The following is a 115,343-nucleotide window of genomic DNA, read 5'->3' as shown; positions in this document are numbered from 1 at the left end:
CCTCCAATTATGAGTTATAATTTATAATGGATGTGGCTCAAAACAATGAACCCACCCCTAACCCCTCTAAGGAGGGGAATATGACTACTTTATGCTAACAGATATCTTAGTCCCCATGCCCTCTATCAGGCATTCCCTAGAGAGCGTTTCTTCTGAATCTAAGACTGGCGATCTTTTGATTTCTGTACAATCTGCCGGACCTTTGCACTTACACAGGTCTCCTCTACCATAAAGTCTTTTGTCCTGTGTCTTTTATCACAAAAATAATGCGTAAACTTTCCATGGACGAACTCAACCGGGACTCGGTTGAAGCCTTCAAAAATAAGAAAAAAATACCGTTAGTCTTGGTACTGGACAATGTGCGCAGCCTGAATAACGTGGGCTCTGTTTTCCGTACTGCCGATGCCTTTATGGCGGAAAAAGTGTACCTGTGCGGCATCACCGGCAAGCCCCCGCACCGTGACATAGAGAAAACAGCGCTGGGTGCGACAGAGTCTGTGGACTGGGAGCACGTGCCTGATACCCTTGAACTGGTAAAGCGCCTGCAGGTAGATGGTTTTAAGGTATGCGCTGTGGAACAGGCAGAGCGCAGCACCATGCTCCATGACTTTCAGCCAGAGCCGGGGCAGCATTATGCCTTTGTGCTGGGCAACGAGGTGTTTGGGGTGGAGCAGGACGTGGTAAGCACCTCTGATATGGTACTCGAAATCCCACAGTTCGGCACCAAGCACTCGCTAAATATCTCTGTGGCTACCGGTGTGGTCGTGTGGGATTTTTTGAGCAAAACACTGGCTCAGGAAGCCTAAGCTCACGCGCAGCAGGTAAACCTCTCAGCGGGGCAGTAAACGCCTTACTGAGAGGTTTTTCTTTGGCCAGTTCTGAACAAGGGGAACGGCAGGCTGTTCCTCCTATAGCCTTTAAATATGGTAAAAATTTGACCTGGGACTAAACCTCAGCCTGTTTCAACAGTCGCACTAGTGTGCCTTCCTGTTAAAAACACCAGCGGTAACTATACGAGAAGGCAACGTATTACTAGCAGGGTCCTGTGGCCCTACACTCCGAGCACAAACACCATATAACTATGAAAATTAAGCAGTACCAACGCATACTCTTACTTCTTCTCCTCTCCCTACCGCTACACCTGTGGGCACAGGAGACGCCTGTCGGAGGCAATGTAACCGGCATTGTGGTAGAAGGACCTCAGAAAACGCCCCTGGGCTTTGCCAACGTCGTACTCCTCACCCCCCGCGACTCTAGCGTTGTCGCCGGAGCTACCACCGACATCAGCGGTAAGTTTTTGCTGCAGCCCGTGCCTTTCGGCAAGTATATCCTACGGGCCTCTTTGGTGGGCTACCCTACCAAGTATGTCACGAACATTACCGTTTCGGCTGATTATCCTTCGGTAGCACTGGGTACCATTACCATGGAGACCAGCAATACCCGCCTGGACGAGGTAGAGATTGTGGCGCAACGCGATTTGGTAGAGTATGACCTGGACAAGCGGGTCGTAAACGTGAGCCAGGACATCGCCTCCAAAACCGGAACGGTGGCCGATGTGCTGCAAAACGTGCCCTCTGTTACCGTGGATATTGACGGCAACGTGAGCCTGCGCGGTAGCTCTAACGTTACCATCCTGGTAGATGGCAAACGTACCTCCTTGGCAAACCTGAGCCTGGACCAGATTCCGGCGAACCTGATCGAAAGCATAGAGCTCGTGACCAACCCCTCTTCCAAGTATGACCCGGAGGGAACATCAGGCATCATCAACCTGATCCTGAAAGAGGAAAGAGAACCAGGGCTGAATGGCTCTGCCTCCGTAAACGTGGGCACTTACGAGAACTACAGCACCTCTCTGAACCTTAACTATCAGGTGGATAAGTGGTCTATTAGCGGTGGCTACGATTTCAGGCACAGAACACGCCCCGGCGTCAGCTCCAACTTCACGACCTACTATACCGATGACCTCCCCTATACTTTCCTGGATCAGGTGCGGGAACGGGACAACCTGGACCTTTCCCATAATTTCCGGCTAGGCGCTGATTACCAGCTGACGCCTAAAAAGGCCCTGTCAGCCTCTGTCTTCTACCGCACAGAAGATGAGGAAGGCTCCGGTGACCTGCTGTATCGCTTTCTAGACGAAAACCGCGAGTTGGTTGACACCCGCACCCGTGTTTCAAAAGACAGCGAGGAGGGCTATAACATGGACCTTAACCTGGGTTATCGCCAGACCTTTGAGCGAAAAGGGCAGGAATTAACAGCAGACTTAGTGTACGCCACCAACGCAGATGATGAAATAAGCGAATGGGAAGACGACGACCTGGGCGTGCTGATCAGGCAAAACACATTGACGGACGATGAGAACACCCGCTTTACGGCACAAGCCGATTACATCCACCCCATCTCGGAGAACAGTAACCTGGAAGCCGGCTTCCGCAGTTCCTTTCAGCGGCTGGATGAGGACACACGTTTTTTCGACTACAACTATGAAATAAATGACTTTGTGTTTAACGACACGATCAGCAATCACTTTGTGTACGACGAGCAGGTGCATGCGGCCTATGCCAACTACAGCAACAAGTACAAAAGCTTCAGCTATCAGGTGGGCTTACGGGCCGAGCAAACCTTCACCACATCAGACCAGCGCACGCAGGACATGGTGTACGAGAACAACTACTTCAGCCTGTTCCCAAGCTTGTTCATTACCCACGACATCAACGAAGACAATAAAGTACAGTTCAGCTACAGCCGGCGTATTAACAGACCCAGAAGCCGCTACCTAAACCCTTTCGTGGATAGGACCGATAAGTTTGATGTGGATTTTGGTAACCCCCGCCTGAACCCCGAGTTCATCAACTCGCTGGAATTGGGCTACCTGCGCTACTGGGATAACTCCTCCCTCAACTTCAGCACCTTTTACCGTCACACCACCGACCAGATACAGCGACTCCGAAGACCGGCAGTTGTCACAGAAAACGGTGAAACCTATACCCGCCTGGAAACAACCTTTCTGAACCTGTCCAGCGGCTCGTCTTATGGCGTGGAGATAGGCGCGACGCACTCGGTAGGCAAATGGTGGCGCTTAAACGGAAGCGTGTCCGGTTACAGAACAGAGCTGAATGACTCGCAGGGCGACACAGAGCTGAGCAACAGCCAGCTTACCTGGAGCTCGCGGCTAAACTCTACCATGACCCTGTGGGACGACTGGCAAATACAGGTCAATGCTTTTTACCGGGCACCCCAGGCGACCATACAAGGCCGTATGGAACAACTGTTCAGCACTGACCTGGGCATCAACAAAGACGTACTGGATAAAAGGGGAACCATTAGCCTGCGTGTCTCAGACATCTTTAACACCCGTGAGTGGAACTTTGTAAGCTACGAGGAGGGGGTCTTCCGGTCTGTGAGTAATAACAAACGCCAAAGCCGGATCATCTACTTGGGCTTTACTTACCGCCTCAATAATGAGGATAACAGAGAGCGCAACCGTCGGAATGATGATGACCAGGGCGGCGGGGAGGACTTTGATTTTTAAGGACTATATAAATCGAGGCAATGTCTTAACTGATCCTGAGGCGGAAAAAAGGGAGAAGACAAGGGCAAGAGCACCTTCCTGTTTCCTTTCACCGTACCTCTAACAGTCCAAACAACAGAACTCATGAATCATGAATGACGCCCAACTGCCTCTATTCCCGGTTGTGGACCTGCACTGCGATTTGCTCGTGTACCTGACCGACGTACCCGGTGCCTCCCCGGAGAAAGTGGAGGAGATTGGCTGTGCCTTGCCTGCGCTTACCGAGGGGAATGTAAAGCTGCAGGTCATGGCCATTTATTCTGCGGCGGCGCCTGGCAGTACAAACTTCGCCGCCCTGCAGCGCGACATGTACAAGCAGTTAGCCACAGACGACAACAACCTGCTTCCGGTGACAGACGTGGAGAGCCTGCACCAGGCGATGAGCTCCAAAGAAAGGATCGGCATGGTGGCGGCGATCGAAAACGCTGCCGGCTTTTGTGAGGAGGACGAGCCACTGGAGGAAGGCTTCAAGAAGTTGGAGCGAATCATTGCAGACTGCGAACGGATACTGTACATCAGCCTTACCCACCACACCGCTAACCGCTTTGGTGGCGGCAACATGGCTTCCCACGGTATCACCCGCGACGGCAAAATGCTGCTCGATTACCTGCATGGCCGTCGCATTGCGGTAGATCTGTCGCACACCAGCGATGCCCTGGCGCAGGACATCCTTACCCACATCGACCAGGAGCGTTTAGATATTCCTGTTATCGCCAGCCATTCTAACTTCAGAACCATCTGGTCCCATAACCGTAATCTGCCCGATGAGCTGGTGCAGGAGATCGTTCACCGGAAAGGCCTGATTGGCATGAACTTTCTGCGTGCATTCCTGCATACAGATGACCCCGACGCCCTGCTGCACCACATCCTGCATGGTATTGGCAAAGGCGCAGCAGATGCCCTCTGTTTTGGGGCCGACTACTTCTATACGGCCGATCATCCCGACCCGAGCCGCTTTCCTTTCTATCACAAAGAGCATGAGCAGGCAGGCACCAGCTACAATTACCTGCTTAGTCGGTTAAGACCTTTACTCTCAGTACAACAGTTAGAGAAGCTGGCCTATCAGAACGCTGCTAATTTTATCCAACGCATCTGGTCTTAACCAAGTCTCTGCCTGCCATAAGTACTGTTGGGAACAGCCACCATCCCTGGTTCACCACTTGTTAGGCGATTTTATCCTGTTTCAAAGGCAAGATGAAAGGCCTTCTGCACGTTTACAGGAAAAAGCCAAACTTTTTTCAATTTTAGTGAAGATTTTATAACAGAAGATACAGCAACAACAACAGCACGCCCCTCTCTGCATAAACAACTGTAAAACAATTATTTAAAACGCACGTAAGCATCCATTACTTCCCCCTCTGGTGGCGAATGCGGGCCAGGCTGAAAGGCCTGTGGCTTAAAATTATATATAGATTGTTTGCCATACGTAACCAAACCCCGTATACGCTTGAATAGTATCTGATATTGCGCCGCACAGGCCATCACGTAAACCATAAGCCGTAAGCCCATGGATGCTCAGGAATACTCGCCACACTACGTACAGATCAATGAACTCTACATTGACACGGTAGTGATAGATGATACCGAGTTTATCACACTCTGGTGCTTTACCGTGCTGGATGACGAGTACAAGTTTGTGTACCTGGGTTGCGATTTCAGCCAGCTGAACCAGATCCTGATTGCTGCCGGCGAAAAAGGCAAGGAGATCGCGCTGCACATGGCTAACATCCTGAACGAGCCTTATGACACCCCTACCCTGATCCCTATCAAAGAGCAGTTCGGGGAATACCTGGAGCTAACAGGGCATGACATTATTGTGTATGAGCCTTTGGCGGTGGAGGACGACCTGGAGGCCTATGACGATGAGGACGAAGATTTGCCCATCGAGCAGCTTTTTGGGGGCAAACCGAACAAAACACGGCAGAAGTACATCATTTACCAGCTCGACAAGTTGTACCCCTCCAAGATCTTTGAACCCGAAAAGATCGTGCGGGAAGAGCTGGCCGAGTGTTTTGAGGATGACTCCCTGGAGCTGGCGCAGCTCTACTACGACTACCTGAATGCAATGGAGAATGGCTACTCTGAGTGCGAGGCCAGACAGGTTGCCGGGCTGGAGCGCGATGTCTTTTTCCGGATGGCCCGCAAAGCGTCTGACCTCTGGAAGTAGCCGGTACTTTAACCAAGGAAACGCCCTCCAAAAGTTGTACCCCATTTATGCTAGGCAATCTGCCTGCTTCAAGTATCCAACTCACTTCAGGGCTTAACGTCACTTACCGCCACAGCTAACCGCTTCGAGCATTCCTAAACTCAAGAAATTAGCGGCTCCGGGAGCCCCTTACCGCTCTCTGCTCCATTCCAGGTGAATGAATCGAATGTTGCTGCCTCTCCTCCTATCATTCTCTGCACATCCACCTCTCCTCCTTTTTCTCTTGTAAAAAGTAGGCAAGCGTCCATATTACTGGTTCAGGATAACAGAGCAGGTAAATTAATAATCCTTTTAAGGGGCGGAGTAACACAAGCTACAGGCCCTATGCTTTGCTAGCAGCAGCTAAACTGCTCAGACTGAACATAAGCAAACTGAATGGAAGCGCTAAAAGCAATTGAACTTTACCATTCTTTCTTATCTTTAGCCTTTCAGCATAACCACAACCACCCTTTATGAATAAACGATTGCTTTTCGTGTTGTCGGCTGCCCTGCTGGGCGGTACAACGATGGCGCAAAAACAACCCATGACCACCGATGATGGCCTGAACATGACCTCTTTAGGCAATGCCATCATCTCCCCAGACGGCAAATCTGTTATTTACGGAAAGTCGGAATTGAACTGGGAGAAGAACAAGCGGGAAACCACCTATCACTATGTTTCCTCCATTGGAGGGGAGAGCTACCAATACCTCGGAGAGGACGGCGGCTCTGACCTTAGCTACTCCCCGGACGGTAAGTACATTGCCCTAAAGCGGAAGGCAGACGACCACCAGCAATTGTTCCTGTTACCCACTGCTGGCGGTGAGGCCATACAGCTGACAAAGCATGAGAACAGCGTTGGCAAGTATGTTTGGAGCAAAGACAGCAAGAAGCTTTACTTCGTGTCCTCGGTACCACGCAACAAAGAAGCGCAAAAGCTTTACAAAGCTGGTAACGATGCCTTGTTCGTAGACGAAGGGCCGAACGGACAGACAGAGGGCGCCTGGGAACACCTGTGGGTATTTGACCTAAACAGCAAAAAGGCGAAGAAGCTAACCAAGAACGAACAGCTGATCGGCGACTTTGACGTAGCACCAGACGGCAAGCGCATTGTGTATACCGGCCGCCAGGAAAACCGCCGTAACCAGCGCAACCTCTCTGAGATTTACCTGTTGCAGCTTTCCGGCGACACGGCTACGGTACAGCTCACCAACAACAAAGCCCCGGAAGGCGACCTGAGCTGGGCCCCGGACGGCAAAAGCTTTGCCTACACCGCTGCCGACGACAAGGAGTGGGAGCTGCGCAACGACAAGATCTGGGTGATGGACCCGAACACGAAACAGAGCCGCATGGTGTCTGGTAAGTTCGAAGGCAACATCAGCAATTACTACTGGGCACCCGATGCCAGATCTATTCTTTTCACCGGCTTACAGCGCACCAACACCAACCTCTATCGCCTCCACGTTGCCAAAGGCGACGTGAAGAACCTGAGCAACCGCACCGGTACCTGGCGCATCTTAGGCATTACACCAGACCGCAATAAAGCCGTACTTAGCTTTAGCGACTATAAAACACCAACAGATCTCTATGTATCAGGCTTAGACAAGTTTAACCCGACAAAGCTCACGAACCTGAACCCACGCATTAGCGATTCGCTGCAATTGGCTACTGCCGAAGTAGTACAATGGAAGAGCAAGGATGGCCTGGAGGTAGAGGGTTTACTGTACTTGCCAACTGATTACCAGAAGGGCAAGCAACACCCTTTCCTGCTGCACATACACGGTGGTCCGGCGGGCGTGTTTACGAACTCCTTTAACCCCGCTTACCATGTTTGGGCAAACTTAGGCTATGTGCAATTGGCACCAAACGTGCGTGGCAGCAGTGGTTATACCGATGCCTTACTGCGTGGCAACATGGGAGACATTGGCGGTGGCGATTATGAGGACCTGATGAGCGGCGTTGATAAGCTGGTAGCCGAAGGCATGGTAGACAAAGAGAAGATGGCCGTGCGCGGCTGGAGCTACGGCGGCATTTTGGGAGGCACCACCATTACCAAGACCACCCGTTTCAAAGCAGCGTCCCTGGGAGCTATGGTTTCTGACTGGGCCTCTGAGTACGGCATCGGCTTTAACCACGATGTGCGCCTGTGGTACATACAAGGCACCCCTTGGGAGAACCCGGAAGGTTACCGCCAGAAATCCGTGCTGACACACGCCAAGAACATCCAGACGCCAACGCTTATCTTACACGGCTTAAGTGACGTGACAGACACCGAAGCGCAAAGCATGATGCTGTTCACAGCATTGAAGGACATGGGCAAGACAGTACGTTACATCCAGTTCCCACGTGAGCCACACGGCTTCCGGGAGCCACGCCACCAGCGCATCCGTGACATCGAAGAGATCAAATGGATACAGAAACACACCCTGGGCATAGACTGGCAGGCACCGGAGCGTAAAGAAGACGCCAAGAAGAAACCGGAAGAGAAAGCACAGGCCTCTGCAAAGTAGGCCACGGTTTTTATAACAGGCACTTTGTACAGGTGCAAATGTACAGCTAATACCAGCGGAATAAGTCCCTAAAAACAAAGCGAGGAAGCCACATGGCTTCCTCGCTTTGTTTTATAATAATTACTCTTAAAGTTGCTCTTCTGCTGTTACGGCTGTGGTATCGAGCCGTGCCAGTTCATTTATTTCCTCCCGCAGGTGGCTTCTCATCTGCATCAGCCAACCGCGTATGTGCTGGTCATCGGCTTTCAGGATCGCTTCCTTGTACCGGCTTAGCTGCGCCTTATGTGTGCTGATAACGAAATCACGGTAGCGGGCATCAAACTCCTCTCCTTCCAATAGTTTCAGGTCCTGCACCAAACCCCAGTCAGCACCGCCTAAGGTATCGGGCAACTGTATGTTCTTCTGCTTCGCCGTCAGGCGTTGCAATTCTTTTAGCGCGTCGCCATGGTACTGTATGGCTTTCTGTGCCATGGCCCGGATTTGCTCTGTTTGCGCCTGCTCCATGGCGACTTTGCCAGCCTCTACCTGCAATAGGTTACTGCTGGCAGCATAATCCCAAAAAGCGGGGTCTTCCTCTAAAGTACGGGTTTCAGTGATGGATATCATCTCTGTTGGCTCACTGTCAGTGGCAGTGCCATCGCATCCCAACATGAGTAAAAACAAGAGGCCAAATAGGGTGGCTAAAACTTTGTCGAAGAACATATATTCCGGTGCTCGCATCAATTAGGTGTGTTACCTATACTACGAAGCCCGCCTGAATAGTTCAGGGCATTTTCAGTTTCTGCAAAAAGTACAGCACAAGCTTATTCGGCTGCTATTCCTCCTACTATGTCCATTTAGAAAGTGTAGCTCTTGCGCACCACCGTCAGGTTGCTCGTGTTACCCTGTTCGGCTATCACGTGGGCAGGCTTTGGCTCTTTTACAAGCTGCTGGGGTAACCCGACGCTCTGATCGTACAGGTAGAGCGTGAGCGGCATTTCTGGTTTAAGACGTAATGCCAACTCCACTTGCTTGCTTAAGGGCAGGCCATGCAGACGCATAGTATATACCGGCCCCTGCTCTGTCTCCGTTGGCTTCAGCTGTAACTCCTCTCCCCCTACGCTGGCACCTAAAAGGGCCTCCGCTGTTTCTGGCTGTAACACCACTTCGAAATGGGCTGCCTCGCGTGGCGAGTGAAGGCGTAGACGCAGCAAACGCTCACCTCGCACCACCGTGTCTTGCAGCACCTGTGCTGTGGGAGCAGGCACGTCTACTGTACTTGCTTCATTTTTCAGGTAAGGATATCCTGCATGCGGGTATAACTCTTTCAGAGGACCGGTTGTTGCATTCGGGAAAAACTGCTGGTTCCATTCATCGGTAGAGGTGAAGGAAGAAGCCCAGTAAGCCTTATCCGTGTCCTTGTTGAGGTAATAACTTACATGGCTGTGCAGCGGGCGCTCAGAGGTAGGCTGCTCCTGGTTTAGGGCAAGTACCACTGTACCCACGCCCAGTACCAGCAGTACCAGCGGAAAGAAAGGTACACCGCGCCAGCTAAAGCCCTGATGAATCAGGACAAACAAGGGTAACAGCAGGCCCAGCAACAGTACAAACAAGGCCACCGAAGCCACAGGCAGCTGCAAGGCAAAAGCCACGAACACAAACTGCAGGATCGGAAAGACCAGGAAGATGGCAGGCACGACAGACAAGAGCAGGACAAGACTAAACAGCCAGCCTTGTTTCTCCTTTTGATGCAGGCCTAGCAAGAGTACCACCAGAGCACCTGCTAGCGCAAACAAAAGCGGGAACACCAACAGGTAAGTGGCAGCGGGCACTGTAAGGTACAAGGCCAGCATCAGCACAAACCAGCAGGTAAAGGTGCCCGTCAGCAGCGAGAACAGGCGTAGCCAGCGCAGCACCAGCCAGCTGAACAGCACAAACAGGCCCAAAGCCAGTAGCAGGTAGGCTATAAAGAAGATACCGGAACTGTATACCCCGTTAAAAGGATGCGTGTAAGGCAGCTGCTCCAGCACCAGGCTATTGATAGGCAGAAACAGGCCGGCTACAAGGGCCAGCAGTACCAGGTAGGCGAAGAAGCCCAGGATACACTGCCCTACTGTCAGGGCGCCTCGTTTCAGCCCCACAACGTAAACTGCCCCTAACAACAGCGCCGTTATTCCTACCCACAGCAGGTTCAGCCCCAAGGGGTAACGCACCACGCGGCCATCCAGCACACTAAAAAAGACAACATCGGGAGCTTTGGTATGGGCCAGCGAGACATTGCCGAAGTGCCGGGTCAGGGCCAGCATGTTACTGCCATGTTGCTGCAGGCTGCCCTGGTCCAGGTTTTCAGGTGAGTCAGTGCCTTTGTGGTAATGTACAAAGCCATCGATAAAAGCGGCGTTAAGACCTGGGTAACCGGCATTTTTAAATACGGTGAAATCCGTGTTGTTCGGCATGCGGCGGTACACCTCGTACATTAAGGAATGGATAAAAGGATAAGGAGCGACCTGGGCGTACTGCTCTGCCAGCCAGCCATTCTCCGGGCTCATCTCAAAGGTCATGCTCGGGCCGGCGTTACCGCGGGCCTCCAGGTTCAGCACCAGTGCCACGTCTTCCAGCCAGGGGTGTTTCATAAAAGCAGCAGCGCCGTACAAGCCGTACTCCTCGCCATCCGTCAGCAGTACAATCACGTCGTGCTCCAGCGGCTCTCCCTGCTTCAGGGCACGCACTGTTTCAAGTATCGCGGCTACCCCGGCACCATCATCCCCGGCTCCAAGCGTGTTGGGCTGCGAATCGTAATGGGCCATTAACAGGATCGCTTCCTCCCCGTCACCAGTGCCTTTTAGCCTACCCACCAGGTTGTACACATGCCCTACCAAAGAAGCTCCCTCGATAGGGTTCAGGGCAAAGGTATCCTGCACCTGCGGGTTCAGGCCCAGTTCCTCCATTTGCTCCAATAGGTAAGCCCTGACTTCAGCATGGGCAGCGGTCCCCATGGCGCGCGGCTCCTGCGCAATCTGCCGTACATGCTGCATGGCGCGCTCTGCAGAGAACGCAGTAAGTGGCGCTGTGGCTGGCGCAGGCGCAGGAGCTTGTAACAGATAAGAGCTTAGCCAGGCAAGGCCTGTCAGCATGAGCAGTAAAAAGAGGGCAAGTATCGGGTGGTGTCGGCGCATACGAATTTCATCCTCATATTCAGGAGGCTAACCCAATATATAAAGAAGTTCTTATACGCTGCTCTTAGAGCAAGCTGTTTCTAAGGTCGACAAAAGCAAAGCGGCACCCCCTGCTAGAGAGAGTGCCGCTTTCCGGAGCTTTACTGGTCCTCCTGCTTTACTCGTCATTCATCGGCTCCTTTATCTGGTCCTCACGCAGGCGCACTGGCTCTGTCTTTTTACGCAACTGCATGTTGAGCACCTCCACCATCAGCGAGAAGAACATGGCAAAGTAGATGTAACCTTTCGGGATATGCTGGTGCAGGGCCTCCACGATCAGCATCACACCAATCAGGATCAGGAACGACAGGGCCAGCATTTTTACCGTTGGGTGCTTGTTCACAAAGTCACTCACAGCCTTAGCAAAGATCAGCATGATGATCATCGCGAAAACTACGGCAATAATCATAATGATCACCTCCTCTGCCAGCCCCACGGCTGTGAGGATGGAATCGAAGGAAAACACGATGTCGATCAGCACGATCTGAACGAGGACTTTACTGAGGGTCACCTGCGCTTTCGCATTACCATGGCCTTCTTCCTCCCCTTCCAGCTTGCCATGTATCTCAGTCGTACTCTTAGCAAGCAGGAACAGGCCACCACCGAAGAGAATGATATCGCGCCACGACACAGGGAACTCCTCCTCCGTAAACGGCAGGTTAACATTAAACAGCGGGGCACTGGCTCCTACTATCCAGGAGATGAACAGCAACAGGATGACACGGAAAACCAACGCCAGCCCCAGACCGATCACACGGCCCTTTCCCTGTTCTTCCTGTGGCAGTCTGCCCACCACAATCGAGATAAACACGATGTTATCAATGCCGAGCACCACCTCCATAAAGGTTAGCGTCAGCAGACTTATCCAGGTGTCTGGATTAGCAAATATTTCCATAGTTAGGTTTAGTATTAGTGAACAGCCACTTGTAGGCTGGGGTTGGCTTAATGGCTAAGAGTTGTACAGTTATCTGAAAAGCTACAATAAAGCGCAGGCCAAGGCCTTTCCAGCATTAAAGGATGTTTAACAAGTAATAAATAAAATTAAGACTTCATGTTTACGTACTGCAGCGGCATTCCGATCTCTTCTGCGTTGCCCCGCAGCAGTGCAATCACCTCCTGCAGGTCATCAATCTTCTTTCCTGTTACCCGGATGGTCTCATCCATCATGGCCGCCGAAACCTTTAGCTTGCTGTCTTTGATCAGCTTCATGATCTTTTTAGAGGTTTCCTTGTCGATACCCGCCTTCACCTTGATGTCTTTCTTCACCATGGCACCGGACTGATAGGCGTCCTTCGAGAAATCGAGGGCCGTGGCATCCAGGCCCTGCTTCACCATCTTGCCAATCAGGACGTCCTCTGTGTGCTGCAGGCGCATGTCGTTCTCCATGCTGATGTGCACTTCACTGGCCTTTTTATCATACTCCAGGCTGCCCTTGGTATCGCGGAAGTCGTAACGGTTCATGATCTCTTTACGGGCTGTATTCACGGCATTGTCCATAACCTGTGGATCTACCTTGCTCACGATGTCGAAAGATGCCATAGTTTTGTTCTTTGTTTTTTATCTTTAAAATTGTTTTAGACGCTTTAGCGCAAACAAAGTTATTTTATTTTAACCACTAGTCAGCAGGTACTATATAGAAGAACTTTAATTTTTACCCTTGCCCCTGCCAGGGTAGCAAAGCCGCTTTTAAGTGCCTGCAAGAGAAGTCGACTAGCCGCTTCTAAAAAGAAAGGTCCGACCATGAAGATTATTACCCCTGCCACTGCCGAAGATTTTAACAAGTATTACCGTCTGCGCTACGAGACCCTGCGCCAGCCCTGGGGCCAACCGGAGGGCAGCGAAAAGGTGGAAGACGACGAGACAGCCGTTCACGCCATGTTGGTGAATGATGCAGGCGAGGCCATCGGTATCTGCCGCCTGCACCTGAACACACCTGAGGAAGGACAGCTCCGCTTTATGGGTATCCGGCAAGACCAGCAGGGCAAGGCCCTCGGCAATTTACTGATGGAGCACCTGGAGGCAAAAGCCCGGGAGATGGGCGCCAACCGGATGATGCTGCACGCCCGTGAGTACGCTGTAAACTTTTATCGCCGCAACGGGTATGAAGTGGAAGAGGAATCATACCTGCTGTTTGGCACCATACAACACTACAAAATGGCCAAGCAGCTGTGATGTATATCTACAGCTATGAAAAAACAAACCAAACTATTGCTGGGAACAACGGCACTAGTAGCAAGTGCTGTCGCCTTAAACATCCGGAACCGCAAACAAGCGCCCCTTGATACAGTACCCAACGTAGACCTGAAACGCTATGCCGGGCGGTGGTACGAAATTTCAAAAATACCCCAATACTTTGAGAAAGGCTGCCACTGCGTATATGCAGAGTATACCCTAAATCCGGAAGGGTATGTGGAAGTAAATAACGCCTGCCACAAAGGAAGCCCCTCCGGCAAGCTGGACGTGGCAAAGGGCAAGGCCTTCCCGATAGAGGGAAGCCATAACAGCAAGCTCAAAGTACAGTTTTTCTGGCCCTTTAAAGGCGACTACTGGATTCTGGAACTGGACCCGGACTACCGGTATGCCCTGGTGGGCTCCCCCGACCGCAAGAGCCTCTGGATCTTATCCCGCACGCCTACCCTTGACAGCGCTGTGTATGACCTGATGGTACAACAGGCAAAAAGCAAGGGCTTCCCTGTAGAGCGCCTGTGCCTGACAGACCAGAGTTGTTACACTTAGCTTAGTGACGGAATGAGTACAGGCCTAAGAGAAATTTATAACCTGATAGATAGCAGCCGTATGTACTGTAACAGCAACTTAACGGAAAATCATGAGCAGTTATCAGTATAAAATTTACTACCCGGCCCAGTACCAGGAACAGCCAGACAAAAAGTGGCCCCTGATCCTGTTCCTGCACGGGGCCGGCGAGCGCGGCAATAACCTGGAACTCCTGAAGCGGCAGGGCCTGCCGGCTTACCTGGAGGGCAAGGAAGACTTTCCCTTTGTTGTGGCTTACCCACAGTGTCCGGCACGCGCTTACTGGCAGGTACCGCTTCTGAACGAGTGGCTGGAGGAAGTGCTAACTAAAGTACGGGCCGATGAATCGCGTATTTACCTGACAGGCATTAGCATGGGCGGCTACGGCACCTGGCACTGGGCAGCAGCTAACCCTGATAAGTTTGCCGCTGCCTTACCCATTTGTGGGGGAGGTGATCCGAAGCAGGCTGATAAGCTCACCCATTTGCCTATTTGGGCTTTCCATGGCGTAAAAGATGACATCGTGCCGGTAGAAGAGACGCTGGATATGGTAGAGGCTGTGCGGGCATTAGGGGGAAACGTGAAACAAACGATTTATCCGAACCTCTACCACGACTCCTGGACAGCCACTTACAACGACCCCGAAGTATACGATTGGCTGTTACAGCATCAGAAAAAGGAGCAGTAAGAAGCTTTTCAGTTTTCTGGCTGATAATCCAGGGGCAGCATGTCGCCCAGTTTCTCCCAGCCCCAGTAACCTTCAAAGAGCAGGCCCAGCGGCTCATAAAAGCTCCCGTTCTCATCCAGAACTACCTGGTTGGTGGTAAGGGAAACAACCGAGGTCTGGTAGCCAGGTTCTCGGGTCCGAAACATGTTCTCCTGCCGGACATAAGCTTCTTCCTCCATTTCGCCGGTGTACACCACCTGGAAAAAGTCATCGAACTTCAGGATGAGCTGCCCCTCCTTCTCTTGCAGGTAGGCAGGGTAAGGCACCCGGTTTGTATCCAGTCGGGCAATAAGCTTGGGCAGGCTCGCCCGGGAGAGAACACTGGAAGTTGTATCGTCCAGCTTTAAAACGGCACCGCTTACAGCGCTGGCCTTCGCTTTGGCCCTGGCTGCAGCAATTTCCTCGTCACTTGGTCGGCTCGGGTTGGGCACCCGATACAGCCTGCGCAGGTTAAAGCCCTGCTCTTCCAGTTGCCGTTGCCGAAGTGCACGCACAAAGTGCATCACAGAACCCCTGTAGGCCTGCCGCCGCTGCTTGTTCCACCTGCGCTGCTTTCCCTTGCCTCCCGCCATCGGCTTAAAGCTCGGATATCCCAGGTAGGCGGTATAGCCATCATGGGTGTACAGCTTAAACTCCTGCAGCAGGTAACTAATGGTATAGCCAAGAGCCGGGTTCTCTATCTTCAGCACGTCTTTTGCCTTCACCTCCAGTAAGCCGGCCTGCGGGTCGAACATAATGGTGAGCACCTCAGGGTTCAGCAATTTGCACTGCCGGGCGACAGCACTCATACCAATAAAGTTCTCTTTAAACACTTCTAGGTTCACGTACCACTGCTCGTCGCGCGCGGCCTCCACCTGCACCTCCTTTAAGGCAAAGGCTTTTTTGGTGAGCTTAAACAGAAAGGACGGGGGCAGCTGCTCTGTGTTCACCTGGTAAACAATAGGCTCATAGCCCAGGTACGACACCACCACGTCATACCTACCTGCCGGCAGGTTAAGCGAGAACTCGCCTTTCTTGTTAGTAAGCGTTCCTTTAGTTGTGGTGTTGATAAAAACTGAAACTGCCTCGAGGGGTTCGTTTGTCTTGTCTTCCACTACGCGCCCCTTCAGCTTGTACTGGGCAAGCACCGGAAGGCTAAGCAGCAGCCATGTTAGCAGAAGTAAGGCTTTCTTCATAGGCAGTGTAGTTGCTCGCACGGCAGAAGTTAGCCAGACTCGACCTGCTTTCAAAAACTTTAACCTTTCTTTAACCCTTGGCGCTACCCCGCCTGCCGCTTTTCCTGTATTCTTTTTACCATCTTGCGCATCAGGCTTCGGGGGGCAAGCCTTGCGGAGAAAGCTGTAAACTTGTTCTGGATACCCGGTATCACCACCACTTCCCCGTTCAGCACGCCCTCGTAACCTGCTTTGGCCACACTGCGGGCACTGGCCACCAACTGGCTCGAAAAAAGCCCCGAGCCTTCCAGGTTAGCACTCGCCTTAAAGTCTGTTTCGGTAGGGCCGGGGGAGAGCGTGGTCACTGTCACCTTACTGTCCTCCAGCTCTGTTGCCAGGGCCTCTGAGAAGGACTGCACGTAAGCCTTGCTGGCGTAGTAAACGGCCATAAACGGACCAGCAGGAGGGAAAGCTGCTGTAGAGGAAACATTCAGGATCTTGCCCGTTGCCTCCTCCGGTAGTTGATTCAGAAACAGCTTGCACAGCGCGGTAAGCGATGTGATGTTCAGTTGGATCATGTCCAGCTCTTTCTGTAAGTCAGAATCCTTAAAAGCCCCGTAGTACCCAAAGCCGGCGTTGTTAACTAACACATCTACCTGCCTGCCCTCCTGCTTCAGCGCCTGAAACACCTTCTCCGGCCCGTCCGGCTTGCTCAGGTCCTGTGCAATAACCCTGGTATATACTTTATACTGGATAGCAAAGCGCAAAGCCAGGCTGTTCAGCTTCTCCTCTGACCGGGCCACCAGCACCAGGTCGTGCCCATCCTGCGCAAATAGTTCAGCCAGTTCCAGGCCTATTCCGCCGGAGGCTCCTGTAATTAAAGCAGTGTATTTCTGCTGTTTTTGGTCTGCCATAACGTCTCTTTTTAATTTACCTTGCATACGTGCCAAGAGCAGACAGGGTGCGTAGACCTTTTCCCTCTACGGCTCATCGCTATTTAGAAAGTGCCACAAAGCAAGAATGCCCCCGCACTGGCATAAAGCCGTACGGGGGCATTGCAAACAAACTATGTAAGGCCTTTCTTACTGCGCAGGCTTAATGGAAACCGGCAGCATCAGATTTTCCCAAAGCAACACAATGCCGTCATTCGTCACATCGTATTTCAGGCGCTCGTTCATGGCAGTTGACTTTTGTGGCTTCGCAGTTACGCGCAGCGCATCCTGCTGCTGATCGTACTGCGTGCCCCACTGGTCTGCTACTTTGTTAAAGATAACCGTCCACTCGTCTTCGCCAGGTATAGTATAGAAGCTGTAGCGTCCGGCTGGCAGGCGTTGGCCCTCTACCAACACATCCTGATCCACTTCCACGGTAGTGGCCTCGTTGGCTCCAGAGCGCCACACTTCTCCGTAGCGCACTAAGTCGCCCCATATCTCGCGGCCGTTTACAGCCGGGCTGCTATAGTTTACCACCACTGTTGCCGGGCCTACCTTACCCGTGGCCGTAGCAGGCGGGCTAGCCCGGTTGGCCTTTGAATCCTGGGCCCAGGCGCTTGCCGAGATCAGCACGCCTAGCAGTAAAAGAGTCAGTAAACGTAATCCCTTTGTGTTTTTCATAGTTAGCTTATTTTGTTTTAGCAGAAAGATAGAGAAAAGGAAGGAATCTTAAAACAAGATTATCAAGTAATTAGCCAACGGATGCAGGATCCTGTAGTAGCGACCACCCGGTAAATACCGTATAGGAAGAGCGATTGCCTCTGGAGCCTGAATGGGCCGCAAGGCGAAAACCTATTTGTGAAGAAAGCATGCCATCCTATAACAGCAGAAACTTTAAAAGGAATTATAACAGACCAGGCCGAAGCCGCACAGTCAGAAGCAGCCGGAGCGGGTACTCGGGGAACGGGTATCCTGGTCGGGCACAGGAACGGATACCAGGCCGAAGCGGTCGAACCAACAGGGCCAGGCGAGGGGCACAAGCCCGCAACCGGAGAAGAGAGTCGGCCACGGGCGCAGCCGTAAAGGGAGCCGAAAACAGGCTCAAGAACTTCCGGCAGGCTTCTATCCTGGCGGTGGCCATCACTGGCTTTATCATGCTGATGTTTGCCCCCGACGAGGCGGGGCTAGCCGCACAAGATACAGCACCACAGGAAGAGGCTGTGATGGCAGATGCTATCGAAGCAAATGATGAAATGGCCGTAGATGACCCGGTAGCAGAAGAGATAGCGGAAGGGGACAGTACCGTTGCCCTGTCCAGCAAAGAGTCTGCGGACGAGGCCATTGGGGCATTGCACAACCTCTGGGAGGGCTTCCTCTACAACCTCCCCAAGATCCTGATCGCACTCGGCACCCTGGTCTTTGCCTGGATCATCGCGCGCCTGCTAAAGCTTATGCTACAGCGGGCCCTTGGCCGTTGGGGTAGCTCCAACGCCATCATCTCCATTGTATCTATCTGTGTCTGGCTGCTGGCCGTTGGAGTGGCTTTAAGTGTAGTCGTAGGCGACATTCGGGCACTGGTCGGCTCGCTGGGCCTTGTTGGCCTGGCCCTCTCCTGGTCGCTGCAAACCCCCATTGAGAGCTTTACCGGCTGGCTCCTCAACTCCTTCCAAGGGTATTACCGCGTAGGTGACCGCGTGCGAGTGGGCGATGTTTTTGGGGACGTTTACCGGATCGATTTTCTTACGACGACTGTCTGGGAGATCGGAGACCCCTACGAACCGGGCTTTGTGCAGGCCGAACAACCCACAGGCAGGATGGTTACCTTCCCGAACAACGAGATACTGACAGGCACTGTAACCAATTTAACCGGGGACTTCCCCTACGTTTGGGACGAGCTGGCAGTGGCGGTCGCAAACGAGTCGGACATGCCCCTGTCTCTGGAGGTGCTGGAGAAAGTGGCCCTTAACCTCCTTGGCGGGTACATGGTAGAGCCCGCGCGGAAGTACGGCCAGCTGCTAAAGCGGGCAGGCCTGGGGGACAATGTGTCTGAAAAGCCTCAGGTTTTCATGTCGCTGCAAGACTCCTGGACCAACATCATTATCCGGTACCTGGTAGGGGCACGGGAGCGCAGAAAGTGGAAAAGCGAACTGACACTGCGTGTAACGCAGGAATTGAGTAAGCCCGAGTACACCAACAAAATTATCCCTGTTTACCCTCGACAACAAGTGCAGTTTATTAACCCGGAAGGGGTGCCCGTAGAAGTAAAGAGTTTTCGAAATGATGGGGAAGCATAAGCCGCTATGGCATCAGTTGTGATAGCTGACAAATGTCTTGATTGGCAAGTTATGGCTGAAAGCTGTAATTTAGGTTGCCTGAAGCCTACCCTAACCGGCTCCGAGGCTCTAGCAAAAGGAATTGGAACAACACAAGCAGCCCATAGCACCCGCTCCGCTTAAAACACGGCTGGCCCCTACTCCGAGTGGCTACCTGCACCTGGGCAATGCCCTCTCGTTTGCCCTGACATGGGCCTTGGCCCGCAAGAGCCATGGCACCCTTGCCCTGCGCATTGATGACCTGGACAATACCCGTTTCCGGGAAGAGTACCTGCAGGATATTTTTGACACAATCCGCTTCCTGGGCATCGACTACGACGAGGGGCCTCAGGATGCCAGAGACTTTCTCGAGCACTACTCCCAGCACCGCCGGCTGTCGCAGTACCAGGAGATGCTGGAGCAGTTATCCGCCCAGGGCCTGCTGTACGCCTGCCCCTGCTCCCGTAGCCAGATCACGGCTGTCTCACCACAAGGCCTCTACCCCCTCACTTGCCGCGCCAAGGGCTTGCCACTAAGCCAGCCTGGCACTGCCTGGCGCATTCGTGTTCCAGAAGACACCGTTATCTCTTTTCAGGACCTGTTGCTTGGCCGCTGCCACATCCCCCTGGGTCAGGAAATGCCTGACTTCGTGGTGCGCCGCAAGGACGGCGTTCCTGCTTACCAGGTTGCCTCGGTGTGCGATGACCTGCTCATGGGTATTACTCATTTAGTGCGGGGCCAGGACTTATTAGCCTCCACTGCCGCCCAGCTGTTCTTAGCGCAATGTGCCGGAGAAAGCTCCTTCGCCACGATGCAGTTTCTGCATCACCCGATCCTCCTCGAACCGGATGGAAACAAGTTGTCGAAGTCTCACGATTCTCTCTCCATTAATCAAATGCGAAAGCAGGGCTTGGCGTCACAGGGTCTGTGGCAAAAGATTGCGCAGGTGCTGGGCTGGCAGGACGCAGAGATCGGGGATGCCCAGTCCTTTCTGGAAAGATTCCGCCTGGCAGACGTCCCGTCCCAGCCGCGTAAAATATCTTCCTCCGACTGTTAAGTTCAGCTGCTTTCAAGGACACATGCAAGTTAAGGTGTTAAGGCTATCTCAGGAGACAAGCCCGTGTCCTTAGTTGGAATGGTCATGCAGGATTTTCCACCCGGACTTAGTATTGGCAAAAACCAGGGAGTAGCGCCCGCTCTGCTTGGTTGAGTCCGTAGCGGTAAGGGTATAACGGCCTGTTACCAGTGCATGGCTTTCTCCTAGCGGGCGCACTTCCAGACTGTCAAAGCTTAAAGCCGAGGCCGGTTTGCCATCAATAAACACTTCCTGGTAATATGCTTTCATCTCCTGTACGCCTATAGGCCCTTTAGGCGTCATAAACGTGCCGGCGCTATCGTACATGGTGATAAATTTATCCAGGTCACCCTTGTTCCAGTCTGCCGTGGTCGCTTCCAACGTAGGGATGATAGTAGTAAAATCTGCAGCTGCTACCTCAGCAGGGTGGTCTTTTGGTGCGCTACAGGCTACAGTCAGAGCAGCGGCAGCTAGTAAAGCAAAGTGGTTGGTGCGATGGAAGAACTTCATACGATAGCGATAAGATTTAGAGTTCAGGATGAAAGAAGAATAAATATATGCAAAACTTAATATTTTTCCTATCCGCCCCTGCTACTCACCACCTGCTTCAAGCCCTGCTCATCTAGTAGTGTTGCAGCGCTACCACCTTTGCACGCTTATCACCTCACCCCTACTTTTATTACCTAATAAACAAATTTTAATTATTTTTTATGTAAAATTTGCAAACATAAAAGCCATTACTTACGTTTGTCATACTACAACACAGCAACACACTGTAGGGTGTTGAAACTGGCAGACAAGCCCTCCTATCTCGGGGGTGAAGGTTATGGGACAAAGCACTTTTAAAACCTATATAGAAGATATTTGCCTAACCACTTCGTGAAGGTTCGAATCCTTCCCCTACAGCACAAAAGCCGCTCCGGTGACACCGGGCGGCTTCTTTCATTTTATGGCAGGCAAGGCTGGCAAGGTCTTTCTCATTCCTCAGCTTTTGACCAATTGTGGGCCTTTAGCTATACCTCAGATAAAGCCGGGGCCTTCTCTTGCCCCGGCTGCGGCTTTAACGATACAGGCGAGGCAGGTGTCTGTTGCTTTACCCATTCTTCCTGTAGTTGCCTGGATGTTTTCGTACTGCCATCCGGACTCCACCCCGGCGGGTAAAACACATACTTGAACTTGTCCTTCCAGGACTTTGCGCGCTTCACGTCGTGCCAGATATCCGCGAACTCATGGAAGTTTAGTTTGATAGGGTTGTGAGAGTCTGGTCCATGCAACACTCCGAACTTAGGAGCGATACGTTCCTCCCGGCTCTGAAAGGTCCCGAACAGTTTGTCCCAGATAATAAGTATCCCCCCGTGGTTTCGGTCTAAGTACTCTACGTTGCAGGCATGGTGCACCTGGTGCACACGCGGTGTGTTAAAAATCTTATCGAACCACTTTAAGTCGGGCACGAGGGTAGAGTGTAGGAAGAACTGGTAAATAGAGTTAAAGGACATGCACAGGGCGATCATGATCGGGTTAAAGCCTAGGATAGGGAGCCATATCCAGTAAATGGGCTTGTAGAGGAAGATCGTCCAGCCGTTACGAAATGCGGTACCGAGGTTAAACTTTTCCGAAGAGTGGTGCACCACATGAGCTGCCCAGAACAACCGGACCGTATGGCAAAAGCGATGGTGCCAGTAAAAGTTAAAATCGTCGCCGATCAGACACAGGGCCCACACCCACCAGGCCCATCCCAGTCCTTCGTAGCCCAGAAACTCCTCGCGTAAGGGTTCGAACAGCTTGTAAAAGACAAAGAGAAAAGCGATCTGGTAAGTCTTGGTTAAGGTGTTGATGACAGCAGCTCCAATACCGACCCAGCTACTCGCCATCGTGTCCTTTACGTCATACAGCTCTCTGTCCTCACGGTAGCTGATATAGGCCTCCGCAATGATGAGTAAAAAAAAGATAGGGACAAAATAGGCAAAGGGGTTGGGAAGGTTCTCCAGTAAGATTTCCATTTAAGGTGGGGTAAACGCGGATGCGAAATCCTGTAAAACGTATGATTCACTCTAAATTAAGCAGATAATCCGGCAATTCCCATTGCACAGCTATCTCTCCAAAACTAAGTACATGTACGAACCTGGCAACTGTAAGTATACAGAGCTCCCCTAACCGCTTCCTATACAGCATGGTAGTGATCACGTTTCCTTACTTCCTGAGCGGCTGCTCCGCCTGGCCAGTGCCTGTTAGTTTTCTGAGTGTTTCCTTGTAGTGGGGGTGCGTGGTACGCAGCAACTCATCCCAAAAACGGAAGTAAAGCCCGTAGTTGCCCCTAAAATATTTGTGGTGCATGTTATGGTTGGTAGAGGTGTTCAGCCATTTCCCCAACCGGCTATTCACCAGCCAGGCCGGGTATACCTCATACCCCAGGTGCCCATACACGTTGTACACGGTCATAAACAGCAGGAAGAGCAGGATCGCCAGCGGGTGGATTGGTATCAGCAGGGCGATGACGATAATCACACTCCCCTCCACGACCGCCTCCAGGGGGCTAAAGGAGAAAGCAGCCCAGGGCGATGGGTTTGTTGACTGATGGTGTGTCAGGTGGAACAGCCGGAACAGGCGGGGGTGATGCATCAGCCGGTGCGTCCAGTAAAAGTAGGCATCGTGTACCAACAGGGCCAGCACCACGCTCAATCCCAAGTAAGGCCAACCGTGGTCAGCTACTTCTGTGTAGATCCGGGTATAGGGCCTGATGGCATCAGAACTGAGCACAACACCTATAAAGGCAAAAACGAAGAAAGTGAAAAAGGAGTACCCTACCTCCCGCACATAGTCTTTCCGCTTCGGGAAAAGGGCCTGTATCTTAAGTTTTGCGAACCGGGCGGGGAAGAGCTTGTAAAACACCACAAAGGCCAAACCGGCTATCACGACATACCGGATGGTGAGCAAAAGGTAAAACCACCAGAACTGCTTGCTGTCCATTGCTGATTAAACTATAAAACCAATGTAGACACAAATTTAAGTACGAACCAGGTACCTGCCACCTGGTTAACCTGACAACGCCTTTAACAGCTGAATTAGTTTTTAGAAGTTGTGTTCCATCGCTTTTTACAGGACGGGAAAGCCGGATACCTGTTACGCGCAGCAACCGCAAAGTACCCAAAGCATTGAAAGGCCCCTTATATCAAGCAAGAGCTGAATCACTAATAGATTACGCCTGAAAGGCCAGGCACAAGGACCTGTTCACAAGGTAAATCGCCTCTCTGGACTCCTTCAGGTAGCGGGGCATCAGCAGCACAAAATCATGGATCATGTTCGCATACTCTTTGTGCACGACGGGTACCCCAGCTGCTTTTAACTGCCGGGCGTACAAGTTACCGTCATCCCGTAGCGGGTCGTGCTCGGCGGTGATGAGCAGAGCAGGCGGAAGATCCGGGGACAAGCTTGCAAAGATCGGCGAGCAATAAGGGTCTTTTCTGTCCTGCCCCGCCGGAAGGTAGGCGTTGCCAAACTGCGTGAGCATGTCCTGGGTAAGCAGGTAGTTCGTGTCTTCCTCGTCCCGCGACGGCAGAGAACCACTGCAGTCCAAGGCAGGGTACAGCAGCGTCTGGTGCAGGATCTTCGGCCCGCCCTGGTCCCGTGCCATGAGCGACACAGCAGCGGCAAAGTTTCCGCCGGCACTCTCGCCTCCTACGGCAAGCCTGCTACCGTCCCCTCCCAGGGCAGAGGCATTCTCTGCAAGCCACGCGGTAGCTTCATAACAATCGTGTAGCCCCTGTGGGAATGGATGCTCCGGGGCCAACCGGTACTGCACGGATACGACGAGGCAGGAAGACTGCTCCGCAATTTTCTTACAGAAATTGTCCCTTGCATCGTAGCTCCCTAATGTAAACCCGCCTCCATGAAAGTACACCCACACGGGCAACAGCCGGTCCGTTTCGAATGGCCTGAACACCCGAAGCCCTATTTCGTGCCCCTCCTGTGCCGTGAAACCCGTGTTTTGTGGTGCTGGCACTGTAGGCGAGCTTAACCCTGCAAAGCTGTCCATAAACTTCATGAACCTGTTGGTGGATGCACACCGCGCAGGCAGCGGCAAAGAGGTTCTCTTTCCGCCCAACCTGGTAAACCCAGCAAGTAGCTTTAGCGGTAAGGGGAGATTTGCCATACGTGTCAGATTGCGAGGGCTATGAAAAAGTCAGGTTTTGTATACGCCGCGCCGGCTGAACAGATACCTGTGCTTTCCCTCGACGCAGCCGAACAACAGGTAAACTGCTGTCCCTCCAAAGCCTCCCAGCCACTACCCCAGCTCTTCCCTTCACGTAAATTCATACTCCGTTACCACCGGATTAACGGAGCTGTTCGTATGCAGACACCAGAACACTTTTAATAAGACAGCAGATGCAGCATACACCGAACAAACGCCCGGCCTTGTTACTTTTTGACGTGAACGAGACCCTACTGGACCTCTCCGACATGCAACAGGCGGTAAACAAAGCCTTTAACAACGAACTGGCTTTCAAGTTATGGTTTGCCCAATTGCTGGAGTACTCGCTTGTGGAAAGCGTGACAGGCCAGTACCACGACTTCAGTGAGGTAGGGCAGGCTGTAATGCGCATGACAGCGAAAATGACGGGGCAGGATGTGCCGGAGGAAAAGCAAAAAGAACTGGTGACCATGGTGAATGCCTCCAAACCGCACCCAGATGTGGTTCCTGGCCTAGAGAAGCTACAGCAGGCCGGGTTTAGGCTGGCAACCCTCACAAACTCTCCTGCCAAGACAGGAATCCCACACCTCGAGAAGGTAGGCCTGAAGGATTTCTTCGAAGATACCCTGAGCGTGGACAGCGTGGAGAAGTTTAAGCCACACCCCAGCCCGTACCAGTATGCGGCAGACAAGTTTGGCGTGAAGCTGGAAAACCTGATGATGGTTGCTGCGCACGGCTGGGACATGGCAGGAGCCACCCGCGCAGGTGCCCGCGCAGCCTTTATCGCCCGCCCCGGGCATACGCTTTACCCGCTGGCCCCCGAACCGGAACTAACCGCACCCACCCTCTCCGACCTGGCCGACAAGCTAATACAGCTGGAGGAATAGTTCTTCCGGTTACCAGTAGCACTGTTCCTGCTACCAGTTCTTCCGGAACACCTCTGGCCTGGGCAGGCACTCTCCCATGTCATAGTGTGCTTTCGGTCCATCGCCCAACACGCAAACCCCTTTATAGAAGAGATCCACCGTTTGGGAGAACGTAGGGTCCTGCACCATCTTTTGCCAAGCCTGGTGCATGTCCTCTGACCAGTAAATATCGTCGTGCACAATAAGGGCACCGGGCTTTAGCAAGGGGAGTACCCGTTGGGTGTAATGCAAGGTGGCTTTCTGCTCGTGCTGCCCATCTATGAAGACACAGTCAAAAGAAGCTTTCTCTTTAAGTAGCACATCGATCGCCTCATCAAAGAGCATGTTCATGATGCGGTGCTTGTCCGATATCCGATCCATGTTGAGTTTCGCGATCTCACACAGGGCAGCCGAGCCTTCTATAGTGACCAGTTCCGTTCCGGGCACCGATAAAAAGTAGCAGCCGGAAAAGCCCGTGTTGGTGCCTAGTTCCAGGATTCTTTTTACGCCTGCTCCCGCTACAATACGGCGCAGCAAAATACCATGAAAGGTGGAGGAGCCGGTTTTCATGTGCGCCTCTACCGAGTTCCCTGTATACTCTCCTGGTAAAGCCTTGCCTTCTTCATCTGTTTTAAAGGTGTTGGAGTGTGGCGAAGTATAGCTGTAAATCTCTTTTGCGGTACTTAAGGCAGGTATCTGGGAGCGAAAGCGCTCAATCTCGCTGGCGAGCTTCTTTTCCTCCTCTGTAAAGGTGTGGTAGTACAGCAGTTTGGCTGCACCATGAAACTGCTGCGGTAGCCGCTTCAGGAAACTGTTTTTAAACTTACCGTAGTTTAGCACCCGCTTTACCAGGTTATCCACGTAAAAACCAACTTTTTTCATAGTGTAAATAGTGTAATATCAGGATTGTAATTACAGGGGTATCCGCATCAAGCACTTTGGCCGAACGAATAAGCAATAGATTTGTTTGCTTGTGCTCTCCGCGACGGGCTAAGGTAAAAATAAGTTAACAGTACTGCTGAAAAACGAACGAAGACCTTACTTTCTGCTACAGCATTCTTCATTTTCATTAACTTAGGAAACGACTCAGGCCGAAGTTGAGCCTGTAGTAGATGTTAATGCGCCCCAATCCGGCTTGTGACCTTACTATACTTAACCTGATCAGCCCACCCATTTAACTTATTATATGAAAAAGTTCTCTATTACTCTCATCATCTGTCTGCTAGGATTTGCAGTCCACTCTGCAAACGCTCAGGCAAAATCCTCCCCGCTTATGCTCAACCACATTGCCATCTACGTACAAGACCTCGGGCAGAGCACAGACTTTTATGAAAACGTACTGCAGCTAGAGAAAATACCCGAGCCCTTTCACGATGGCCGGCATACCTGGTTTACGCTTGGCAGCGCAGGGCAGCTGCACCTGATACAGGGAGCCACTCAGAACATCCCCCGCGATAAAAATGACCACTTGTGCTTTAGTGTTGCGTCCATAGAGGACTTTATCGCCAACCTCGACAAACACCAGATCGAGTACACAAACTGGCCGGGTACCGCCAAAGCCCCTACTGTTCGCGTGGACGGTGTGAAGCAGATTTATTTCCAGGACCCAGACGGGCACTGGATCGAGATCAACAACGACAGGCCTGGGAAATAGGGATGCCGGAGAATTACTTAAGCTGCTATGCTTTAGTTTAGGCTAAGAATTTAGGGCAGAAGCAGGAACCGCTTTTGCCTGAACGCCTAGGCCCCATCAAAAGAGTGCTGATGCTATCGCTTCCTGAAAGCCAAAGCTTATTAGCCCCTGCAATAAGTACTTATTCCCTTCCCTCCCCCGCAACCTTCTCCTCCTGCATGCTGTTCTGAATAAGATATTAAGTTATAGTATCTTTGTATAGAAGAACTATAAACGACAGAGCACGATAGTTCAAAAGAGCTTTAGGCAATAGCGAATAAAAGAGCTATAGCTTAAAGCTGTTTTGCGTGTTTTGTCAGGTTGGTTAACATGTCTTAAAACAGAATACCTTGAAAGTTAAAGATTTCTTAGAGCTTTACCGCCTCGACAGCATGGTGCAAACCATTGCCGAGCGGCTAAAGACAGATAAACCTTACCGCCTTCAGCTTAAAGGGCTATCAGGTAGCCTAGATGCCGTGCTATCCTCGGCGGTTTATACCCTGAATTACGGGCACCAACTCTTCGTGATGCATGACAAGGAGGAGGCAGCCTATTTCTATACGGACCTGAAGAACCTGCTTGGCGAAGAGAAGGAAATCCTGCTTTTCCCGACCTCCTATAAGCGCCCTTACAGCTTCGACGACACCGAGAACGCCAATATCCTGATGCGGGCGGAGGTACTGAACCGCCTGAACCAGAAAACAGGCAAAGGCGAGTTGATCGTGACGTACCCGGAGGCACTGACAGAGAAGGTGATCAATAAAAAGTCGCTAGTCGAGAATACCTTGGGCGCTAAAATTGGCGAAAAGCTGGACACCGCTTTCCTGAGCGAGATGCTGGCTGAGTACGGTTTTGAGCGCACGGAATTCGTGTACGAGGCGGGCCAGTACGCGGTGCGCGGGGGCATCGTGGATGTATACTCCTACGCCAATGACCTGCCTTACCGTATCGAGCTTTTCGGCGACGAGATCGAGAGCATCCGCACCTTCGATCCTGATACGCAGCTATCGGTAGAGACGAAGCGGGCAATTTCCATCATCCCGAACGTGCAAACGAAACTGCTGCAGGAAACACGTGAGGCTTTCCTCGACTTCCTGCCAGATAACACGACGCTTTGGTTCAAGGACGTGCGCCAGACGCTGGACGTGATTGAGGAGTACTTCGAGAAGGCGTCCCATAACTTCGAGAAGATGATGGCCAGCAGCGGGGGCACGCAGATCGTATCGGACCCGGAGCAGCTTTTCCAGACGCAGAAGCAGTTTAAACAGCTGCTCGAAGGCTTTAACGTGGTAGAGATAGGCAAGCGCTTTCATTACCGTAGTGCCGAGGTGATACAGCTACAGGCCAAGCCACAGCCATCCTTTAACAAGGATTTCCAGCGACTGGTAAAAGACCTGCACGAGCAACAGGGCGCTGGCTTTGTGAACCTGATTGCCACGGATTCTCCGCGCCAGATCAACCGCCTGACGATGATCTTTGATGAACTGGACCATGACGTGCGTTTCCAGCACCTGCCTATCTCCCTGCGCGAAGGCTTCATCGACCAGACCCTGAAGATTACCTGCTATACTGATCACCAGCTGTTCGACCGGTTCTACCAGCACAAAGCCAAGGAAGGGCACTCCAAGACCAAGGCCATGACACTGAAAGAGCTGCGTTCGCTGCAGCCTGGTGACTACGTCACGCACGTAGACTACGGCATCGGCCGCTTTGCCGGACTGGAGAAAGTGGAAGTGGGAGGCCGCCTGCAGGAAGCAATACGCCTGGTGTACCGCGACGATGATCTGCTGTACGTGAACATCCACGCGCTGCACAAAATCAGCAAGTACAGCGGCAAAGAGGGCGGCCCGCCAAGCATGAGCAAACTGGGCTCGCCGGAGTGGGAGAACAAGAAGAAGAAAGTTAAGAGCAAGGTAAAAGACATTGCCCACGAGCTCATCAGCCTTTATGCCAAGCGTAAGGCCGCACCAGGTTATGCCTACTCTAAGGACGGTTTTCTGCAGGCTGAACTGGAGTCCTCGTTTATCTATGAGGACACGCCGGACCAGGCGAAGTCTACGGAGGATGTGAAAGCCGACATGGAGCAGCCACACCCCATGGACCGCCTTGTTTGCGGTGATGTGGGCTTCGGTAAAACGGAGATTGCCATTCGTGCCGCCTTTAAAGCAGCGTGCGACGGTAAACAAGTGGCCGTACTCGTGCCTACCACCATCCTGGCCATGCAGCACTACCGCACCTTCCGCGACCGCTTGGAGCAGTTTCCGGTTACCGTAGACTATGTGAACCGCTTTAAGACAGCCAAGGACACGAAAGAGACCCTAAAACGACTGGCAGAGGGAAAGATCGACATCCTGATCGGTACACACCGTATCGTGAGCAAGGACGTGAAGTTCAAAGACCTTGGGCTGATGATCATCGATGAGGAGCAGAAGTTTGGGGTAAAGACAAAGGAGAAACTGAAGGAGATGAAGATCAACGTGGACACGCTCACGCTCACCGCCACGCCTATCCCCCGCACACTGCACTTCTCCCTGATGGGTGCCCGCGACCTTTCCGTGATCGCCACGCCGCCGCCAAACCGCCAGCCGGTAAAAACCGAACTGCACGTGTTTGATGAGGCGCTTATCCGTGACGCCATTGTCTATGAGATGAAGCGTGGCGGACAAGTGTTCTTCGTGCACAACCGCATTAAGGACATCGAGGAAATTGCCGCTATGATCCTGCGCCACGTACCGGACTGCAAGGTTACGTATGCCCACGGGCAGATGGAGCCAGAAAAGTTGGAGAAGCGCATGATGAAGTTTGTGAACGGCGAGTACGATGTGCTGGTCAGCACCAACATTATCGAGTCGGGGCTGGACATCGAAAATGCCAATACCATCATCATCAACCGGGCGCACATGTTCGGCCTGTCCGACCTGCACCAGATGCGTGGCCGCGTGGGCCGCTCGAACAAAAAGGCTTTCTGCTACCTGTTAACACCACCTGTGGCCGGGCTGCCTTCGGATGCCCGCAAGCGCCTGAGCACGCTGGAAGAATTCTCCGACCTCGGCGAAGGCTTTAAGATTGCCATGCGCGACCTGGACATCCGCGGAGCAGGTAACTTACTGGGGGGTGAGCAGACGGGCTTCATCACTGACCTCGGCTTTGAGATGTACCACCAGGTGCTGGATGACGCGATTAAAGAGCTGAAAGAAACAGAGTTCAGGGAGCTATTCCTGGGCGACAACCTGGAGCAGTTTGTGGAGCCGGTACGCGAGTGTACGATCGAGACGGATATGGAAGTGCTGATACCGGACTGGTATGTGAGCAATATCTCTGAGCGCCTGAACCTTTACAGCAAGCTTGACAGCACGAAAGACCTCGAGGAGCTGGAGAAGTTGCGCGATAGCATCGTAGACCGCTTTGGTCCTTTACCAGAGGCCGTGCAGCAGCTCGTGGAGATCGTGAAGCTGCGCTGGCAGGCCCAGCAGCTGGGCTTCGAGAAGCTGACCATTAAAAAAGAGGTGATGAAAGGTTATCTGCCAAGCGAGAACAACGACAAGTACTTCCAATCCGACACTTTTGGCAATATCCTGAAGTACGTGCAGCAGCACCCGCGCCGCTCCCGTTTAAAGGAGTCCAAGCACAAGCTGATCGTGATCGTGGAGGACATTCAAAGCCTCGCCGACGCGAAGGAAGTGTTCGAAGGCTTCGGCATTGCCATCAATGTGACGATCTAGTCAAAAAAAAGCCCTAACCGTTTTTCTCGGTTAGGGCTTTTTTCTGTCACTGTACCTGCAGGCGTAGAGGCTCTAGTCGTTTCAAGAGTTCAAAGGCTTTGCTTGCCTAACACTTTGCTCTCCTATTAGCAGCTTTGTACTACCGGCTAGTGTTTATATTCCAGTTTTTACAACATGGTTATAGGGTGTAAGGTAGCCCTCCTAAAAAATAATTTTAAACTTTTTAAAAAAGCCGGGTTACCTCTGGCCTGTTTGTGTATGAAGGTCAAAATCGAGACCAAAACACTTAATCACTAACACAAAAATGAAAAATTTATTCCAATTCGCTATCGTAGCTCTTGCTCTTACTGCTTTCACTGCTTGCAACGAAGAAGCTGCTACTACTGAGGCTGAAGCTGTAGAAACTGAAGTTGTTGAAGAGGCTCCAGTTGTTGAAGAGGCTCCAGTTGTAGAGGAAGAGGTTGTAGTTGACTCAACTGTTGTTGAGGAGGCTCCTGCTACTGAGGAAGCTGCTCACTAATAAGAGCCAGAACTACAGCAGATAGCTTATAGTTCTAAAAGCACACAAGCGGGCCCCGTGCAATTGCGCGGGGCCCGCTTGTTTTTTGTGACCGCTTATGATGGTCGTACTGCTACTTCCGTTTTAGCCCCTTCCCTATACCTGCCCCTAAAAGAAACGTAGAAAGCTTATACATCCTCTTTTAACTTTGTATCGTGATAGAATAGGATATAGCACCTTCGCACCTAAGCCGGCACGACTAGCACAACACCACCTGTAGCCCTTTCCGCTGCCCTGTTCATAACGTTTTGTTACGTTTTTGTGTACTATCTTTACCTAAGCCTAAGCTTTTCTATCCCCTCCATGGAACAACCAACTATCACACAACCCGCTGTAGACTTTGGGCAACTGTTCCAGAGCTTACCCGGGCTTTACCTGGTTTTGTCGCCAGACCTGTGCGTAACGGCCGTAACAGACAGCTACCTGCAGGCCACCCATTCCAGCAGAGACAGAGTAGTGGGGCAGTACCTGTTCGACGTGTTTCCGGAAAGCCCCACCTTAAAAGGCCTAGGCCTACCGGACGCGATCAGGAACTCGCTGTTGCACGTTGTGAAACACAAACAGCCCCACCTCATCCCGTCGCTGCGCTACGATATCCTCAACAAGGCAGGGAAATACGAAGAACATCACTGGCGCCTGAACAGCATCCCGATCCTGAACAGTACAGGAGAGTTGCAGCAGATCCTGCATGAAGTGCGCGATATCACCGCGCAGACGCTGCATGAGCAGGAGGCCCATGAGGCACAGTACAGCCTCCGGATCTTGTCGGAGGCTGCAGGGGGCACGATTTGGGACTGTGATCTGAAGCAAGGCACCATTACCTGGAGCGAATCTTTTAGAGAGTTGTTCGGTGCCCAGAACGGGCAGCTGGAGCAGGAGACTCAGGCGTGGACAGAGCGCACCCATCCCGACGATGAGGAAAGAGTAAGAAGCCTTTTTAAGAAAGCCATGGCGGCAAAGGAAAAAGCCTTTGCCCTGGAGTTCCGCTTTCGCCGTTTGGATGGCTCTTATGCCGATGTGCTGAGCAACGGGTATATCGTTTATGATGCCGCAGGGGATCCTTTGCGGGTTATTGGATCTGCCGTGGACATAAGCAAACATAAGGCGCGGGAAAGGCAGCTGGCGGAAGCAAACGAGCGTTTTCAACGAATCGCCCTGGCTACGAACGATGTCGTCTGGGACTGGAACCTGGAAGACAACATGATCTGGTGGAACGAGGGGTATAAGACGCTTTTTGGTTATGAGGAAAGCGAGATAGACCCTACCGTTGCCTCCTGGCTAAATTTCGTGCACCCGGAGGACTTACAGCAGATAGAAAGCTCCATTTATGCGGTGATTCATAATGGCGGCGAGCTGTGGGAGGGCACCTACCGTTTCCGTTGTGCCGATGGCTCCTATAAGTTAATACTGGACAAAGGCTTCGTGATCCACAACAGCAAGGGAGCCGCTACCCGCATGGTGGGGGCGATGGTGGACATCACCGAAAAGCAACGGATAGAGCAGGAACTGGCCGCTACCATGAACAGGCTGCAACAGGTGTTGGAGTCCTTGCCGCTCTTAACCTGGACGGCTACTCCTGATGGCCTGGTGGACTACTATAACCAACGCTGGTACAGCTTTACGGGCGCAAACCTGGATAAGATGAAAGACTGGGGGTGGCAGCGCTTTATACACCCCGACGACCTGGAGAGAACCACTGCTCAGTGGCATCATTGCATTGCCACCGGCGAAGATTTTATGTCGGAGAACCGGTGGCGCTCTGCGCAGGACGGAACATACCGCTGGTTCCTGGCCCGTGCCGTTCCCCTACGGGATGCTGATAACCGCATTCGGATGTGGGTAGGCTCTCATACAGACATAGAGGACCACAAAAAAGCGGAGGAAGAACTCATGGAGAAGAACCTGGAGCTGGAGCGCATTAACCGGGACCTCGACAGCTTTGTGTACACCGCCTCCCACGACCTTAAGCTGCCCATCGTGAACATGGCCCGCATCTTTGAGGAGCTCGTTCAGAACGCCGCTTTCAGCGACCCCGACGCCCCGAAGCTGATCGAGCTTTTTAACCGGTCCCTACAGCAGCTCCACAACACCATCCATGATCTAACAGAGGTGGTAAAGGTGCAGAAAACAAAGCACCGCAACCTGGAGGAAGTTAACCTGGCGGAGCTGACCGAAGACGTAAAAGTAAGCATACAGGACATGCTGCAGGATACCGGCGCCCAAATTCACACTGACTTTTCCGGTGCCCCTACCCTGCACTTTACCCGCGCCAGCCTAAAGAGCATCCTCTTTAACCTCCTTAGCAACGCCATCAAATACCGTGATTTTCAGCGGGTGCCGGAGGTCTGGCTCAGGTCCGTACAAAAGGGCCGCTTTGTGGAACTGCAGGTACAGGACAACGGCCTGGGCATCGACATTAACAAGCACGAGAACAAGCTGTTCCAGATGTTTAAGCGCTTCCACAGCCACGTGCAGGGCTCCGGCCTGGGCCTTTACATCGTAAACAGACTAATGGCGAACCACGGCGGCTACATCAACATAGAGAGTAAGCTGAACGAAGGAACTACCTTTTACTTATACTTTAAACAAAAGAAAGCGTAACAAAAGCAGGAAGAAAAGAACCATGAAAAAGTTGAATACTATTCTGCTTGTCGACGACGACGATACCACGAATTACCTGAACCAGCGCCTGCTCTCCCGTATGGAGGTAGCCCCGGACATACGCGTTGTAACGGACGGCGAGGAGGCCCTGGAATACCTGAATAAAGCCTTTGCCGGGTATCAGGACTATCCCCGTCCGGACCTGATCTTTGTGGACATTAAAATGGACGGCATGGACGGCTTCGAGTTTTTAGGAGAGTACCAGCAATTTACCCCCGAGGAGAAAGGCCGAACGGTGATGCTGATGCTCACTTCCTCTGCCAGCTTTTACGACCTGGAAAAGTTGAAGGAATACCCGGACGTGCGCAAGCACTACTCCAAGCCGCTGGCCGAGGCCGACGTGCGCGAGATCATGCAGGAGTACTTTTAAAGCAGGCACCCGTCTTAACAGTGTCTCCGCTGAGATACGCTGCTTTGTTTGCCAAGGGCCTGTTTTTAACAATAGCCTCCTAAACCCCGTAAATATAAACCCGCCCCCGGCGGATTTTAATAAGTGTGAAACAATCTAAACAGGAAACAAGCTATGGCAAATAAACACATGGACCTGAACAACAGGGAAACTGATAACCACCGCATTGGTCGGGAATTGTATAACAGAGACCAAGACCAAAAGCACAGGCAAGACAACGACCAGGAACGGGACCGCAGATACGGCAACCACAACACAAGCGAGTGGGACAGCGGTAACTTCTTCCATACCGGGCCAAACCCAAGAGGAGCACAGGACCGGGAGCGTGATAGCTACCGCAGAGGAGGCGTGAGAAACAGCACCTACAATCAGGGGCAGAACGCACACTTAAACGACCACTATGGCAGCCGCCCCGATAGCCCTTACCGCAATGAGCGCGCTTACCTGAACCACGGTGACCGCGCGCAGCAGTACAATCAAAATGACGAGCACTACATGCGTCGGCCACAGCAACCGGGAGGCGCTTTGCAAGGCAATCGCAATGAGGTGAACGACTACCAGAACGACCAGTGGCGCGAGGGCCCGGATAGCAGAAGCCGTTATAAAGAAGATGACTACCGCTATGGCAGTGGCTCCCACAACTGGTACCGCGAAGACCGCCCTTACTATGAAAGTAATGAAAGCCGTCGCAGACGCGAGCAAGACCACCGGGGCTTTTTCCAGAAGTTAGGGGACACGTGGCATGACATCTGGCACTCCGATGATCGCAACTTTCAACCGCGTGACCGCGATCGGTCGCCTTCTGAGCAAACCAGTTCCAGAGAGCGCCACGGCTATGAGGCTTACCGTAACCGAAACTACAACAAGGCTTATGAGAACGGACCTAAGTGGGCGGACCCATCGGACACACAAAGAGACAACGAATCCAGAGACATCAACAGAGACCAACGTTATCGCCGGTAAGTCCGTATACGGACAAGATTAGGTAGATTTGGTAGTAGATTAGTTTTTTGAAAGGGAGCCGGTGGTAATAGCCGGCTCCCTTTTTTATGCGCTCCCCCCGGCCCTCTCAAACATAGTCGGTAGCAGGTCGTACATGATAACAGGCAACAGGGCAAGCAGCGACTTGAAAAGCTCGTAAAAAAATTGTAAATTCAAGACCATTTTAAGAACAGAAAACATGCAGCACAACGAAAATGATAAAAGACGCCGGGGCGAACGTACCCGACGCGAAGCGCCTCCCTACAATGACAGATATTTCAACGACTTCAGAAGCCGTTGGGGAGAACCTTCCCCTTCGATAGAACTGCACCAGTACGACTGGCAACCACGCGAGGTAGGACGGTTTCCGGAGGAAGGACGGTATCACCAGCACCGGGACGAATGGCTGCCTAACCAGCGCCGGCAACAGGCACCGCGCCCTTCAAACCAACAATACCGCGAGCCGATCTGGCGGCAGCAGGACGTACATTTCGACAGAAGCAATCAGCGGGCAGAGGATCGCTGGTACCAGGACCCGCTCATGCCACACCCGGACAAACGCCGCCGTCGCAGACAAGGGCCACCCGACCAGCACTGGGAATGACGCAACCACTAAGCTGAAGTTTATCGAGGACAACGATACCTCATGCCAAAAGCCGGAATCTTTCCGGCTTTCGCTGTTTTAGAACTTACCCCTACCTTAACTAATGCAATAACAGCCTCTTTTGCTACCACAGCCTGTTCCGGAAGGGAATGCCTGTGGTAGGTCAGCAATCCTTTGTACCTTTGCTGTAAGCAATTAAGCATGGAGACACTGGAGCGTTTGTTACAGCAAATAAGAGGCTGCCGCATGTGCGAAGAGCACTTGCCGCTAGGGCCCCGTCCTGTTCTACGGGCTAGCAGCACCGCAAAGCTTTTAATTGTGGGGCAGGCACCCGGCACCAAAGTGCATGCCAGCGGTATCCCCTGGGACGACCAGAGCGGCAAACGCTTACGGCAGTGGCTGGGTATAGCCCCCGAAACTTTTTACGACGAAAGCCGAGTAGCCATCATCCCGATGGGGTTCTGTTACCCGGGCAAGGGGAAGAGCGGCGACCTGCCGCCGCGTCCTGAGTGCGCCCAACACTGGCACCAGCAGCTCCTGGCACTCCTGCCCAATGTTCAGCTTACGCTGCTGGTGGGCAAGTACGCCCAGGATTACTTTCTAGGCGAGGCGGCCCGCCCTACCCTGACCGCAACGGTGGAGCACTGGCACGAATACTTGCCTGCGTACATGCCTTTGCCGCATCCGTCCCCCCGCAATCAGTTCTGGTTTAAGCGCAACCCTTGGTTTGAGGCGGATGCTGTGCTCGTGCTGAAGCAGCTAACAAACGAACTACTGTAAAGAACCAAAACCTGTTGTTCCCGTTGTTTGAAGCAAATCCGACCTAGCCATACACACCTATGATCAGTTACCCCAGCAGTAAGCTGCCAGATTTTGGCGCCTCCATTTTCTCCGTCATGTCAGGACTTGCCAACGAGTACAAGGCCATCAATCTCTCGCAGGGCTTCCCGGACTTTAACTGCCCTGAGTCATTGATGCAGCTCGTGACAAAGTACATGCACGCGGGCTTTAACCAGTATGCCCCCATGGCGGGCATGCCCCAGCTACGCGAGAAGATCAGCCTGAAAACAGAAAGAATGTATGGCTACCGCCCTAACCCCGACACAGAAGTAACCGTGACGACTGGTGCCACAGAAGCGCTGAACGCCGCTATTACTGCGATGGTAAAGCCAGGAGACGAGGTGGTGATACTGGAGCCCAGCTACGACTCCTACGTGCCTGTGATACGGCTTTGCGGGGGATCCCCCATCTATGTACCTCTGGCCTTGCCGGACTTCCACGTAGACTGGGGCCTGGTGAAGCGGCGCCTCTCCTCGCGCACGCGCCTGATCATCATTAACACACCGCACAACCCAACCGGGGCCGTGATGACGAAAGAGGACATGGACAGGCTGGCTAACCTGATCGATGGCACAGACATTATGGTGGTCAGCGATGAGGTGTACGAGCACATGGTCTTTGATGACAAGCAACACTACAGTGCGCTTCAACAGCCCTTGCTGCGCGAGCGGAGCTTTGTGATCTCCTCCTTCGGTAAGACCTATCATACCACAGGATGGAAGGTCGGTTATGCCGTGGCACCGCCACCGCTTACCAACGAGCTGCGGAAAATGCACCAGTACATCACTTTCTGCACAGCTACCCCCTTTCAGCTCGCCCTTGCTGATTTTATGGAGGAAGAGGCCCACTACCTGAACCTGCCGAATTTTTACCAGGCCAAGCGTGACCTTTTCTACGACCTGCTCCGCAACAGCCGTTTTGAGGCCAGCCCCTCATCAGGCACTTATTTTCAGCTTGTAAAGTATGATAAGGTCTCGGATGCCTACGATCTTGACTTTGCCAGGCACCTGACAAAGGAGGTGGGTGTAGCAGCCATACCGGTGTCTGCTTTCTACCACGATAAGACCGACCACAAATACCTGCGTTTCTGCTTTGCAAAAAGCGAGGATACCTTACGTGCCGCCGGCGAAAAACTGGCGGTGCTCTAGCAAACCGATAAACAGAAAAAATTTCTCCCGAGACACTCTTTGGTTAGCAACATGCACAACTTAAACATTACCGTCGTTCAGACAGCCCTACACTGGCAGGATGCGGTGGCAAACCGCAGCATGTTTTCCGAAAAACTGGCAGCAGCGGCCCCTACAACAGACCTGATCATATTGCCTGAAATGTTTACCACAGGCTTCAGCATGGAGGCCGAGCCTCTCGCAGAGGAAGCGGAGGGCCCCACGCTTACCTGGATGCAGGAGGAGGCCCGTAAATACCAGGCCGTTTTAACAGGGAGTGTGATGGTACGCGAAGGAGGGAAATTCTTCAACCGCCTGTACTGGGTCCGCCCCGATGGTAGCTTTGCGAAGTACGACAAGCGGCACCTCTTCCGGATGGCAAAAGAACACCATACTTATACAGCCGGAAAAGAGCGGTTAATTGTAGAGCTAAAGGGCTGGAAAATACACCCGCTTGTTTGTTACGACCTGCGCTTCCCGGTGTGGAGCCGCAACACGAATAACGCGTACGACCTGCTACTGTATGTGGCCAACTGGCCCAAGGCCCGCAACCAGGCCTGGCGGCTTCTGCTGCAGGGGCGGGCCATCGAGAACCTGGCTTATGTGGTGGGTGTGAATCGGGTAGGCACAGACGGCAACGGCCATCCTTATTCCGGAGATTCCGCTTTTATACACCCCAAGGGCTATCATTTACTGGAGACAAGCGAGGTAGAAGGGATACACACCCTAAAGCTAAACAAGCAGGAACTGGAAAACTTTAGAGAGGCCTTTCCCGCCCACCTGGATGCCGACCCCTTTTCGCTGTAGTGAGCGACAGACTGTCGCTAGCCTGCCCCATGATGACGACGGCCAGGCACCAAGCTGTTCGGAAACCTGTCTTTCAGGAAGAGTTTTATTCTCAAGCGGCAACATCACTTTTCGGCAAGCAGTTCGTGGTTAGCGGGGTCTTTCCAAGATGACAAAAGGGAGCTAAGTACCTTTGTATACCATCAAAGCCTGAAGCTAATCCAAAGCTCCCCTTACCTCGGATAGCACGTCCTGCTCTGCCACTTGCTTGTACTGCAGTTGGGGGCGCGACTCGAAGATACGGAGCAGGCGGGGATACTGGCCTAGCAACAAAACCAGCCTGTTCTGGCTGCTCTGCAGCAACTCTTCCAACAGCGGCATTACGTTTATCAAACCCGCAGCTGCTTCATCCGCCTTAATGCACACGACCGCCCTGTCTGCCTCACGCAACAGGCGCAGGGCATAATGCTGCAACAGCTCGTCGGAGCGCCCGTCGATATCCAGTACTGCCAAATCCGGCAATAGCTGTTTGAGCTCTGCCAGCAAGGGTTGCTCGTAAGTGGCAGAGGCAGAAAGCTGAATGAGAAGGAAGGCCTGCATTATCTTATGATTATCTTTTTACTAGCATGTTCTCCACTTTTAGATGTCGCCCTGATGATGTACATGCCTGCCTTAAATTGTTGAAGTGGCAAGCCATGCTCTTTACCAAATACTCCCGGGGCTTTGTACACCAGCCTTCCGATGGTATCATACAGATGTAGTGTAACAGGTTCAGTGGCTTTTATCCGCACCCCTACCGAGGATGATCTGTCTGCCGGATTGGGATAGACCGACAGGGTCAGCCCCTCGGTTGGACCTGCTGGGTTTGAAAGGTTACCCCCTGTTTGCTCCAGCAAGAACAAGCCGCCCGCCTGGGTCCCAACGGTTATGTAAAGCTTCCCTTCACCTCCTAAAGGAGCCACTGCCAGACTGAGCCCCCGCCCAAAGCGGGACACCTGGAGCCCTTCTGTCAGATCGTTTTCCAGTAACTCCGCCTCAGCTGTAAAGGTGCCACTAAGATCTTTCGTAAAGTTCCGGTACACGCGCAACTGCCCGCTATCGTCTACTACCAACAAATCAAAGGCTTCATCACCATCTATATCGGCGATTGCCGGAGAAAGGTTGCGCCGTGAAAAGTCTACCCCCAGGCCACCTAATCCTCTGTTTTCTAAGACATAAGCAGGGCTGGCTGCATTGCCCGTATTACGGTAAAAAGCTAGGCTGCCGTCACTCCTGCCCAGTAGCATGTCCAGATCGCCATCCTTGTCCACATCAGCAAAAGCAGGGGAGTCGCCATCTCTTAAGGCTTGTACCTCCTGTGCCTCTGCAAAGCTAAAAGCAACGGCTTGCCCCTTCGCGGACTTGTTAGGAAGGTAGACGACACGCGCAGTGTTTGCTTTCTTTTCCCCGAACGTCAGTACCAGGTCGGTAGCGCCATCCGCATTCATGTCCGCAAACGCTGGCTTCAGGTTAACCAGCTGCCGGCTTCGCAGGCTCAGGTAATCATCTGTTACCAGCTCAAAAGCCGGTGCCGTGGCAGTACCCGTATTACGATAAAAGCTAAGCGAAGCACCATACACACCCGCACGGTAAGCAGTTCTATTGCCCAGTAAGAGGTCCAGGTCGCCGTCAGCGTCCAAGTCGGCAAAGGCAGGAAAGGCTCCTTCGCTCTCGTCAATCATCTGCCCCTGCAGGAAGTCATCCTGCACGTACTCAAAGTCAGGCTGATCCGCAGCACCGGCATTGCGGTACAACCAGGTAGCATTTTCGAAGTTAATGTTCACCAGATCCTGAGTGGCCTGAGGCGCTACCAGCATGTCCGGCACACCGTCAAAAGTTACATCCTCGTAAAAGGCAGCCGGATAAAGGGGCATGGCCACAGGGTTTGTGGCAGGGAAAACGGGAGAAAAGCTCCGCATCAGGGCATTCGTTGCATCCCCCTCGTTTTCCATCAGCACCAGGTTCTCACACTGCACCCCTCCCATCACCAGGTCTTTATCCCCGTCGGCATTCAGGTCTAAAAGTAAAATGGAGGAGCCGCTGTGGCCGGTATGGAGTGGAGCCGCCACCCGGCAGTAAGCATTAAAGAGGTAGTTGTTACAGCCATCGCACTCTGTGATCTTACCCCACCAGCTTGTTTGCTGCTCAAATGCCAGCGTGCCACAGGCAAGCCCTTCCTCGGCCTGCGTATTTCTGTACAGTTCCAGGGTATAGCCCTGCGAAAACTCAGGGAACAGGATGTCCAGGTCACCATCCCCATCCATGTCCACAATGCCCGGCACGTCAGCTGAGTTCATCTGCATGTTCACCTGATTCTCGTTATAGAAAAGCGCCTCCTCTGCCAGGGCAAACTTTAGCTGCCCTCCAGCTACCTGCTCCTGCTTAAACACCCGGATGCCGAGGGGGCTACTCGTGAAAATGTCCTGCAGCCCGTCACAGTTATAGTCGCGCAGCAACACCCAGTACTCCAGGTCAGCCGGGAAGAACACCTCGTACTCCGGTGCATAGCGGTACTGCCACTTGCCACTCTCCTGCACAGCTAGCCAGGTAAAGACTTTATTTAGCTGCCGGTCAAAAACAAACAGGTCCTGCTGGCCGTCCTTGTCCAGGTCGATAGTCGAGAACTGAGGCGTATTGAAGCCCCCGCTCCAAGGCGCGGCTAACTCTCCTGCAGGGGTGGATACAGGCACATCGTGCCGATAGCGGAACGTCAGGGGTTCCTGCCCATAGACAGTTACAGCTGTAGAGAGGAGTAGAATAAGGGTAAAGAGCTTTTTCATCGGCTGTCGCGGCAAAAACTGCCACGTATTAATTTAAGCGGCTGCACTTACAAGCACTGTCGCTTTTAAGGTTTTGAATGTATATTGCCAGTGTAAGAAAGGCCTTCTTATAACGAACTTTTCTTGCATAAAGCATCTGACTAAGATAAAATTACGCATTTCATGCCGAATAATATTGAGTTTCTGTACCAGAAGTACTTGGCGTGCCGCCACGTTAGCACCGACTCACGCGCCGAACAAAACGAAAGCCTGTTTTTCGCCCTGAACGGTCCTAATTTTAAAGGAGCCAAATTTGCACTGCAGGCCCTGGAAAAAGGGGCCAAGTATGCCGTGGTCGACGACCCGCATATGGCTGCAGACAATGTGTTCGTGGTAGACGACACCCTGCAAGCCCTGCAGGACCTGGCGCGCCATCACCGCCAACAGCTAAGCATTCCGGTCATCGGCATTACGGGCAGCAACGGCAAAACAACCTCTAAAGAACTGGTTTATGCCGTGCTCAGCCAGAAGTACAACACGCTTTATACACTGGGCAACCTGAACAACCACATTGGGGTTCCTTTAACGCTGCTGCGCATTAAGCCGGAGCATGAGATGGCAATCATCGAGATGGGTGCCAACCACATTGGAGAGATTGCCCTTTTGAGTAGCATTGCCCTACCCACCCATGGCATGATTACCAACATCGGGAAGGCCCACCTGGAGGGCTTCGGCAGCCTGGAAGGCGTGGCACGTGGCAAGAGCGAGCTCTACCGGTACCTGGAGGCACACAGAGGAACCGTGTTTATAAATACCGGCAACGAGATTCTCATGCGGTTAGGCCACAGCGTTGAAAACAAAATAACCTACCCGGCTCAGGGAGATTATTACCACAGCGAGTTACTCGAGGCCTCCCCTTACGTGGTATACCGCGACGAGGAGGGGAATGAGGTACAAACACAGCTGGTAGGAAGCTACAACTACGAGAATATGGCAGCGGCGGCCTGTATTGGTAAATTCTTTGGTGTGCCACTGCAGAAGGCGAATGAGGCCATTGCTAGCTATAACCCGGTCAATAACCGCTCACAAGTACTGCAGAAAGGCAGTAACACCGTTATCCTGGATGCCTACAATGCTAACCCGACCTCTATGGCCGCCGCTGTGCGGAATTTCGGAGGCATGAAGGCGCCACAGAAAGTCGTGATACTGGGTGATATGTTTGAGATGGGAGAAGAGAGCCAGGCAGAACACAGGGCCTTGGGAGAGGTAGTGGCGGAACAACCTTTTGATACTGTCCTGCTTTGCGGCAAGGACATGAAATACGCCGCAGCCGTTAACAGTAAGTTTCTCCATTTCGAGACAAAGCAAGAGCTGCAACAATGGCTGCAGGAGCACCCGATCACAGAGAGCTATGTACTGGTGAAAGGCTCCCGCGGCATGGGCTTGGAAACCTTATTGGAGGTGCTGTAAATCACAGATCGGGCAGAGCGCCATATTAGCAGGATTGAAATAGCGCAAGCGCCCTCATGTACGGCAAAACTGTTACCACAAAACAACTTTAGGAGTGTTTTAGGGTTTGTCTGTAGAAATTGTCGTACTAAAGCAGATCGCTATTCAGGCAAGGCACGAGTAATGCTTGCGCCAGGTAGCGGAGACGGGGTGATTTTCGATAAGGAAATTCAACAGTAAAAGCGGAGGGGCTGAGCATTTACATGTTCAGCCCCTCCGCTTTTGTTCGCTCTGCTGTCCTTCACCAAACCTAAAACGGCGAGCCAAAATCTTTTAGCAGGGGTAGTACTTCGTCCTTGGGAGATACCAGAGGTTCTTCCACACCCCAATCTATGTTTAAGCTAGGGTCATTCCAGAGAATACCTCCTTCTGCCGAAGGGGCATACAGGTTCGTACACTTGTAAAGAAAGGTGGTGTTGTCTTCCAGGGCAACAAAGCCATGGGCAAAGCCTTCCGGTATATAGAACAGGTTATGCTTTTCGGAATCCAGAATGCAGGCAACATGCTGTCCAAAGGTGGGGGACTCTTTGCGTATGTCCACCGCTACATCGAGGGCTTTTCCTGAGGTTACCCTCACCAATTTTGCCTGCGCGTGCGGAGGCTTCTGGAAGTGAAGCCCGCGCAGTACCCCCCTTTTTGAGGCCGACTGGTTATCCTGTACAAAAACTGGCTTTATGCCGAATGGCTCGAACCATTTCGTACTGAAAGTCTCCAGAAAATACCCTCTGTCGTCTTTAAAGACCCGGGGCTGAAACGCTACCAGGCCCTCTATGTGGAAAGTTTTATGCTCCATGCTGTATCTTTCTGGTTAAACCCGCACCTGCGATGTCACTTCTTCTATTGCCTGCAGGTACTTCTGGATTACCTGCCGTACATCGAATCGGGTGACGGCTATCTGCCGGCTGGCCTGCCCCATGCGCTCCAGTGCTGTATCATCCAACTCCAACAGCTGCATCATCTTGGCAGCAAGATCGGGCACATGGCGGACCCGACAAAGCAGGCCATTCACGCCATCCTCCACTACCTCCCGGCAACCCGGCACGTTGGTGGCAATAAGGGGCTTCCCCATGGCTGCCGCCTCTAAAAGGGTACGCGGGGTTCCTTCCCGGTACGAGGGCAGTACTATGCAGTCCGCCGCTCCAACCACCGAAGCCACCTCGTCTGTTGCACCCAGATACTCGATTACCCCTGTTGCCAACCACTCCTCTAACTGCCGCCGCTTTACCGCGGAGCGGCTACGCTCATCCACCTGCCCCAGCAACTGGCACCTTACTTCCGGGTAGCGCTCCTGCACTAGCCGGCTGGCCTGCACAAACTCGGCGATGCCCTTGTCGAACTGCACCCGCGCCACCATTAAAAAAGTAAAGGCCTTGTTCCGTTTAAAGTCCTGTGCCGGCACAAAGGCCTGCAGGTCGATACCAGACCCCGGCAGTACTTCTGTTATTTCTGGCCGCACCAGCTTATGCCGTAGAAAAAGCTGCCGGTCGTCCCTGTTTTGAAAGAAGACCTTGGCCGGGTAGCGGAAGGAAAACCTGTAAAGCCGGAGGGCAACGTTAGAGACATAGTCCTTGGTAATAAAGACGGTCCCGAGCCCCGAAACGTTATTAACAGCCGGTATGCCTGCCCAGTGTGCCGCGATAGCCCCGTAAATGTTGGGTTTGATGGTATAGTGCAGCACCACGTCTGGCTGTACTTGCTTGTAGGTTTTGTACAGGCGCCCAATCAGGAGCAGGTCGGTGAGTGGGTTTGTCCCGTTCTCCATCTCTACCGGTACAAAGCCACAGCCTGCCGCCACCAAGCGGTCTGAGTAAGCATCCCGTGGGGCAATAGCCACCACCTCGTGCCCCGCCGCTAAAAAGGCCTTCAGCAAGGGCATCCGGAAGTTGTACACATTCCAGGAGGTGTTTATAACAATGGCAATCCGCATACAGGCAGTTTTAGCTCCTAAAGATAGCGTACATCAGGCTAAAAGCCGTAAGTTATCCATTTTAGGGGTAGCATCAGGAAATTTAAAGTAAATTGCCCTGGTCTTTGTTGCCGTTTCCAGTAGGGCTAACTGGCCTGCTGAAAGCCGACTGCCATGGACCCGGCAGCAAAGACATAAACCGGGAGTCAAACTTAAGCTAGTACACGCTGACCCTTCCTGCCCGTATAAACGTTATGATGAATAGTCTCTTCCGATGCCTGCCATTGGTAGGCTCGCTGAGCAGGAAACGGAAGCGCCTGCCACTTATACTTTGACGCTTAAAGAAAGATAAATGGGTAAAAAGCAATTTTACGAAACCGCTAAACCACAAGAAACAGCCATACTGGTGGCTGTACCTAACTACCGCCAGACAGACGAGCAGACCAACGAGTACCTCGACGAGCTTGCTTTTCTGGCGGAGACGGCGGGAGCCGACACATTAAAGCGCTTTGTGCAGAAACTCGACAAGCCAGACGTCCGCACCTTTGTGGGCAGCGGCAAGCTGGAGGAGATTAAAGCGTATGTAAAGGAGTACGAGGTGGACATGGTGATCTTTGACGATGACCTGAGCCCTTCGCAGGTACGGAATATTGAGCGCGAACTGCAGGTAAAGATCGTGGACCGCAGCTTACTGATCCTGGATATCTTCGCCCTGCGCGCCAAAACAGCACAGGCACACGCGCAGGTCGAGATGGCACAGTACCAGTACCTGCTCCCACGCCTGACGAACCTCTGGACCCACCTTTCCAAGCAAAAGGGTGGTATCGGGATGAAAGGCCCTGGTGAAACAGAGATCGAGACAGACCGTCGTATTGTGCGCGACAAGATCGCCCTGCTGCGCGACCGCCTGACTAAGCTCGAAAAGCAGAACTTTGAGCAGCGGAAATCAAGAGCCGCTGTTGTACGGGTAGCCCTGGTGGGGTATACCAACGTGGGCAAGTCTACCTTAATGAACCTGCTCTCCAAGTCGGACGTGTTTGCCGAGAACAAACTGTTTGCGACCGTAGATGCCACTGTGCGGAAAGTAGTGCTCGGCAACGTGCCTTTCCTGCTCTCCGATACCGTAGGGTTTATCCGTAAACTGCCCACCAAACTCATTGAGGCCTTTAAGTCTACGTTGGATGAGATACGGGAGGCAGACCTGCTTGTGCACGTGGTGGATATTTCTCACCCTTCCTTTGAAGACCAGATAGAAGTTGTGAATAACACTCTACGGGATATCAACTCTGCCGAGAAGCCAGTACTACTGGTTTTCAACAAGATTGACCAGTACCTGGAGCAGCGCGAGAAGGAACTGCAGGAGGAGGGGGCCGACGTGCGCCCATCGCTGGATGACCTGCGCAGCACGTATATGGCCAGGGAACACGCCCCCGCCCTGTTCATTTCCGCCACGAACAAGATAAACATCGACGAGCTGCGCGATGAATTGCAACGCCGGGTGTCCGAAATCCATTTCGAGCGCTACCCAAACAACGTATAAACACATCAGAGTGTTAAAAAGGGAGCTGCTGTTACAGCAGCTCCCTTTTGGTTTTATAGCCTGGCACCAGGTATCGCTCCTACCATAACCAGCCCGCATGGCTGGTACAACCATTTCCTGCCACAGACAGTAAAGACACAAAGCCGCGAAGGTTGACGAAGCCTGTTCGCCGGCTTTGTGATATTTCCCTTATGAAGAAGCTATATATCCTGAGGCATGCTAAATCCAGCTGGAAGTACGAGAACTTAAGCGACCATGACCGCCCCCTGAAAAAGCGTGGCCGCAAAGACGCTCCGCTAATGGGACAGGAGTTGGCCGCACGGGGCGTTATGCCTGACCTCATCATTTCCAGTCCCGCTGTACGGGCCCTCTCTACCGCCACACTGGTAGCCCATGAAATGGAATATGACCCAGACAACATCCGGGTAGATGAGCGCCTGTATGGGGCCGACACAGATGACCTGCTGGAAGTGGTGCAGAAAGCTCCGGCAGACATAAAGTCCCTGATGATCGTGGGCCACAATGAAACGATCACAGAGTTCGCCAACCTGCTCTCGCAGGAAGTAATTGCCCGCCTCCCCACCACAGGGGTTGTTGGGCTCTCGTTTGACTGCGACAGCTGGGACGAGATAGGCAAAGAGAATGCCACCCTACTCTTCTACGACTTCCCGAAAAACTATAAGTAAACAGCCTCCGGTACTTCCCTGGCAAGCTCTACACAAGAAAGCGCAGCGGAAAAGTACTGTACCGGACACCGAAAGCACGATGGAAAAAGAGAAAGAAAACGAGCAGAAGACCCAGGCAGCGTACCCTTTTATTAACAGAGAGCTGAGCTGGCTCGCGTTTAACCACCGGGTACTGCAAGAGGCAAAAGATAAGCGCGTACCGCTGTTGGAGCGTGTGAAATTCATGGCCATCTTCTCCTCTAACCTGGATGAGTATTTTAAGGTGCGGGTCGCCACCCTCAAGCGCCTGATCAAGCTGAAGAAGAAAACCCGCCAAAAGCTAAGCCAGGAGCCATCCGAGATATTCGACCAGGTGATAGAAGAAGTACACCGGCAGCAGCAAGAGTTTGGTGAGGTGTTCCGCGAAGGCATCCTGACCGGCCTGCGCGAGCACAACATTCACTTGCTGACCGAGCATGACCTGAACCCAGGCCAACAGGAGTGGCTAAAAGACTACTTCGAGGAAACGCTAGCCCCCCTGCTGCTACCCATTATTTTAGACGAGACAGAAACACACCTGTTCCTGAAAGACCAGGCCGTGTACCTCAGTATAAAGATGTGGGAACCGCAGGAAGAGGACTGTAAGCCGGAGCGCATCGCTATTTTGGAGATACCCACCAAGAAGCACGGTTCCCGCTTCATCAAGCTGCCCACCGTCGATGACCACCGTTATGTGATGTTCATCGACGATGCCATTCGCTTCTGCCTACCGCTCATATTTCCCAAATACAAAGCCTTTGAGGCCTATGCTGTAAAGGTATCGCGCGATGCGGAGCTGGACATTGAGGAGGAGGTATCCGGTAACCTGATGGCCAAGATCCGGAAGAGCCTGAAGAAGCGCGAAACAGGTTACCCCGCCCGCCTGCTCTATGATCCGGAGATACCACAGGACCTGCTCAACAGCATGATGGACCATACGGGCATTACAGAAGAGGAACTGGTGGAGGGAAGCAAGTACCATAACTTCCGCGACTTTTTTCAGTTCCCCGACTTTAACCTGCCCGAGCTGAAGTACGCGTCGCAACCCACCCTGCTTCACCCCGACCTGGAAAAGGAGCCAAGCATGCTGGAGGCCATGCAAAAGCAGGACTACATGGTACATTATCCCTACCAATCCTTCGACTATGTGCTACGCCTGTTCAACGAGGCCGCCAGAGACCCGAAAGTAACGGCGATGAGCGCCACCCTGTACCGGGTGGCCGACAAGTCTGCTATTGCAAAAGCCCTGGCCAAGGCAGCCAAAAACGGGAAGCTAGTGACTGTAGTGGTAGAGCTAAAGGCGCGCTTCGATGAGGAATCGAACATTTACTGGGCGGGCAAGTTACAAAAGGCAGGAGCAAACGTCATCTACGGTGTGCCGGACCTGAAAGTGCACTCTAAGCTGGGCCTGATTACCCGCAACGAGGGGGGCAAACTGGTGAACTATGCCTACCTGAGCACCGGAAACTACAACGAGCAGACCGCCAGGATTTACGCTGACCATGCTCTCTTTACTTCTGACAAGCGTCTTACCCGGGATGTGGAGCAGGTCTTTAATTTCCTGATTGACAGGCACCCCGACAAAGAGTTTAAGCATTTACTGGTGGCGCCCATCAACATGCGCGAGAGCTTTTCCAAGCTGATCGACCGGGAGGTACGAAACGCAAGGAAAGGGCTGCCGGCCGGCATGACCCTGAAGATGAACGCGCTGCAGGACGGCCGCATGATCAAAAAGCTCTATGCAGCCAGCCAGGCAGGCGTTAAGATCAAACTCCTGGTACGGGGCATTTGCTGTCTGGTGCCCGGCGTGGAAGGGCTGAGTGAGAACATCGAGCTTCGCAGCATCGTGGACCGCTACCTGGAGCATGCCCGGGTATACATCTTCCATAACAAGGGAGACAAAAAGTACTATATCGCCTCTGCCGACTGGATGACCCGGAACCTGAACCGCCGGGTAGAGGTGGCCTTCCCGATCCTGCAGCCTAACCTGATTGAGCAGATACAGCGCATCATCGACCTGCAGCTAGCCGATGACACGAAAGCCCGTTATATAGACAACAGCTACATACAGCCCCACTCCCCAACAAACGTCCGGTCGCAGTACGAAACCTATGACTACCTTCGCAGCTTGTTACCTGAAGGGATGCAGCCGGAACGGGAGGAAGAATAAAAGAGAGGGTAAGCCAACAAGCTTACCCTCTCTCTTTTTGCATGTTCCCATCCTATCAGTTATTGCTTTTCTCTACCCATTTACGCGGTGGCACCAGGTAAAGCTCCACCCCTATATAGCCTGTACCTGCCAGGTCGTTGTTTATGATCTCATTCCGTGAGCCGACATCGTCGAAGAGGCGATTGCGGAAGTATTGCCGGAAGCCTCCTTCCACAGAAAACCATAGGAAGTCGTATATTTCTCTTTCCAAGCGCACCAAGGCCTTAATATCGGTACGTCGGAGCTCCAGGTCCTCAAACTCTGATAAGGGCGGCTCGTCTACATAGAGGTTGTAGCTGGCTCCCTCCAGCCGGTATCCGGCGTAAAGCAGTGTCTTTTCATTGGCGTTATAACGGACGCGCGCGTTAGCCGGGAAAATGGACTCCACCCCCCACCTATCGTTGAAGGTACGGTTATACAGTACCCCCGGGTACACGTTCTGCCTGCCAAAGGTGTAGCCTAATTGCAGGCCTACGCCGATAGCATAGTTCGGTGTCTTTTTCCAGCCATACGCCAGGTCCACGGTAGCTTTCAAATAATCTGAAATATTGATATCATCGCGGGTATAGTCGCCATTCAGCTCTCCTACCACGCGTACCAGATAAAAATTGTGCACATCTATAGAGTGAAGATAGGCCAGTTGTAGCCCTATACTTCTCAGGTTCTTATCCTCCAGGTAGTGGTAGATAGGATAACGTGCTGGCGTTGTAGCATCAAAATTAAACTCCTCTATGTTATAGGTAAAACCCAGTATTACCTTGTCTTGCGGCTTGTTCAGCAGGGGTGCAAACGCTCTGAAGTCGAACTTGTTGTAACGCTTCACGCGCCCGTTGCCGTCGCCAATGCGCGGGTCCTCGGAGTCTGAGTCTATGTCAAACTGCGGCAGGCGCTCATAGCTGGCCACAATGCCGCGACTCCGCCCCATGCCGTTCACTCCTGGTACTGCATACTCTTCCAAAGTCTCTGTCTGAGGTTCCTGCGCCTGCACCTGCTGCACAAACAACAGCACAGACAGTACACTTAGCAGTAGCGTTAGTTTTCTCATAGTTTTTTCTTGCGCACAGTACCCAGGGGGATACCTTTCGCCACAGTGGGTATGGTCGCTTTCGTTTTCCGTTTTTAATAAAAGAAGCCAAAGTTTAGCATCCAGAAGCCTTCGTCCTCCCCTACAGCGTAGGAAAGGGAGAAGATCGTTCGTTTGTAGAAGCTCACCCAGGCGCCTCCCCCATAGGCTGTATGCAGACTACGGAAAAAAGGTTGCTCTGGGTCTTCATCGGTATACACCCGGCCCGCGTCAAACAACCCTAATACACCAAACTTAGCGGGGACGAGGTAAAGGTTTGTTCCAAACAATTCTACACGGGCCTCGCCGTTGGCATACAGGCTGCTACGGCCTGCAAAGCGGGTACGGCGGTATCCTCTCAGGTTCTCGGTGCCTCCTAACGTGTTCGCCTGAAAAAAACGGTAATCACCAAAGTTATGGGCCGCCCCGATCCTACCGGCCCATGTTAACTGAAAGGGGAAGTTTGGGCTGAGGTAGAAACGGAACTCAGAGTTGATGTTGGAGTAAGAGAGCCCCTCTCCCCCGATCTGTTGGTTATAGCTAAACGTATTGTACCAGCGCATACCGATATGCGGGTTGGCTTCCACGCTGCCGCCCCCGATCACCACCAGGTTCATGTAGGCTTTGGCCCCGGCATAGTGCTGCACGGCAAACTCACCCGCCTCGGCATCATAGGTGCCTTCGCGCAACAAGCCGGCACGGGCAGCCTGCAGCAGAAAGCTTTCCCTGTCAGGTCGGTTCACTTCGAACCTATCGTATGTTGGCCCCAGCCCGATCTTTATGAAGGCGACCGGTTGCCGGTAGAGCGCGGCGTTTAGGGTAAGGCGCTCGTAGCGTACGCGGTAAAAGGCATCATCCAAGCCCGCGTCCTGCTCCGTTTCGTTGCCAAAGCCATAGAAGTTTCTTTGGAACTGTGGCCCCTGCCACTGCGCATCCAGTGCCAGGTTCCAGTCGCCTAGCACATTCCGCACATCTCCTGTGTACTTCAGATCAAAAGAGCTTGTCTGGAAAGCAAAGGCGGCCTCCAACAGGTGCTCAGAGGCGTAGGGGTTGTGCCGGAACTTCTGGGTGCGCAGCAGGGCACCAGCCCCCAAAAGCAGCCCATCCTCCACATTATGTTCCACCGAAAAGCGTGGCCCCAGGTAGGGGATCTTGTAATTGGCCCGGTCGTAGAGGTTTACCTCGTCGTAGGGGTCTGTCTTGTCCTTTGTCTCACTACTGAAATCAAAGATGTTCCCCTCCTCGGTATCATACACGATGGTGTGCTTCTGCAGCCCGCTGACGTGCGACTCATCTACGATGAGGTCCTGGTCTCCCCCGGCAATGATACGCACGATAATACTTTCATCTACTTCCCCAGTTACCAGAAAGGCATCCTGCCCATCCATCCCATAGATGCGCACCTCCTTTGTTTCATCTGTATAGAAAGTGCGGTTATAGATTTCCTCCAGCACCTCCCCCTCTTTAGAAGTTTTATAGCCGGTGATCTGGGTTTCCTCGTTGTTAAGCCTGTTTATCAGAAAGCGCTCGTGCTTGTCGCTACCCGAAATGTCGACATACTGTACCAGGAAGTTGTAATACTCCTCGGCGGCCTGGGGCAGCTTGTCACGCCTCGACCGGAGCTTGGCTTTTATTTCGGCTGCTGATATTTCCTGTACCGGCGCCGGCCACTCCTGTACCGCACGCTCTATTACCTCGTCGGTTATACCTTGCTTGATGTCCTGCGCTATCCGCAGCCACTCCTGCCGGCTTACCTTCGACGTGAACGTACGGTCGAGGGTAAGGCCGTTGAGGTTAAGCCCGATAATGTCTCTGTACTCATAGTCAAAGCTCCGCACGTTGCGAATGCCCCACCTGCGCGTTGCCAGCCATGGCAACACGCCATCGGCTTTAAAAAAGGCCTGGTCCCGGTCTTCCGGCACCGGCACGTAGAGGTCCCCCTTGCCGGGCTTTTCCTGCTCTACCCAACGCCACTGTCCCTCGTGCCGGTCCCAGTCGCCGATCAGCATGTCAAAGAGCCGCGCCCGCACGTATTCCGACTGGTCCACGGAGTTATCGTTGTCCTCTTCCAGCTCCTCCAGCACCTTGTCTGTGCCCACCAGGTTGGTGGCATAGCCCAAGCTGGCCGTTTCTTCGTGGTTCTCGTCAGGGTCTTCTTCCAGGTAGGCCAGCATGTCGCCGAACTCATCCCTGTACTGGCGCAGGTATGGGGTATTGGGGATGTAGACTAACCGGGGGTTCGTGTGGTAAACACCGGCAGCATCGGCCAAAGGGGGGACAATAAGTGCACCGTAAGGGTGCTGTGCCGACACCTGGTCTTGCAGCAGGTCTTGCTCCAAGGTTTCGGGCAGGTAGGGGGCCTCTGCCCGCGCCAAGTCTTTGTCCACGCTGCGCAGGGTATACTCCCTGGCATCCGGGTTGCGCACCTTCAGGGCCATTGTTTCCTTACCCCCTCCTTTCTGATAAGGCGTAAGGCCTCCAAAGGCGTTCTTCATATCCAGCAACGGCACCTCTACCGGGGTGTTCCACACATCGCGGTAGTGTTTCCCCTGCAAGGCCTTTCGCACGCGGCCCGCCTTGTAAGCTGTGCTTGCGGCCAGCGTAATGGTGCTGTCTGCGTAGTTCGTGCTGTCTTTCACCGGTGGCCGCTCCTCGCGTGGCTCTTTTGTGTAAAGGGACGTACGGTACATGAGCTTTCCGGTGTCCCCGTCATCAACCGGTACCCAGAACTCGGCCCATACCTCCCCGTTCTCATGGTAGGTTAGCTTCACAAAGCCCTTCTCCTTCTGCAGGTAAGCGGCCCCGCCCCCGGGCTTTACGTAGTCGGTCTTGCAGCCGGAACCGCTGACAATGTGTGGCAGGTCTCCGTACTTAAAGTACTCCAAGGCGTGCTCATGACCCGCCGCGTACACCACGTTGTCGTATTTATCAAAGATGTCGAGCAGGCTCTTTATATAAGCCTGGTATCGGGGGTGTGGGATATCCTGTAGAATACCGCCGTACTTTCTGGCAAAGGGGTAGATGGAGCCGATGACAGGCAGCGGCATGTAAATCCACTCGCGGAGCATGGTCAGCGGAAAGAGGTGATCCCGCAGGGTAAAGAAGCCCCCATGCTCGCCCCGGGTCATAAGCGGGTGGTGCGCCACCACCAGTATGTCGCTGCCGCTGTTCTTCTCTATGATGTCCTCCAGCTGCACCAGCATTTCGCCCTCTGTGGAGGCCCCACACCCGCTGTTATCCCCGTAGGGGCGGTTAAAGGGATGCAGCCACCACTCTGAATCAAGGGCAATCAGCACCAGGTCATCGCTAAGCCGCACTTCGTAAGGACCGGGACAGCCATCGCCGGGCACGTAGAAATCTCCCCCCACCACGATGTCCTCATCCGTCAGGTACTCGTTCACGAAGCGCTGCTCCCGTATCACAGCCTCCAGGCCGCCGCGCCCACTGTGGTTCCAGTCGTGGTTGCCAGGTATCATGTACTTTTCGCCGGGGTAGCCTCTCAGAATATCCAGTTGTGCTTGCAAGCGCTTCTCCGACACCTCGCGGTCGTACTTATCGGGGGCGGGCAGGCCGTTCATGTACACATTGTCGCCCAGAAAAATAGTGGCACTGTTCATCCCGGCCTCCATCATCATCTTGCGCATCAGCAGCAACGACGGCTCCCCATCCAGGTTCGGGGCTCCCACATCCCCGATCAGGAACACGTTGTACAGCACTTCGCTGTCCGGGGCTGGCTTTTCCTGTGCCCAGTTCTCGGCTTCCGGGCTATAGTACGGCTCGTTGGTAACGCAGCCTGTAAGGGTAAGGCACAAAGCAGCCCAGCCGAAAAGGTAGTGGAGCAGGCGCTGCTGTTTCTGGAGATTATGGGTCATGGTTATAGAATACGCTAAATTAGCTCGCCTGCGCGGTGCCTCCAGCCTCTCGCTGTTGGAAAGGCTTACGTTGTAAGCAAGGCCGGCCTGTGCTGTCTCGGCGATCTAACTTCTACTGAAATAACACAGGCACCTCTCTGCAACCTTCTCGGACTGGCCCCAAGCCCCACTCTTACGTAATAAACAGGAAGGCTTTTGCAGACGGTTGGGCTGAGTTTGATTAACGAGAGAATTTAGGTTTAGTTATTGGCAGCCCTTGCACCTCCAACCGCCCTCGTTATTGACTGCTTCACTAACAAAAGGAGGCTTTTTACCGTAACGGCAGATAACCGAGTGTCCTACAAAACACCTCACCCTGACCCTTCTGTCGGGCAAGGCCCTGTCTTCCGCAGCTCGCTCGCCTGACACCGAAGCATAAGCACTATGGAGAACCCAAACATCATCAAGCAAGCCAGTGAGTTTGTATTCACACTGTTCAAGGAAAAGCTCTCGAAAAAGCTGGTGTACCATAACTATAGGCATACCCTGGAGACGGTAACCGTGGCGGAGGAGCTTGGGCAGATGAGCGGGCTGGAGGCGGATGAACTACAGGACCTGGTATTGGCAGGCTGGTTCCACGACACCGGCTACGTAGAAGCTTATGAGGGCCACGAGGAGGAAAGCATACGCTTTGCCACGGACTGGCTGCAGGAGCAGGGCTACCCGGCTGAGCGCATTCAGCGGATTGCAGACTGCATTATGGCCACCAAGCATAAGATCGAGCCGGTAGGCCTGTTACAAGAGATACTGGTGGATGCCGACCTTTCTAATATCGGTAAGCCGACTTTCTCCGGCACCGCTGAGCTTTTGCGTGTGGAGTGGGAGATCTTTCTGGACAAGTTCTTTTCAGACAGTGAGTGGGCCCAGTTTCAAATGGACTTCCTGCTCTCCACCACTTTCCGCACGAGCCAGGCGCAGCACAAGTTCGCCGCGCAACTGGGGCTGAACATACAGGAACAGCGCGAAAGCCTGAACAAAGCCCTGAAGAAGAAAAAGAAGTCGGACAAGAAAAAGCGGGAGACCCTGGCACAACCCAAACGGGGCATCGAGACCATGTTCCGTAACACGTACCGCACCCACCTCGACCTGAGCGCCATTGCCGATAACAAAGCCAACATGATGATCAGCCTGAACGCCATCATCATGTCCGTTGTCATCACTTACCTGAGTGCCAAGTCTTCCGTGATCGGGGTGGAGTTTACCCAGCACCGGACGCTAATCGTTCCCATCGGCATGCTGTTGCTCACGACCTTGGGCTCAGTCGTGTTCGCCATTATCTCAGCCCAGCCAGAGATAACAAGCTTCTCCTTCAAAAAGAAAAACAAGAACAGGACAAAGATTACTTCCCGCAACGTGAACCTGCTCTTTTTCGGGAATTTCACCAAGCTTCCCCTCGAAGACTTCCAGGCAGGCATGCAGGAGATCATGCGCGACAAAAAGTCGCTCTACAACAACATGATCACAGACATTTACTACCTGGGCGAAGTGTTGAGCCGCAAGTACAAGATCCTGCGTATCTCCTACACCATCTTCATGGTAGGGCTTGTACTTACCGTGGTGGGTTTCGGTATTGCCGTGGCGTCTTACTAAACCATGATAAAGGCAGGACAAGTACCGGTTTCTTGTTTCATGGACGGAATTCCCGTACATTTGCGCCAGCATTCCCCAGGCCTTGTAGTTCAATGGATAGAATAGGAGTTTCCTAAACTCTAGATCCAGGTTCGATTCCTGGCAAGGCCACGACTTCAATACTAAATTCAGCGAAAAGCCTGCAAACTCACCGTTTGCAGGCTTTTTGCTTTTAGAGGCTTTTCGAATCTTTTAGCTTTTCCCGAAATAAAGGGGAGCGATTCGGTGAGTCTTTTCAAGCAACTTTATTTACTCACCGAATCGCCCTTAACCTACTGGTGCACAAGCAGTACAAAGCCTGTACATCTTGTCTCGGTCCTGCTGCAAGGCTATCTTGTTTCACCTTTAAAGCAGCTAAAGCCATGACAAAGCGCATCAGAGTCCTCTTCTACCTCAAAAAGCCCAAGAGCTACTCCTCCGGCCCTGTGCCCATCTACCTCCGCATCACCATTGACGGGAAAAGGGCCGAGATCAGCACCGGCAGGGAGTGCGAGCCGAAGAAGTGGAACTCCTCCTCTGGCCGGGCCTCGGGCACAAAAGAAACCGTTGTTTCCCTGAACGCTTACCTGGAGACCCTGCAGGCGAAGGCCTACGAGGCCCACCGCCAACTGCTGGAGGAAGGGGAAAGCATCACCGCCGAGGGCGTCAAGCTCCGGTTCCTGGGCAAGGAGGAGGAAACGAGGACGCTTCTAAGGGAGGTGGAGGAGCACAACCGCAGGATGGAGGCCCTGGTGGGCGTGGAGTTCGCCCCCAACACCCTCAAGGGCTACAAGACGTCCCTGAGGCACCTGAGGGAGTTTTTAGAATGGCGGCACGGCAGGCGGGACGTAGAGCTAAGGAAAGTGGACTTCTCCTTCGTCTCCGACTACGATTTCTACCTCCGCAGCCAGTGCAGGTGCTCGGCTAACTCCGTGGCCAAGTACATCAAGCACCTGAAGAAGGTGCTCAACGCCTGCCTGGCCCACGGCTGGATAGACAAGGACCCCTTCCTCCACTACAAGGGGAAGGCCAAGCAGGTGGAAAGGGTGTTCCTCTCGGAGGAGGAGCTGGAGAGAATAGCGGCAAAGGAGTTCCCTGTAGAAAGGCTAAGCCAGGTAAGGGACGTCTTCCTTTTCAGCTGCTACACGGGCCTCGCCTACGTGGACGTCCAGCAGCTCAGAAGGTCAGACGTGAGGAAGGGCGTGGACGGGGAGCGGTGGGTCTTCAAGCGCAGGCAGAAGACCGACACTCCCTCCCGCATCCCCCTCCTGCCCGCCGCCCTTGCCATACTGGATAGGTACAAAGAGCACCCGCAGTGCCTCTACAAGGACCAGCTGTTGCCGGTGTTGAGCAACCAGAAGATGAACGCCTACCTCAAGGAGATAGCCGACGTGTGCGGCATTGTGAAGCCGGTGACCTTCCACACCGCCCGCCACACCTTCGCCACCACCGTCACCCTGCTCAACGGCGTGCCCATGGAGAGCGTCTCGAAGATGCTCGGCCATACCAGTATCAAGACCACGCAGCACTACGCGAAGGTGCTCGACATGAAGCTCAGCCAGGACATGAGGTTACTTCGGAACCGGTCTCAGGAAAAGTAGCAGCGGAGGATCTGGCAGGTGTAAGTCCTGTTATTTAAGTCCATAACTTCACGCCTTTAGCCTTGACGTGAGCAAAATGTTTAGAAGACATAACACATCCGGCTATTTGGGCTTGTAAAACTGCTCTTAAGTCTATGCCTGAGGCAGATTCAAAAAGGTTTCGACTTGAAGCTGGACTTTCTCTTACGGAAAAGGTCGTTAAAACAAGAGGGGCATTGCATCAATGCCCCTCTTGTTTTAACGACCTCTGGAATTAATTTAATGCTGTACTACCACTTGTTGCTTAAAAACCTCTTCACCCACTAAAATGTGCAGGGGATATGTGCCACTAGGAACATTCTTTACCTTCAACACCACCTTCTCGCCTTTTCTGTTTTTACCTGACATAAGCACTTTCCCTTTGTTACTTAGTAGCCTTACCTCATATTCCTCTACGCCCATTGTTGCTAAGGCATCCGTTCCTCCCCCTGCGTCATCAACAGGTTCACTACTAACAACCAACTCATCACTAACAGGGTTAGGATAGTAAGAGTAGCTGTAGCCTCCATAACAGGCAGAAGAGGACCTGCTGATGCCTATAGTGTTAGTATAGGAACAGTTACCACAGTAGCTACAGGCTTTCACACTCAACCAGCCAGTAGTGCCGCTAAAATCAGACCTAAACTGAAGCGTGATGGAGTTTGTATTTAGCCCTCCACGCACCAAATAAAATGCATTTTTGTCAAAATCCCAACTTACTGTGCCATTAACTGGTGGTGTAACTTCCCAATACCCTCCATCGCAGACAACAGTAGGGCCCTGTATATATGGTGGATTAGGAGGGGTACAATCTTCCTGTATAACAATGTCATCTACAATATAGTATGATAATACTGAGCTTTCCCCACTTGTAGCTCCACCAGGCACGTTTTTAACATGTTTGGATTCCGCAGATAGTGTTTCGTCAAAATTTCCTATAGCAAAATATTTTATATCTTCCGTTGGGGGAGTAAAATATCCGCTGATTTTGGTCCAACCGGTTTTATTGTCATAAAAAACGTCTGTGGTCTTTATCTGATCAGGTAAGGCAGCTCTCTCTAAGGGTGTTTTATTTGTTATCTCTGTTAAGTCACTTGTCAAGTACATACCTAGTGTACTAACTGCAAGTGCGTTGTCGTCCTTCAAGCTTACCCAAAACTCAATATAATGAGGTACTCCTTTACGTAAAGGCGTAGAAAGGCTTTGATAGAGATATTCACTTTTATCAATATGAGATTTATTAATGGCTACAAAACCACTGTAAGCATTGCCTCCAGATCTTACTCCCTGGAAGTTAACATCTGGATCCACCACAGAGTCAGAAGCACAAGTATGGTAGTAGTCTGATGACTCAATTGACAACCATTCCGCGGCAGGATAAGGATTCATTGAAGCAGTAGCCCAAACAGGGCAAAAACCAGGGTCTCTTTTTTCCTCAAAACCTGGGTTATTTACAAGATTTGGCCCGAGATACTGCCCGTAAGAAGTTAAGCAGAGGCATAACAGACAACAAGTCAGAAGTAAGTTGATCTTCATAAGAGATAAATAAAAAGTTAAACATATATTGACTCATAAACTTTTATAATCATTCAAAACTTAAAAAGCGTCCTTATCCTAACTGTTAGAATGTTAACTAAATAATTTTCTAGAGGCTACAGGTAATTATTAACTTGATATTATTTCTTCAGTGTAACAGGGCATACTCATCATCTTCGCAATACTTTAGAAGCTTTTACTGTAATTAGCTTGTATGATTGTCTGTTTTCATTGCATGAGCTTTTACAAGTGCAAAATGCTTACAAACCCCATTTTAATATAATAAAATACAAAACGGTGCTTCAGCACCTATCTTTACTCACAAGCGTAAGTATAGCTGTAGTTGCGCTCGACATAGTTGTTTCTCGGGTAGCTTTGGTTAGAGGAGACGGGGTAGCCTTCTGGGGAGTAGGTGAAGGCAACCGAGTAAGTGTGGAAAGACTTAACGGAGCCGTCATCATAGTTTGCCTTCATGCCGACGATGTTGTGCTGGTGGGGAAAGCCGAAGTCGAGCCTGGTGGCCAGCAGGGCGGGCAAGGCTGCATAGGGATACCTCTTGTTGTCATAGCTTATCTCTATTTGGTAGGGCTTCAGCTGCTCGCTGTTCTGGGTAGGGCCGTAGGTCACCCTGACTCCTGTCATCAGGCCGTCAGTGTACGTGTACTCATGGGTCTCGAATAGCTCTCCGCTTAGAAAGAGCCTGGAGGACTTTAGCTCCTGGGGGGCAGCATACTCGTACTCCGTTCTGCTTACCTCCGTTTCAGTACCGTCTGTCATTATGGTAATCCTCCTTTCAATTACCTGTCCTAAGCTGTTGTACAAGAAGGTCTTGGTTGAGGGCTGCGAGTGATTGGTGGAGGAGGTTGTTGCCTCCGCTATCCTGCCCTCGCTGTCATAGCTGTAGGTGGTCGTGATGAGGGTCCCTGCAGAGGCTCCTTCCCCTACAACCTCTTCTCTTATTTGCGTCAGTTTGTTGTCACTGTCAAAGATGTAAGTGGAGCTGTACTGCCCAGAAACCTCATTCTGGTCTCCGCCAGTGATGGTCTCAACTGAACTCTGCAGGACACATGTCTTATGCTCAATCTCCTTACCGCAGGAGAGCAGGAAGAGGCAAAGCGCGAAGGGGAACAGATATGTTGTTTTCATGATTAGTATATGAAGGCAGCTAAATTCACATACTAATTACCAAATATTCATATATATTACAAATGTTAATCAACCTTTATTAGGCTCTATCTAATAAACAGTATATAAAACATAGCCCTACTATTAGTAAAAGGCTTTTAGTTTTTTCTCTTTAGATGCTGTACTTCATTGACGTATAGTATCAAACAGCCTACCTCATAAGTGTTAGGCTTCCCTTTACCACTCTACTAACGACCTTTCTCTCCTCTCCGCAGTCGAACCGTATCACATAGAAGTACACTCCGCCTGGCGCGCCTTCCCCGTTCCAGTCCAACACGCTCTCGCTGCTTCTGAACACTCTCTTTCCCCACCTGTCAAAGACCTGCAGTGCATAACCTTTCATCTCGGCTGCCCCCTGCAGGCCGAAACTGTCGTTCTTGCCGTCATTGTTCGGGGTGAAGATGTTGGGCACAGAACTTTCATTAACCTCTCTGCAGCGGACGTAGCCATGAGTCAGGTCTTCACAGTCAAGGACAGTGACCCTCACTGACTGCTTGCTCTCAAAGCAGGCGTTGCGAATTGTCACCTCATATACGCCCGAGGCATAGACTTCCAGCTTCGGGTCCCTGTTACCGTTGCTCCACTCATAGCTTGCTCCAGGGCTTGTGGCGTCCAAGGTAAGGCGCTGGCCCACACACAGGACTGTGTCACGCCCGATGGAGGCGGTTATTTCCTCTGCCTTGCCCAAACGCACCTCGTCTCTTAGCTTACACCCCCCCTGGTCGACCTCCACCCAGTACTTCCCTGGCTCCCTAACCTTGAGCGTTGCCCCGGTGGAGCCGTCGCTCCATCTGTAACTCAGCGCTGCTGGGCTAGTGGCGTCAAGGACTATTTCCTCGTTCCCGCACAGCACCCTGTCAGGCCCCAGGTCAACGGGTGTGGCAGGGAGTATGGTTACCGTCCTTGTGACAGTTTTCACCGGCCTGCAGTCTTTCAGCGAGAAGAGGGTGAGAGAAACTTCATATGTGCCAGGCGCGCTGTACACGTGCAGGGGGTTCAGCTCGATGCTGGTGTTGCCCGCGCTTTTAGGGTCTCCGAAATCCCAAGAGACGCTGTACGGCCCGTTGTCCTTCAAATCCGCCTGAAAGGACGTGTTTTGTGAGAAGCACGTGTTCTCATAGACAAAGGACACCTCTCCGCTACTTTGCGGGCAGGACGTCTCTGTGCCCAGCCCTCTGAAGAGGCTCTCCACAAAGTTTGGTAGCCTCCAGCTGCTTACCCCGCTCCCAACGTCCGCCCCGTTTAACTGGAAGTCAAGGCGCTGCCTTTTCTCGTTCGGGTTGGTTATCACGTGCAGGTACTTTCTGCCGTGATTAGAGATGTACAGCTTCCCATCAGGTCCTATTTGTATGTCCCCCACGCCCTCCGAGCGACACTCGGAATTCGGCCCCCTGTCGCTCCCGTCCTTTGAGTTGTCGTAAATTACGTGGTGGGACTTGATGATGTCTGTTGCCTCCAGGTCATACTGCACGAGCTTGGCGCACCTGCCGTCCAGGGCCCTCCAGAAGCCGCTGCTAACATACAGGCTTTTACTGTCGGGCGAGAAGCTGGCGCTGTGATAGTCACTGGTATAGTTCTCCGCGCTGCCGAACAGGTCCTTAGGTATGCGCTGCTGAAAGGTCACCTGCCCTGTTCTCTGGTTAAACCAGAACAGCTGTGAGTCCTGGTCCTTAGCCACGGATACCAGCCTTGTCCCGTCAGGGGAGAACTTCATGTCCCCGTAATATTGAAGGGCTTGGGCTTGGCCTGCTCTGGAAACAACTGGCTTGCTGCAGATACCCTGCTCTGTTACCAGAAATGCGTAGAACCTGTTCGTGTTAGCCTCCTGGCCCATAATCCAATAATCCTCCCCGTTGCAGTGCCTGACGGCTGCTACCCGGAAGGCGGCACTGCGCATAAGTTCGCCTTGCCTGCTGACTACTCTCCCTGAGCCTGCCCCCCCATTCATGTCGACCTCGGCGTAGTGAAGAAAAATCGGTGGCCCCATCTGTGTAACCGTCACTATGTAGTAGATGCCCCTGTGTCCTGGCTTAGGGACTACAACCGTGTTATAAGTAGCGCCTCCATTAGGATAGAGGTCTCCGTTCTCCATAATCTCCCCGCTTCTGTTGTACACCTTGTCGCCGTCCGTGGCAAACAGAAGATTCCCCTCAACGTCCGAGGCGGAAGAGGTGATGTCGTGGTAGGAGGTCTTAAGTGGAGGAACAAAGTCAAGGGTGCTTGGAGAGCCCGTCCCGAAGTTTAGCCCCGCCTTTTCTCCGAAATACCAGTAACTGGCCTGCCCCTGCGCTAAAAGTGGACTGGCAAGGGTGAGGAGGAACAGTATAAGAACTCCTTTCAACATGCGCAGTACTGTTGTAAACAACTGGGAGTTACTTCTCTTATTTAGAGAAAACATTATACAATAATAAAGTTACATACTAAGAATATAATTTTACAAGCGCCTCCACAAACTTGAGCAGAACAGGATAATAGAAGAACCTATCTCTGTTTGCTCTATAGCTCCTTTTTGCTTCGTTAAATACCATAACAACTCTTAAAAAAGTAGATCGTCTTATCAACACTTCCATCTTTTCTATAGTTTGTCTTTTATATTCCCGCTAATGCTTAAATATAATTAAACAGAGGCAAGCAATCCATGATTATAAAATGAGTCAAAAAAGAACGGAAAGGTTGCAGGAGAAGCTAATATAAAACCGTCCGAATGCTAAACAATCTCACCTAGCCACCTTTAGAGCTGTTTAGCAACAGTTTCCATTTCGGTTTTACCTTTCAACAAAAAAACGCTTTTTTCATCTACTGGTAAATCTAATAAAATTAGAAGCGGATCTCAAGAGATAACTAGAGTCTATTCCATAAAACTAAAAGTACTTCAGTTGAAAGGTCCTGAGCCAGCTAACATAGTTTAACTTACAACAAATTAAAGTTCTCCTAAAAAGCTACAACATTTTGAATGAAGTGTTTATGAGTCGGCTTCTATATGCTCTAACCAATAACTTATACTGTACTTTTTCATACAAAGGGGAGTTTTGAGTAAAGTGTAATATTGAGACGGTCAGGTCATATGTATGGCTGTAACCAATTGAACTAGATTATACGTTGACTGTCTCACTTTATTATAAAAGCCATTGCTCTTTACAATAAGTATACATAGGGAGGGCAAAGCTCGTCCACGATCAAACATTTACCTCGCTACAACATTACTTTAAATATAGCACATTTAGTTATAGCACAAGATAAAGAGAAACTACTCTTCTCCAAACGTGAACTTTCACACAATGTTAGTGTGTTATTTCCCTGTGATTAAGGGAAATAACACACTAACATTGTGTGCTTTTACCCAAGATTTGTGTTATAATCCACGTTTTTACCAACAGGCCCTTACTCATAACATTACTTATCAGCCAGTTACAAATACACTTCTGCTTAAAAGCATGTGGCAGGAATTGCGATGTAATATTGTTTACCCCTATTTAGGGGAAGTAATTTTATAACTAAAACCCATTCTTATGCCAATCTTATTAACACGACAGAAAGATGATGTTCTGGCTAAATCTCAGCCCTGCGACTTCAGTGATCCCTCCCTAAATCAAATCGTGGAACAGCAGACCACAATTGAAGAGATGAAAAAGCGCTGTGACCGGTACAAGCAATTGCTTGCTTCCCTACAGCCTCCACAGGATAACACAATGATCAGGGCAGCAAATTTCACCACTGATTCAGTGCTACAAATGATCCAGCAAAGCCCAAGCAGTTCTTTTATCCGAGTTTACTATGGCATAGAAGAAAGTGGGGAACATGTACTGTTCATGGCTCCAGTCACTGAAGCTGGTACCCTGGCAGCTGAAGAAGAGACAATATATGTGGATGATTGCTGTCGATGCCCTCCCCTAAGTAACTGCCCGGCAGACGGTCTCCTCGAAGAGCAGCCTTAAGAAAACATAAGCAGAGGGCCGGAGCTTCCGAGTCCTCTGCTTATATTGCAATCCTATGTGGGAAGTGAACTTCTTTTTTGGACTTTTGCTGCTTAATCTTATTCTTTGGGCATTAAGCTTCAAACGCTTGCATGAAGCGCTAAAGGCATTAGGATATCCCTTGCTTGCCACACTCTTTATTGAAGGATATGCCGCCTACCTGTTATTTAATAACACCCGTAACCTGTACTTATATCATATCCTGACGCCATTACAGTATGCACTCTTTTCGGTAGTTGCTTACAAAGCCCTGACAAGTTTTACCTACCGCAGAGCGATTCTTCTCTCTATCCCTATTTACCTGCTAATCTCTTTCTTCATTACACTCTTTTTACAGGGGCTGTCAGAATACAATTCTTACGCACTGTCTATAAAAAACGCACTGCTTGCCTGCTGGGCTCTGCTTTACTACAGAGAAACCTTTGCTGATCTCAAAGTGGTTAGACTCGAAAAAGAACCCTTATTTTGGGTAAACACGGGCATGTTCTTTTACTCACTCGGAAGCTTTTTCGTCGACGGGCTTATGAACCAATTGTTAGTACAATCTTATGAACTAGCCCACACTCTTTACTATATAAATGTGTTTCTGGGGTACTTCCTTTACATAAGCTTCCTGATTGCGTTTCTGCTTTCTTTAAAAGCTCGTGCTCGAACCGTAGAGTTATAGCTCGTTCTTACTTATAGTAGCATGCCTGATACTTTTTTGATTATCTCAATTGGCACAGTCCTCTTTATCCTGTTAGCCATTTTTATAACCTTTATGACATTAGCATACCAGAGAAAGCGCTTGCAGCACCAAGATGAGGTAACAGGCTTGGTTGAAGCCTACCAAAAGGAAATTCTTAAAACGCAACTCGAGATGCAGGAACAAACCTTTCTTGCTATCTCTCAAGAGATACATGATAATGTAGGTCAGGTTCTATCCTTAGTAAGGCTAAACATGAGCACGATGAACGTCGCAGAGAATACGATATTGCAGCAGAAAGTTAATACCAGTAAGGAGTTACTTGACCAAGCAATTCAAGATTTACGGAATCTGTCTAAGATATTGAACAGCAAGTACGTATCTCAGCAAAGCCTCTCGGACTTGCTGAAGTTTCAGTTAGGACTGATTCAAAGAACTGGTGCAGTTGAAACTGGGATTGAAGTTCACGGTGAGGTTAGGACTTTAGACTCTGAGAAGAAACTTATTATATACCGAATTGCCCAGGAAGCATTAAGCAACATTATCAAGCATGCTGATGCAAATAGCATCAAAGCCAAACTCACCTATATGGCTGACAGGCTGTCTCTTAGCATTACAGATGATGGCAAGGGTTTCATTGCGTCTTCCACTTCTCCCGGAGAAGTCCTGGCGCAAGGTACAGGTATTCATAACATGTATTACCGAGCAAAATTAATCGGCGCTACTCTCCACGTTGAAAGTAAGCCAGGCTTAGGCAGCCTTGTTCTCCTAGAACTTCCATTTAATTAAGAATATACTATGCAGACAATTAGTACAACTAAAGTAGCGCTGGTCGATGACCACAAGCTCTTCCGCAAAGGAATCATGGAGTTAATTAACGGGTTTAGCGGTTATAGCGTCACACTTGAAGCTGAAAATGGAAAAGATTTTATTAGGAAACTTTTTCCAGAAAACATCCCCTCCATAGTGCTTCTGGATATCAGTATGCCTGTAATGGATGGCTTTGAGACCGCCAAGTGGCTGCAGGAGAACCACCCTGATGTTAAAATACTTGCCCTGTCCATGAGTAATGATGAGGAAACCGTGCTTCGTATGCTCAAGTGCGGCGTAGACGGTTATATCCTTAAAAACGCGGATCCCTCTGAGCTACGAATGGCGCTGGACGCCTTGGAGACAAACGGAAGTTACTACTCAAACAGTATAAGCGACATTCTCAAAAGGGATCTTAAAGGCAACAAGCAAGGCATCGTTCATCTGACAGACAGGGAAATCGAATTCCTTAAGCTTGCCTGCACCGAGCTTCCTTACAAATCCTTTGCCCCCATCATGAATGTTTCTAAAAGAGTAGTAGAGTCAACCAGAGAAATCTTGTTTAAAAAACTAGAGGTAGTTTCCAGAATAGGTCTGGTTACCTACGCTATTAAATATGGAATTGTCAAGCTTGACTAGAATAACTATAGCTGTTTTCAAGCGCACTTAACACAAATCGGACTATATCCCTATCCTCTACAGCTACTGCATTATTCACTACCTCTCAATGTACAGGTTACTCCACTATTCTCTATCACTTGTATCCTACCCTGATCGCACCTAGGATAATATAAAGACACCACCCAGATAAAGTTTTATCATGGTGGTGTCTTTTCTACTACTTTGTAGCCATACCACTTTCTAAGACACTATGTTCATCTACAGACCAGCTATATACCAATGAAGCGTCCCCTGTAAAGTTCTTCTCCCTATCAATTTCTCCCTGTTCTTCGAACTCGCTTCCAAATCGCTCAAAGGCACTTAGAAACCCAAAATCCCTGTCTGGTATGCTAGTCAGTATTTTACCAACTAAGGGAACAGCCCTTTTAGCAATAATTAACCAAGGCACGGTTGCTGTGCCAGCAATCCCCTGCACGATGCCAAAAGCGTCCCCTCCTATACCGCTCTCTACCTCCTTTAGAATTTCACCTAAGTTTCTCGTAGACTTTCTGGTGTGCCTTAAATAAATATGGACGTTCAGTTCCCTATCTTCAGGTATTTCCCTGCTTAACACGAACAAGCCTTCCGCACCCACTTGATCTGTGTCAAAAGAGTAGGAGTTGTTATGCCTGGGGGACAACCTGAAGGGTTCCTGAGGCAGAGTGGTTAAGATCATTTTGTCATTGCCATCGGGATGCTCCGCTAGGATAACGAAATAAAGTCTCCACCTTTCCTTCGGCCGGTGTATCCGAACCTTGTCGATTTCAAGTCTTACACGTATCATAATAATAATTTAAATGGTAAAACAATTCTATAGTACAGACAAATGATGTTGGGCAGACACAATTCTGCCGCTGCCTTCAAACAAGACATCTATAAACCAGTCCCAAAACAAAGCCCCGCATCAGAAAGCAATTCCCTGTGATAGAACAGGGGTCACAGTAAAGCATTTCTTGTTCCAGAATCCTGCAAAGCTTTCTCCACAATGTGTAGCCCGAGGCGACGATAGCTTTCAAACTGGGACTCATCGAAAAACTGATCGCCAGTAGACTGATGTGGAAAGGCAGGGTTTGATATAGCATATTCTCTCACATCCACAGGCTCATCTCCTGTAAGTGATGACTTAAAGTACACTAAAGTGCCGGATGCGCCCTGAGGCGGATCTCCAGGATATCTGATCTTACCTATTGCATAGTGATGTATTGAGTACTTTGTGCCTGAATCGCGTTTGGTAACAGGTGTTAGGTCTATCTGGATCTCAACTCCAAAGTCTATCCTACACCGTCGTATAGCATTTGAAAGCCCTTCACAGGTAAATAGGCTATCCTGCTCTCCGTCCCCCAAGACAATCAACCGACAACGCCGCCGTACCAACTCATAAAGTCCCATATTGTCAAAGTGTCCGCCGTCGGATAAACATATATAATTATCTTTCGAATTTGATTTACCGGCCATTTCATACACCACATAAGCAAGGCCAAGTCTTGGGTCAGGCCGCTTCCAAGTGCTTCGGCGCGGGTTGCCCATCCACCACCCCAACCGAACGTTAAAAGCCGTTAGTAAAAAGGCAGTTGCAGCGGAGGAATGGTGGCCTTGATTTGGGTTTGCCGCAGCTCCTGATATGGCCATTGCTGTACCTACTGCAGGTCCTCCCGGATATGCATAACTGTGTGTGGGTCTATAGCCATACTCATAGGACTTTGTAGCCGACATGCCTAATGCCCTTGTTCTGCTAAAGTCAAAGCCACAGTAAAGGGGTGTGAATACAAAGGCTTCCCCCTTCCTGTCCTGTCTGTCCAAGTCAGACACTTGGGTCGCATTTAATGTTGCATTAATTATAGGATAAGGGCCACTGTACTTTTCGCCGGACAAGTCGGCGAGTTTTAGATCATCAAGCTTATCAAAACCAGTAAATGTGTTCGCGGTTCTTTCCCTGTTTGTGCGTCGGCGCGTTGCCCCTAAAAAGGCTCTCACCAGCCTGTTCCGGTAAAAGTGATGCATTGAGAACTCATTCACTCCAACTCGCCAGGTAAGCAAAAGGGACAGAGAGCAGAAGACTGCTGTCAAGCATAACGCCCAAGATAAAGGAGGAACCTCATCAGGTGAGTATTTCAGCCATGGGTACCTTAGCAACCAATAAACAATGTTAGAAGCAACAATTAAGAATCCCAGCCCGAAAAGATAGGGTGCGACGCGAACAAACATGTCGAGAGGAGAAGGGCCTCTGTTAGCAAGTTCGTGCTGTGGTGAGGTTCGGGAACTGAAAGCAACCTTAACAGCCAGCCCGATTATAACGGCCCAGCCGCCTGTCACCGCTACAAGCTTAGAACTCCACTTTATTACCCCATGCACGAACAATACCTCACTTAACAGGGCCGCGCCGGCTACTAACAACCAGGCAAAAGACACTCTGTGAACCAAAGCACCCATCCGCCCCCACCATTCGCGCCGTTCATCAGGAAAAAGACGCCCCAGAAGGGCCATACGGGCCACCACCGTAAGACTAATAACCTCCAGTACCAAAGGTATGCCAACTGTAAAAGCCAAGTAGTAGCTGGGCTCACCAAACTCCCACCCCTTCACCAGCTGCATTAGATCCCAAACAAAAGCTAGCAGCACTAACCCTACCGAGGCAGAAAGAGCGGAAGAAAAGATAAGGAAAACATAAGCTAATGTTCGCTCATAAGAAGTTTTATAGTCCGGAAAGCAGTCATCATAACGCCCCAGAATTGCTACTATAAGCAGACCGGCAAAACCTGTCAGTGCTATTGGCAACAGCACCTCCATCCGTCCTGTGAACACCGAACACCCTTCCGTGTTGCACTCTTTACCGTACAGCCAGCCGCTTATTAAATAAGCAGTAACTACAGCCAGTATCATCAAAGCGTTGGATAACAAGGGCATTTTTTCAGATGGAAAAGGGTTGGGGGGGCCTATGCTCCTGTTATATGCATGCATTCCCCATCCCGCAAGCGCTGAACCTAATATTAACATAACAGAACTACACCAGAAAACGATAGATAGCTGCGTAGAGGAGGTTCTCTCCAGATCAAGCCACATATACATGAGTAAGCCGCCCAGGCTAAGTACGCTACAGAACAGGAGCAGAATGATAAGCTGGTTAATAAGGGTGTTCCGGAACCATGTAAGTCCCATTGTCCAGGAATCGACTGACATTATACCTGTATTCGGTGTCAGGTAATTGCTGTGCATGCGTAGCCACCTGATTGGTCGTACCTCTTCGCCTTGCGGATCTCTGGACTTATCAGGATTCAAACGATCAATAACTTTGAAGACATCCCCGTCCCGCTGGATCCACGCCCCTAGCCAGGAACCGATATATCCTCCTCCAGAAACAGTTGACATGTAATCAAACGTTGACAACAGCCCTGCTTTAGCCAACCCTTGCAGTATTCCCAGGTTAAAGGTTGCGGAGCGGACACCACCGCCCGAAAGGGCTAAAGCTCTAAGATTCATATTCTCCGCAAACCTAAGAGGATCAGCGTCATATACTAAGCAGCGAGCTTGATGACGAGCATGACGTGACCTCTCTATTTCTTTCAGTTCGTCTCCAAAAATCATCTCGAACGGCAAGGGCACCTCTTGGCTGCGTAAACTCCTCAGGAGTGCATCCTCGTTTACAAGCAGCTCCTCTGGGCCAACGCTCGGGCCCTTTGGCCTCCATTCCCTGCAAAATTGCCTCTCCTCCTCCGTTAGCACACTTCTCTCCCTCCCCTTAAACAGCCACCATTCCTGAAGGATTCTTTGTTGCTTTGCGGTATAGTCACCTCCCCCCATGGCCAATATGATCAGTAGTGGCAGATACTCTATGGCATAGGTAAAACCTACACGGTCTTTAGGCTGATTATATAACAAGGAACGAATTGCCTCCCTCCACTGGTGAGGGGCCGGGAAAGTATAATCATCAGCGGCAAGTATCGCTTTGTCTTTTCCCCTTATAAGGGTGTTATAGATCCTCAGCTGCTTCTGTATGTACTTTCGTCTCTTATGAAGCCGGGACAGAAGCCTGCTGGCTCGAAGTATAAACATGTCTTCTGCCATACCCCAATCAGGCTTTTTCTCACACGTCCAAACAAGTTCAACTACCCGTTCCCTCAGCCTTTCGTTACTTGAAAAAGCATCCCTTAACTGGCTTGCGACTTCTTGTATCGGTACTTCCAACAGGAGGGCCAGTTCCTTATCTGAAGGGGAAGCTTCTTTTTCCTGCCTCATCACGTCCTGCATGAGAGTGACGTAAGCAACGCTTCTGGCGGTTAAATCTAGTACAACACCCATAATTGCTCATAGGATAAAATTTCTCAGCTACCTTCACAATATATCTATCACTTATCCAGGCGCAGCATTAGTTAGATATGCCTGTTACATGTGCGCTGTTTCTGCAGGGACAAATTGTTCCTCTTCCCTGTAACTACTACAAGGGGCGGAGGGTGTCTACCGGTAGCACCTTAAAGCCCCTCCTCTTAGTCAACTATTATAATAATGTAAATATAAAATTTTAATTAAAACCATTAATGTTAAAAACACCTGTGATTTTTCACATTTACACCTCAATATGAGTGCCCTACTTTTGCTTTTAAAACATGTTGCCAGGAATGCAATTAGGCAGCAAATAACATATATGATGAAAGAAACGCCAGTTTTTGAATTAGGAGTGGTAGTAGCACACAACTGTATCCGCACTAATAACATATTGTTAAACAATGGCTACACAAACATTTAGAACTGAAAACCAGGGTTATTGGAGAGATCGGAATAAGAACGGGTTTCCTAACCACTCAAGGGTTTACTTTGTTTACGAGGCGAGTTACAACGCTAATAGTAACACAGTTCCCTTGAGTCATCTAATTTATATTGGCGAAGCCGGTGACGTAGGAGGCAGAACTGCGTCCCATGAAAAGTGTACTGACTGGTTGAAGTATGTTCAGAAAGACAACGAGCTATGCTTTTCTACAGCTTGTGTCCAGAGCCAAGATAGAATAAGAGTAGAGGCAGCGTATATTTATAAGCATAAGTCACCAGTAAATACAGAGTACAAATATGTCTTCCCCTTTGATCAAACAACAGTTATTTCTACTGGTTAAACGCATTTTTAGTAACAAACTCTACAGTCACCAAGACCTATTAACGACGTATTTCAGTGCAGGGAAAGAGCGACTTGTGACACATATTAAGTAAGAAGTCAAACTAAGTAACGGAAGTTCTATTGATTTTATCAATGCTTAAGCTTCTAATAAATAAAGTTCTATACCATACAGCACAAGTAGCAAAACAAGGTTATCAAGGTAAAAAACCACTAAACAATGAGAGTGAAGTCAATAAAAGAGGTAGTCAACAGACTACCTGTATCAGGAGATAGGGTGATAGACATTCAGAACAATACTGCTATTTATGAAAGTGGCGGAGAGCTGGAACTAAAACCCGGATCAAGACTATCAGTAGGCGATAAAGTCAAATCCGTGTACCACGAATACAATGAAGAAAAGAGAGAGTTCTTTGTTGGCGTTGATCATGCAGCTCCCGAAGATAGTGTGTGGGTTGATGGCAACTACTTCTTAGAAGTAATCAAAATAGAGCGAAAAAGGAAAATAGATATCGTTTTAGCTTAGCTAGTTAAGAACAACAGGGACAACTGTCACACAAATAACGCTGAGTTCACAAAAGAGAGGTTCAGTCAAAGTATAAGCTATGTATTTGTAAACCTTTCCTATGCTCCTTTATTAAAGCGTAAAGTTTGGGCCGCATGACAAAAGTAACAGGTGTAGAGGCCTGCTCCTTTCGTATATGACTTATGGGAAAACCTATATAAGTCATATACGAACTCCTGCTCCTGTAACCTTCGTTTGCTTAACAAACTGAACAATAAGCATTTACTATACTGAACTAAAAGTATCAAGGGCTCATGCTGCTGTATCTTGTACAGTTGAGTTGGTCGTAATGTTGCTTATGTCACCCATAAAGCATTGTTAAAGAAATATGAACGAAGAAGACAAAAAAGAATTCAAAAGAAAGCTGATGGAGCAGTACTGGGTTGAAGACAGACACCACATGCTTGCGAAAAAAAGTAAGAGAGAGGCCAAGAGCATTGTAGAGTCTTTCAATGAAAGCGAAGTTTACCAAAACGTAAACATCAGACAATACCAGGAGGATTATATCTCTGACTACCTGATGTACTTGTGGGAAATAAGCAAGCCAAGTTTCTGGGCTCATACGAAGGCGTCCTTAGACCTAGAAGAGGGTCTTTTATGGGGTGGTGACATGCCACACTTTAAGATTTTGTGTACCGTTAAAATACCCGACGATGTGTATCAGGATGTCTTAAACTTCGCTGTGAACTACAACAAAGGCTTTGAACAAGATCTTGAGGCTATCGGTTGTGTGGTGAGGGCCCAGGTCGTAAAATTTAACAGGCTGGAAGAGACACAGAAATATATAGCTTTACTGGATGGGCAAAAGCAAGAGGCTGCGCATGAGCGCATAAGGGAGATGCTGCAACGGGACTGTCCTTACACGTTTTTCTAGCATAAAACAGCATGCACTATAACCACTTCACAATCAACTATATTGAAGCTGTACAGCGAAATCTTAACATTGAGATGACAGCAGACGGCACTCATGTACTTTTGAAAGAAAACATTAATGAAGAAGCAGTAAAGAAGCTAAAGGAAGATCTCCAAAATATATGGGCTACTAGCGCCAGTGCAGTAACAGTAGTAACCTCTAAGCAGGATGCTTTCCTACAAGCCGGACTTTTTGGCCTGGTAAATGACCTTGAAGCTGCCCTTAAAGTAGGATTCCTGTTAGCTGACAGGGTGGTGCTTATGGATTACCTGTTTGAGCGGATACTCTCTAGAAAGGAATTTAAGTTTATCAACCTGGCTCACTTAGGGGCAACTGCCTTGTCTCTTGTCGCTGCGTTACCCTTAGCAAAAGCAGGCAGAGTGGTGATCGTACCCAGCCCGTTTTACTGGAACGAAGAGACTAAACAGGTCATAATGGAAGTCGCAGATAAGACAGCGCTTTCACCTGAATTAGTAAGCCTTTTAAACACCCTATCTATTACCAAAGCCTGTCACCTTCAGCCTTTCACAATAGCAGAATCACATGACACCTATAACGCAATAATTAATAGGCAAATTGATCATGTTGAGTCCATAGGTAGAAGTGGTGGTGAGGTTGCTTATAGAAGTATCCTGGGGGCTCTTTTAACTGAAAAACTGTTAAAAGAGACTGAATTTTACGTAGCCCTTGACATACCCTTATCTCAATACGTTGCGATTGTTTCCTCTAAAAAGGACTTCTATACGAAGTACCTTTCCAGGATTACTTCCGGAGGCATTCTAAATGGGGAGAACAGTGTAGAAGCTTTAGCTGCCACACTCCATAAAGACATCATTGAAATGAACAAAAGGCAAGTAACACTTTTAAACAAGATAATTGCAGTTGGTGCTGGAGTAGGTAGCGCCTCCCTTGCCCTGACTGCAGCTGTTACAGCAGAATCTGCTCCTTTAAGTGTAGTCAGTGCTGTACTTGGCTTATCCTCTACGCTTGCAAGTTTAACAAACTTAAAAGACTGTGAAGAACCAGCCATCATTAGTGTTTTTGACAGTCTATATCACTGGTAACCTTTTCATCTAAAATAACCTGACGTTGCCTCAGACCAACAAGGAATTCGTTAACAGAAGCGTTGGATCTATACCTCTAAAAACTGCTACGGCTAAGGACCTAATATAATTTAGCTACATTCCCAACATTAACACAAGTAACAATTACATTAGAGGAGTGACTTCTCTCCGCCTCTTATCGGGATTTGAGCTTTTGAGCAACCTAGATTAATTCGGGATCTGGAGTTTTACTACCCTCTTTACGACTTTCCCTTGAGGGGTAGTAAAGACAAGCAGATACAGACCATCAGCTAAACCAGATAAACTTATTTTGGCATCAGATTGATCTATGCGAATACAGTCTATTACTTGCTGTCCAACGGCATTTATGACTTGCAGGCGAAGGTCTTGTACACACTCCCCTTTTAAGTTCACTTGCACTGTGCTGTTTGTAGGATTGGGATACAGTTCAACTGCTGGTATACAAGTCTCCGGCTCCTGTACTACTGGCTCCAACCCATTAAAGTATGATTGAATGAAATTGGGAAGCCCTAAAGCCACATTGCCACTTCCGAAGTCAAACGATTTAAAGTTGACCTCACAACTATACCCAGGTTCGTTAGGCCTCTCTATAACCAGCATGGTGTGTGCCTGCGGTTCGTTTGGCTCGTTATAAACATGATAACTTGTCCCGTAGATCCTGCCGTCCGGGCCTATCTGAAGGTCGTAGTACCCTGTACCGAGTGCCGAGGAGGGGATGTTCGTGTCAGGGTTGCCTTGGATAATACTTTGACCTGAAGCGATGACCGCCTCTTCGCTATCCCTCGCCAGGTCATACTGCCGGATCACATCTTTGGCAACAGTTCTGGCAGGACTTTGGCAGCTGACGTACAGCTTTGAATTATCCGGCGAGAAAGACAGTCCGTACTGCGCCTCCAGGTAACCTAAATTGACATAGTTAGAAAGCTGGCCACTGGCAGGATTAAAATCAAAGAGGTCAAAAGGACGCTCCTGGTTTGCATCGACGGCACAAGCCAGTTTCTTTCCGTTCGGGGCGGCCTTCATCATGCCCCTGATCTCACTGTTGTCTGCTTTTCCTGCATACACTTTACTTTCATGCGTGGACCCAATGTGCTGTATGTCCGGCTCTGAGATACCATCAGCTGTAACAAGTCTTATATAGAAAGCATCACTATTCCAGGCATGGGTAAGCAGCCAATAGTCCCTGCCATTACTATGCGGTATAGCCGTCATTTTCTCCGTAATGCTCTGCTGAAGCAGGATGTTCTTTTGATCGGGCACCATGTCCCCCCTTCCACCATCCAGGCGCATGTCCACCAGCGAGTAGCGCAACTCACAGCTGTATTCAGGCTCTATTGCATCAACGATATACCCAAAATCACAATTATGCTCGTCTGCTGGGGGGCTAAAGTGTATGGAAAAGACATAGTAGCGGTGTCCATTGCCAGGTACAGGCACTATAAGCGATGGCTGGCTTATGGCCGAGGGGCAGTTTTCCTCAAACTCGTTACTTCCGGGCATCAGGCGGTGTTCCTTATTCCAGATGTTCCTGCCATTCGTGTAAAAAAGTAAGTCTCCCGTTTCTTTGTCAGATATAACGGTGGCAGCACTCTCTGTAACCAGGGCCCCATCAAGTAACGGAACAGCCGCGCCACTGCTAAAATCCAGCCCTGCCCTGTTACCAAAGTACCAGTGCATAGCCTCCTTCTGAGCCCAGGCACCTCGGCTTAGTAAAAATAGTAGAAGCAAAAGGAGCAGACTTCTCATAACGGTGCAGGCTTTCTGCAAGATAGGAAAAATGAGATATAACCCTGTGAAAGCTACCGGGTTATATCTCATTTACAGGTAAGTTTATTAACGTGTTTCAGGAAACAAGAAATTTTTAGACCGCTCCCTTATTACAGCGTTCCCATCTTTATGTATGGGAACAATATTTACATAAACACCTGACGCAGCGTCTTCATTGGTCTTTATGGTGAATGTGGCTGTGGTAGAAGGAGGGCCTGGTTCATCCCCGCTTTGGTTCCCTTTAGGTGCATCTATCACAGTGAAACCATCAGCAAACTTAATCCTAAAGTAAGCCGGAGATCCACTTTCTACCCGGATTAAATAAATGCTGTTCGCCTTTATCTGGGACTGGTCCGTCACTTCATGTCCGCTTAGATCCACCAACTTCGCACTAAAGTTCGTACTTGCCTTGGTGCCCGCCATTTGCTTTATGTCAGCACTATAAAGGCTTACGTTGTCTACCGTTACCTCTTCTCCCTCCTGTTCGTTGCAGGAGAGAAGTAACACGATCATAGGGATAAGTATTAATATGTTTCTCATGGTCTTTTAGCTTTTATTTAAACAATAACTCTTCAAAGTAACTGATCACGGGAATATGACCGAGTCTTTTTTATGGTAAGAATAGGGCATTGGTGTATAACATTCAATTCTCATATAGACATCAGGTAAAAAGTCAGCCCCTGTATAAGTCTTTATATCAAAGTTTATTTTATTATAAGCAGCATCCTTGGCTACTTCTTCTGTGGAGTAAGTGACCCAGGTAGAAGAGGATGAGAAGTAACCATAAACAAACCCATCGAAACGATAGGCATGAATAAGAGGGGTATAAGAGTAAGGAGATGTATCCAGTGCTTCTATCTGCACATTGTAAAACTGGCCTTCCTGCAAGGGCGTCCCAGCCGCAAGAACAGGGCCTAGTACACGAGGGTTAGCAGAGGTTATCTGGCGCACGCTTATACGATAGAAACCGTTGTTACTAACAGTCTGAGCATGCAGGGAACCAGCACAGATAGCAAGCAACACCATGAAGAGAGTTAATCTTTGTTTCATAACAATAGTGGTTTTAGTGAAGAATTATACACCTGTAGCGTCTTGCACCACTCGTCTTGCAGAATGATCTTTTACGCCTACAGCAAATGGCGTCTCATCTTATGGCTTAGCTAAACTCTCAGTAGCGGACACATGAATTTGCATAAAACACGCACTAATTACACTTTTAAACTCCACGAATAATCACAGTGACTTTCCCCATGCAAAACACTGGTAGCCAGCATAATTGTTGCTGTTGAAACTACTTTAGTGCACCGCGATAAGCTTTAAAGGGAGAGCCCTTTCCTCGGCTGTTGGAAGTGAGCGTGCCGGCAAGTTGGTGCAACCCACTGTAGATAGGTTTTGACAGGTAGTAGCTAAAAAGGTTTGCGCAAGGGTGCAGTTGCCATTACTTAAAAGGTCTTGTTAGCATCAGTAAAGACAACTATAATGAAGTTCAGGACATCCTGTTCAGATAAGGACACCATCAGGGTGGGAGTAACCTGAAAGCGCTCTTTACATTTAAAGCTGAAACGGCACAGTCCGTTTCCTAAAATTATATATCTTGTTTGTGCTTTTGAATGCATCACAAACAACTACCCTTACATGGTAAACGCCCCCTTAGTAAACAAGCTCGAACTGCATTACTTCTTCTCCGACTCCTCCCATTCCATGGATGCTTTCGTTCGGAATAAGTGCGAGTCGGAGCTATTAGCTATCATCCGGGAGATCTCTTCTATTACAGGCATCGAGATCAGGATAGAGACGGAAGCGTATGCAGAAGGAGGCCTGCGAGAGCGGTTTAAGCTCCTCGCGAAAAACCAATTTGTCTTAACGACGCTGTTAGCCATTATCACCAGTGTAGCTACTACTGTGCCCAGTGGATATTTACTACATAAGCTTACTACTGACCCTGAAGTAGAGGAGCTGGAAAAGCAGAAGCTCCGTAACGAAGTAGAGCAGGGAAGACTGGAGCAACAGAAAATAAAGACCGAGATAGAACGCAACGAGCTGGAAAACCACAGGCTCCGTTTGGACATGAGGCAGCATGAACGGGAATTGAACGAGGCAAGCCGGGTAAGCCCTGTCATAAACGTGACTCAAGTCGTAACGCACATCAACGATACCAGCTATAAGGTTCTGAAGCATAGGTCCAGCTTTTACAAGGCCCTCAACAGCTACCCGAAAGTTACCCAAGTCTCTTTTACTAGGCTGACATCTGACAACCAGGAAGCAGGAGCGCCTGTAAGCGTAGTGTACCAGGATTTCAGCCAGTTTATAGTATCAACAGATGAGTTACCCCCAATAAGAGATGAGCAGGCAGTGGTAGAGATCATCTCCCCTGTTCTAAAACCAGGCAATTACAAGTGGAAAGGAATATACCTGAAAACCGGACACTCTATCGATTTCTACATGAAAGATCAAGACTTTAAAGAAGACGTGGTGAAAGCCCGGATACCATTTCGCAATGGAAGCCGCATTGCTTGTGTGCTAGACATTTCAAGAAAACTATCAGAAACTGGTGAAGCGGTTAACACTACCTATGCTGTGTCTATTGTAACAGCAACGTTTGAGGGTGGAACGATGATAGAGACAAGCCAGGGAAGAAATTACAGGACCTCTAAGAATCAGCTGAAACTAACGTTTGAGTAGGAACTGTTTAGTTGTAGTGGTCCTACAGATTCGCTGCACTAATAGACCTGCCAAAAGTCTTAAACAGTCTAAACTATGAAGCAACCAAATGCCATTCATTTCAAAAATAAACTCTCTGAAGCCTTTATCACAAGGCCAAGCGCTCTAATCAAATCTTTCAGCTTGTTGGAGCGCAGGGAAACGGCTTTACTTGCCAATTTTAGTTCAAGGATAAGCGGTGTCGGACTGGGTCAGTCTGGAAACGGAGATTACTATATTAGGCTTTTGACAGTTTCTGCACTTGACCGGAACGACGTGATGCAAATCAGTCAATCCATAGGAGTAAAACCCAATGATATAAGCATTGAGGAAACAGGGCCTATTCATTTCTTCAACGCTCCAATCCGAACCAGAGCAAGGCCTGCCCCGCCCGGAGCCTCTATCGGGCACTACCTGATTACTGCCGGGACATTCGGCTGCTTGGTACAAGACAACAACGGCAATGTATTTATCTTGAGCAACAACCATGTAATGGCAAATGAGAATGATGCCCATGTTGGTGATCCTATCCTACAACCAGGCTCAACTGATGGAGGAAGTGCTCAGCATGATATCGTTGCCTGGTTAAAATCTTTCGTCCCTTTCGACTTTAGTGGACTAAATCAGGTTGATGCAGCCATTGCCGCTCCTGCCAGTTCAAAGGCTGTCACTAACATTATTCCTCATATAGGTCAAATAAGAGGAATAACAGCTCCCCGCAATGGCATGAGAGTTGTTAAATTTGGCCGGACTACCGGCTTAACTTATGGAGAAATAGTTTCGCGCGACACGGATATTAAAGTTGGATTCGGTAACGGGGTTATAAATTTTGAAAACCAGTTTGAAATCTCCTCGAGAGATAGTACATTCTCTGCTCCAGGAGATTCGGGTTCATTAATTGTTGAAGAGAAAACTAATAAAGCTGTAGGACTCCTTTTTGCGGGTTCGGATAGTGCTACTTTTGCAAATCCAATTTCAAACGTTTTGCAGGCTTTTGACGTTGATATAATATAGACAGTTCTAGTTTTGTGAGTATGGATGCAGTTGAAGTTAAACGTTCCCTCTTTAATCAATTCAAAGATTATAAGGATTTCGTAGGAGTCGGGATAAAGGAGAGGAATGGGAAAGAGTATGTAGTTGTAAAGCTGTTGCATCCAGATGCTCCTTTTAAAACAAGTATACCTTCTACAGTTGGAGATATTGATGTGAGGATTGAGGTATCAGGAAATATTTTGGCTTATTAAGCCTGCTTCTTTGAAACCTGCTTAGACGGATCACAACAACATAATAAATCCCCCGTTCGCCTCCTCGGCCCCCTTCGAAGGCACTGAGACATAGGTTTTCTTAAACAGCAAAAGTCCGGCCTTCTAAAGGCTGGCCTTTTGCTGTTTAAGCACTTTTTTACACTTATATTATCCTTATTTATACATTAAAATTCATATCTACTCAGGAGCAGTGACTACCAAGCACTCATGCAATGTAAAATAATATTTAATTTATGCAACTTTGTTACTTTGTTAGACTATATAAAAAAGATGCTTCTTGCCAGATCAATATATAAAAAGCATCTTGTATAAGAGCTTTTTAGCCTTAAACTTCTAAAAAGGCAGGCAGTAGTGAAGGGTAAGTTTCACCTAAATGAAATAGCTATCCTTTACTCTACTATTCATAAACTTAAATGATGTATAATGGCTCAACAATTAGGCTATGGTAGGAAACATCTATATCTGTTATCATGAATGGGCATTTGAATATGAATGCATAGAAGGGGTGGTCCTCAACACCTGTCCTCCACCGAACGCGGTGTACTATTATCCTTCTAGAAATCCCATTTATCTGGAAAAGAATAACTACATCAAGATTGGTGAATGCGATACAGCCATTACGTTGATCGGGCCACACAGTTTTGTAAGAAATGTAAAACCGTACATTATCATGAGAAAAGATGAAGCACTCTCTTATTACAGGTATTAGTTCTTTTGCTTTGATGCTATGGGCCAGCTCATGCAATACCCTGAACCCATTTAGCCAGGAAAAGCTAACAAGCTACCACAAGAAAATAAAAGATGTACATGCACAAGAAACACTCGATGATGCTAAGAAGTACGTAGAAATTACCAGCACATATGCTAAACCAATTCAAGCAGCTTCTGAGAAAGAGCCTGCAAAGAACGTGTTTGATTTGCATCCAGAGGGACAGGAAAAGCTTCTGGAGGTCCTTGGAAAGGAATACAAAGGAAAGCCTGAAGACTTCCTGAAAAAAATTGCAGTTCCTATCGTGTACTCTCCGTCCTCAACAGTTGAAGGGATAAAAGACAAGTCAGAAGTACAGGTCAAACTGCTCCTGGACATTTCGGACAATAAAAACAATGATATAACAGCCAACAGGATAAGCGAGATAAAGGTGCGAATGAAACTGGTCAATGATAACTTTCAATTCGTTAAGTTTAATAACATTCAAACTAAGTATGACATCGTTGATTTTGGCAAAATAACCAATGAAAATGCTCGTAACTTTAGCTTAAACGCCGGGGCGAACGTTTCTTTTGGCACAACAGGAACCTCCTATAATGATAGTGGCCTCTCCACGGGTGGGTCTACTTCGACTACTACTCCAACAGTAGGAGGATCCTACTCATTATCAAACAAAACAAATGAGGAGGTAACACTAAGTAAAAGGATACTGTCACAAACTGGCGCTCTCACTAACAGATTTGGCTTCATTTATCTACAGGGTTCGCCTACAAACAATTTGGAGGGCCCTCTGAACATCGAACTTACTGTCAAAGCAAAGGAGAATGTCGAGCACGAATTTGCCAAGGTGTCTCCGCTTTTTAAGGGAACTCAGCCAGTAGATCCTAAGCTTGTCAATACTGAGTTCGTTTTTCATGCCATTCCAGTATTGGGTAAAGATTCGGTTCTGAGCGTAGAGGTGTTATACGACTACGTTTATAGAGAGGTCAAGCGGAATAGCCAGACTGTCACAGAATCCGATGACGTGATATTTTACAACATTGGAAAACCAAACAAGGGAACTTACCACACTTTGATCCGTCAAGCAGACTTGCCCAATAAAGGGTACACTATCGTGGACACTGACAGCAACAAGTACCTTAAGATTGAAGACAGACCGGCAAAAGGGAGACAAAGCCAGATTGTGAAGAGGCTTCTTTTTGAGACAAGGGAGGAGGCAGCCCTTTTTCTACGATGGTTTAACCTACTAAGGCCGGATAGCATTCACAATAAGAGATTGATGTTGGGAAATGGCTTTCTCGGCTCCGCAAGCAGTAACGTTTCTTTAAGGATATCCGAAGAAATACTAGCTTATTAACAAATGCTCTTTTAAACAGAACAAGTGCTAATAAGAAATGTCCACATTTCCTAAACAGGAACATCTGAAAGCACTACATCCTCCTTGATCATGCTGGCAACGTTGATGGTCGGCAGCATAAGTTGGTTAAAAGGCGTTTTCTCTGTCTTGGCGTGTAACACGCCGCGTGCCGTGCCAACAGTTAGCATCGCAAGATGAGCAGCGAAGCCCTTCGGCAGTGTTATAACACCTGTTTCATTACTTTTTAACTCTCCCCAACTTGAAGGGTCTACTTCAAACTGGCATCCCACCTCTATAATAAGAATGGGCTTCTCCTCCTGGTCAAATTCAAACTTGGAGAAGTTTGCTATAACGCGGTGCGCTTGATCAACGCCGAAACGTAAAGATGCTTTGATGCCTATTTCCTTCCCCTCAGCAACAGCTTCAGCAACAGTGGCAAACTGCTCTGTCGTGATCTGCCGTAAGGTGAACCCCAAAGGTTGATTTTTATTCTCCATTAAGCAGCCTCCTTGTAGTTATTGTTTTCTTCCGGCTCATAGATGACAGTACTTACCGGGTAAGCTTTTCTTTCTTCCCGGGAAACTGTCACCGCTTTTTCCTTTAGGGTACCAGTGATTAAATACTGCTTTAGCATGTTCCCAATAACTTCGCTCTGTGAAGTCTTAAAATTTAAAATCAGGTTTACTTTACTTGATTTAATTTCTAAATCAAATTGCTGTTTTGGTACATAAATCGTTGGTGACACCCTTTCCTTAGGTGTCTCAAAAAGGATAATCCCCAGTGCCTTTTCAAGTTTGGAAATAGTCTCAAGGGTCAGGTTCTCTTTCCCCTTTACTATTTTGCTGATCTGCTGATCCGAGACATCCAGTAGTTTGGCTAATTCATTTTGCTTCATCTTCTTTTCCCTCAGCGTACGTAAAACCTTCAAAGCAATGGCCTGGGATTTTTTCAGCCACTCTTTATTATCCTTCCGCCACTTAGCATCCTCCATCCATTTAGAGGGTTCCTTGGAAGTAATCTTGTTGAGTTTTTCCCTAATATTATCAGTTGCCATTTCTAGAAATCCAGTTCTAAGCGTTCAAAGTCACTTTCATCAATCAGCCCTTCTTCTTTCAAGAAGTACCTGACCCTGTCTAATTTCATTAATTCTTTCCGGGTATGAGCTCTTTCACCCATTTGGAGCGTAAGCTTTATAGCTCCTCCTGTGATAACAAAGAGATTAGGAGCTATCCGAATGGCATAAATGCGTAGCCAACTTTTTCTCCTGCCTCCGTATGCTTTACTTCTCTGAAGGGAAGTGGTTTTATAGTCATTATTGTCAAGGGACCTGAAGATAGCTTCCAGGTTATCCGATCCATCAAACTGCCTGTTTTCAGCCAGTTCATAAAGTTTGTCTTCCAATGCCTGTGCTTCCTCCAGCGTGACCTCTACGGCCTCGCTGACTGTCATATTCCCGTAAAACCCACTCTCCAGGTCTAGTCGGTTCTCCTCAAAAAAGCGCTCCAGGTATTCTACGTCTCCCCATAAGCTGAAAGCTTTTCTGAACTCGTCTACGTTTTCCTCAGTCTCGTCACCTTCTTCATCGAACAGTACAGCAAAAATACTAGGTTTTGGGTCAGCAAATATAGGGACTAATTCCATTAATTCAACTTATAGGTTGACTCTAACTTATACTCAACTACAAACAAATTGTTTTAGTTCGGTAAGGAGCTATAACATGCCAGAAATGTTGACTCTTGGGCCACTTTCCTCAACCTGAAAACTGGAGAAAGGGACGTGTGTTAACTTCCTTATATTTTGGCTATTGCAATAAATTTACAACCTACCTCAAAGGCACGCCTTCTAACGACACCAACATTCAGACTCTTTGATAAGATCTTAAACGACTTGATAAAGATGTTACTTTCTAAAGGATAAATATATCCTCTGTTGTTCTATACTACATCATGTCGGTTATTTTAACTAACTTCACATATATATTATATAAGCAATACTTATAGAAGGCATATGGGCCTGACAAGCTCAAAAGGCTGTTACTGCCAAATACTAACTCTAGCTTATCTTGTAGGCAACAAACTGAGTGACAACAGAATAAAACAACACACGCCATGTCATCTTAGAAACGATAAACACAACACTACTTTTTATACGGAGAGAAAGCCGTTTTTTAACAGGACAAGAGATTGCTTACCAACCAATAGCCCTGAACAAGCACTTAGCTTGTTACATGCCCCTCCATCATCTACAACAAGTTCCTATGGAAACAATAAACTCCCTGCTTTACCAGGTAGGTGCCATTTTGAAAGGGTATGCCGTTTTAAAGCAAAATAGCCAAGACCACTTCAACATCTTTAAGATCTTACAAATGCAGAGTGATGAGGTTCGCCTACACTCTACTTTACTGGCAGAACTACTTAACCCAAGAGGTAGCCACTGCAAAGGAGAAGCATTTCTGGAAAAGTTTATCGCAACTGTCACCCCTTCTCAGTGTAAGGAGTTCAACTGCCGGCATACCAGAGTAACAGCAGAAAAGTTCATTGGCCCCATAAGCCCTGACCAAACCCAAGGGGGGCGGATAGATATATACATGGAAGATAATGTGGGGCAGGTTATCTTGATCGAGAACAAGATTTATGCTGGTGATCAGCCAAAACAACTTCTGCGGTACCACAACCACATTAATGAAAAGCCGGGAACGATTCTATACCTGACTCTAAAAGGAGATGATGCCAGTGGAGACAGCAAGGGCCACCTTGTGGAGGGGAAGCACTACAGCAGGATATCGTACAAGCGAGATATACTACGCTGGTTGGACGAATGCCACCAAGTATCCTCAGACGCACCAGTACTGAGAGAGACCATTAAACAATACAGCGATTTGGTGAAACATTATACCGGGCAAACTACAGACAAGAAACTACACATGGATATCAGAGAAACGTTACTGCTCAGCCCCCAGAACCTGACGAGCGCATACTACATTGCCTCTAACTTTAAGCATGCTAAACACGCCCTTTTAAAAGAGTTCTGGAGCGAGGTGGCGGAGAAGTTGAGAAAAGAACTGGGGGAGGCGTATGATGTGTACTTTAAGGAAAACATGGATAAGAATTATCCTGCTTTGTTTGTAAACGAGAGGAGTTACTTCACTCAGTGGCAGGTCCAATTCGTTCTGGAGCCACTAAACGGCAAGAGCAGCTGGATGCGCAACTGCCTATACTATGGCATCTGGTGTAATCATCAAAAAGCAGAAGTGCAACAAGTGCACACAAAGCTTCTGAAGCTCTTCAACCAGAAAACCAAGAATCCTAAATGGTGGCTACAGTTAAACAGGATCGGTGATCTAGACTTTGGCAATATCAGTACTCTGAAGCTTGTTTTACCTGGAACGCAAGAAAGAGAGGAACTGCAGGAGCAGATCATCAAAACCTTCCAGGCATATATTCTGGAGAATGCAGCCCTTATGAAGAAACTGGTGGAGATACTTAAGCCCGTGGAAAATGTGGCTCAGGCAAGTACGGGAGCAACATACTAGCCTAAAAACAAGACAACAATTTTCCCTTTTGATACCAGCAACATGCTTGATATCCCAATACCTAACATCACAGCTAAAGTAAGCACAAGCACATCCCCAACACAGGCAGATATGGCCATCGTATCTGTTGATATGCTTGGCACAGCTGGGGATTTAAATCACTATGTGTTATCGGAATATGGTTACAACACAGCGTCTTTAAAAAACCTATCCCTAGGGAAAGGATATGCATTACTCCATGAGACTGGCCTAAAGCCGATCTTACTGGTTGTTACTATTGCCTCAGGAGATACGCTTGCTGACTTAAGCAAGAATCTTAAGAACGCAGTCATTAACAGCCTCTCGATTCTACGCAGTAAAAAAGTCTGGCTCCCCCTGATGGGTACAGGAAGTGGTGGTTTGAAATTGGAAGAGAGTTACAATGCCACTACGCAAGTTCTAAACAGCATATCTAATAAGTTACTGGGGAAAGATATTGAGTTTGTACTTTCTATACCTCCCTCTAATGAAGGAAAATCACTGTACGACAAGCTCAACAAAAGGAAGATATATGAAAAACTTATTGGAGACGAAGGACTAAACGAAATATTAAGGGTCAGGCAGTTAATCAAGCGGTCAAACCGTAGATTCTTTTTGGCTAATCCATATAGTTCTAGAGAAGCGAAGATCAACCGACTCTTGCAAGAAAGAGTAAGGAAAGCAGAGACAGAGTTAATAAATGTTAATCAGATTGAGAAAGTTAGAGAATTAGACATAATCTTCTTGATTTCTAATGACAACACAAGTACTGTAAATACTACCCGTATAGAGGCAGTAGGGCTGGTCGCGGAAAAGTTAGAAAGTGAGCCTTCCTTAAAAATTGAGTGGAAGATACGAAAACTGAAGCTAGAACTAACAGACCTAAAAAGTTCTAACAGTGTTTTAACCTCTTTGAGCACGGATGAGGCAGTAAGGGTTTTCTCTCGTATTGACCTGAAGCTGTGGGAGCATCTTTTAACACCTCCTTCCCCATCACGCATAGCTGGACTGATCAGCGACACTGACTCCGGAGAAGATCACATGGATATTTCCAAGGACGTCATGGCTTTTGCGAGAGTAATGGCTGCTAAAAGTTTTCAACCTCCACTAGCAGTTGCTCTACTGGGTAAATGGGGATCTGGCAAAAGCTTTTTCATGCGGAAGCTCAAAGATCAGATCAGCCTGCTTTCTGCACATCATAATCATAAAACGTATTGCGAAGGCGTTGCCCATATACATTTCAATGCATGGTCTTACACAGACGCAAACCTGTGGGCAAGCCTAGTCTCCAAAATATTTGAAGGATTGAATGAATATATTTCTGAAAACACGAACTCTGACAAAGAAAAGAACGAGGTAGAGAGGAAACTGAATCACGAACTGACGATCGCCAAAGAAGAGATCGCGGCTCTGGAAAATCAGAAGAACTCAATCACCGAGCAGATAACTAGCTTAAGCAATAGAAAAGAGCAGCTAAGAAATGAATTAAAGACCAACATTAGGCAGATCAGAAACAGTAGTGTCTGGAATGCCATTAGGAAGGTGGACGAGCAATACAATGCAGAAGACGCCATCAAGGCTTCTTTGGAACACAATGAAAGTTATATCAAGTCCATCGAACAGGTAGAACAGATAGTCCCAAAAAGCTATTGGAAGAACCCATCAAAAGCATATGCCGAGATGAGGTCGAAGCGCACATTTATTCGAGAGTTCTTTAGAGCTGAAAGTCTTATCAATAATCTGCTATGGTTATTATTAATCATGGGTTTAATCATATCTGCACCTATATTAATAACATTTTTAGTAAATTGCCTCTTTGATTATGACTTTTCTTTATCACCTACAAGCCTAGCTTTACTTGCTACTGCAGGTGCCTTTATAAAACAAGCAGAGCTTACATATCAAAGACTTCACCCTGTTGTTGCATCTTTTTGGCAAGTTAAAGAAGTTTATGAGAGAACAAGGAACGAAGCCATTACTAAGTTTGAGCAAGAAGAAAAAGCTATAAAACTTAGAATTGAAAGGGATAAAGCCGAACTGACAGTCATTAATCAACAGCTACAACAGGCTAACACTTTAAAAGCCGATCTGGAGTTTAAAATCAACAACGCACTCGCTACTGAAGCCCTCTATTCCTTCATAGAAAAGAGATGCAACAGTGAGGACTATAAAAAGCACCTCGGTATCGTTTCCACCATACGAAAAGACTTCGAGATACTGAACGGTCTGTTCTCAGATCATGCAGACGAGGCAGAAAAGAACCAAGAGGCAGAAGACTTTAGAAAAAAGTTCAAAAAGCCATTAGAACGCATCATTCTTTATATAGATGACCTGGACCGATGCCAAGAAGAAAACGTGGTACAGGTGTTGGAAGCCGTCAATCTTCTTATGGCGTATCCTTTGTTTGTTGTTGTGGTGGGCGTTGACCCTCGTTGGGTAAAGAATGCTTTACTAAAGAAATACTGTCTTCAGTTCACAGGAAACTTGAATGAAGAAACCTTTAAAGGATTAGAAGTGATTGAGTCAGCTGATTATCTTGAGAAGATATTCCAAATACCTTTTCACTTGAAGGATGGTTCAGACCAAAGCGTAAAAAACATGCTGAAGAAGCTTGCTCAAGCTACGCCTAATGTCACCACATTCCCTGAAACTTCCCCAGAGGATTCTTTAAGCCCGGCAAACCTATCGCCAACACCCACTAGAGAACCAGAGATTGATACTGACGAAAAGGAAGGGCCTGTTGCGGCACAAGTCAAGATAGTTCCTATCAAGGATGAGCGGCCGGAAGCGCTTGTAATAACGGATAAGGAGATAGAACTCATGCAGGACCTTTCAGGTATCATCGGGAACAACCCGAGAGCTATCAAGCGCTTTGTTAACATCTTTCGTATCATCAAGGCACACGAAGACTTTACTTATGATTTTAACAATGAGGAAAGGGAGACTTTGGTCATCTTCTTTTTACTGGCTCTCCCAATTGGAAAGTACAGGCTGCTCTCTCAACCTTTCGAGCAGTTCATTAATCAAGAAGAGAACCGAGATAAGACTCTGTATGCATTTTGTGACCACCAAAATAAGGTGGTAGGCTTAAATGATTTGAAACAAGAACTTCATGTGTTCCTTTCGGATAAACAGAGTTTCAATGCACTTCAACAGGCTCCAATCAGCTCCTTTAATCAGCATAACCTGTTCATAAAAAGATTCACGTTCCATAGTTTATAAATAACATCCTTCCGTTTCTATGATTGGACAAAAGTATCGGGTTTCGAGAGAGGACAGGAGGTAGACTGTCCCTTCTGTCTGCTTTTAAACTGTCTCGATTTTAGGGACACTTACAAGGTTCCAAGCACTCTAAATAAAAGTGGTTGAAACCTAAAAGTTTAATAACTAGGCAAGCGCCGGGGTTACTACTTCTTCCTGCCCTAATGCGACGCCGTAAATACCATAAAGAAAGCTATCAATTTCATTCTTATCCTCTATTTCAAGTAAAATTTTTCTTTGATACTCATCAAGCTGACATACCCCAAACTTTTTGATATGATTCTTCGCTAAAGCAAAGTAGTTATGAGCATAAGGCTTGCTCATATTAGAAAGGTAGTACCAGAAAATATTACTAGATAATATCTTCTTTAATAATTTTAACTCTTCCACATCATTTGATACTACCGCATAACCATTATAGAAGAGCAAGTCTTGGTTCTCAGTAAGAACAAAATAAGGTTTATCTGATATGTACGGGAACAATAGCTTTGCTCCTCTTAGTGCTAGCGCTTGGTTTCTACCAAAAGCGAACCAGGCTCCATAGTCCCCTTTGCCGTTATCTCTGTTTGATAGTCTTTCTCTGTTGCTGGCCAAGTAATTATAGGCATCAGGAAAGGTAGCCCTAAAGTATCTTTCAGAGAACAGCTCTAGCGTATACTCTTGCACTTGGTCCTTTTCCAGCGTAAGCCCATGCTGTAGATATCTCCGGTATGGAAAAATGACCTGCTCCTCTAAGAATAATAGGTCTGACTCATCTTTAATGATACTTGGTTTGATACCAGTCACACAAATACCTCTTTCAATAGGAAAACGTTCTCCAAGTCTATTTTCTAAAATAAAATGTGTTTCTGTTTCTCCTTTGGGGCGAAAGACAAAAACATCGTTTGCTAAGGTTGCAAAACCATTTCTTATCAGGTACTCGCCTAATGGCTTTCCGGTACTTTCAATTATATTGATGTTTGCCAATATTTGGCGCTGGAGAAGGTTCCAGCCGTCTATGGCATGTAAAGAAGTATAGGCTATTTTATAAAAATCTTGGTCATTTAGAGCTGGTAAACTTTTACTGCTTCGCTTTATGTAGTGTAGATTCACAGATTTTCTTCTTTGTAAGAAGCAAATACAGGTATAGGTTGTTCTTTTGTGAAAGAGTTGTTCACCTCCAAAATCTATAAGGTAAAACAGAGGGCTTTCGTTTACAAAATACTGCCTAAGCATCCTCCCATTAATGCTCTTGATAAAAGAGTTGACAGTTATATAACCAAGAACCCCATTTAGAGCAAGTGCCTCATACCCTATCTGAAAAAAAGCTATGTATAAATCTGTGTTACCACTTTTTGTTACAGACCAATTTGTTAAAAGTGCTCTGCTTTCTTCATCTACCTTTTTTACTGTTACATAGGGTGGGTTGCCAACAATAACGTCAAAACCACCATTTTGCTTTATTGAAGGAAACTGCTCTTTCCAATTAAAACTAAGAGAGTTCCCAACTTCAAGATTAAATTCAAACTCCTCAACATCCTCTCCTTCAGAGATAGCAAGTAACGTAAGTAAAATTTTAGTTCTTTCAATACTGTAAGAAGTAATATCTACCCCAAATAGATTATTTCTGAATATATCACTATATGTGAAAGATGTAAATCTTCTTAAAATTATGGCAGAATCAAACAAAAAGCCCCCACATCCACATGCAATATCAGCCAATCTTACGGACTCTAAAGCAACTTTCGATAATGAGAGGGAACTCTTTATGATATACTCTCTAATATAATTAGGAGTGTAAACTGCTCCATTAACGATTTTATCTGCAGGGGAAATTACAAATTCAAAAATTTCAATAAGATCCTCTAGAGACAAAGCACCTCTATTACTTTGAACAAATTCAATTAGCTTAGTTAGCACTACATATTCCTCATCAACTGGTTTTATTAAATATTTGAAAAGAAATTTGTTATTCTGGATAGTTAAGCTATTTAATTCTAAAAACAGAGAGACTAAAAGTCTGTTAACTGTAAAAGTTTGAACAGAATATTCAGTTAATAATTTGAAAATACCTTTGTTAATCATTAACAAATTTTATAAATATTGAGGACATACTGTATTACTCTGCCAAGAACAACTATTAGGATTAAAACTGGCACTCCAATGATTAGCTAGTGCATATGCATAAGGACGCCACAAATGTTTTTGTGCTTCTACAACGGGACTTGTATATGTAGGCATTTTACACAAACCTTCCCTTTTTCTACCAAAGAAATTTGATAAGACAAAGTCGACCCCTAAGATTGCATCTAATGGGAAATGCATGATTCTAGGAGTACCTAAAACAAGATGTGATCCATATTCAAAGTTACCGCTTGGCAAATGCAAATTTCTACCACCATACTGAAAATGGTACAAAGGGTGCATTTCATTCGTATTAATACTATTACCAAGGTCTCTATCTAAGTGCCAACTAGAAACCATCTTTTTCTTGTTCGCATCTTTTCCACTTGTAATAATATTAAACTCCAAATACGACAAAGGGTCTGTAACTACAGCATCTTCTGTATAATTACCAATAACAACTGCATTTATAGCAATGGTATCTACACTTGAATCACTTGGCTTAATTTCCCTTGGTTGGTTTGCTTGTCCCATTGTAAACATCACTGTGTTCAAAGTATACCCCCATGAATTCGCATAATCGATGTTTACCCCTTTTACACTTGGAACTGGGCCCTTTAAACATTGATTAGATGCTTCTTCATATGGTTTTTTATCTCTAATTACTCCTTTCTTATAAAGCTCTTCACCAAACTTTCTTAACCTTTCTGATATCTCACGCTTATATTGTGCTCTAAAAGCCTTACTCATTACTTTCAGTATATTCTCGTTAGCCGTTAATCTCTTTAAGCCTTTCCCTTTCTATAGGATGTGGAAATATATTCGATGCTTTACTATTAGGATCTAGTGCCGCTTTGATAGAAATGTACTCACTATCTTGCCATGCAAAAGGCTCCCTAGACATCTCAGTTAACAAGCCATCAAAAGGATCCAACGGTTGTTGATAAAATTTACAAACAGACCAGAACCTGGTACTGTATTCTTTATCAATAGATTTAGCAACTTTTAAGTTAAGTCTTAATTCTTCGTTTAAAACCCCTACCCTGTCAGCAGCATTTAAAAAGGCAAGACTTCCAGGTGAATTAGGTAAATTGTTCCACCACTGTTCAACAAGATGCCACCACCATCTTTTCCAGCCTTCACTAAATGGACCGGTAAACCTAAATTTTTCTAAATCTCTATTAATCAACTTTGTGAAATCTTCGCAATCAGTATCAACACCTAATCTGGCAGCTAAAAGCTTTTCATCGACCAATGGCCCCGCCTTTTCTAGCATCTCACGCATTATAAAACGAGCATACTCATGAACAGGTAAAGGGTCTTGCCTCTCACCAAAAAACTTGATTAATCTAGTATCTAATTGATCAATATCTGTGTCTGGCAAACAAAAGAACTTTCTGAGCTGAACTCCAACACCTTTAAGATTCTGTTTTATTTGATCAATCTTTATATATCCAACCGCTAAAGAGTAAAGCTCTAATGCTACAGTTTCAGATTTATCAACCAACTCCTCATCCTTTAAATATTTCTTATCAAAAAGATCATGACTTGTTGCATCATTGCTATATGAAAACTTAAGCTTTGGGTAAGTTGAACAAACTACAATTGGAACATCCCGAATCTCATTTTCAGTAGCCCTTGTTCTTAACTCTTGTGCCAAAGAAAACGCCCGATATTCAGCTTCAGACTTTTCATCTAACCTTAAGTCCAAAAGGAGACCATCATAGGTCTCGCCTTTAAGCCTTTCCAACTCTGCGCCAAACGATTTTGGCTTTACATGCTCAACTTGCAAATCTTCAATTTCATCAGACAACAAATCTACAATGTCTACTGTCTTCTGCTCCTCTTGGTCATCTAAGTATAAATATTTCATTGCTATATCTTTTCTAAATCTTTATCTGTAGCTTCTGGAATTTCTATTCTTATGCAAGTGCTATACCCAGAAGGTGCATCCATTACCTCAATATCACCTTTATATGCTTCAACTATATCTTTAACTATTTTAAGCCCTAAACCAGTACCAAGAATCTCGTCTTGCTCATCAGTTGCATGGCCAACTGAGGTTGAAGTTGTGTAGAACGCTTCAAAAATTTTATCTCTATTATCTTCAGGTATTCCATCACCATTATCTATAAATTCAAGGTAAATTTTTCCTAATTCTCTACCTATCTTTAAATGAATCTTACCTTCACCTCCTGCTCTTTTGATTGCTTTTAACGAGTTTGTATAGAGGTTATATAGAATAGTTGCCCATTCAGAGGAGTGCATCGGAATTGTAAAAAGAGAGGTTCCTTCAACTTCTGGTTCCTGTATCTCTACATCAAATTGATCCTTATCTAATGAAATAACTTTAAAAAATTTTGCAACAACTACAGGAACCTCCTGAGGAATAAGTTCTCGAGCGACATTTTCAGATACCGTTTTGTCGAAATAAGAAGTATAGATACGTAGAGATTGAACGTTACTGTATAGCCTGTTTACTCTCTCTTGATAAACGGGATCATCTTTGAATTTTTTTGCCAAAAGTTTAACAGAAGCATGAATTGATGCTAAGTAATGACGGATTTCATGAGTAAAGATACCAATAGACAAGCCTAAACTAGCTAGAACTCTTAATACCCCCACTTCTTTAAACTGTATTTCTTCTTCCTTTTCTTGTTCGACAATCACCTCTTCTAAAGATGAAATAGTTTTTTCAAATGTTTTACTTCTATTAACTAATTCTATTACTAATTCATCCTTCGATTTATCAGAAAAGTTCTCAATTAGCTTTGTTCTGTTTTCTACACCTTCATTCTGCTTCTTGAGTTCTTCTGTTATAGTTCTTAAAATTCTAATAGGCTTCTCATATCTTTTCTCCCAATCCTTCTGTCCAGTTCTGATTTTCCTATCTCTAGCATTTCCAATTCTAATGACGCCAGTAAGTAATCCACGATAAACAAAGTCTCTTAACTCATCAAAGCTTTCTGTTTCTAATAAACCTTCTCGACTAGATGTTTCTTCAAAATATAAGCCCTCTGGATCTTCTACCTCCACAAAACCAAAAAAAGCTGCGTTCCCATGAGGTGGCAAGATAGACCTTCTCTTTTCAGATTCATCAAGCCCTAGCCAGTCATCAAATTCTTCTCCATAAGGCATTACCCTGAACCCATTTCGGTAAAGTCTTATTCCTCCAAATTTAGCAGAAATACCCCTTAAGCTTGCTTTTTGCTGGTTCGGAATAAATTCAGGTGCATTGATAAAATAATAAGCTTCAAAGTCAACATTTTTCAGGCTGTTGTACTTTTCGTCTGGTTTATCTTTTGAAGCACCTAATCGAACTGTTTCATTAATGTCTAGCCTTTCACTTATTATGTTGATGTAGCTTTCTCCTTTATTACTGACACTCCCTTTGAATATACCAACAGCATAGTCTAAAATCATGCTTTTATCATCAGCAATCACATGCCTATCTGAGCCCTCTTCTTTAAAGAAGCTTGCCTTAAATCCAGGATCCTTTAGATATCTAACTCTTTCTTCATCTTCAGTTGCTTTTTCCTTCGAGAGAGGAAAAGGCTGTATCAAATCTGAGACGTACCGATATACTCTTTCGATACTTAGCCTAGTCCATTTATCCCTCAGATCATCAATAATTAAAGTCGTACCCTGTTTTTCTTTTTTATCAATAACTTGTATGCTGTTACTAATGGAGAACAAATCTTTATCACCAGAATAATCATTCCAATCAATCATCACCTTCAATCCCTTATCGGAATCAGCTTTCTGAGTAACAATAGTAAATTTTTCACCAAGCCTCTGCACAGAAAACCTTCCTATACCTTTCCGGCCTGCTCTGCTTCTCTTATAAACTGGTGACTTTGGATTATGAACTTTATCAGTAGATGATATTTTCATAAATCCTTTTACCAACTCCTCTTTTGTCATACCTATACCATCATCAATGATAGTAAGCGTTCCACCCTCCTTATCCGTGTTGGAAAATATTAGATTTACCGTCTTAGCATCTGCATCATAGGCATTTTTTACTAATTCAGCGACAGCAGTCTCTTTCTTCCCAACCAATTCTCTTCCTAATCTATCTACAATTCCAGCATCTACAGAAAACCTAACGTTACTCTTATCATGAGAAGCTAAATCAGCTGACAGTTGCATAATTTTAGAATAGTTGTTGGGCTCATTTTCAAGAGTTAATGTTAGCTCTTTTCTTAGTTGCTCTTCCGTTTTCATAAAGAAGTTGAAAATATAAGGGATGCCAAAAGTCTAAATTATTCAGGACTTTAGCACTTGGTTTACAAAACAGAGAAAGCCAATTAGCGAAACTAACTGGCTTTCTCTGCTTTTAAAAAAAAAACAATATATTAAGTAATATTAACAATTACCTTTTAGTTATTGAATTTGTCACCCCTCAACTCATTTATCTGCTTCACCAAATCCTGTATCGCCTTATTAGCATTGGTAAGCAGCTCAACCTTCTCGCGCTCACTTTGCAAAAGCTTCTCGAAAAGCTCAGCGACCTTTTCAAGTGGGTTGTTATTGTTGTTATATGTTGCTTGATAATTCTGATGACCATTGTTTGCAGCTTGGTCATTAAAAGTCATATTCGTCTGAATATTATAAACAGCCTTCTCCTCATCAAAGCTTTTGATAAAATCAGCCGTCACGCCTAAACCTTTCGCCAGTTTCTCCAGCGTTTCTTCCGGCATGCTTTCGCTCTGCTCCAGCTTGGAGATGTTCTGCTGGCTCATGCCCGTAACATCAGCCAAAGCCGTTTGCTTCATGCCTATAATCTCGCGCACACGCTGTACTTTCCTGCCCAGGTGCTGAGTCCTTTTTGGTTTTTCATCAGTGGCTGTAAACATGGCTTCTCAATGTTATGATGTTTTGCAAGTGGTAACATACCACTACTAAGTGGTTAATTACCAGCACTTTTATTATATCTTAAGTTGTGATAGTGATATCTTCGTGAAGGTACAAAAAATAGCTGAATTAGCTTATTGCCTGAAACACAAATTGGAGTGTTTTTATGCTCCTCCTATAAAGTAAAATACAACTACTTGGTAACCAGCAATACCCTGCCTGTGCCAAGGCTCCCAATACAAAACAGTCATGAGATACAAGTATAATCGCTTAGAAGTGCTCAAAAATTTCCGATCGGTAGTCGTACTTGCGCGCTTGTCTCCTGGCTCTTTCTCCGAAGTACAACTCCGCAAAGACTTTGCTACTATAAAAGCAGGTTGCCTTCAGTTCTTTTCTCATGTAGCAATGTATTTCACCACTGCCCTAACTTGGGCTCTCCTCATCAAGCCGCCAGACTGAACCTCCCTCCTCTTTTCTGCCCCTAGTCTGGTTGCGGCTCACACCATGGCGGACACCCTTCTGACACGGCAGCTAAACGGCTATCTTCCTGCCAAAAAGTGCCGATAGAAATCCTGTTGCCTAAAATTCATAAAACCCTAACACACAAATGGAAACAATCAAGTTCGACCAAAACCAAAAGCTACTTACCACCCCCGAGGAGGTAGTTGCTGATTTCTGCACCGCCCCTAACCGTGATGAAGCCCTGGACGACCTCTGGGTGTGGCTACATCCTGTACTTATGGATGCTTTCAGGGAACAGAACAATGCTCGGCTGGACCAGCTGGTAGCCTTCTACAATAAGCTGGAGCAGCTCATCAACGTTTTCTACTTTACCCGCAAAGACCGCAGCCTGGTTTAGATTACCTGCCATGATAATACTATCCTCTCTAGCAGAGCATCATCCCCAGGACTGGACCCTGCTTATATCACCTCCCGAGTGAGATAAACATTCCCCTTCCCGCCACACGGCAACACAGCTTACACGTGCCTAGCGGACACCTTTGTGCCTTTTCCCCTTCCTGCAGCTCAAAACTGGTTTTGTGTTGCCAGGAACCCTTTTGCCCAAATTTTACCATCAAACCTATTTACACTATGTCGCAAAAACCTATTGCTCCTGTTACCAAAGACCCGGTCCAGGTACTAGGCCAATTCTATAAAGCTTACAGCGAAGACGAGGCCCAGCGATCTCTCTGGCACCTGTTCATGCTGGCGGTAAACGGTAGCTTGCGCGAGCTCCAGCCTCAGCATACGAACAAACTCATAGCCTTTCATGAGAGCCTGGAAGAGGTTGTTTCAGCCATATACCAGCTACAAGACAAGTTAGCGCCTTCTAGCTGTGCAGTCTCCGCCATTGTGCAACCCTCACTTAACTCGAAACCATGACCATAACATTAAAAAAATGCCTCCCAGGGCTTCTTTTGCCCATTATTTTCCTCTTACTGGCTCTGCTGCTACAACTGCTGCCAGGCTTCATCCTGTCTGTAGCAAGCGCCCAGGACAGGCTGGTAAACGAAGAGGGCCTCTTCCTCGGGCAGAGCCTGCCTGATGTCAACATACCACATCTTCTTAACCACCCTGCCCCTACCGCCAGGCTTTCAGACTTTAAAGGAAAGTTGCTGCTGCTCAACTTCTGGGCCACCTGGTGCAGCACCTCCAGAGGGTCGATTCCCAGGCTGGAGGACCTGCAAAACCGGTTTGGGGACCAGTTGCAGGTACTGCTGGTGTCCAAAGAAGACAGGGCGAAGGTGCAGGCCTATTACAAGAGCCGGGAAAAAGAAGGTAAGACCTCCCGGTGGCTTCCAACCGCGGTGGAGGACACTCACCTGTCCGAACTCTTCCCCTACCACCTGGTACCACACGTGGTATGGATCTCACCCGGCGGTAAGGTAATGGCCATTACCAGCGAGTACCACGTCACTCCCGAGAATGTCCGCCAGGCCCTAAAGACAGGCACTCTGTCCGTTCCTGTAAAGAAGGACATTAGTCTACAAAGCCCTCTTTTCGCAGATCGTGACCTTCCTGCCGGTAACCTCGTCCATTTCTCTGTATTACTCAAGGGAAAGATAGACGGTTTACCAAGCGGCACCAGGCTCCGGAAGAAAGGGGACACCGTGGTAGGCAGGGTGATGACAAACAAGCCCCTGCTGGACCTTTATGAAACGGTGGCCCTGCACCAAATACCCTCCTACAATCAGAACCGCCTGGTACTGGAAGCCCGGAACCTTGCCGCCCTGCTACCCGAAAAGTCAGACCTCAGCCACGCGGAGTGGAAACGTCAGCACCTCTACAGCTACGACCAGATCGGCCCAGTATCTGAGGCAGAAGGCATGTACGGGCGCATGCTGTCAGACCTTAACCAGTACTCCGGCTTCCATGGGACCATAGAAAAGCGTCCCCTTACCTGCCTGGTTTTGAAGCTATCGGGCAGCCCCCGGAAGATCAAAACCAAAGGCGGGCCACAGATAAGCACACTCTATCAGCCGGGACCTAAGCGCATGCGCAACGCCCCGCTTTCCTTCCTGGTCAACCAACTGCTCAGTGAGGAGGGCATTTCCTACCCAGTGCTGGATGAGACAGGGTACTCCGACCCGGTGGACCTGGACATCAGCTCTGACCTGGCGGACCTGCCAGCCCTGCGGAGGGAGTTGCAGCGCTATAACCTGGAGCTGGTGGAGGAGCAGCGAAACATTTATGTGCTGGTGATCCGCGACAGGCAGGACACGCCGCCCCAGTAGGACCAGCTATACACATACCTCTCTCCCTTTCACATTTAACTATTTCTAATCATCTAACTCAATCAACACATGAAAAGAGTACTACTCCTTTTGTGCCTGCTGGGCTTTATGCTCCCGGTCCTGGCGCAGCAAACCTTAAGCGGCAGAGTCGTTTCCGCCGCCGATAGCTCACCCCTGCCCGGGGCAACCGTTAAACTAAAAGACAGCAACGCAGGCGTGACCACAAACGCGGAAGGGTTTTTCTCCCTTCCTGTTAGCAAAGACAAGCTTGTCCTCGTGGTCTCCTTCGTCGGCTTTGCTCACCGGGAAGTGCCTGTAAACCTCCCGCTGGAGGAGCCGCTCGTGATAGCCCTTTCTGAAGACGACCGCAACCTGCAGGAAGTGGTAGTTTCCACAGGGTACCAGAATATTCCGCAGGAGCGCGCTACCGGCTCTTTCACGCAGGTAAGCAACGCTACGCTGAATGAACAGGTAGGTCCTGACGTGCTCAGCAGGCTGGAGTCAGTGGCCAACGGCGTAACCGTAGACCGGGCGGGCCTGGAGGATCAGCTGATGGTGCGCGGCCTCAGTTCCATCAACGGCCCCCGCTCCCCGCTCATCGTAGTAGACAACTTCCCGTATGAGGGCGATATCCGCAACATCAACCCCAACGATGTGGAGAGTGTCACGATTCTGAAGGACGCAGCCGCCACCTCTATCTGGGGGGCACGCGCCGGGAACGGTGTCATCGTCATCACCACGAAGAAGGGCCGCTTCCACCAACCCCTCACTGCCACGATCAACGCCAACGTTACCCTTAGCGCGAAGCCGGACCTCTCCTACCTCCGCCAGATGAGCTCCTCTGACTTCATTGACGTGGAGCAGTTTCTCTTTGACAACGACTACTACAGCTTCATGATTGGGGGTTACGGCTACCCGGTGCTCTCGCCCGTGGTGGAGCTTCTGGACAAAAAAGAGAAAGGTACGTTACCCGCCGATGAGGTGGAGGCCCGCATCAACGCCCTGCGAAACATAGACGTGCGGGATGATTATGAGCGCTACATCTACCAGCGTGCCCTGCGCCAGCAGTATGCCCTGAACCTGCAGAGCGGGTCTGATGTGCTGGCCTGGAGCCTCTCCGCAGGCTATGACCGGAACGTTGACCAACTGGCTGCCCAATACGACCGCCTGAACCTGCGCTTCCAGACCACCATTCGCCCGGCCAAAGGCCTCACGGTGACAACAGGAGCCTACTATACACAAAGCGAAAGGACCGGTGGCAAGCCCGGCTACGGGGAGATCGGACAGGCAAATTACTACATCTATCCCTATGCCCGCTTTGCTAATGAAAACGGCTCCCCCCTGCCTGTTGCCCGGGACTATAGCCAAAGCTATAAGGATACGGCAGGTGGGGGGAACCTGCTGGACTGGAACCTCTACCCCCTGGAAGACCATAAGCACGTGCAGGACACGCGGGACGTGCAGGACGTACTGGCCAACCTGGGAGTGACTTACCGCTGGAAGCATGGTCTGAGCGCTGAGGTAAAGTACCAGTATGAGCGCCAGCAGTCAGCCCGCCGCCTGTTGCAGGACGAGGGTAGCTACTATACGCGCAACCTTATAAACCGGTACACTCTTCTGGATCCTGAAACAGGGGCTTACAAGTACACCATCCCTCGCGGCGCCATCCTGGACAGGACACAGAGCCTGCTGGAGTCGCAGAACCTGCGGGGCCAGCTCAACTTTGACCGTAACTGGGACAGGCACATTCTCTCGGTGATTGCGGGAGCAGAAGTGCGAAGTGCCCTCACCGTGGGCTATACCAGCAGGCTCTACGGCTATAGGCCGGATAACCTGACCTTCGGGAGCGTGGACTATACCATCCCTTACCCGGACTTGGTGACCGGCGCAGAGCGGTATATCCCCAATATGGCGGATGAGGACGAGGTACTAAACCGCTTTGTGTCCCAGTACGCAAACGCCGCCTATACGTATGGTGGCAGGTACACCCTGTCGGCCAGTGCCCGACGGGATGCCTCCAACCTCTTTGGACTGCGCACAAACGATCTCTGGACCCCCCTCTGGTCTACGGGTCTTGCCTGGGATGTGTCTCGTGAGCCCTTCTACAAACTGGGCTTCCTGCCTTACCTGAAGCTTCGCTCCACCTACGGCTTTAGCGGCAATACCAACCCGGCCTTTACCGCTGTCTCCACCATTACCTACCCGGCCAGCTCTCCTTACACACAAATGCCTTACGCCCGGTTCTCAACCTTTGCCAACCCGGACCTGACCTGGGAAACAGTGGGCATGTGGAACACGGGCCTGGACTTTGCCATCAGGGGGAACCGGCTCAGCGGTAGCATCGAGTACTACCAGAAGAAAGCCCATGACCTCTTTGCCATGTACCCGGTGGACTACACGACCGGCGTAGGCGATCAGGTCATGCGAAATGTAGCGGAACTCAGTGGGCACGGCATAGACGTAGCCCTGAACAGCATCAACCTGGACGGTGCCTTTCAGTGGACTACTCAGCTGAACTTCAGCCACAGCAAGGACGAGATCACAGACTATTACCTGGGCACGCCTCTGGCATATAATCTCGTGACGCCAGGTTACCTGGTAACAGGGATAGAAGGAAAGCCCGCCTACTCCCTCTACTCTTTTAAGTGGGCGGGACTGGACCCGCAGACAGGGGATCCTCTGGGGTACCTGGACGGAGAGGTTAGCAGCGATTACTTCTCCATCAACTATGGGGAGGCTAACCTGGATGACCTGGTTTACCACGGCTCTGCCATCCCCACCTTCTTCGGCTCCCTGGGCAACACCTTCTCCTGGAAGGGGTTCTCCTTAACGGCAAGGCTCAGCTGGAAGCTGGGCTATTTCTTCCGGGCCAACTCCATCAGCTACTCCACGCTGTACAGCAGCTGGGGCGGCCACTCCGATTTTGCGCAGCGCTGGCAGAAGCCGGGGGATGAGCAGCATACGAATGTTCCCTCCATGACCTACCCGGACAACTTCGCCAGGGACTCCTTTTATGCCGGATCAGAGGTACTGGTAGAGAAGGGAGACCACATCCGCCTGCAGTATGTCTCTGCCAGCTATACACTACCGGCAAAAGGCACGAAACAGGGTGCCCTCAAAGACGGACAGGTGTATCTCAACCTAAGCAACCTGGGGATTCTCTGGCGTGCCAACAGCCGTGGGCTGGATCCTGACCGCTACAACTTTAATGCCCTGCCCGATCCACAGAGCATTTCCCTTGGCTTCAGGGCTACTTTTTAACAACCATCATCAAAGAACAATACCTTATGAAACGTTTACAAATTCTAAAAAGAAGCATGTACGCCACGCTGCTCGTAACATCCCTTTCATTGGGTGGCTGCGAGAGCTTTCTGGACGAGAAGCCGGACAAGGCGCTGGCGGTGCCTACTACCCTCTCCGACCTACAGGCACTGCTCGACGACTACAACAACATGAACAACGATCACCCCGCCGGCTCTGCCGAGACCAGCGCGGACAATTACTTCCTGCCTTCCGCCACATGGGCTTCCATGAGCAACGAAGCAGAGCGTCGGAAGTACACCTGGGAGAAAGACAATCTCTTTCGTATCGGATATCGTCCGAATGACTGGTACGAGGCTTACCAGACGATATATTATGCGAACACAGTGCTGGAAACTGTTCCTTCGATTGAGCGGACGGCAAACAACGCTCAAACCTGGGATTACGTGAAGGGGCAGGCGCACTACTACAGAGGGCTTACCTTGTTGACAGCCGCCTCTATTTGGGCACAGGCCTATGACGAGCAGACAGCAGGCAGCGCACTGGGGCTCCCGCTGCGCCTGGGCACTAACTTTAATGAAAAGCTGGTCCGCGCAAGCATCGATGAGACATACATTCAAATACTCCAGGACCTGAAGCAGGCAGCTGCTCTGCTTCCCGAAAGGACAACGCACGTGATGCGGCCTTCCAGGGCGGCGGCCTACGCTGTGCTGGCCAGAGCCATGCTCTACATGAGACGCTATGAGGAGGCTGGCGCCTATGCGGACAGTACCCTGATGCTCAACGACAAACTCCTGGACTATAACACGCTCTCAGCCACGGCAGCGTACCCTTTGCCCAAGTTCAACCCGGAGGTGCTGCATGAAAGCATGACGGGAGCTCCGCAGCCCCTCTCTACCAGCCGGGCGCGTATTGACACCCTGCTCTACAAGAGCTATGCGGATGATGACCTGAGGAAGAAGCTTTTCTTCAAGAAAGCTTCGGATGGCTACTACTCTTTCAAAGGGAGTTATGAAGGAAGCTCCAGCCTTTTTACAGGCGTTGCCACTGATGAGGTTTACCTGATACTGGCCGAGAGCCAGGCACGGCGCGGAGACGTGACAAGCGCCATGGCCACCCTGAACACACTGCTCCGAAACAGGTGGCGCACCGGCACCTTTACAGACTTGGAAGCGGGCTCTGCGGATGAGGCACTGGCGCTTATACTGCAGGAAAGGAGAAAAGAACTGCTGATGCGCGGGCTGAGGTGGATGGATATCAAACGGCTGAACAAAGAGGGAGCCAACATAACACTAAAGCGCGTCATAGAGGACAAAGACTATTTGCTCCCCCCAGGGGACTTGCGCTTTGCACTGCCTATTCCAGAGGATGTGATTGAGCTTTCAGGAATGCAGCAGAACCCGCGCTAGTAGGAACTGCCGGACAGAAAAGGCCAGGAGGGGAAGTTCCCTCCTGGCCTTTTGGCTGCTTAGTCACGCTGGCCAACGGCTTCATCCATGATCTGCTCCGTTGTTCTGGAGTTCAAGTAGCTCTGCAATTGAGACTGACTCGTAGCCTCTGACAATATACTGCACGGCAGCGAAGCACTGTCTTCGCATCCCTCTGGTACTGCAGACAGGGAATAAAACGAGGCTGTCTTAACTTGATTGATGTCAGAGCCTGTGAAAACCCACTCCTGTGCTACTGGCGCTTTGAACGCCACTGTGCCTGCTGCCACTACAACCGCAACGATGGCCATGGCATTAACTTTAAATCTCTTCATGATTAAAGAAAGGTTAAGTATAAAAATGACTTATATTTATCTGCCGCCACTTGGGTAGGCAGCTTCACCTGAGGCGGCGTCTCCCCCGGAGTCACCACTTCTTTTTTGCTTCCACACAAACACCCCAACACCTGTCAGGATCGTAAAGAACAAGTTAAACAAAAGGTGTCCCTCCCAGCCCAGCTGACTGATGACACCACCACAAGCACAAGGAACATCATCCCAGACTCCCACTACAGCCAGCCCTACATATCCTGTAAAAAGGAGCATTAACAGGAAGGAAAGCCAAATCCCTACTCCCCTAAACCGCTGAAAAAGCAACAGTCCTGCGGCTATCAGTTCTATCAAGGGCAGGCCCCACACCAGGAATCCAGGCGTCCAGCTTGGCAAGGGCTGCCGATGTAACTGTTCATGGAAGGCGTTAAACTCCTGGAGCTTACTAACGGCCGCGTATACCCATAAAGCTACCAGCAGAACAGAAATCAACTGAATGACAAAGTTTTTTTTATTCATAAATGACTACTTGAATGCTAGCTTGCTTTGGCTCGGAGACAGAGAAAAGTGCAACCCTTTCTAAACATTAAAATTCGCTGTGTCTCCCTTTCTTTAAGTTAAGATAAAGGTAAAGAAGAGCTAGGAATTTACTATTTACCCTATGTTATATAGTCAATTATGGAAGGTTAAAAAAGTGATTCACATGAAGATTCCCGGTGCCACGCTCCTAAGGGTGACCATTGTCTTTGATGAGACGGCTGAGCGACTGCGGGGTGATTCCCAGGAATGAAGCAATGACCTCTTTCGACACCTTTTGCTCGATTCTCGGGCAAGTACACAGTAAATCCACATAGCGTTCCCAGGCAGAACAGGTAAGTAGGTCTAAGGTACGCTTCTTATGGTAAGCACTATAGTGCAGTGCAAGCAAGCGTACCAGGGCCTCCGTGGGGGGATACTTTTCAAAGACCGTATTTAACTGTCCATACGAAAGAGAGAGCAACTTGCTTCCCGGTAGCACCTCCAGGTACAGGTCCGAAGGCTCTCGAAGAAAAAAGCTGTTGACTGCCACGGCAAAGGACTGCTCATCCCACAGAAAGATGGTTATGTCCCGCCCTGTCTTTGCATCATGATAGAAGCCTCTGGCAAAGCCTTCCACTACAAAATAGATATGTTCTGCGTGCTGCCCGGCGCTCAGCAGCAATTGCCTTTGGGCGTAATGACTGACAGCAATATGCTCACGAAGGTAACCTTTTACCTCCTCCAACAGGTCCTTGTCTCGCAGGCTACCGGGAAGCGGGCGCATATTGCCCACTGCCTGGCAAAGTTTTTCTATATCCATAAGCTGTTAAGTTTGGTTTCAGTTGAAGTAACAAAGCCCTTTGCGTAGGCTTCAGAAAGGGCCGCGGATGTAACACGCCAGACTGCTTTAAGCATAGAGCAGGATTAGCAGCTTTAGGGATTGAGCAATATCCTGTGTTTCTAGCAGCTGCAAAACGAAGACAGGCACCAAAGCAAAGGCCTGCATGAAGGGTACATCTTCCGTCACATCACCTCATAAATAACCTTAGAAAAGCCTAAAGCCGGGCACTAAAGTTTAGACATCAATTTATAACCCAAAGTTGAGCCTTGAGAAGACAAATTGCAATGTTTCTGTTCCCATTGCACAGTGTGACTTTTCACATGCCTTGTAAGAAATGACTGCCTCGAACACTTCTTTACTAAGCACAACTCCATTCTCCAGAAGTGGCTGGAAACAACTAACGAAAGGCACAGGCTAAGCTAAGAGAAAAGCCATCGCCTTATCCTGAGGGTGGGAGTAAGATCTTCAATCGCGAAAGCTGCTACGAGCGGAAGGCAGGGCCGATCAGGAAGAGCCCGAGGAACGAGGGCGGCTGGCTGCGCGGCGGCTGACCCGCAGGCGAGCATAACGTGGGATGCGGCTGGGCTGTAAGTGCTATGCAGCTTGTCGGAACAGGACTTACAGCACAGAGAGAGCAGCCGTGAGGAGCAGCGCAACGTGTGGAGACAGCCAAAGCTTTACTGCCACGGCTGACTTAAGGAAGCGGTGGCAGTAAAGCGGCAAAGCAAGACCGAACGAGGCACGAGTGAGCCGAAGGGAAGCCTTGCTTTGTTGGCTGACGCAACTAAGTGAGCAGCACACGAACCCCGCTATACCACTCCACCCAAACTTGAGATATAGAAGGAAAGTAAAAGTTGCTAATCACGCCAGTTGGCATAGGTTTCTATATTCATTATCGCTCAAGCCAAAGCACTAAATAACAGAGGAGCAGCACGACAAAAATACCTATAATAATGTTTGATGTGCTATACATGAAAGAATCGCTTTTGCTTAATTTTCTATTCCCTGTCCACACCTCTTTGAAGCTTTTGGTATCCTCTCCTTTAAAGAAATTAATGACAACTGTAAAACACCATCTTGCTAGTGCACCTATAAATTCTAAAAATATAGAACCGAAAAAGCCTTGTAACATAACCTTAAATCTTTAGATCAATCAATCATCATTACTGATTTCAGATGCCGACTGGATAATACCAGTAGATAGTCCAAACCAATCTTGAATAACATATTTGTTTAAACCTCTATTAATGTAACCCCTCAATTTTGGTGGAGCTTTTAAAATCAAAGTCCCTTTAAATAATTTGCTAAACTGAGCTGCATTTAAGCTTTTTACACCGGAAAGCTCAGAAACCGGTAGAACGCTTACTAAAGTGCTTACTCCTGCATCAGTAATTTCATTAGGAGTAGTTCCAGACCTATCCAAATGCATTCTGTTTTTCCCTAATTGAAAAGTTACATAAACATCATCTGCAGTTTGATAAGACATTTCTGCTAACTGCCTTATACCTATTGGTAATTTAGCAATCTTATTTTTTAACTTACCAAAAGTGTTAGGCTGGTAAGGCTTAATCTCTCCTCTATTTATAGTTGGCCATTGCTGGTTATTCTCTCCTCCTGTAGAATTTGACCCCATAATCCAATCATTGGAATTGTTGCTCTGTTGTGACTGTTCCGACTCCTCCGCTTGGTTATCAGGCGTGATAGTAACTTCATTTAATTCAACTACGTCACTCTCAGTATTGAATGTTTTCCAATTCTCAGAATTCATGTTGTTCACGCGGATCGTATCCATCCCGAAGGGATCTACATAGTTAAGTGGATTATTCATTACATAGTTGTAAGGCGTCAGATCCCAATGTAGATCAGCCAGCGGGTCCACCACATGCCACCTGCCGATCTGGGCATCGTACATCCTGGCACCGTAGTCGGTCCAGCCAAGTCCCAGCTCGGTCTGCTTCTCCTTCCCGTTGTACTGGAAGAAGTGTGCACCTGCACCAGTTTTGGCCTATGGTGCACTTGCCCTTATAGCATACTTTTCCCCAAAGAACGTCCGGCTCTTAAAACCTACTATAAATATAGTGAAGTCTGTATCCATTCCTATACCTGATCAAAAAGGTACACCTATGCCCTATACCTTGGCTGGCATGCCGAACACCAGCTTACATTTAGCTGTATGACGCAGTAAAGCAAGGGGGTATCACGTTTTTCTGGAAAACGGAATACCAGCGGTAAAATCTTGCTCTGTTGCCTGTATTCGCAGTTTTTACCTGATTTTGGCGTTCCACTGGTGTTCCCTGGCGTTCCATACTTTGCTTGTCGCGGTCTTAGCTGTACCTTGTGTTCCTATCTTTCACTCCGGCTCGTATGTGATTTTTCACACTGCCATACCTATTTTACCCGTCTGCTACAGGTATAATTGGCTGCTTTGCCCTAAGATGGTAATTTACCAGCGCGTACCGCACCCAAAGCCGTAGTATTTTACTTGCCTGCTGTTTTCTTACTCAACTGAAAACGCTATATTTGGTACTATGGAAGCAACTATGAAACCTTCGCATATCGGTCGCAAGATCAGCCGCATCCGTGAACTCCGTGGAATTAAGCAGGAAACGCTTGCCCTTGAGATGGGTGTGAGCCAGCAAACTGTTTCCCGAATGGAGCAGAGCGAGAACGTGGAAGAGGAAACGCTGCAAAAAGTAGCAAAAGCCTTAGGCGTACCTGCAGAAGGTATAAAGAACTTCAATGATGAAGCTATTCAAAACATCATTGCTAATTCCTTTACCAGTCATGACAGCTCAACAATCAATGCGATAAACATTAGCCCTACATTTAATCCACTTGATAAAGTAGTAGAGCTATACGAGCGCCTGCTGGAAAGTGAGCGTGAAAAGGTGGAGCTTCTGAAAAAGATGATCAAAGAATAATAGCACCAAAGTATAAGGTATAGAGCCCAGCCTCAATAGGTTGGGCTTTTTTGTATCTATACCTTACCTGAACGAGCAAAGTATATGTATAACCTTGCCGCGTTCAGTCGGGCCAGCGGCACGGCTGGACGTGGCAAGGCTCCTGGGGTAGAAGGGGCCGGAATAGCCCCTTGGCCTTTGTGCGGCTGGCTGATCAGCTGCTATCAAGTATAACTCCAACTATAAAACTCCAACTATAAAACAAAAAGCCCGCGGTTGATTCCGGGGGTTGGGGGTAAGATTTCAAAGCGCGAAGCCGCTGCGAGCGGAAGCCAAAGCCAACCAGGAAGAGCCCGAGGAACGAGGGCAGCTGGCTGTGCGGCGGCTGACCCGCAGGCGAGCATAACGTGGGCTGTGGGTTTTGTTTTTTCACCTTCCTGCCGGAGGCATTTAACAACTCTAAAAACAAAAAAGAAACAGCCGTGAGGAGTACCGCAGGCTGGCAAGCGAAGGCAAAAGCAAGGCCGACCGAAGGGAGCTTGTACAGCCTTGCTTTTGCCGGAGAGCAGTCTGGCCGAGGACACGGACGAACCCAGCTTATCCTTCTGACATCCAATTACCTTGATAAAGTGATTGATTATGGAGTAAATCAGTTCTTGCACCTTCAGACAAAATATTTTCAGGCCATGTCCTGAATTTAATTGATGCACCTCCACCAATGGTTTGACCAAAATAATGTGAAAAATCGATTAAACGATTATCGTGTAGGGCTAACTTTTTAAACAATTTCGAAAGAAAAGCACCAATGGGAGTAAAATTTTTATAAGGCTCCGTATTCACGGTGTAAGCTTCTCTTTCAGAAAAGCCATAACCAGTTTGAGGACCTGGCATCCATTTATAGAAGTAATTCCCGGATTCTTGATAAGTATAAAAATTCATTGGGAGCTTATAGGAGGACCATAGTGCTAAATCACTTACACAAACAAAATCTAACATTTCTCTTGGATGTGTTACAAATAATCTGTCGCACTCGTGGAGTTTCTCCTCTATTACATTCTTTGGCTTAGACTCAGCTCCTTTCCAAGAATGAGAATGTGCAAGTAAACCATAGATGATAGGACTGTATATTTCATCTCGGTAATTACCCTGCCTTATATTCAAAAGATTTCTGACTTCTACTGAGTTCTGAACAGTCTTCACGATATGGCTAGCCTTCAACGTGTTTTTACATTCAAATGCTGCTGCTACGCCTGCGGTCAGATAAAGCTTTTTATCAAGCAAATGTTTAGGATAAAATGGACGCAAAATGATTACATCAACTTGAGGGCTCGCTACTCCCTTCTCACTTAATAGCCTCCCTTTTGTAACAACCTGATAGTCTGCAGGCAACCAATTTTTAAATATTGAAGCCCAGTTTTCTTCACCTTGATCGCCAGCAGTTCCTTGATCTTCAGTAGAGCGCTTTTGTATTCTGTTATATTCGTCACCCATCTCCCTTGTGAGGGACAGCATGAAATCGACAAGATCATTTGTTTTTCCCATTGGTTTTTAAAAACATATTTTAGATTGGAATATCCTCATTATTTTCAGTACAATATCTAATGGAAACAGGTTTTCACAAATAAAAAGGTATGTGATTATTCTTTAATTAAAGAAGTATATATTTATTCTGTCATTTACTCACCCCGTCTTCTACTAAATGTTATTTCAAATGAAAAGGGAATAACCAAGGAAGTAGCTATGAGCCGAAGGGAAGTTTTGCTTAGTTGGCTGACGCAACTAAGTGAGCAGCGCACGAACCCCGCTTAACCTTCCTACGGCCCGTCAAGCAGTAGTGGCCCATGCCCCTCGGATGGGTGGCTACTGTTTTGGGGCTGATTTCTGGAAACGAAGCCAAATACGCAACCTCCGGTGAAAAAAGAAAAAGCCCGCTCTGGTGGGAGTCGGGCTTTCTTTTTGCATTGCTGGCGATAGTTTACCTCACCGGAACGGAGTTCCTCCTGATTCATTCAAAGTCGGTAGTCTCCTTCCAGAAGACTACCGACAGCAGGGGCCATATTTTTTCATATAAAGTTGGAGTGGTCAATATTTTGTAAAAACATATGAGACACAAGGATCACAGGATTTAAAAATCCCTTTTTCGTAAGCTTGCTTATGTATCTCGGGAAGCTTCTTATATCTTTTTTTTCTTTTCCTCTCAACACGCCTTGGAGTTATAAAATCATAGGTACTGCTTAACATTATTACAACCTCGATTTTATCACATTCATCCACAAGCTCTATGGTTGTTGGTTCCATGCCAACACCCTTGAACAATATTTTTTTCTCAGAAACGGGGATATCTATTTTGAAAAACCCGTTTAAATCTGTCATACCCACTTCAACTGAATCATCAATCATAATGAACACCCCAGGCAAAGTTTCTAAATGCTCTGAAATAACCCTTCCTTCAATAGTTTTACTCTGAGAGTAAACGCCACATATTGAAGCAGTGAATACAATAAATAGAATTAATAATTTTTTCATTTCGTAGTTATCTTTTCTTCCTGGGAACTCTATACTCATGGGTATAGTCATATTCTGCTGGTTTCTTCTGGCCTTGAATTCTATACAGAATAATAAAACTTGCGTTAGGTATAAACGGCTTATCATTTTGAAGGGCCGTAACGTCTTGTGAAAGATTGGGTGCTGATTGAGTTGCACCTAATTTACCATCAGGATGAGTATGGAATTCTTGTAAAACACCACCAAAGGAAAAATTACCTCCATATTTTTTTTGTAATGCACCAAGTGTACCATAAGATTCGGTATTTGAATTATTCAAATATTTTCCTAATACCATATCTGTAACATCTCCGGAAGCATTAGATGAATACGAGAAACCTTTAATCTCTTTTCCAAGATACTCTGAAAGCCCCATTGTAAAAGATTTAACCCCATCTACAGTTGCTTGTCCTTCTCCGCCAACCTCTATAACCTGATCATCTGTCTTCCAGTTCTGTCCATCGGCCAAAATGCCTTGTTCGATTCCTCCCATAGCAACTTTTGCTTCACCATTCTTTTTGTACTTGACCTCTCCTTTACGATTTGTTTTCAGTATTCGATCCGGTTCATCATTTGCTTTGCCTACTTGAGCAACTTCACCTGTCTTTTTGTTCAATGTAAAATCTGTTAGCCCAGTAGGATCGATCCTATTGATCGGGTTATTGCTTACAAAATGGTATGGTGTTCTATCGGGTGCAATATCAGCTAAGGGGTCCACGACATGCCAACGCCCTATCTGGGCGTCATACATCCTGGCCCCGTAGTCCATCCAGTTCAGCCCCAGCTCCGTCTGCTTCTCCTTTCCGTTGTACTGGAACTTGTGGTCCGGCGTTCCCTGCTTCTCCAGTCCTACGAGGTTGAGCCCCCAGGGGTCGTAGTGGTTCTCCTGCACCAGCATCGGGCTTGTCACCGACACGCTCATGTCGTCGAAGTAGGCCTCCTCCTCACTCTCGTTGGCCACGTATACCTCGGCAAAGCCGTCCTCTTCTGCGGCGTACGCCAGCTCCAGCTCCTCCCAGCCCCCGTTGGCCTCTGAAGACAGGGCTCTGTAGCCGCTGTCCACGTAGTTGGAGTCCGAGTCATAGACAATATAGCGAAGGTAAGCCACAGGCGCACGCTTTTCCCTCTGCAAGACAGCCGGGGCCATCGCCAGCCCTACCCCCAGCAGAGGCGAGACCGCCGCCTTCCCCTGCCCGGCCTGCTCCCCCGCCACGGCCTGCGGGGCCGTCAGCGCCACGCCCGAGGCAAGCCAGGAGGCCAGGCTGAAGGCAAGGCTCTGCTTCCTCTCCGCCTCGTACATGCCAAAGGCCTCCACCCGCAGCGTGTCCCCCTTCTGCAGGGCTACCCTTTTGGAAGGGCCCAAGGGCCTCCCCCTGCCCACGCCCAGCAGGGCCGAGTGGCTGCCCGTGCGCGCGCGCATCCGGTCCTGGTGGCGCGTCTGCTCCACGTTCTCGAACTCGGCCTCCTCGGTGGTGGCCATCATCGGCTCCATCGTCAGCCCGCTGGTGGTCGTGGTCGGCTCTGCGAAGCTCACCCTCAAGTTGCCCAGGTGGTCCTTCAAGTGGTACTCGTAGCGCCACACCTGGTCCGTCATGGGCTCATAGAGCGCCCTGCCCTCAGGGGTGAAGGCAAAGAGCGTGTCGGCCTGGTGCACGAACACGCCCGCATAATCCGTGGCCGAGGTCAGGGCGCTGTTCTGGTAGACTTCCTTCCTGAGCTTTACGCCCGCCGCCGAGTAAAGGTAGCGAATATAGCCTTTGTCCTTTACAAACACGGTGTCGGGCAGGTTCAGGTGGTTGTAGCTGACGCTCGTGATACCCTTGTTCTCGTCACGCACCATGTTGCCGTTGGCGTCGTAGGCGTACTCCCACGAAGCCTGGTTGCCCTCGGCGTAGGCCTTCTTTGTGCCGTTGTCGCGGAAGTCCCCGGCAGGACCCGTCACGGTCACGGCGTCGTTGACGGTGGCCAGCCGGTTGCCCTCGTAGACGTAGCTGAGCCGGTCCACCTCCCCGAAGGCGCGGGGAACGCTTCCGTCGTAGGCGTGCCCCGAACTCATCCCGTGCCGCACTAGCCCCTTGATGTTGCCGTTGGCGTCGTAGGACAGGCCCTCGAGCGTGTAGCGGCCCTGCTCGGCTGTCCAGCCCGCCCCGTCATAGGCCTTGTAAGTGCCGGACTTGAGGCGGCTGGCCCTGTCATAGGCGTAGGCGTAGCCCCGCTGTACCCCGTCGGTGGCCGTGCTCCACACCGCCTCCGTGACATTGCCATTATACTGCGCCCCGGCCCCCAGCTGCATACCCTCGTTGTAGGTGAGCTCAAAGCCGAACAGGTCCCCGCCCTCGTCGTTGGTGGCCCCGTCGCTGGTGCGGGCGGCGTTGTTGATGGAGCTTGTCCAGCCACGGATGTTGTAGCGGTAATCGACCGACTGCAGGAAAGAGCCACCGCCGTCGGTGGAGTGCAGCCCCTTGTCCACCAGCTGGCCCGCCTCGTTGTATTTGTTGCTGGCCAGCAGCACGGCCCCTCTGCCGTCGATGGCCTGCCAGCTCTCCAGCAGCCGGCCCATGTGATCGTAGCGCATCGAGTCCAGCACCGCGTGCGTGCCCGAGGCGGCCCGGTGGGTGGTGAGCGTCTCCAGGGGCTTTCCTGTAAAGTCGTAGCGGGTGGTCACCCGGTCCGCCTCCGCCAGCACCGCCCCTCCCACATAACCGTCGGACACAGTCTGGATCAGCCGGTACTTGTCGTCGTAGTAATTGACGCTGGTGAGCCAGTCGCCGGTGCCCAGCACCCTGGTGCGCGTGCCCGTCACCTGGCCCCTTACCCGCTCGTTCTTGCCGGCCATGCCCGCAAGCGCCGAGCTGTCAAAGGCGTAGGCCGTGCCGAAGGGAGAGTAGTCGTCGTAGTAGGTCACCGTCAGCACGTCCCCCTCCGCGATGCCCATGCCCTCTGGCGAGGAGCCGTTGAGCGTGTAGCCCAGGAAGGAGGCAGCGTCTGGCGACTCGTAGAGGCTTGCCCCGGTGAGCGCGTCCACCTTTGCCTGCAGCGTGTCCCTGCTGCGGCTCTCGGAGACAACTCCTGTCATCACCGGCCGGCCCAGCACATCGTACTTGACAAAGGCCCACTCGCCCCTATCCTTCTGGTTGGCGTCCCGCGTGAAGACCGCCTCGTCTCTTTTGTTGTACACCGTCTCCACCGGCCCCGCCCCCGGCACCTGCTTCTCCACAAGCCTTCTGCGGCCGTCGTAGGCGTAACGGAAGCACCAGCGGGAAAGGAAGACTGAGTTAGGCTCCAGGGTGACTGTGCCCGCCGCATCCGCTGTCGGCAGATGATTACGGTAGCCCTCGGGCTGGATCACTAGGCGCAGGTTGCCCAGAGCGTCGTAGACGTACTGCGTGTTGGCAAAGAGTGGCTTCGCTGAGGGTTCGGTAGTCTGAGGCTGGCACACCGGCTCGGGGCTTCCCCCATTATAGCGGCTGGCCACCTCCTGCGCCGTCAGCGCCCTTTTGTACAGGGCCAGCTCGTCTAGGTCGCCATTGTAACGGAAGCCAGGGTAGCGGTCCAGCCAGCCCATGTTTACCCCTACTGTGGAGGCGAAGCCCGAGCCGGAGTAGGTCATGGAGACCTGCTGCACCAGCACCCCGTCCACATAGAGCAGGTTCTGCTGCCCCGCCCCGTCCCGCACGGCCACCACCTGGTGCCAGGCACCGTCCGTAACAGAGGGGTTAGCAGCCGCGTCGCCTATAAAGGCCCCCCAGCCCTGGTTGTCCTTGAGCTGGAAGCGCGCCTTTCCTGAGGGCTCCACGCCTATCCACCAGTGGAGGCTGCTCAACCCAGCCTCCACCGCGTCTCGCCCTATCACCACCTCATTGCCGGCCGGGGCTCCTGAGCGCCTTACCCACAGCTCTATTGAGAAGCTGGAGCCGGCCGCCCAGTCGAAGGCCCCCGCGTCCGCCGACAGCCCGCCCGTGGCGTCGAAGCGCAAGGCGCTACCCGCCGCGCCGTCTGCCACTACTATGCCTCCCGAGCCGCTGGCCACCAGGCCCTGCTTGGAGTCTACGTAGTCCTGCTCATAGCCCCAGTGCAGGTCCACGCCCTCGGCGCAGGCCAACACCGGCTCCTCTACATTCCCGGCTCCCTCGCAGTAGTCCATGCCCTGCCCGCCGTTGTAGTGGGCGGAGGCCTCCTGCGAGGCCAGGGAGCGGGAGTAGAAGGCCAGCTCGTCCAGATCACCATTGTAGTGGTAGCCTGAGCTGCGGTTTAGCCAGCCAATGTTGAGGGCCGCCGCCGAGGCGAAGCCCGCCTCAGAGTAGTAGATGCCGGTGGCTTGGTCGGCCACCTGGCCGTCCACATAGATGGTGTTGGTCTTGGCCCCCTCGTTGCGCACGGCCACCACATGGTGCCAGGTCCCGTCGGTAACGGAGGGCCCGGCGGCACCCAGTTCATAGCCCCAGCCCTGGTTGTCCTTGAGCTGGAAGATTACCTGGCCAGAGGTGTTGAGGCCCAGCCACCAATGCAGGCTCCCCCCCGCCTCCATGTCGTCGCGGCCCACGATCACCTCGTTGCCCGCTGGTGCCCCGGACCTTCTTACCCACAGCTCTATTGAGAAACTAGAGCCCGCAGTCCAGTCGAAGGAAGCCCCGCTTGCCGATAGGCCCGCCGTGCCGTCGAAACCCAGCCCCTCGCCCAGCTTGCCGGTGACAGGGGCTGCCCCCGTGCCGGAGGCGGTAAGGCCCGACTGCGAGTCGGTAAGCGAGCCCTGCCCGAAGCGCCAGTACTGCGCCAGCCCCTCGGGGCAGGAAGCAGTCTCAGTCGTTGACCCTGATTCCTGGGTCCCCTGCAGGTCCGCCCCCTCGGCCTCCTGCACCTTCTTCTGCACCACCCTTCCCTGCTTGTCCTTGTACTCCACCGTGAGGGAGCCGTTCTCGTCACGGGTCT

The 115,343-nt window shown here is 49.4% G+C and carries 89 protein-coding genes, 1 tRNA gene and 1 pseudogene; 48 read left to right on the top strand and 43 right to left on the bottom strand.

Features of this window, described 5'->3' with window-relative positions:
- Positions 1-266 precede the first annotated feature (266 nt).
- The 5 genes from CHB92_RS17520 (at position 267) to CHB92_RS17495 (ending at position 8,266) form a co-directional block, all read left to right on the top strand.
- Positions 267-806, top strand: coding sequence for an RNA methyltransferase (locus CHB92_RS17520; protein ID WP_089320540.1), 540 nt, complete (start codon positions 267-269; stop codon positions 804-806).
- Positions 807-1,081: 275 nt separating this feature from the next.
- Positions 1,082-3,532, top strand: coding sequence for an outer membrane beta-barrel family protein (locus CHB92_RS17515; protein WP_089320539.1), 2,451 nt, complete (start codon positions 1,082-1,084; stop codon positions 3,530-3,532).
- A gap of 130 nt (positions 3,533-3,662) precedes the next feature.
- Entirely contained in the window at positions 3,663-4,673 is a 1,011-nt protein-coding gene (locus CHB92_RS17510) for a dipeptidase (RefSeq protein WP_089320538.1), read from the top strand.
- 405 nt (positions 4,674-5,078) lie between these two features.
- Complete coding sequence (locus tag CHB92_RS17500; RefSeq protein ID WP_089320536.1) at positions 5,079-5,738, top strand: hypothetical protein; 660 nt, start codon at positions 5,079-5,081, stop codon at positions 5,736-5,738.
- 491 nt (positions 5,739-6,229) lie between these two features.
- Complete coding sequence (locus CHB92_RS17495; protein ID WP_089320535.1) at positions 6,230-8,266, top strand: S9 family peptidase; 2,037 nt, start codon at positions 6,230-6,232, stop codon at positions 8,264-8,266.
- Between the two features lie 126 nt (positions 8,267-8,392).
- Here CHB92_RS17495 and CHB92_RS17490 read toward each other — a convergent pair whose 3' ends face one another.
- From CHB92_RS17490 to CHB92_RS17475, 4 genes are all read right to left on the bottom strand, one after another.
- The gene (locus tag CHB92_RS17490) at positions 8,393-8,986 is read right to left on the bottom strand and encodes a DUF4142 domain-containing protein (protein ID WP_089320534.1); all 594 of its coding nucleotides are present in this window, start codon (positions 8,984-8,986) and stop codon (positions 8,393-8,395) included.
- Positions 8,987-9,102: 116 nt separating this feature from the next.
- Positions 9,103-11,421, bottom strand: a complete 2,319-nt coding sequence (locus tag CHB92_RS17485; protein WP_089320533.1) for a M28 family peptidase — start codon at positions 11,419-11,421, stop codon at positions 9,103-9,105.
- A gap of 157 nt (positions 11,422-11,578) precedes the next feature.
- Positions 11,579-12,355, bottom strand: a complete 777-nt coding sequence (locus CHB92_RS17480) for a TerC family protein (RefSeq protein ID WP_089320532.1) — start codon at positions 12,353-12,355, stop codon at positions 11,579-11,581.
- Positions 12,356-12,501: 146 nt separating this feature from the next.
- Entirely contained in the window at positions 12,502-12,999 is a 498-nt protein-coding gene (locus CHB92_RS17475) for a YajQ family cyclic di-GMP-binding protein (RefSeq protein WP_089320531.1), read from the bottom strand.
- Between the two features lie 201 nt (positions 13,000-13,200).
- Here CHB92_RS17475 and CHB92_RS17470 point away from each other — a divergent pair, with 201 nt between their 5' ends.
- The 3 genes from CHB92_RS17470 to CHB92_RS17460 all read left to right on the top strand — a co-directional run bounded on the left by CHB92_RS17470 (position 13,201) and on the right by CHB92_RS17460 (position 14,902).
- Positions 13,201-13,632 carry a GNAT family N-acetyltransferase gene (locus CHB92_RS17470; RefSeq protein ID WP_089320530.1) on the top strand — a complete coding sequence of 144 codons (432 nt, stop codon included), beginning with the start codon at positions 13,201-13,203 and terminating at the stop codon, positions 13,630-13,632.
- A gap of 15 nt (positions 13,633-13,647) precedes the next feature.
- Positions 13,648-14,196: a lipocalin family protein gene (locus tag CHB92_RS17465; RefSeq protein WP_089320529.1), complete on the top strand. Its 549-nt coding sequence runs from the start codon at positions 13,648-13,650 to the stop codon at positions 14,194-14,196.
- 91 nt (positions 14,197-14,287) lie between these two features.
- The gene (locus CHB92_RS17460) at positions 14,288-14,902 is read left to right on the top strand and encodes a carboxylesterase family protein (protein ID WP_089320528.1); all 615 of its coding nucleotides are present in this window, start codon (positions 14,288-14,290) and stop codon (positions 14,900-14,902) included.
- Between the two features lie 8 nt (positions 14,903-14,910).
- On the opposite strand, the gene CHB92_RS17455 is transcribed toward CHB92_RS17460, so the two are convergent.
- The 3 genes from CHB92_RS17455 to CHB92_RS17445 all read right to left on the bottom strand — a co-directional run bounded on the left by CHB92_RS17455 (position 14,911) and on the right by CHB92_RS17445 (position 17,708).
- Positions 14,911-16,116, bottom strand: a complete 1,206-nt coding sequence (locus tag CHB92_RS17455) for a carboxypeptidase-like regulatory domain-containing protein (protein ID WP_089320527.1) — start codon at positions 16,114-16,116, stop codon at positions 14,911-14,913.
- Between the two features lie 83 nt (positions 16,117-16,199).
- Positions 16,200-17,009: an SDR family NAD(P)-dependent oxidoreductase gene (locus tag CHB92_RS17450; protein ID WP_089320526.1), complete on the bottom strand. Its 810-nt coding sequence runs from the start codon at positions 17,007-17,009 to the stop codon at positions 16,200-16,202.
- 168 nt (positions 17,010-17,177) lie between these two features.
- A complete protein-coding gene (locus CHB92_RS17445; RefSeq protein ID WP_089320525.1) occupies positions 17,178-17,708 on the bottom strand; it encodes a DUF2911 domain-containing protein in 531 nt (176 codons plus the stop codon).
- A gap of 188 nt (positions 17,709-17,896) precedes the next feature.
- Here CHB92_RS17445 and CHB92_RS17440 point away from each other — a divergent pair, with 188 nt between their 5' ends.
- Both CHB92_RS17440 and CHB92_RS17435 read left to right on the top strand, forming a co-directional pair.
- Positions 17,897-19,321, top strand: a complete 1,425-nt coding sequence (locus CHB92_RS17440; RefSeq protein ID WP_089320524.1) for a mechanosensitive ion channel family protein — start codon at positions 17,897-17,899, stop codon at positions 19,319-19,321.
- A 121-nt stretch (positions 19,322-19,442) separates the two neighbouring features.
- Positions 19,443-20,396: a glutamate--tRNA ligase family protein gene (locus CHB92_RS17435; protein ID WP_245842676.1), complete on the top strand. Its 954-nt coding sequence runs from the start codon at positions 19,443-19,445 to the stop codon at positions 20,394-20,396.
- Between the two features lie 69 nt (positions 20,397-20,465).
- Here CHB92_RS17435 and CHB92_RS17430 read toward each other — a convergent pair whose 3' ends face one another.
- The 4 genes from CHB92_RS17430 to CHB92_RS17415 form a co-directional block, all read right to left on the bottom strand.
- A complete protein-coding gene (locus CHB92_RS17430) occupies positions 20,466-20,924 on the bottom strand; it encodes a YybH family protein (RefSeq protein ID WP_089320523.1) in 459 nt (152 codons plus the stop codon).
- Between the two features lie 503 nt (positions 20,925-21,427).
- Complete coding sequence (locus tag CHB92_RS17425; RefSeq protein WP_089320522.1) at positions 21,428-22,414, bottom strand: sterol desaturase family protein; 987 nt, start codon at positions 22,412-22,414, stop codon at positions 21,428-21,430.
- Positions 22,415-22,604: 190 nt separating this feature from the next.
- Positions 22,605-23,381, bottom strand: a complete 777-nt coding sequence (locus CHB92_RS17420) for a sterol desaturase family protein (RefSeq protein ID WP_089320521.1) — start codon at positions 23,379-23,381, stop codon at positions 22,605-22,607.
- Between the two features lie 229 nt (positions 23,382-23,610).
- Positions 23,611-24,414, bottom strand: a complete 804-nt coding sequence (locus CHB92_RS17415) for an alpha/beta hydrolase (protein WP_179223090.1) — start codon at positions 24,412-24,414, stop codon at positions 23,611-23,613.
- A gap of 383 nt (positions 24,415-24,797) precedes the next feature.
- Here CHB92_RS17415 and CHB92_RS17410 point away from each other — a divergent pair, with 383 nt between their 5' ends.
- Positions 24,798-25,490, top strand: a complete 693-nt coding sequence (locus CHB92_RS17410; RefSeq protein WP_089320519.1) for a haloacid dehalogenase type II — start codon at positions 24,798-24,800, stop codon at positions 25,488-25,490.
- Positions 25,491-25,520: 30 nt separating this feature from the next.
- Here the strand turns inward: CHB92_RS17410 and CHB92_RS17405 are convergent, their stop codons facing one another.
- Positions 25,521-26,390, bottom strand: coding sequence for an O-methyltransferase (locus CHB92_RS17405; RefSeq protein WP_089320518.1), 870 nt, complete (start codon positions 26,388-26,390; stop codon positions 25,521-25,523).
- A 304-nt stretch (positions 26,391-26,694) separates the two neighbouring features.
- On the opposite strand from CHB92_RS17405, the gene CHB92_RS17400 reads away from it, so the two are divergent.
- The 10 genes from CHB92_RS17400 to CHB92_RS17355 all read left to right on the top strand — a co-directional run bounded on the left by CHB92_RS17400 (position 26,695) and on the right by CHB92_RS17355 (position 38,929).
- Positions 26,695-27,162 carry a VOC family protein gene (locus CHB92_RS17400; protein WP_218824274.1) on the top strand — a complete coding sequence of 156 codons (468 nt, stop codon included), beginning with the start codon at positions 26,695-26,697 and terminating at the stop codon, positions 27,160-27,162.
- A 368-nt stretch (positions 27,163-27,530) separates the two neighbouring features.
- On the top strand, positions 27,531-30,902 hold the full coding sequence (gene mfd / locus CHB92_RS17395) for a transcription-repair coupling factor (RefSeq protein WP_089320516.1): 3,372 nt from the start codon (positions 27,531-27,533) through the stop codon (positions 30,900-30,902).
- 304 nt (positions 30,903-31,206) lie between these two features.
- Positions 31,207-31,422 (top strand): hypothetical protein, encoded by a 216-nt coding sequence (locus CHB92_RS17390; RefSeq protein WP_089320515.1) that lies wholly within the window; start codon positions 31,207-31,209, stop codon positions 31,420-31,422.
- 342 nt (positions 31,423-31,764) lie between these two features.
- Positions 31,765-34,062 carry a PAS domain-containing sensor histidine kinase gene (locus tag CHB92_RS17385; protein ID WP_089320514.1) on the top strand — a complete coding sequence of 766 codons (2,298 nt, stop codon included), beginning with the start codon at positions 31,765-31,767 and terminating at the stop codon, positions 34,060-34,062.
- A gap of 22 nt (positions 34,063-34,084) precedes the next feature.
- Complete coding sequence (locus CHB92_RS17380) at positions 34,085-34,492, top strand: response regulator (RefSeq protein WP_089320513.1); 408 nt, start codon at positions 34,085-34,087, stop codon at positions 34,490-34,492.
- Positions 34,493-34,645: 153 nt separating this feature from the next.
- Positions 34,646-35,494 (top strand): hypothetical protein, encoded by an 849-nt coding sequence (locus CHB92_RS17375; RefSeq protein WP_089320512.1) that lies wholly within the window; start codon positions 34,646-34,648, stop codon positions 35,492-35,494.
- 217 nt (positions 35,495-35,711) lie between these two features.
- Positions 35,712-36,116 carry a hypothetical protein gene (locus tag CHB92_RS17370; RefSeq protein ID WP_089320511.1) on the top strand — a complete coding sequence of 135 codons (405 nt, stop codon included), beginning with the start codon at positions 35,712-35,714 and terminating at the stop codon, positions 36,114-36,116.
- A gap of 201 nt (positions 36,117-36,317) precedes the next feature.
- Complete coding sequence (locus CHB92_RS17365) at positions 36,318-36,896, top strand: uracil-DNA glycosylase family protein (RefSeq protein ID WP_089320510.1); 579 nt, start codon at positions 36,318-36,320, stop codon at positions 36,894-36,896.
- Between the two features lie 59 nt (positions 36,897-36,955).
- Complete coding sequence (locus CHB92_RS17360) at positions 36,956-38,104, top strand: methionine aminotransferase (protein WP_089320509.1); 1,149 nt, start codon at positions 36,956-36,958, stop codon at positions 38,102-38,104.
- 51 nt (positions 38,105-38,155) lie between these two features.
- On the top strand, positions 38,156-38,929 hold the full coding sequence (locus CHB92_RS17355) for an amidohydrolase (RefSeq protein ID WP_089320508.1): 774 nt from the start codon (positions 38,156-38,158) through the stop codon (positions 38,927-38,929).
- Between the two features lie 195 nt (positions 38,930-39,124).
- Here the strand turns inward: CHB92_RS17355 and CHB92_RS17350 are convergent, their stop codons facing one another.
- Positions 39,125-39,508 (bottom strand): hypothetical protein, encoded by a 384-nt coding sequence (locus tag CHB92_RS17350; RefSeq protein ID WP_089320507.1) that lies wholly within the window; start codon positions 39,506-39,508, stop codon positions 39,125-39,127.
- The gene (locus CHB92_RS17345) at positions 39,508-41,727 is read right to left on the bottom strand and encodes a T9SS type A sorting domain-containing protein (RefSeq protein WP_089320506.1); all 2,220 of its coding nucleotides are present in this window, start codon (positions 41,725-41,727) and stop codon (positions 39,508-39,510) included. The genes CHB92_RS17350 and CHB92_RS17345 overlap by 1 nt, the downstream gene beginning before the upstream one ends.
- Before the next feature lie 162 nt (positions 41,728-41,889).
- Here CHB92_RS17345 and CHB92_RS17340 point away from each other — a divergent pair, with 162 nt between their 5' ends.
- Positions 41,890-43,176, top strand: a complete 1,287-nt coding sequence (locus CHB92_RS17340) for a UDP-N-acetylmuramoyl-tripeptide--D-alanyl-D-alanine ligase (protein ID WP_089320505.1) — start codon at positions 41,890-41,892, stop codon at positions 43,174-43,176.
- A gap of 289 nt (positions 43,177-43,465) precedes the next feature.
- Here the strand turns inward: CHB92_RS17340 and rfbC are convergent, their stop codons facing one another.
- Positions 43,466-44,008: a dTDP-4-dehydrorhamnose 3,5-epimerase gene (gene rfbC / locus CHB92_RS17335; protein WP_089320504.1), complete on the bottom strand. Its 543-nt coding sequence runs from the start codon at positions 44,006-44,008 to the stop codon at positions 43,466-43,468.
- Between the two features lie 15 nt (positions 44,009-44,023).
- Entirely contained in the window at positions 44,024-45,142 is a 1,119-nt protein-coding gene (locus CHB92_RS17330) for a glycosyltransferase family 4 protein (protein ID WP_089320503.1), read from the bottom strand.
- Between the two features lie 331 nt (positions 45,143-45,473).
- Here CHB92_RS17330 and hflX point away from each other — a divergent pair, with 331 nt between their 5' ends.
- From hflX to ppk1, 3 genes are all read left to right on the top strand, one after another.
- The gene (hflX, locus tag CHB92_RS17325; protein ID WP_089320502.1) at positions 45,474-46,661 is read left to right on the top strand and encodes a GTPase HflX; all 1,188 of its coding nucleotides are present in this window, start codon (positions 45,474-45,476) and stop codon (positions 46,659-46,661) included.
- 191 nt (positions 46,662-46,852) lie between these two features.
- The gene (locus CHB92_RS17320; protein WP_089320501.1) at positions 46,853-47,347 is read left to right on the top strand and encodes a SixA phosphatase family protein; all 495 of its coding nucleotides are present in this window, start codon (positions 46,853-46,855) and stop codon (positions 47,345-47,347) included.
- Between the two features lie 79 nt (positions 47,348-47,426).
- Positions 47,427-49,535, top strand: coding sequence for a polyphosphate kinase 1 (gene ppk1 / locus CHB92_RS17315; RefSeq protein WP_089320500.1), 2,109 nt, complete (start codon positions 47,427-47,429; stop codon positions 49,533-49,535).
- A gap of 55 nt (positions 49,536-49,590) precedes the next feature.
- On the opposite strand, the gene CHB92_RS17310 is transcribed toward ppk1, so the two are convergent.
- A complete protein-coding gene (locus CHB92_RS17310) occupies positions 49,591-50,619 on the bottom strand; it encodes a DUF6268 family outer membrane beta-barrel protein (protein WP_089320499.1) in 1,029 nt (342 codons plus the stop codon).
- Positions 50,620-50,693: 74 nt separating this feature from the next.
- Complete coding sequence (locus CHB92_RS17305) at positions 50,694-54,509, bottom strand: hypothetical protein (RefSeq protein ID WP_089320498.1); 3,816 nt, start codon at positions 54,507-54,509, stop codon at positions 50,694-50,696.
- Between the two features lie 423 nt (positions 54,510-54,932).
- On the opposite strand from CHB92_RS17305, the gene CHB92_RS17300 reads away from it, so the two are divergent.
- From CHB92_RS17300 to CHB92_RS17290, 3 genes are all read left to right on the top strand, one after another.
- Complete coding sequence (locus CHB92_RS17300; RefSeq protein WP_089320497.1) at positions 54,933-56,138, top strand: Pycsar system effector family protein; 1,206 nt, start codon at positions 54,933-54,935, stop codon at positions 56,136-56,138.
- A gap of 78 nt (positions 56,139-56,216) precedes the next feature.
- Positions 56,217-56,288 (top strand) — tRNA-Arg (locus CHB92_RS17295).
- A 251-nt stretch (positions 56,289-56,539) separates the two neighbouring features.
- Positions 56,540-57,757: a site-specific integrase gene (locus tag CHB92_RS17290; protein ID WP_089320496.1), complete on the top strand. Its 1,218-nt coding sequence runs from the start codon at positions 56,540-56,542 to the stop codon at positions 57,755-57,757.
- Positions 57,758-58,015: 258 nt separating this feature from the next.
- On the opposite strand, the gene CHB92_RS17285 is transcribed toward CHB92_RS17290, so the two are convergent.
- The 3 genes from CHB92_RS17285 to CHB92_RS17275 all read right to left on the bottom strand — a co-directional run bounded on the left by CHB92_RS17285 (position 58,016) and on the right by CHB92_RS17275 (position 62,840).
- Positions 58,016-59,311 (bottom strand): T9SS type A sorting domain-containing protein, encoded by a 1,296-nt coding sequence (locus CHB92_RS17285; RefSeq protein ID WP_144266338.1) that lies wholly within the window; start codon positions 59,309-59,311, stop codon positions 58,016-58,018.
- Positions 59,312-59,626: 315 nt separating this feature from the next.
- Positions 59,627-60,457 (bottom strand): hypothetical protein, encoded by an 831-nt coding sequence (locus tag CHB92_RS17280; protein WP_089320494.1) that lies wholly within the window; start codon positions 60,455-60,457, stop codon positions 59,627-59,629.
- Positions 60,458-60,647: 190 nt separating this feature from the next.
- Positions 60,648-62,840: a T9SS type B sorting domain-containing protein gene (locus CHB92_RS17275; RefSeq protein WP_179223089.1), complete on the bottom strand. Its 2,193-nt coding sequence runs from the start codon at positions 62,838-62,840 to the stop codon at positions 60,648-60,650.
- A 1,165-nt stretch (positions 62,841-64,005) separates the two neighbouring features.
- On the opposite strand from CHB92_RS17275, the gene CHB92_RS17270 reads away from it, so the two are divergent.
- The 4 genes from CHB92_RS17270 to CHB92_RS17255 are packed head-to-tail and all read left to right on the top strand — an operon-like array spanning position 64,006 to position 66,604.
- A complete protein-coding gene (locus CHB92_RS17270; RefSeq protein WP_089320492.1) occupies positions 64,006-64,431 on the top strand; it encodes a hypothetical protein in 426 nt (141 codons plus the stop codon).
- A 55-nt stretch (positions 64,432-64,486) separates the two neighbouring features.
- The gene (locus CHB92_RS17265; RefSeq protein WP_106219151.1) at positions 64,487-65,137 is read left to right on the top strand and encodes a hypothetical protein; all 651 of its coding nucleotides are present in this window, start codon (positions 64,487-64,489) and stop codon (positions 65,135-65,137) included.
- A gap of 21 nt (positions 65,138-65,158) precedes the next feature.
- Positions 65,159-65,944 (top strand): sensor histidine kinase, encoded by a 786-nt coding sequence (locus tag CHB92_RS17260; RefSeq protein ID WP_089320490.1) that lies wholly within the window; start codon positions 65,159-65,161, stop codon positions 65,942-65,944.
- A gap of 9 nt (positions 65,945-65,953) precedes the next feature.
- On the top strand, positions 65,954-66,604 hold the full coding sequence (locus tag CHB92_RS17255; RefSeq protein ID WP_089320489.1) for a response regulator transcription factor: 651 nt from the start codon (positions 65,954-65,956) through the stop codon (positions 66,602-66,604).
- Between the two features lie 199 nt (positions 66,605-66,803).
- On the opposite strand, the gene CHB92_RS17250 is transcribed toward CHB92_RS17255, so the two are convergent.
- Both CHB92_RS17250 and CHB92_RS17245 read right to left on the bottom strand, forming a co-directional pair.
- Positions 66,804-67,409, bottom strand: a complete 606-nt coding sequence (locus CHB92_RS17250; protein WP_089320488.1) for a hypothetical protein — start codon at positions 67,407-67,409, stop codon at positions 66,804-66,806.
- Between the two features lie 152 nt (positions 67,410-67,561).
- A complete protein-coding gene (locus CHB92_RS17245) occupies positions 67,562-70,921 on the bottom strand; it encodes a patatin-like phospholipase family protein (protein WP_218824273.1) in 3,360 nt (1,119 codons plus the stop codon).
- A gap of 1,025 nt (positions 70,922-71,946) precedes the next feature.
- Here CHB92_RS17245 and CHB92_RS17235 point away from each other — a divergent pair.
- The 3 genes from CHB92_RS17235 (at position 71,947) to CHB92_RS17225 (ending at position 74,268) form a co-directional block, all read left to right on the top strand.
- Positions 71,947-72,252 carry a hypothetical protein gene (locus tag CHB92_RS17235; protein ID WP_089320486.1) on the top strand — a complete coding sequence of 102 codons (306 nt, stop codon included), beginning with the start codon at positions 71,947-71,949 and terminating at the stop codon, positions 72,250-72,252.
- A gap of 367 nt (positions 72,253-72,619) precedes the next feature.
- On the top strand, positions 72,620-73,165 hold the full coding sequence (locus tag CHB92_RS17230; RefSeq protein WP_089320485.1) for a hypothetical protein: 546 nt from the start codon (positions 72,620-72,622) through the stop codon (positions 73,163-73,165).
- Between the two features lie 11 nt (positions 73,166-73,176).
- Positions 73,177-74,268 carry a hypothetical protein gene (locus tag CHB92_RS17225; RefSeq protein ID WP_089320484.1) on the top strand — a complete coding sequence of 364 codons (1,092 nt, stop codon included), beginning with the start codon at positions 73,177-73,179 and terminating at the stop codon, positions 74,266-74,268.
- Positions 74,269-74,475: 207 nt separating this feature from the next.
- On the opposite strand, the gene CHB92_RS17220 is transcribed toward CHB92_RS17225, so the two are convergent.
- The 3 genes from CHB92_RS17220 to CHB92_RS17210 all read right to left on the bottom strand — a co-directional run bounded on the left by CHB92_RS17220 (position 74,476) and on the right by CHB92_RS17210 (position 77,106).
- Positions 74,476-75,966, bottom strand: a complete 1,491-nt coding sequence (locus tag CHB92_RS17220; protein WP_179223088.1) for a T9SS type A sorting domain-containing protein — start codon at positions 75,964-75,966, stop codon at positions 74,476-74,478.
- 156 nt (positions 75,967-76,122) lie between these two features.
- Entirely contained in the window at positions 76,123-76,596 is a 474-nt protein-coding gene (locus CHB92_RS17215) for a hypothetical protein (protein ID WP_144266337.1), read from the bottom strand.
- A gap of 45 nt (positions 76,597-76,641) precedes the next feature.
- Entirely contained in the window at positions 76,642-77,106 is a 465-nt protein-coding gene (locus CHB92_RS17210) for a hypothetical protein (protein WP_144266336.1), read from the bottom strand.
- A gap of 585 nt (positions 77,107-77,691) precedes the next feature.
- Here CHB92_RS17210 and CHB92_RS17205 point away from each other — a divergent pair.
- The 4 genes from CHB92_RS17205 to CHB92_RS17190 all read left to right on the top strand — a co-directional run bounded on the left by CHB92_RS17205 (position 77,692) and on the right by CHB92_RS17190 (position 82,087).
- The gene (locus tag CHB92_RS17205; protein ID WP_089320480.1) at positions 77,692-78,738 is read left to right on the top strand and encodes a hypothetical protein; all 1,047 of its coding nucleotides are present in this window, start codon (positions 77,692-77,694) and stop codon (positions 78,736-78,738) included.
- Between the two features lie 75 nt (positions 78,739-78,813).
- Positions 78,814-79,770, top strand: a complete 957-nt coding sequence (locus tag CHB92_RS17200) for a Nal1-like putative serine protease (protein WP_089320479.1) — start codon at positions 78,814-78,816, stop codon at positions 79,768-79,770.
- A gap of 20 nt (positions 79,771-79,790) precedes the next feature.
- Positions 79,791-80,000, top strand: coding sequence for a hypothetical protein (locus tag CHB92_RS17195; RefSeq protein WP_089320478.1), 210 nt, complete (start codon positions 79,791-79,793; stop codon positions 79,998-80,000).
- A gap of 701 nt (positions 80,001-80,701) precedes the next feature.
- The gene (locus tag CHB92_RS17190) at positions 80,702-82,087 is read left to right on the top strand and encodes a hypothetical protein (RefSeq protein WP_089320477.1); all 1,386 of its coding nucleotides are present in this window, start codon (positions 80,702-80,704) and stop codon (positions 82,085-82,087) included.
- 50 nt (positions 82,088-82,137) lie between these two features.
- Here CHB92_RS17190 and CHB92_RS17185 read toward each other — a convergent pair whose 3' ends face one another.
- Genes CHB92_RS17185 through CHB92_RS17175 form a run of 3 tightly spaced genes read right to left on the bottom strand, consistent with a single transcriptional unit; the run spans position 82,138 to position 83,728 of the window.
- Positions 82,138-82,584: a hypothetical protein gene (locus tag CHB92_RS17185; protein ID WP_089320476.1), complete on the bottom strand. Its 447-nt coding sequence runs from the start codon at positions 82,582-82,584 to the stop codon at positions 82,138-82,140.
- Positions 82,584-83,141 carry a helix-turn-helix transcriptional regulator gene (locus CHB92_RS17180; protein ID WP_089320475.1) on the bottom strand — a complete coding sequence of 186 codons (558 nt, stop codon included), beginning with the start codon at positions 83,139-83,141 and terminating at the stop codon, positions 82,584-82,586. Before CHB92_RS17180 ends, CHB92_RS17185 begins: the two co-directional genes overlap by 1 nt.
- A 2-nt stretch (positions 83,142-83,143) precedes the next feature.
- On the bottom strand, positions 83,144-83,728 hold the full coding sequence (locus tag CHB92_RS17175; protein ID WP_089320474.1) for a hypothetical protein: 585 nt from the start codon (positions 83,726-83,728) through the stop codon (positions 83,144-83,146).
- A gap of 616 nt (positions 83,729-84,344) precedes the next feature.
- Here CHB92_RS17175 and CHB92_RS17170 point away from each other — a divergent pair.
- Positions 84,345-85,619 (top strand): PDDEXK-like family protein, encoded by a 1,275-nt coding sequence (locus CHB92_RS17170; protein ID WP_179223087.1) that lies wholly within the window; start codon positions 84,345-84,347, stop codon positions 85,617-85,619.
- Positions 85,620-85,661: 42 nt separating this feature from the next.
- Positions 85,662-88,859, top strand: a complete 3,198-nt coding sequence (locus CHB92_RS17165) for a P-loop NTPase fold protein (RefSeq protein WP_089320472.1) — start codon at positions 85,662-85,664, stop codon at positions 88,857-88,859.
- Between the two features lie 165 nt (positions 88,860-89,024).
- Here CHB92_RS17165 and CHB92_RS17160 read toward each other — a convergent pair whose 3' ends face one another.
- The 6 genes from CHB92_RS17160 to CHB92_RS26310 all read right to left on the bottom strand — a co-directional run bounded on the left by CHB92_RS17160 (position 89,025) and on the right by CHB92_RS26310 (position 96,257).
- Positions 89,025-90,962, bottom strand: coding sequence for an Eco57I restriction-modification methylase domain-containing protein (locus CHB92_RS17160; RefSeq protein ID WP_089320471.1), 1,938 nt, complete (start codon positions 90,960-90,962; stop codon positions 89,025-89,027).
- A 9-nt stretch (positions 90,963-90,971) separates the two neighbouring features.
- The gene (locus CHB92_RS17155) at positions 90,972-91,751 is read right to left on the bottom strand and encodes a hypothetical protein (RefSeq protein WP_089320470.1); all 780 of its coding nucleotides are present in this window, start codon (positions 91,749-91,751) and stop codon (positions 90,972-90,974) included.
- A 19-nt stretch (positions 91,752-91,770) separates the two neighbouring features.
- Positions 91,771-92,874: a hypothetical protein gene (locus CHB92_RS17150; protein ID WP_089320469.1), complete on the bottom strand. Its 1,104-nt coding sequence runs from the start codon at positions 92,872-92,874 to the stop codon at positions 91,771-91,773.
- A gap of 2 nt (positions 92,875-92,876) precedes the next feature.
- Positions 92,877-95,228 carry a sensor histidine kinase gene (locus CHB92_RS17145; protein ID WP_089320468.1) on the bottom strand — a complete coding sequence of 784 codons (2,352 nt, stop codon included), beginning with the start codon at positions 95,226-95,228 and terminating at the stop codon, positions 92,877-92,879.
- Positions 95,229-95,383: 155 nt separating this feature from the next.
- Positions 95,384-95,860 carry a helix-turn-helix domain-containing protein gene (locus tag CHB92_RS17140; protein ID WP_089320467.1) on the bottom strand — a complete coding sequence of 159 codons (477 nt, stop codon included), beginning with the start codon at positions 95,858-95,860 and terminating at the stop codon, positions 95,384-95,386.
- A 268-nt stretch (positions 95,861-96,128) separates the two neighbouring features.
- Entirely contained in the window at positions 96,129-96,257 is a 129-nt protein-coding gene (locus CHB92_RS26310; protein WP_258179091.1) for a hypothetical protein, read from the bottom strand.
- Positions 96,258-96,465: 208 nt separating this feature from the next.
- Between CHB92_RS26310 and CHB92_RS17130 the strand changes: the two genes are divergently transcribed.
- The 5 genes from CHB92_RS17130 to CHB92_RS17110 all read left to right on the top strand — a co-directional run bounded on the left by CHB92_RS17130 (position 96,466) and on the right by CHB92_RS17110 (position 103,263).
- On the top strand, positions 96,466-96,717 hold the full coding sequence (locus CHB92_RS17130; RefSeq protein WP_089320465.1) for a hypothetical protein: 252 nt from the start codon (positions 96,466-96,468) through the stop codon (positions 96,715-96,717).
- A gap of 233 nt (positions 96,718-96,950) precedes the next feature.
- Complete coding sequence (locus tag CHB92_RS17125; RefSeq protein ID WP_089320464.1) at positions 96,951-97,241, top strand: hypothetical protein; 291 nt, start codon at positions 96,951-96,953, stop codon at positions 97,239-97,241.
- A complete protein-coding gene (locus tag CHB92_RS17120) occupies positions 97,238-98,593 on the top strand; it encodes a redoxin domain-containing protein (RefSeq protein ID WP_089320463.1) in 1,356 nt (451 codons plus the stop codon). The genes CHB92_RS17125 and CHB92_RS17120 overlap by 4 nt, the downstream gene beginning before the upstream one ends.
- Before the next feature lie 69 nt (positions 98,594-98,662).
- Positions 98,663-101,854, top strand: a complete 3,192-nt coding sequence (locus CHB92_RS17115) for a SusC/RagA family TonB-linked outer membrane protein (protein WP_089320462.1) — start codon at positions 98,663-98,665, stop codon at positions 101,852-101,854.
- 26 nt (positions 101,855-101,880) lie between these two features.
- Positions 101,881-103,263 carry a RagB/SusD family nutrient uptake outer membrane protein gene (locus tag CHB92_RS17110; protein ID WP_089320461.1) on the top strand — a complete coding sequence of 461 codons (1,383 nt, stop codon included), beginning with the start codon at positions 101,881-101,883 and terminating at the stop codon, positions 103,261-103,263.
- Positions 103,264-103,322: 59 nt separating this feature from the next.
- Here the strand turns inward: CHB92_RS17110 and CHB92_RS17105 are convergent, their stop codons facing one another.
- The 5 genes and pseudogenes from CHB92_RS17105 to CHB92_RS26465 all read right to left on the bottom strand — a co-directional run.
- The gene (locus CHB92_RS17105) at positions 103,323-103,616 is read right to left on the bottom strand and encodes a hypothetical protein (RefSeq protein WP_089320460.1); all 294 of its coding nucleotides are present in this window, start codon (positions 103,614-103,616) and stop codon (positions 103,323-103,325) included.
- 36 nt (positions 103,617-103,652) lie between these two features.
- Positions 103,653-104,129 (bottom strand): MauE/DoxX family redox-associated membrane protein, encoded by a 477-nt coding sequence (locus CHB92_RS17100; protein ID WP_089320459.1) that lies wholly within the window; start codon positions 104,127-104,129, stop codon positions 103,653-103,655.
- 208 nt (positions 104,130-104,337) lie between these two features.
- A complete protein-coding gene (locus tag CHB92_RS17095; protein ID WP_089320458.1) occupies positions 104,338-104,949 on the bottom strand; it encodes a Crp/Fnr family transcriptional regulator in 612 nt (203 codons plus the stop codon).
- A gap of 1,174 nt (positions 104,950-106,123) precedes the next feature.
- Positions 106,124-106,738: a hypothetical protein gene (locus tag CHB92_RS17085; protein WP_245842674.1), complete on the bottom strand. Its 615-nt coding sequence runs from the start codon at positions 106,736-106,738 to the stop codon at positions 106,124-106,126.
- Positions 106,739-106,771: 33 nt separating this feature from the next.
- Positions 106,772-106,945: pseudogene (locus CHB92_RS26465) on the bottom strand (RHS repeat-associated core domain-containing protein); the annotation flags it as partial.
- Between the two features lie 553 nt (positions 106,946-107,498).
- On the opposite strand from CHB92_RS26465, the gene CHB92_RS17080 reads away from it, so the two are divergent.
- Positions 107,499-107,891, top strand: coding sequence for a helix-turn-helix domain-containing protein (locus CHB92_RS17080; protein ID WP_089320455.1), 393 nt, complete (start codon positions 107,499-107,501; stop codon positions 107,889-107,891).
- A gap of 576 nt (positions 107,892-108,467) precedes the next feature.
- Here the strand turns inward: CHB92_RS17080 and CHB92_RS17075 are convergent.
- The gene (locus CHB92_RS17075) at positions 108,468-109,412 is read right to left on the bottom strand and encodes a DUF6602 domain-containing protein (RefSeq protein WP_089320454.1); all 945 of its coding nucleotides are present in this window, start codon (positions 109,410-109,412) and stop codon (positions 108,468-108,470) included.
- Positions 109,413-109,711: 299 nt separating this feature from the next.
- Here CHB92_RS17075 and CHB92_RS17070 point away from each other — a divergent pair, with 299 nt between their 5' ends.
- Positions 109,712-109,966, top strand: coding sequence for a hypothetical protein (locus tag CHB92_RS17070; RefSeq protein WP_089320453.1), 255 nt, complete (start codon positions 109,712-109,714; stop codon positions 109,964-109,966).
- On the opposite strand, the gene CHB92_RS17065 is transcribed toward CHB92_RS17070, so the two are convergent.
- Together CHB92_RS17065 and CHB92_RS17060 are read right to left on the bottom strand one after the other, a co-directional pair.
- Positions 109,953-110,435 carry a carboxypeptidase-like regulatory domain-containing protein gene (locus CHB92_RS17065; RefSeq protein ID WP_106219147.1) on the bottom strand — a complete coding sequence of 161 codons (483 nt, stop codon included), beginning with the start codon at positions 110,433-110,435 and terminating at the stop codon, positions 109,953-109,955. The genes CHB92_RS17070 and CHB92_RS17065 overlap by 14 nt on opposite strands.
- The coding region (locus CHB92_RS17060; RefSeq protein ID WP_317044182.1) for a LamG-like jellyroll fold domain-containing protein at positions 110,404-115,343 on the bottom strand (4,940 nt) is incomplete at its 5' end. The genes CHB92_RS17060 and CHB92_RS17065, both read right to left, overlap by 32 nt.

This window comes from Pontibacter ummariensis (genome assembly GCF_900188175.1).
GTDB lineage: Bacteria > Bacteroidota > Bacteroidia > Cytophagales > Hymenobacteraceae > Pontibacter > Pontibacter ummariensis.
Note: the sequence above shows the minus strand (reverse complement) of the source record. Positions and strands in the feature narration are given on the sequence as shown.

Coding starts and splice junctions, on each gene's coding strand:
- CHB92_RS17310 (WP_089320499.1), bottom strand. CDS start 50,619: ATGAGAAAACTAACGCTACTGCTAAGTGTACTGTCTGTGCTGTTGTTT.
- CHB92_RS17485 (WP_089320533.1), bottom strand. CDS start 11,421: ATGCGCCGACACCACCCGATACTTGCCCTCTTTTTACTGCTCATGCTG.
- CHB92_RS17105 (WP_089320460.1), bottom strand. CDS start 103,616: ATGAAGAGATTTAAAGTTAATGCCATGGCCATCGTTGCGGTTGTAGTG.
- CHB92_RS17145 (WP_089320468.1), bottom strand. CDS start 95,228: ATGAAAACGGAAGAGCAACTAAGAAAAGAGCTAACATTAACTCTTGAA.
- CHB92_RS17260 (WP_089320490.1), top strand. CDS start 65,159: ATGCCTGATACTTTTTTGATTATCTCAATTGGCACAGTCCTCTTTATC.
- CHB92_RS17390 (WP_089320515.1), top strand. CDS start 31,207: ATGAAAAATTTATTCCAATTCGCTATCGTAGCTCTTGCTCTTACTGCT.
- CHB92_RS17215 (WP_144266337.1), bottom strand. CDS start 76,596: ATGAGAAACATATTAATACTTATCCCTATGATCGTGTTACTTCTCTCC.
- CHB92_RS17065 (WP_106219147.1), bottom strand. CDS start 110,435: ATGAGTATAGAGTTCCCAGGAAGAAAAGATAACTACGAAATGAAAAAA.
- CHB92_RS17410 (WP_089320519.1), top strand. CDS start 24,798: ATGCAGCATACACCGAACAAACGCCCGGCCTTGTTACTTTTTGACGTG.
- CHB92_RS17085 (WP_245842674.1), bottom strand. CDS start 106,738: ATGAATTCTGAGAATTGGAAAACATTCAATACTGAGAGTGACGTAGTT.
- CHB92_RS17250 (WP_089320488.1), bottom strand. CDS start 67,409: ATGATACGTGTAAGACTTGAAATCGACAAGGTTCGGATACACCGGCCG.
- CHB92_RS17140 (WP_089320467.1), bottom strand. CDS start 95,860: ATGTTTACAGCCACTGATGAAAAACCAAAAAGGACTCAGCACCTGGGC.
- CHB92_RS17225 (WP_089320484.1), top strand. CDS start 73,177: ATGCACTATAACCACTTCACAATCAACTATATTGAAGCTGTACAGCGA.
- CHB92_RS17305 (WP_089320498.1), bottom strand. CDS start 54,509: ATGACCCATAATCTCCAGAAACAGCAGCGCCTGCTCCACTACCTTTTC.
- CHB92_RS17155 (WP_089320470.1), bottom strand. CDS start 91,751: ATGAGTAAGGCTTTTAGAGCACAATATAAGCGTGAGATATCAGAAAGG.
- hflX (WP_089320502.1), top strand. CDS start 45,474: ATGGGTAAAAAGCAATTTTACGAAACCGCTAAACCACAAGAAACAGCC.
- rfbC (WP_089320504.1), bottom strand. CDS start 44,008: ATGGAGCATAAAACTTTCCACATAGAGGGCCTGGTAGCGTTTCAGCCC.
- CHB92_RS17210 (WP_144266336.1), bottom strand. CDS start 77,106: ATGAAACAAAGATTAACTCTCTTCATGGTGTTGCTTGCTATCTGTGCT.
- ppk1 (WP_089320500.1), top strand. CDS start 47,427: ATGGAAAAAGAGAAAGAAAACGAGCAGAAGACCCAGGCAGCGTACCCT.
- CHB92_RS17510 (WP_089320538.1), top strand. CDS start 3,663: ATGAATGACGCCCAACTGCCTCTATTCCCGGTTGTGGACCTGCACTGC.
- CHB92_RS17280 (WP_089320494.1), bottom strand. CDS start 60,457: ATGAAAACAACATATCTGTTCCCCTTCGCGCTTTGCCTCTTCCTGCTC.
- CHB92_RS17400 (WP_218824274.1), top strand. CDS start 26,695: ATGAAAAAGTTCTCTATTACTCTCATCATCTGTCTGCTAGGATTTGCA.
- CHB92_RS17220 (WP_179223088.1), bottom strand. CDS start 75,966: ATGCACTGGTACTTTGGTAACAGGGCAGGGCTGGATTTTAGCAGTGGC.
- CHB92_RS17490 (WP_089320534.1), bottom strand. CDS start 8,986: ATGCGAGCACCGGAATATATGTTCTTCGACAAAGTTTTAGCCACCCTA.
- CHB92_RS17500 (WP_089320536.1), top strand. CDS start 5,079: ATGGATGCTCAGGAATACTCGCCACACTACGTACAGATCAATGAACTC.
- CHB92_RS17095 (WP_089320458.1), bottom strand. CDS start 104,949: ATGGATATAGAAAAACTTTGCCAGGCAGTGGGCAATATGCGCCCGCTT.
- CHB92_RS17365 (WP_089320510.1), top strand. CDS start 36,318: ATGGAGACACTGGAGCGTTTGTTACAGCAAATAAGAGGCTGCCGCATG.
- CHB92_RS17165 (WP_089320472.1), top strand. CDS start 85,662: ATGCTTGATATCCCAATACCTAACATCACAGCTAAAGTAAGCACAAGC.
- CHB92_RS17120 (WP_089320463.1), top strand. CDS start 97,238: ATGACCATAACATTAAAAAAATGCCTCCCAGGGCTTCTTTTGCCCATT.
- CHB92_RS17460 (WP_089320528.1), top strand. CDS start 14,288: ATGAGCAGTTATCAGTATAAAATTTACTACCCGGCCCAGTACCAGGAA.
- CHB92_RS17125 (WP_089320464.1), top strand. CDS start 96,951: ATGTCGCAAAAACCTATTGCTCCTGTTACCAAAGACCCGGTCCAGGTA.
- CHB92_RS17230 (WP_089320485.1), top strand. CDS start 72,620: ATGAACGAAGAAGACAAAAAAGAATTCAAAAGAAAGCTGATGGAGCAG.
- CHB92_RS26310 (WP_258179091.1), bottom strand. CDS start 96,257: ATGAGAAAAGAACTGAAGGCAACCTGCTTTTATAGTAGCAAAGTCTTT.
- CHB92_RS17345 (WP_089320506.1), bottom strand. CDS start 41,727: ATGAAAAAGCTCTTTACCCTTATTCTACTCCTCTCTACAGCTGTAACT.
- CHB92_RS17070 (WP_089320453.1), top strand. CDS start 109,712: ATGCCCCTCGGATGGGTGGCTACTGTTTTGGGGCTGATTTCTGGAAAC.
- CHB92_RS17445 (WP_089320525.1), bottom strand. CDS start 17,708: ATGAAAAACACAAAGGGATTACGTTTACTGACTCTTTTACTGCTAGGC.
- CHB92_RS17185 (WP_089320476.1), bottom strand. CDS start 82,584: ATGGAGAATAAAAATCAACCTTTGGGGTTCACCTTACGGCAGATCACG.
- CHB92_RS17200 (WP_089320479.1), top strand. CDS start 78,814: ATGAAGCAACCAAATGCCATTCATTTCAAAAATAAACTCTCTGAAGCC.
- CHB92_RS17075 (WP_089320454.1), bottom strand. CDS start 109,412: ATGGGAAAAACAAATGATCTTGTCGATTTCATGCTGTCCCTCACAAGG.
- CHB92_RS17290 (WP_089320496.1), top strand. CDS start 56,540: ATGACAAAGCGCATCAGAGTCCTCTTCTACCTCAAAAAGCCCAAGAGC.
- CHB92_RS17450 (WP_089320526.1), bottom strand. CDS start 17,009: ATGGCAGACCAAAAACAGCAGAAATACACTGCTTTAATTACAGGAGCC.
- CHB92_RS17320 (WP_089320501.1), top strand. CDS start 46,853: ATGAAGAAGCTATATATCCTGAGGCATGCTAAATCCAGCTGGAAGTAC.
- CHB92_RS17375 (WP_089320512.1), top strand. CDS start 34,646: ATGGCAAATAAACACATGGACCTGAACAACAGGGAAACTGATAACCAC.
- CHB92_RS17495 (WP_089320535.1), top strand. CDS start 6,230: ATGAATAAACGATTGCTTTTCGTGTTGTCGGCTGCCCTGCTGGGCGGT.
- CHB92_RS17115 (WP_089320462.1), top strand. CDS start 98,663: ATGAAAAGAGTACTACTCCTTTTGTGCCTGCTGGGCTTTATGCTCCCG.
- CHB92_RS17330 (WP_089320503.1), bottom strand. CDS start 45,142: ATGCGGATTGCCATTGTTATAAACACCTCCTGGAATGTGTACAACTTC.
- CHB92_RS17515 (WP_089320539.1), top strand. CDS start 1,082: ATGAAAATTAAGCAGTACCAACGCATACTCTTACTTCTTCTCCTCTCC.
- CHB92_RS17385 (WP_089320514.1), top strand. CDS start 31,765: ATGGAACAACCAACTATCACACAACCCGCTGTAGACTTTGGGCAACTG.
- CHB92_RS17380 (WP_089320513.1), top strand. CDS start 34,085: ATGAAAAAGTTGAATACTATTCTGCTTGTCGACGACGACGATACCACG.
- CHB92_RS17255 (WP_089320489.1), top strand. CDS start 65,954: ATGCAGACAATTAGTACAACTAAAGTAGCGCTGGTCGATGACCACAAG.
- CHB92_RS17175 (WP_089320474.1), bottom strand. CDS start 83,728: ATGGAATTAGTCCCTATATTTGCTGACCCAAAACCTAGTATTTTTGCT.
- CHB92_RS17465 (WP_089320529.1), top strand. CDS start 13,648: ATGAAAAAACAAACCAAACTATTGCTGGGAACAACGGCACTAGTAGCA.
- CHB92_RS17340 (WP_089320505.1), top strand. CDS start 41,890: ATGCCGAATAATATTGAGTTTCTGTACCAGAAGTACTTGGCGTGCCGC.
- CHB92_RS17475 (WP_089320531.1), bottom strand. CDS start 12,999: ATGGCATCTTTCGACATCGTGAGCAAGGTAGATCCACAGGTTATGGAC.
- CHB92_RS17455 (WP_089320527.1), bottom strand. CDS start 16,116: ATGAAGAAAGCCTTACTTCTGCTAACATGGCTGCTGCTTAGCCTTCCG.
- CHB92_RS17235 (WP_089320486.1), top strand. CDS start 71,947: ATGAGAGTGAAGTCAATAAAAGAGGTAGTCAACAGACTACCTGTATCA.
- CHB92_RS17190 (WP_089320477.1), top strand. CDS start 80,702: ATGAAGCACTCTCTTATTACAGGTATTAGTTCTTTTGCTTTGATGCTA.
- CHB92_RS17425 (WP_089320522.1), bottom strand. CDS start 22,414: ATGGAAATCTTACTGGAGAACCTTCCCAACCCCTTTGCCTATTTTGTC.
- CHB92_RS17080 (WP_089320455.1), top strand. CDS start 107,499: ATGGAAGCAACTATGAAACCTTCGCATATCGGTCGCAAGATCAGCCGC.
- CHB92_RS17245 (WP_218824273.1), bottom strand. CDS start 70,921: ATGGGTGTTGTACTAGATTTAACCGCCAGAAGCGTTGCTTACGTCACT.
- CHB92_RS17100 (WP_089320459.1), bottom strand. CDS start 104,129: ATGAATAAAAAAAACTTTGTCATTCAGTTGATTTCTGTTCTGCTGGTA.
- CHB92_RS17285 (WP_144266338.1), bottom strand. CDS start 59,311: ATGAAGATCAACTTACTTCTGACTTGTTGTCTGTTATGCCTCTGCTTA.
- CHB92_RS17205 (WP_089320480.1), top strand. CDS start 77,692: ATGGTAAACGCCCCCTTAGTAAACAAGCTCGAACTGCATTACTTCTTC.
- CHB92_RS17275 (WP_179223089.1), bottom strand. CDS start 62,840: ATGTTGAAAGGAGTTCTTATACTGTTCCTCCTCACCCTTGCCAGTCCA.
- CHB92_RS17420 (WP_089320521.1), bottom strand. CDS start 23,381: ATGGACAGCAAGCAGTTCTGGTGGTTTTACCTTTTGCTCACCATCCGG.
- CHB92_RS17170 (WP_179223087.1), top strand. CDS start 84,345: ATGGAAACAATAAACTCCCTGCTTTACCAGGTAGGTGCCATTTTGAAA.
- CHB92_RS17150 (WP_089320469.1), bottom strand. CDS start 92,874: ATGAAATATTTATACTTAGATGACCAAGAGGAGCAGAAGACAGTAGAC.
- CHB92_RS17270 (WP_089320492.1), top strand. CDS start 64,006: ATGCCAATCTTATTAACACGACAGAAAGATGATGTTCTGGCTAAATCT.
- CHB92_RS17360 (WP_089320509.1), top strand. CDS start 36,956: ATGATCAGTTACCCCAGCAGTAAGCTGCCAGATTTTGGCGCCTCCATT.
- CHB92_RS17480 (WP_089320532.1), bottom strand. CDS start 12,355: ATGGAAATATTTGCTAATCCAGACACCTGGATAAGTCTGCTGACGCTA.
- CHB92_RS17470 (WP_089320530.1), top strand. CDS start 13,201: ATGAAGATTATTACCCCTGCCACTGCCGAAGATTTTAACAAGTATTAC.
- CHB92_RS17195 (WP_089320478.1), top strand. CDS start 79,791: ATGGATGCAGTTGAAGTTAAACGTTCCCTCTTTAATCAATTCAAAGAT.
- CHB92_RS17370 (WP_089320511.1), top strand. CDS start 35,712: ATGCAGCACAACGAAAATGATAAAAGACGCCGGGGCGAACGTACCCGA.
- CHB92_RS17430 (WP_089320523.1), bottom strand. CDS start 20,924: ATGAAGTTCTTCCATCGCACCAACCACTTTGCTTTACTAGCTGCCGCT.
- CHB92_RS17110 (WP_089320461.1), top strand. CDS start 101,881: ATGAAACGTTTACAAATTCTAAAAAGAAGCATGTACGCCACGCTGCTC.
- CHB92_RS17180 (WP_089320475.1), bottom strand. CDS start 83,141: ATGGCAACTGATAATATTAGGGAAAAACTCAACAAGATTACTTCCAAG.
- CHB92_RS17130 (WP_089320465.1), top strand. CDS start 96,466: ATGGAAACAATCAAGTTCGACCAAAACCAAAAGCTACTTACCACCCCC.
- CHB92_RS17440 (WP_089320524.1), top strand. CDS start 17,897: ATGCCATCCTATAACAGCAGAAACTTTAAAAGGAATTATAACAGACCA.
- CHB92_RS17300 (WP_089320497.1), top strand. CDS start 54,933: ATGGAGAACCCAAACATCATCAAGCAAGCCAGTGAGTTTGTATTCACA.
- CHB92_RS17405 (WP_089320518.1), bottom strand. CDS start 26,390: ATGAAAAAAGTTGGTTTTTACGTGGATAACCTGGTAAAGCGGGTGCTA.
- CHB92_RS17265 (WP_106219151.1), top strand. CDS start 64,487: ATGTGGGAAGTGAACTTCTTTTTTGGACTTTTGCTGCTTAATCTTATT.
- CHB92_RS17350 (WP_089320507.1), bottom strand. CDS start 39,508: ATGCAGGCCTTCCTTCTCATTCAGCTTTCTGCCTCTGCCACTTACGAG.
- CHB92_RS17520 (WP_089320540.1), top strand. CDS start 267: ATGCGTAAACTTTCCATGGACGAACTCAACCGGGACTCGGTTGAAGCC.
- CHB92_RS17355 (WP_089320508.1), top strand. CDS start 38,156: ATGCACAACTTAAACATTACCGTCGTTCAGACAGCCCTACACTGGCAG.
- CHB92_RS17160 (WP_089320471.1), bottom strand. CDS start 90,962: ATGATTAACAAAGGTATTTTCAAATTATTAACTGAATATTCTGTTCAA.